108 protein-coding genes and 3 tRNA genes (1 of these 111 running past the window's edge) are annotated in these 113,114 nt (G+C 75.1%); 55 read left to right on the top strand and 56 right to left on the bottom strand.

The window, feature by feature from the left end; translation table 11 throughout:
- A protein-coding gene (locus ABD158_RS01430) for a FadR/GntR family transcriptional regulator (RefSeq protein WP_344002662.1) crosses the window boundary here: on the bottom strand, positions 1-174 show its 5' end (the start). It extends 504 nt beyond the left edge of the window; only the first 174 of its 678 coding nucleotides appear in the window; it begins with the start codon at positions 172-174; the stop codon falls past the left edge of the window.
- A gap of 114 nt (positions 175-288) precedes the next feature.
- Between ABD158_RS01430 and ABD158_RS01425 the strand changes: the two genes are divergently transcribed.
- The gene (locus ABD158_RS01425; protein WP_344002659.1) at positions 289-1,650 is read left to right on the top strand and encodes an SLC13 family permease; all 1,362 of its coding nucleotides are present in this window, start codon (positions 289-291) and stop codon (positions 1,648-1,650) included.
- A 16-nt stretch (positions 1,651-1,666) separates the two neighbouring features.
- Here ABD158_RS01425 and ABD158_RS01420 read toward each other — a convergent pair whose 3' ends face one another.
- Both ABD158_RS01420 and ABD158_RS01415 read right to left on the bottom strand, forming a co-directional pair.
- On the bottom strand, positions 1,667-2,359 hold the full coding sequence (locus ABD158_RS01420) for an HAD family hydrolase (protein WP_344002656.1): 693 nt from the start codon (positions 2,357-2,359) through the stop codon (positions 1,667-1,669).
- Complete coding sequence (locus tag ABD158_RS01415) at positions 2,356-3,189, bottom strand: alpha/beta hydrolase fold domain-containing protein (RefSeq protein ID WP_344002655.1); 834 nt, start codon at positions 3,187-3,189, stop codon at positions 2,356-2,358. The genes ABD158_RS01420 and ABD158_RS01415 overlap by 4 nt, the downstream gene beginning before the upstream one ends.
- 44 nt (positions 3,190-3,233) lie before the next feature.
- Between ABD158_RS01415 and ABD158_RS01410 the strand changes: the two genes are divergently transcribed.
- On the top strand, positions 3,234-4,199 hold the full coding sequence (locus ABD158_RS01410; protein ID WP_344002652.1) for an NADPH:quinone oxidoreductase family protein: 966 nt from the start codon (positions 3,234-3,236) through the stop codon (positions 4,197-4,199).
- Positions 4,200-4,232: 33 nt separating this feature from the next.
- On the opposite strand, the gene ABD158_RS01405 is transcribed toward ABD158_RS01410, so the two are convergent.
- The 4 genes from ABD158_RS01405 to ABD158_RS01390 all read right to left on the bottom strand — a co-directional run bounded on the left by ABD158_RS01405 (position 4,233) and on the right by ABD158_RS01390 (position 7,422).
- Positions 4,233-5,345, bottom strand: a complete 1,113-nt coding sequence (locus ABD158_RS01405; protein ID WP_344002650.1) for a tartrate dehydrogenase — start codon at positions 5,343-5,345, stop codon at positions 4,233-4,235.
- Positions 5,346-5,414: 69 nt separating this feature from the next.
- Complete coding sequence (locus ABD158_RS01400) at positions 5,415-6,341, bottom strand: LysR family transcriptional regulator (RefSeq protein WP_344002648.1); 927 nt, start codon at positions 6,339-6,341, stop codon at positions 5,415-5,417.
- 32 nt (positions 6,342-6,373) lie between these two features.
- Complete coding sequence (locus tag ABD158_RS01395; RefSeq protein WP_344002646.1) at positions 6,374-7,081, bottom strand: HpcH/HpaI aldolase family protein; 708 nt, start codon at positions 7,079-7,081, stop codon at positions 6,374-6,376.
- A 41-nt stretch (positions 7,082-7,122) separates the two neighbouring features.
- Positions 7,123-7,422 (bottom strand): putative quinol monooxygenase, encoded by a 300-nt coding sequence (locus ABD158_RS01390; RefSeq protein ID WP_344002643.1) that lies wholly within the window; start codon positions 7,420-7,422, stop codon positions 7,123-7,125.
- Between the two features lie 60 nt (positions 7,423-7,482).
- Between ABD158_RS01390 and ABD158_RS01385 the strand changes: the two genes are divergently transcribed.
- Positions 7,483-9,453 carry a M13 family metallopeptidase gene (locus tag ABD158_RS01385; RefSeq protein ID WP_344002640.1) on the top strand — a complete coding sequence of 657 codons (1,971 nt, stop codon included), beginning with the start codon at positions 7,483-7,485 and terminating at the stop codon, positions 9,451-9,453.
- 25 nt (positions 9,454-9,478) lie between these two features.
- On the opposite strand, the gene ABD158_RS01380 is transcribed toward ABD158_RS01385, so the two are convergent.
- The 8 genes from ABD158_RS01380 to ABD158_RS01345 all read right to left on the bottom strand — a co-directional run bounded on the left by ABD158_RS01380 (position 9,479) and on the right by ABD158_RS01345 (position 18,625).
- Positions 9,479-10,606 carry an SDR family oxidoreductase gene (locus ABD158_RS01380; protein ID WP_344002637.1) on the bottom strand — a complete coding sequence of 376 codons (1,128 nt, stop codon included), beginning with the start codon at positions 10,604-10,606 and terminating at the stop codon, positions 9,479-9,481.
- Positions 10,607-10,651: 45 nt separating this feature from the next.
- Positions 10,652-12,004: a hemolysin family protein gene (locus ABD158_RS01375; protein ID WP_425573129.1), complete on the bottom strand. Its 1,353-nt coding sequence runs from the start codon at positions 12,002-12,004 to the stop codon at positions 10,652-10,654.
- A gap of 70 nt (positions 12,005-12,074) precedes the next feature.
- Entirely contained in the window at positions 12,075-12,776 is a 702-nt protein-coding gene (locus tag ABD158_RS01370) for a glycosyltransferase family 2 protein (protein WP_344002632.1), read from the bottom strand.
- Positions 12,773-14,212, bottom strand: a complete 1,440-nt coding sequence (locus ABD158_RS01365) for a PIG-L family deacetylase (protein WP_344002629.1) — start codon at positions 14,210-14,212, stop codon at positions 12,773-12,775. The genes ABD158_RS01370 and ABD158_RS01365 overlap by 4 nt, the downstream gene beginning before the upstream one ends.
- Positions 14,209-15,315, bottom strand: a complete 1,107-nt coding sequence (locus ABD158_RS01360) for an acyl-CoA dehydrogenase family protein (protein ID WP_344002626.1) — start codon at positions 15,313-15,315, stop codon at positions 14,209-14,211. Before ABD158_RS01360 ends, ABD158_RS01365 begins: the two co-directional genes overlap by 4 nt.
- 1 nt (position 15,316) lies before the next feature.
- Entirely contained in the window at positions 15,317-16,291 is a 975-nt protein-coding gene (locus tag ABD158_RS01355; protein ID WP_344002623.1) for an NAD(P)H-binding protein, read from the bottom strand.
- Positions 16,292-16,449: 158 nt separating this feature from the next.
- Positions 16,450-17,946 (bottom strand): S28 family serine protease, encoded by a 1,497-nt coding sequence (locus ABD158_RS01350; protein ID WP_344002620.1) that lies wholly within the window; start codon positions 17,944-17,946, stop codon positions 16,450-16,452.
- Between the two features lie 115 nt (positions 17,947-18,061).
- On the bottom strand, positions 18,062-18,625 hold the full coding sequence (locus ABD158_RS01345; RefSeq protein WP_344002617.1) for a hypothetical protein: 564 nt from the start codon (positions 18,623-18,625) through the stop codon (positions 18,062-18,064).
- 349 nt (positions 18,626-18,974) lie between these two features.
- Between ABD158_RS01345 and ABD158_RS01340 the strand changes: the two genes are divergently transcribed.
- The 4 genes from ABD158_RS01340 (at position 18,975) to ABD158_RS01325 (ending at position 25,355) form a co-directional block, all read left to right on the top strand.
- A complete protein-coding gene (locus ABD158_RS01340; RefSeq protein WP_344002615.1) occupies positions 18,975-21,125 on the top strand; it encodes a RecQ family ATP-dependent DNA helicase in 2,151 nt (716 codons plus the stop codon).
- Between the two features lie 136 nt (positions 21,126-21,261).
- Positions 21,262-24,120 carry a DEAD/DEAH box helicase gene (locus ABD158_RS01335; RefSeq protein WP_344002613.1) on the top strand — a complete coding sequence of 953 codons (2,859 nt, stop codon included), beginning with the start codon at positions 21,262-21,264 and terminating at the stop codon, positions 24,118-24,120.
- Positions 24,120-24,824 (top strand): SWIM zinc finger family protein, encoded by a 705-nt coding sequence (locus ABD158_RS01330; protein ID WP_344002611.1) that lies wholly within the window; start codon positions 24,120-24,122, stop codon positions 24,822-24,824. Before ABD158_RS01335 ends, ABD158_RS01330 begins: the two co-directional genes overlap by 1 nt.
- A gap of 30 nt (positions 24,825-24,854) precedes the next feature.
- A complete protein-coding gene (locus ABD158_RS01325; RefSeq protein ID WP_344002608.1) occupies positions 24,855-25,355 on the top strand; it encodes an SRPBCC family protein in 501 nt (166 codons plus the stop codon).
- Between the two features lie 33 nt (positions 25,356-25,388).
- Here ABD158_RS01325 and ABD158_RS01320 read toward each other — a convergent pair whose 3' ends face one another.
- The 3 genes from ABD158_RS01320 to ABD158_RS01310 are packed head-to-tail and all read right to left on the bottom strand — an operon-like array spanning position 25,389 to position 28,353.
- The gene (locus ABD158_RS01320) at positions 25,389-26,366 is read right to left on the bottom strand and encodes a quinone oxidoreductase family protein (RefSeq protein ID WP_344002605.1); all 978 of its coding nucleotides are present in this window, start codon (positions 26,364-26,366) and stop codon (positions 25,389-25,391) included.
- Entirely contained in the window at positions 26,366-27,166 is an 801-nt protein-coding gene (locus tag ABD158_RS01315; RefSeq protein WP_344002602.1) for a citryl-CoA lyase, read from the bottom strand. The genes ABD158_RS01320 and ABD158_RS01315 overlap by 1 nt, the downstream gene beginning before the upstream one ends.
- Positions 27,163-28,353: a CaiB/BaiF CoA transferase family protein gene (locus tag ABD158_RS01310; protein ID WP_344002599.1), complete on the bottom strand. Its 1,191-nt coding sequence runs from the start codon at positions 28,351-28,353 to the stop codon at positions 27,163-27,165. Before ABD158_RS01310 ends, ABD158_RS01315 begins: the two co-directional genes overlap by 4 nt.
- Before the next feature lie 196 nt (positions 28,354-28,549).
- Between ABD158_RS01310 and ABD158_RS01305 the strand changes: the two genes are divergently transcribed.
- On the top strand, positions 28,550-30,016 hold the full coding sequence (locus ABD158_RS01305; RefSeq protein ID WP_344002596.1) for an amidohydrolase family protein: 1,467 nt from the start codon (positions 28,550-28,552) through the stop codon (positions 30,014-30,016).
- Between the two features lie 120 nt (positions 30,017-30,136).
- Here ABD158_RS01305 and ABD158_RS01300 read toward each other — a convergent pair whose 3' ends face one another.
- Positions 30,137-30,931 carry an IclR family transcriptional regulator domain-containing protein gene (locus ABD158_RS01300; RefSeq protein ID WP_344002593.1) on the bottom strand — a complete coding sequence of 265 codons (795 nt, stop codon included), beginning with the start codon at positions 30,929-30,931 and terminating at the stop codon, positions 30,137-30,139.
- A 220-nt stretch (positions 30,932-31,151) separates the two neighbouring features.
- Here ABD158_RS01300 and ABD158_RS01295 point away from each other — a divergent pair, with 220 nt between their 5' ends.
- Positions 31,152-32,048, top strand: a complete 897-nt coding sequence (locus ABD158_RS01295) for a DODA-type extradiol aromatic ring-opening family dioxygenase (RefSeq protein WP_344002590.1) — start codon at positions 31,152-31,154, stop codon at positions 32,046-32,048.
- A complete protein-coding gene (locus ABD158_RS01290) occupies positions 32,045-32,407 on the top strand; it encodes a hypothetical protein (protein WP_344002587.1) in 363 nt (120 codons plus the stop codon). Before ABD158_RS01295 ends, ABD158_RS01290 begins: the two co-directional genes overlap by 4 nt.
- Here the strand turns inward: ABD158_RS01290 and ABD158_RS01285 are convergent.
- Complete coding sequence (locus tag ABD158_RS01285; RefSeq protein WP_344002584.1) at positions 32,386-32,994, bottom strand: SACE_7040 family transcriptional regulator; 609 nt, start codon at positions 32,992-32,994, stop codon at positions 32,386-32,388. The genes ABD158_RS01290 and ABD158_RS01285 overlap by 22 nt on opposite strands.
- A gap of 40 nt (positions 32,995-33,034) precedes the next feature.
- Between ABD158_RS01285 and ABD158_RS01280 the strand changes: the two genes are divergently transcribed.
- Positions 33,035-33,919 carry an aldo/keto reductase gene (locus tag ABD158_RS01280; protein ID WP_344002581.1) on the top strand — a complete coding sequence of 295 codons (885 nt, stop codon included), beginning with the start codon at positions 33,035-33,037 and terminating at the stop codon, positions 33,917-33,919.
- On the opposite strand, the gene ABD158_RS01275 is transcribed toward ABD158_RS01280, so the two are convergent.
- Positions 33,884-35,413 (bottom strand): MFS transporter, encoded by a 1,530-nt coding sequence (locus ABD158_RS01275; protein WP_344002578.1) that lies wholly within the window; start codon positions 35,411-35,413, stop codon positions 33,884-33,886. The two genes, ABD158_RS01280 and ABD158_RS01275, sit on opposite strands and share 36 nt — an antisense overlap.
- 143 nt (positions 35,414-35,556) lie before the next feature.
- On the opposite strand from ABD158_RS01275, the gene ABD158_RS01270 reads away from it, so the two are divergent.
- The 8 genes from ABD158_RS01270 to ABD158_RS01235 all read left to right on the top strand — a co-directional run bounded on the left by ABD158_RS01270 (position 35,557) and on the right by ABD158_RS01235 (position 45,221).
- Positions 35,557-36,267: a TetR/AcrR family transcriptional regulator gene (locus tag ABD158_RS01270; RefSeq protein WP_344002576.1), complete on the top strand. Its 711-nt coding sequence runs from the start codon at positions 35,557-35,559 to the stop codon at positions 36,265-36,267.
- A gap of 4 nt (positions 36,268-36,271) precedes the next feature.
- Positions 36,272-37,219, top strand: a complete 948-nt coding sequence (locus ABD158_RS01265; RefSeq protein ID WP_344002574.1) for a DUF389 domain-containing protein — start codon at positions 36,272-36,274, stop codon at positions 37,217-37,219.
- 9 nt (positions 37,220-37,228) lie between these two features.
- Positions 37,229-38,824, top strand: coding sequence for a carboxyl transferase domain-containing protein (locus ABD158_RS01260; protein ID WP_344002572.1), 1,596 nt, complete (start codon positions 37,229-37,231; stop codon positions 38,822-38,824).
- Between the two features lie 10 nt (positions 38,825-38,834).
- Positions 38,835-40,718: an acetyl/propionyl/methylcrotonyl-CoA carboxylase subunit alpha gene (locus ABD158_RS01255; RefSeq protein WP_344002569.1), complete on the top strand. Its 1,884-nt coding sequence runs from the start codon at positions 38,835-38,837 to the stop codon at positions 40,716-40,718.
- Entirely contained in the window at positions 40,715-41,635 is a 921-nt protein-coding gene (locus tag ABD158_RS01250; protein ID WP_344002567.1) for a hydroxymethylglutaryl-CoA lyase, read from the top strand. Before ABD158_RS01255 ends, ABD158_RS01250 begins: the two co-directional genes overlap by 4 nt.
- Positions 41,636-41,756: 121 nt before the next feature.
- Positions 41,757-42,842, top strand: a complete 1,086-nt coding sequence (locus ABD158_RS01245) for a hypothetical protein (protein ID WP_344002564.1) — start codon at positions 41,757-41,759, stop codon at positions 42,840-42,842.
- Positions 42,832-44,028, top strand: a complete 1,197-nt coding sequence (locus ABD158_RS01240; protein ID WP_344002561.1) for a hypothetical protein — start codon at positions 42,832-42,834, stop codon at positions 44,026-44,028. Before ABD158_RS01245 ends, ABD158_RS01240 begins: the two co-directional genes overlap by 11 nt.
- Positions 44,025-45,221 (top strand): hypothetical protein, encoded by a 1,197-nt coding sequence (locus ABD158_RS01235; protein ID WP_344002559.1) that lies wholly within the window; start codon positions 44,025-44,027, stop codon positions 45,219-45,221. Before ABD158_RS01240 ends, ABD158_RS01235 begins: the two co-directional genes overlap by 4 nt.
- On the opposite strand, the gene ABD158_RS01230 is transcribed toward ABD158_RS01235, so the two are convergent.
- Positions 45,182-45,862, bottom strand: a complete 681-nt coding sequence (locus ABD158_RS01230; RefSeq protein WP_344002556.1) for an EcsC family protein — start codon at positions 45,860-45,862, stop codon at positions 45,182-45,184. The genes ABD158_RS01235 and ABD158_RS01230 overlap by 40 nt on opposite strands.
- Positions 45,863-45,930: 68 nt before the next feature.
- Between ABD158_RS01230 and aat the strand changes: the two genes are divergently transcribed.
- Together aat and ABD158_RS01220 are read left to right on the top strand one after the other, a co-directional pair.
- A complete protein-coding gene (gene aat / locus ABD158_RS01225) occupies positions 45,931-46,662 on the top strand; it encodes a leucyl/phenylalanyl-tRNA--protein transferase (protein ID WP_344002553.1) in 732 nt (243 codons plus the stop codon).
- Positions 46,663-46,710: 48 nt separating this feature from the next.
- Positions 46,711-48,837 carry a sulfatase-like hydrolase/transferase gene (locus ABD158_RS01220; protein ID WP_344002549.1) on the top strand — a complete coding sequence of 709 codons (2,127 nt, stop codon included), beginning with the start codon at positions 46,711-46,713 and terminating at the stop codon, positions 48,835-48,837.
- Here ABD158_RS01220 and ABD158_RS01215 read toward each other — a convergent pair.
- Positions 48,818-49,702, bottom strand: coding sequence for a TrmH family RNA methyltransferase (locus ABD158_RS01215; RefSeq protein ID WP_344002546.1), 885 nt, complete (start codon positions 49,700-49,702; stop codon positions 48,818-48,820). The two genes, ABD158_RS01220 and ABD158_RS01215, sit on opposite strands and share 20 nt — an antisense overlap.
- Positions 49,699-50,037, bottom strand: coding sequence for a rhodanese-like domain-containing protein (locus tag ABD158_RS01210; RefSeq protein ID WP_344002542.1), 339 nt, complete (start codon positions 50,035-50,037; stop codon positions 49,699-49,701). Before ABD158_RS01210 ends, ABD158_RS01215 begins: the two co-directional genes overlap by 4 nt.
- A 115-nt stretch (positions 50,038-50,152) precedes the next feature.
- Here ABD158_RS01210 and ABD158_RS01205 point away from each other — a divergent pair, with 115 nt between their 5' ends.
- Both ABD158_RS01205 and ABD158_RS01200 read left to right on the top strand, forming a co-directional pair.
- The gene (locus ABD158_RS01205; RefSeq protein ID WP_344002539.1) at positions 50,153-50,587 is read left to right on the top strand and encodes a hypothetical protein; all 435 of its coding nucleotides are present in this window, start codon (positions 50,153-50,155) and stop codon (positions 50,585-50,587) included.
- A gap of 55 nt (positions 50,588-50,642) precedes the next feature.
- The gene (locus ABD158_RS01200; RefSeq protein ID WP_344002536.1) at positions 50,643-51,281 is read left to right on the top strand and encodes a DUF305 domain-containing protein; all 639 of its coding nucleotides are present in this window, start codon (positions 50,643-50,645) and stop codon (positions 51,279-51,281) included.
- Positions 51,282-51,745: 464 nt separating this feature from the next.
- Here ABD158_RS01200 and ABD158_RS01195 read toward each other — a convergent pair whose 3' ends face one another.
- Entirely contained in the window at positions 51,746-53,254 is a 1,509-nt protein-coding gene (locus ABD158_RS01195; protein WP_344002534.1) for a SulP family inorganic anion transporter, read from the bottom strand.
- Between the two features lie 64 nt (positions 53,255-53,318).
- On the opposite strand from ABD158_RS01195, the gene ABD158_RS01190 reads away from it, so the two are divergent.
- The gene (locus tag ABD158_RS01190) at positions 53,319-53,705 is read left to right on the top strand and encodes a MerR family transcriptional regulator (RefSeq protein WP_344002532.1); all 387 of its coding nucleotides are present in this window, start codon (positions 53,319-53,321) and stop codon (positions 53,703-53,705) included.
- Between the two features lie 30 nt (positions 53,706-53,735).
- Here ABD158_RS01190 and ABD158_RS01185 read toward each other — a convergent pair whose 3' ends face one another.
- Positions 53,736-54,620: an Fpg/Nei family DNA glycosylase gene (locus ABD158_RS01185; protein ID WP_344002529.1), complete on the bottom strand. Its 885-nt coding sequence runs from the start codon at positions 54,618-54,620 to the stop codon at positions 53,736-53,738.
- A gap of 154 nt (positions 54,621-54,774) precedes the next feature.
- Between ABD158_RS01185 and ABD158_RS01180 the strand changes: the two genes are divergently transcribed.
- The gene (locus ABD158_RS01180) at positions 54,775-55,992 is read left to right on the top strand and encodes a phospholipase D-like domain-containing protein (RefSeq protein ID WP_344002526.1); all 1,218 of its coding nucleotides are present in this window, start codon (positions 54,775-54,777) and stop codon (positions 55,990-55,992) included.
- 75 nt (positions 55,993-56,067) lie between these two features.
- On the top strand, positions 56,068-57,096 hold the full coding sequence (locus tag ABD158_RS01175; RefSeq protein ID WP_344002523.1) for a magnesium and cobalt transport protein CorA: 1,029 nt from the start codon (positions 56,068-56,070) through the stop codon (positions 57,094-57,096).
- Positions 57,097-57,111: 15 nt separating this feature from the next.
- Here the strand turns inward: ABD158_RS01175 and ABD158_RS01170 are convergent, their stop codons facing one another.
- The gene (locus ABD158_RS01170) at positions 57,112-57,627 is read right to left on the bottom strand and encodes a DUF4385 domain-containing protein (protein WP_344002520.1); all 516 of its coding nucleotides are present in this window, start codon (positions 57,625-57,627) and stop codon (positions 57,112-57,114) included.
- A 45-nt stretch (positions 57,628-57,672) separates the two neighbouring features.
- Here ABD158_RS01170 and ABD158_RS01165 point away from each other — a divergent pair, with 45 nt between their 5' ends.
- Together ABD158_RS01165 and ABD158_RS01160 are read left to right on the top strand one after the other, a co-directional pair.
- Positions 57,673-58,452 (top strand): glycerophosphodiester phosphodiesterase, encoded by a 780-nt coding sequence (locus ABD158_RS01165; RefSeq protein ID WP_344002517.1) that lies wholly within the window; start codon positions 57,673-57,675, stop codon positions 58,450-58,452.
- 10 nt (positions 58,453-58,462) lie between these two features.
- Complete coding sequence (locus tag ABD158_RS01160; RefSeq protein WP_344002514.1) at positions 58,463-59,440, top strand: DUF5926 family protein; 978 nt, start codon at positions 58,463-58,465, stop codon at positions 59,438-59,440.
- A gap of 232 nt (positions 59,441-59,672) precedes the next feature.
- Here the strand turns inward: ABD158_RS01160 and ABD158_RS01155 are convergent, their stop codons facing one another.
- From ABD158_RS01155 to ABD158_RS01135, 5 genes are all read right to left on the bottom strand, one after another.
- Positions 59,673-60,290, bottom strand: a complete 618-nt coding sequence (locus ABD158_RS01155; RefSeq protein WP_344002511.1) for a TerD family protein — start codon at positions 60,288-60,290, stop codon at positions 59,673-59,675.
- 25 nt (positions 60,291-60,315) lie between these two features.
- On the bottom strand, positions 60,316-61,389 hold the full coding sequence (locus ABD158_RS01150) for an adenylate/guanylate cyclase domain-containing protein (RefSeq protein WP_344002508.1): 1,074 nt from the start codon (positions 61,387-61,389) through the stop codon (positions 60,316-60,318).
- Positions 61,390-61,402: 13 nt separating this feature from the next.
- Positions 61,403-61,771 carry a Crp/Fnr family transcriptional regulator gene (locus ABD158_RS01145; RefSeq protein ID WP_344002505.1) on the bottom strand — a complete coding sequence of 123 codons (369 nt, stop codon included), beginning with the start codon at positions 61,769-61,771 and terminating at the stop codon, positions 61,403-61,405.
- A 64-nt stretch (positions 61,772-61,835) separates the two neighbouring features.
- On the bottom strand, positions 61,836-63,071 hold the full coding sequence (locus ABD158_RS01140; RefSeq protein ID WP_344002503.1) for an arginine deiminase: 1,236 nt from the start codon (positions 63,069-63,071) through the stop codon (positions 61,836-61,838).
- A gap of 34 nt (positions 63,072-63,105) precedes the next feature.
- On the bottom strand, positions 63,106-64,545 hold the full coding sequence (locus ABD158_RS01135; protein WP_344002500.1) for a short-chain fatty acid transporter: 1,440 nt from the start codon (positions 64,543-64,545) through the stop codon (positions 63,106-63,108).
- A gap of 60 nt (positions 64,546-64,605) precedes the next feature.
- On the opposite strand from ABD158_RS01135, the gene ABD158_RS01130 reads away from it, so the two are divergent.
- On the top strand, positions 64,606-65,028 hold the full coding sequence (locus ABD158_RS01130; RefSeq protein ID WP_344002497.1) for a DUF4446 family protein: 423 nt from the start codon (positions 64,606-64,608) through the stop codon (positions 65,026-65,028).
- Positions 65,029-65,061: 33 nt separating this feature from the next.
- Here ABD158_RS01130 and ABD158_RS01125 read toward each other — a convergent pair whose 3' ends face one another.
- On the bottom strand, positions 65,062-66,636 hold the full coding sequence (locus ABD158_RS01125; RefSeq protein WP_344002496.1) for a bifunctional phosphatase PAP2/diacylglycerol kinase family protein: 1,575 nt from the start codon (positions 66,634-66,636) through the stop codon (positions 65,062-65,064).
- Positions 66,637-66,701: 65 nt separating this feature from the next.
- On the opposite strand from ABD158_RS01125, the gene serS reads away from it, so the two are divergent.
- Positions 66,702-67,982 carry a serine--tRNA ligase gene (serS, locus tag ABD158_RS01120; RefSeq protein ID WP_344002494.1) on the top strand — a complete coding sequence of 427 codons (1,281 nt, stop codon included), beginning with the start codon at positions 66,702-66,704 and terminating at the stop codon, positions 67,980-67,982.
- Positions 67,979-68,875: an HAD family hydrolase gene (locus ABD158_RS01115; protein ID WP_344002491.1), complete on the top strand. Its 897-nt coding sequence runs from the start codon at positions 67,979-67,981 to the stop codon at positions 68,873-68,875. Before serS ends, ABD158_RS01115 begins: the two co-directional genes overlap by 4 nt.
- A 70-nt stretch (positions 68,876-68,945) precedes the next feature.
- Here the strand turns inward: ABD158_RS01115 and ABD158_RS01110 are convergent, their stop codons facing one another.
- Positions 68,946-69,587, bottom strand: coding sequence for a hypothetical protein (locus ABD158_RS01110; RefSeq protein ID WP_344002489.1), 642 nt, complete (start codon positions 69,585-69,587; stop codon positions 68,946-68,948).
- 27 nt (positions 69,588-69,614) lie between these two features.
- Here ABD158_RS01110 and ABD158_RS01105 point away from each other — a divergent pair, with 27 nt between their 5' ends.
- From ABD158_RS01105 to ABD158_RS01085, 5 genes are all read left to right on the top strand, one after another.
- Positions 69,615-70,430, top strand: a complete 816-nt coding sequence (locus ABD158_RS01105) for an HAD family hydrolase (protein WP_344002486.1) — start codon at positions 69,615-69,617, stop codon at positions 70,428-70,430.
- Positions 70,431-70,540: 110 nt separating this feature from the next.
- Positions 70,541-71,296, top strand: coding sequence for a hypothetical protein (locus ABD158_RS01100; RefSeq protein WP_344002483.1), 756 nt, complete (start codon positions 70,541-70,543; stop codon positions 71,294-71,296).
- Positions 71,293-72,021 (top strand): hypothetical protein, encoded by a 729-nt coding sequence (locus tag ABD158_RS01095; RefSeq protein WP_344002480.1) that lies wholly within the window; start codon positions 71,293-71,295, stop codon positions 72,019-72,021. Before ABD158_RS01100 ends, ABD158_RS01095 begins: the two co-directional genes overlap by 4 nt.
- Before the next feature lie 8 nt (positions 72,022-72,029).
- Positions 72,030-72,620, top strand: coding sequence for a hypothetical protein (locus ABD158_RS01090; protein ID WP_344002477.1), 591 nt, complete (start codon positions 72,030-72,032; stop codon positions 72,618-72,620).
- A 180-nt stretch (positions 72,621-72,800) separates the two neighbouring features.
- Positions 72,801-73,925, top strand: coding sequence for a polyprenyl synthetase family protein (locus ABD158_RS01085; RefSeq protein WP_344002474.1), 1,125 nt, complete (start codon positions 72,801-72,803; stop codon positions 73,923-73,925).
- Here ABD158_RS01085 and ABD158_RS01080 read toward each other — a convergent pair.
- Positions 73,894-74,253: a lycopene cyclase domain-containing protein gene (locus ABD158_RS01080; protein WP_344002471.1), complete on the bottom strand. Its 360-nt coding sequence runs from the start codon at positions 74,251-74,253 to the stop codon at positions 73,894-73,896. The genes ABD158_RS01085 and ABD158_RS01080 overlap by 32 nt on opposite strands.
- The gene (locus tag ABD158_RS01075; RefSeq protein ID WP_344002468.1) at positions 74,250-74,606 is read right to left on the bottom strand and encodes a lycopene cyclase domain-containing protein; all 357 of its coding nucleotides are present in this window, start codon (positions 74,604-74,606) and stop codon (positions 74,250-74,252) included. The genes ABD158_RS01080 and ABD158_RS01075 overlap by 4 nt, the downstream gene beginning before the upstream one ends.
- 57 nt (positions 74,607-74,663) lie before the next feature.
- On the opposite strand from ABD158_RS01075, the gene ABD158_RS01070 reads away from it, so the two are divergent.
- Genes ABD158_RS01070 through ABD158_RS01050 form a run of 5 tightly spaced genes read left to right on the top strand, consistent with a single transcriptional unit; the run spans position 74,664 to position 79,961 of the window.
- Entirely contained in the window at positions 74,664-75,536 is an 873-nt protein-coding gene (locus ABD158_RS01070) for a YhjD/YihY/BrkB family envelope integrity protein (protein WP_344002465.1), read from the top strand.
- Positions 75,533-76,312 carry a hypothetical protein gene (locus ABD158_RS01065; protein WP_344002463.1) on the top strand — a complete coding sequence of 260 codons (780 nt, stop codon included), beginning with the start codon at positions 75,533-75,535 and terminating at the stop codon, positions 76,310-76,312. The genes ABD158_RS01070 and ABD158_RS01065 overlap by 4 nt, the downstream gene beginning before the upstream one ends.
- A 7-nt stretch (positions 76,313-76,319) precedes the next feature.
- Positions 76,320-77,288, top strand: coding sequence for a carotenoid biosynthesis protein (locus ABD158_RS01060; protein ID WP_344002460.1), 969 nt, complete (start codon positions 76,320-76,322; stop codon positions 77,286-77,288).
- The gene (locus ABD158_RS01055) at positions 77,285-78,487 is read left to right on the top strand and encodes a glycosyltransferase family 2 protein (protein ID WP_344002458.1); all 1,203 of its coding nucleotides are present in this window, start codon (positions 77,285-77,287) and stop codon (positions 78,485-78,487) included. Before ABD158_RS01060 ends, ABD158_RS01055 begins: the two co-directional genes overlap by 4 nt.
- Positions 78,480-79,961, top strand: a complete 1,482-nt coding sequence (locus ABD158_RS01050; RefSeq protein ID WP_344002457.1) for a phytoene desaturase family protein — start codon at positions 78,480-78,482, stop codon at positions 79,959-79,961. The genes ABD158_RS01055 and ABD158_RS01050 overlap by 8 nt, the downstream gene beginning before the upstream one ends.
- A gap of 253 nt (positions 79,962-80,214) precedes the next feature.
- Here the strand turns inward: ABD158_RS01050 and ABD158_RS01045 are convergent, their stop codons facing one another.
- The 6 genes from ABD158_RS01045 to ABD158_RS01020 form a co-directional block, all read right to left on the bottom strand.
- A complete protein-coding gene (locus ABD158_RS01045) occupies positions 80,215-80,934 on the bottom strand; it encodes a CDP-alcohol phosphatidyltransferase family protein (RefSeq protein ID WP_344002454.1) in 720 nt (239 codons plus the stop codon).
- A gap of 4 nt (positions 80,935-80,938) precedes the next feature.
- The gene (gene crtI, locus ABD158_RS01040) at positions 80,939-82,579 is read right to left on the bottom strand and encodes a phytoene desaturase family protein (RefSeq protein WP_344002451.1); all 1,641 of its coding nucleotides are present in this window, start codon (positions 82,577-82,579) and stop codon (positions 80,939-80,941) included.
- On the bottom strand, positions 82,576-83,484 hold the full coding sequence (locus ABD158_RS01035; protein ID WP_344002448.1) for a phytoene/squalene synthase family protein: 909 nt from the start codon (positions 83,482-83,484) through the stop codon (positions 82,576-82,578). The genes crtI and ABD158_RS01035 overlap by 4 nt, the downstream gene beginning before the upstream one ends.
- Before the next feature lie 71 nt (positions 83,485-83,555).
- Positions 83,556-84,203, bottom strand: a complete 648-nt coding sequence (locus tag ABD158_RS01030) for a bacterial proteasome activator family protein (RefSeq protein ID WP_344002445.1) — start codon at positions 84,201-84,203, stop codon at positions 83,556-83,558.
- 63 nt (positions 84,204-84,266) lie between these two features.
- Positions 84,267-85,247 (bottom strand): NAD(P)H-quinone oxidoreductase, encoded by a 981-nt coding sequence (locus tag ABD158_RS01025; RefSeq protein WP_344002442.1) that lies wholly within the window; start codon positions 85,245-85,247, stop codon positions 84,267-84,269.
- Between the two features lie 9 nt (positions 85,248-85,256).
- Positions 85,257-86,342 carry a GNAT family N-acetyltransferase gene (locus ABD158_RS01020; RefSeq protein ID WP_344002439.1) on the bottom strand — a complete coding sequence of 362 codons (1,086 nt, stop codon included), beginning with the start codon at positions 86,340-86,342 and terminating at the stop codon, positions 85,257-85,259.
- 39 nt (positions 86,343-86,381) lie between these two features.
- Between ABD158_RS01020 and ABD158_RS01015 the strand changes: the two genes are divergently transcribed.
- From ABD158_RS01015 to ABD158_RS01005, 3 genes are read left to right on the top strand one after another with little or no spacing between them, the layout of a single operon-like run.
- Entirely contained in the window at positions 86,382-87,164 is a 783-nt protein-coding gene (locus ABD158_RS01015; protein ID WP_344002436.1) for a carbon-nitrogen hydrolase family protein, read from the top strand.
- 11 nt (positions 87,165-87,175) lie between these two features.
- The gene (locus ABD158_RS01010) at positions 87,176-88,228 is read left to right on the top strand and encodes a hypothetical protein (RefSeq protein ID WP_344002433.1); all 1,053 of its coding nucleotides are present in this window, start codon (positions 87,176-87,178) and stop codon (positions 88,226-88,228) included.
- Between the two features lie 39 nt (positions 88,229-88,267).
- Positions 88,268-88,495, top strand: coding sequence for a biotin/lipoyl-binding carrier protein (locus tag ABD158_RS01005; protein WP_344002430.1), 228 nt, complete (start codon positions 88,268-88,270; stop codon positions 88,493-88,495).
- A gap of 152 nt (positions 88,496-88,647) precedes the next feature.
- On the opposite strand, the gene ABD158_RS01000 is transcribed toward ABD158_RS01005, so the two are convergent.
- The 3 genes from ABD158_RS01000 to ABD158_RS00990 all read right to left on the bottom strand — a co-directional run bounded on the left by ABD158_RS01000 (position 88,648) and on the right by ABD158_RS00990 (position 92,027).
- On the bottom strand, positions 88,648-89,310 hold the full coding sequence (locus tag ABD158_RS01000) for a response regulator transcription factor (protein WP_344002427.1): 663 nt from the start codon (positions 89,308-89,310) through the stop codon (positions 88,648-88,650).
- Between the two features lie 23 nt (positions 89,311-89,333).
- Positions 89,334-91,511, bottom strand: coding sequence for an ATP-binding protein (locus ABD158_RS00995; protein WP_344002425.1), 2,178 nt, complete (start codon positions 91,509-91,511; stop codon positions 89,334-89,336).
- Between the two features lie 427 nt (positions 91,512-91,938).
- Positions 91,939-92,027, bottom strand: a tRNA-Ser gene (locus ABD158_RS00990).
- A 50-nt stretch (positions 92,028-92,077) separates the two neighbouring features.
- Here ABD158_RS00990 and ABD158_RS00985 point away from each other — a divergent pair.
- The 3 genes from ABD158_RS00985 (at position 92,078) to ABD158_RS00975 (ending at position 93,211) form a co-directional block, all read left to right on the top strand.
- Complete coding sequence (locus tag ABD158_RS00985) at positions 92,078-92,527, top strand: hypothetical protein (RefSeq protein WP_344002422.1); 450 nt, start codon at positions 92,078-92,080, stop codon at positions 92,525-92,527.
- 85 nt (positions 92,528-92,612) lie between these two features.
- Positions 92,613-92,700 (top strand) — tRNA-Ser (locus tag ABD158_RS00980).
- 349 nt (positions 92,701-93,049) lie between these two features.
- Entirely contained in the window at positions 93,050-93,211 is a 162-nt protein-coding gene (locus ABD158_RS00975; protein WP_344002419.1) for a hypothetical protein, read from the top strand.
- A 118-nt stretch (positions 93,212-93,329) separates the two neighbouring features.
- On the opposite strand, the gene ABD158_RS00970 is transcribed toward ABD158_RS00975, so the two are convergent.
- The 3 genes from ABD158_RS00970 to ABD158_RS00960 form a co-directional block, all read right to left on the bottom strand.
- Positions 93,330-94,352: a TrmB family transcriptional regulator gene (locus tag ABD158_RS00970; RefSeq protein ID WP_344002416.1), complete on the bottom strand. Its 1,023-nt coding sequence runs from the start codon at positions 94,350-94,352 to the stop codon at positions 93,330-93,332.
- 134 nt (positions 94,353-94,486) lie between these two features.
- Complete coding sequence (locus tag ABD158_RS00965) at positions 94,487-96,295, bottom strand: phosphoenolpyruvate carboxykinase (GTP) (protein WP_344002413.1); 1,809 nt, start codon at positions 96,293-96,295, stop codon at positions 94,487-94,489.
- A gap of 215 nt (positions 96,296-96,510) precedes the next feature.
- Positions 96,511-97,098: a hypothetical protein gene (locus tag ABD158_RS00960; protein ID WP_344002410.1), complete on the bottom strand. Its 588-nt coding sequence runs from the start codon at positions 97,096-97,098 to the stop codon at positions 96,511-96,513.
- A 97-nt stretch (positions 97,099-97,195) separates the two neighbouring features.
- Between ABD158_RS00960 and ABD158_RS00955 the strand changes: the two genes are divergently transcribed.
- Together ABD158_RS00955 and ABD158_RS00950 are read left to right on the top strand one after the other, a co-directional pair.
- Positions 97,196-97,268: transfer RNA gene (locus ABD158_RS00955), tRNA-Arg, on the top strand.
- A gap of 21 nt (positions 97,269-97,289) precedes the next feature.
- On the top strand, positions 97,290-97,943 hold the full coding sequence (locus ABD158_RS00950) for a 2'-5' RNA ligase family protein (RefSeq protein WP_344002408.1): 654 nt from the start codon (positions 97,290-97,292) through the stop codon (positions 97,941-97,943).
- Here ABD158_RS00950 and ABD158_RS00945 read toward each other — a convergent pair.
- On the bottom strand, positions 97,912-98,901 hold the full coding sequence (locus ABD158_RS00945; protein ID WP_344002406.1) for a phytanoyl-CoA dioxygenase family protein: 990 nt from the start codon (positions 98,899-98,901) through the stop codon (positions 97,912-97,914). The two genes, ABD158_RS00950 and ABD158_RS00945, sit on opposite strands and share 32 nt — an antisense overlap.
- Complete coding sequence (locus ABD158_RS00940; RefSeq protein ID WP_344002403.1) at positions 98,892-99,704, bottom strand: class I SAM-dependent methyltransferase; 813 nt, start codon at positions 99,702-99,704, stop codon at positions 98,892-98,894. Before ABD158_RS00940 ends, ABD158_RS00945 begins: the two co-directional genes overlap by 10 nt.
- A gap of 141 nt (positions 99,705-99,845) precedes the next feature.
- Here ABD158_RS00940 and ABD158_RS00935 point away from each other — a divergent pair, with 141 nt between their 5' ends.
- Positions 99,846-100,667, top strand: a complete 822-nt coding sequence (locus ABD158_RS00935; RefSeq protein ID WP_344002400.1) for a class I SAM-dependent methyltransferase — start codon at positions 99,846-99,848, stop codon at positions 100,665-100,667.
- A gap of 57 nt (positions 100,668-100,724) precedes the next feature.
- Here the strand turns inward: ABD158_RS00935 and ABD158_RS00930 are convergent, their stop codons facing one another.
- The 5 genes from ABD158_RS00930 to ABD158_RS00910 all read right to left on the bottom strand — a co-directional run bounded on the left by ABD158_RS00930 (position 100,725) and on the right by ABD158_RS00910 (position 107,113).
- The gene (locus ABD158_RS00930) at positions 100,725-101,621 is read right to left on the bottom strand and encodes a glycoside hydrolase family 16 protein (protein ID WP_344002397.1); all 897 of its coding nucleotides are present in this window, start codon (positions 101,619-101,621) and stop codon (positions 100,725-100,727) included.
- A gap of 73 nt (positions 101,622-101,694) precedes the next feature.
- Complete coding sequence (locus ABD158_RS00925) at positions 101,695-103,017, bottom strand: enolase C-terminal domain-like protein (RefSeq protein WP_344002395.1); 1,323 nt, start codon at positions 103,015-103,017, stop codon at positions 101,695-101,697.
- A complete protein-coding gene (locus tag ABD158_RS00920; protein ID WP_344002393.1) occupies positions 103,014-104,504 on the bottom strand; it encodes an aldehyde dehydrogenase (NADP(+)) in 1,491 nt (496 codons plus the stop codon). Before ABD158_RS00920 ends, ABD158_RS00925 begins: the two co-directional genes overlap by 4 nt.
- A complete protein-coding gene (kdgD, locus tag ABD158_RS00915; protein ID WP_344002390.1) occupies positions 104,501-105,427 on the bottom strand; it encodes a 5-dehydro-4-deoxyglucarate dehydratase in 927 nt (308 codons plus the stop codon). The genes ABD158_RS00920 and kdgD overlap by 4 nt, the downstream gene beginning before the upstream one ends.
- A gap of 753 nt (positions 105,428-106,180) precedes the next feature.
- A complete protein-coding gene (locus tag ABD158_RS00910) occupies positions 106,181-107,113 on the bottom strand; it encodes a LysR family transcriptional regulator (RefSeq protein WP_344002387.1) in 933 nt (310 codons plus the stop codon).
- A gap of 138 nt (positions 107,114-107,251) precedes the next feature.
- Between ABD158_RS00910 and ABD158_RS00905 the strand changes: the two genes are divergently transcribed.
- From ABD158_RS00905 to ABD158_RS00885, 5 genes are read left to right on the top strand one after another with little or no spacing between them, the layout of a single operon-like run.
- Positions 107,252-108,256 carry a Bug family tripartite tricarboxylate transporter substrate binding protein gene (locus ABD158_RS00905; protein WP_344002385.1) on the top strand — a complete coding sequence of 335 codons (1,005 nt, stop codon included), beginning with the start codon at positions 107,252-107,254 and terminating at the stop codon, positions 108,254-108,256.
- A gap of 56 nt (positions 108,257-108,312) precedes the next feature.
- Positions 108,313-108,894, top strand: a complete 582-nt coding sequence (locus tag ABD158_RS00900; protein ID WP_344002382.1) for a tripartite tricarboxylate transporter TctB family protein — start codon at positions 108,313-108,315, stop codon at positions 108,892-108,894.
- Positions 108,895-108,931: 37 nt separating this feature from the next.
- Positions 108,932-110,461 carry a tripartite tricarboxylate transporter permease gene (locus tag ABD158_RS00895; RefSeq protein ID WP_344002379.1) on the top strand — a complete coding sequence of 510 codons (1,530 nt, stop codon included), beginning with the start codon at positions 108,932-108,934 and terminating at the stop codon, positions 110,459-110,461.
- Positions 110,458-110,850 carry a universal stress protein gene (locus tag ABD158_RS00890; RefSeq protein ID WP_344002376.1) on the top strand — a complete coding sequence of 131 codons (393 nt, stop codon included), beginning with the start codon at positions 110,458-110,460 and terminating at the stop codon, positions 110,848-110,850. The genes ABD158_RS00895 and ABD158_RS00890 overlap by 4 nt, the downstream gene beginning before the upstream one ends.
- Complete coding sequence (locus ABD158_RS00885) at positions 110,850-112,121, top strand: enolase C-terminal domain-like protein (protein ID WP_344002374.1); 1,272 nt, start codon at positions 110,850-110,852, stop codon at positions 112,119-112,121. The genes ABD158_RS00890 and ABD158_RS00885 overlap by 1 nt, the downstream gene beginning before the upstream one ends.
- A gap of 52 nt (positions 112,122-112,173) precedes the next feature.
- Here ABD158_RS00885 and ABD158_RS00880 read toward each other — a convergent pair whose 3' ends face one another.
- Positions 112,174-112,965: a hypothetical protein gene (locus ABD158_RS00880; RefSeq protein WP_344002371.1), complete on the bottom strand. Its 792-nt coding sequence runs from the start codon at positions 112,963-112,965 to the stop codon at positions 112,174-112,176.
- Positions 112,966-113,114 lie beyond the last annotated feature (149 nt).

Genomic DNA, 113,114 nt, shown 5'->3' with positions numbered 1-113,114 from the left:
CAGCTGGCGCTCGGGGGGCAGGCGGTCGCCGCCGACGAGGCCCTGGGCCTCGATGAAGTCCGAGATGTGCGCGGCGAGCGACTCGTAGAGCCGCTCGCGGCGCAGCGGGGAGAGCGGCGCGCGCCCGCGCGCCGCGTCCTCGGGCCCGCGCGGGGGCCCCGACCGACCAGCCATGCGGCGATCCTAGGCAGACGCGTGGCTCGGTTGCCAGGAGGCCAGTCCACTGCCATAGTCGGGCGGACCATGACGCAGGTCACACCTGCGTGCCGCCGATCGACGAGGTACACCGTGTCGAACGAACTCATCTCCCTGGCCGTCCTGGCCGTCGTCTTCCTCGTCGCGACCGTGCGTGGCGTCAACATGGGCGCGCTCGCGCTGGTGGCGTCGTTCATCGTCGGGCTGTCGGTGTTCGGCGTCACCGTCGACGACGTCCTCGGCGGCTTCCCGGCGGACCTGTTCGTCATCCTCGTCGGGGTCACCTACCTCTTCGCGCTGGCGAAGAACAACGGCACCGTCGACTGGATCGTGCACGGGTCGGTGCGAGCGGTCGGCGGGCGTGTCGCGCTCGTGCCGTGGGCGATGTTCGGGGTGTGCGCGGTGGTCACCGCGATCGGTGCCGTCAGCCCCGCGGCGGTCGCGATCGTCGCGCCGGTGGCCATGGGCTTCGCGCTCCGCTACGAGATCCACCCGGTGATGATGGGGATGATGGTCGTGCAGGGCGCGACCGCCGGCAGCTTCTCCCCGATCGGCATCTTCGGCTCCATCACCAACGGCGTCGTCGAGTCCAACGACCTGCCCGGCAACCAGCTGTTCCTGTTCCTGTCGGCCTTCCTGGCCTCGACCCTGATCGCCGTCATCACCTACGTGGCGTTCGGCGGCCGGGCGCTGATCGCCCGCGGCAAGGAGTCCAGCACGGTCGCCGCCATGGGTGCCGACGCCGAGCAGGTCGCGCGCCGCGCCACCCACGGCGGCTCCGCGGGCACGCCGTACTCCGCCACCGAGGCCCGCCGGACGGCGGGCGCGGGCGACGCCGAGCCCGACGCCGACGTGACGCGCCTCGACGCCCAGCGGATCGTCACCCTCGGCGGCCTGGTCGTGCTGATGGTCGGCGCGCTGGGCTTCGACCTTGACGTCGGCTTCACCGCCCTGACCATCGCGGTCGCGCTGACCCTGGTCTTCCCGCAGTCCGCCAAGGGCGCGGTGGAGAAGATCAGCTGGGGCACGGTCCTGCTGATCGGCGGCATCGTCACCTACGTGACGCTGCTGGAGTCCCAGGGCGTCGTGGACGCGCTCGGCGACGGCGTCGCCGGCATCGGCGCGCCGCTGGTCGCCGCGCTGCTGATCTGCTTCATCGGCTCGGTCGTGTCGGCGTTCGCCTCGACCACCGGCATCATCGGTGCGCTGATCCCGCTCGCCGTGCCGTTCCTGCTCACCGACGAGGTCAGCGCGATCGGCCTGATCGCGGCGCTGGCGATCTCGAGCTCGGTCGTCGACTGCTCGCCGTTCTCGACCAACGGCGCGCTCGTGGTCGCCAACGCGGACGCCGCCCAGCGGGACATGGTCTTCAAGCGCCTCATGCAGTGGGGCATGTCGATCGTCGTGATCGCGCCGCTCGTCGCCTGGGCCGTCCTCGTCGTGCCGACCGCCTGACCGGGGGCCCGCCGGCTCAGAGACCGTCCAGGAGCCCCGCGAGGTCGCCCGCGTCGGCGACCTCGTGGGGCGGCGCGGGGCCGTCCGGGTCGAGGGCGTGGCCCGGGCGCGCCAGCCGCACGGCGGTGATCCCCGCCTCCAGCGCGCCGCGCACGTCGCGCGCCGACGCCGCGACGTGCACCAGCCGCAGGCCGGCCCCGGACGCCGCCTCCGCGGCCCGGGCGTAGATCGCCGGGTCGGGCTTGAAGGCGCCCAGGCGCTGCGAGGTCAGCAGCCAGTCGGCGTCGACCAGCCCCGCGGCCCGGGTGCGCCGGGCCAGCGCGTCGTCGACGTTGCTGAGCAGGCCGACCGCGGCCACACCCGGCAGCGCGGCGACGGCCGCGACCCCGGCTGCCACGTCGGGCCACAGCGGCCAGTCCCCGACGCCGCCGTGGACCGCGCCCATGTCGGCGCGGGCCTGCGGGCCGTCCAGCCCCAGGTCGTCGTACGCCGCGGCGAGGGCGCCGGCGGAGACCTCGGCGAAGGTCGTCGGCGGCGCCGCGGTGCGCTGGGCGGCCTTGTTGCGGGAGTCCCAGGCGGCGTACAGCTCCGCGCCGCCGACCGGCCACCCGCGCCCGGCGGCGATCGCCCCCAGCGCCGCGGACCCGCCGGTGGCGCTGTCGGTCAGCGCGCTGAACAGGTCGAACGTCACCAGCAGGGGCTCGCTCACAGGTGTCTCCGGATCTCGTCGCTGATCGTGGCCATGGTGGAGCGAGCCCGGCGGGGGTCCTCGGTGAGGAAGTAGTGGTCGGCGCCGGGGGTGACGTCGTGCCACACCCGCACGCCCGCCGCGGCGAGGCGTGCGGCGTAGGCGTCGCCGTCCGGGCGCAGGCTGTCGCGCTCGGCCGTCAGCACCAGCGCCGGCGGCAGGCCGCTCAGGTCCTCGGCCAGCAGCGGGCTGGCGTAGGGCTCGCGGCGCCGCGCGACGTCCGGGAAGTAGACGCGGCGCACCAGCGCCCGCAGCCGGGTCGAGATCATCCCGCTGCCCACGGGGTCGGCGGCGACGTCGAGGACGGGCACCCCCAGCACCTGCAGGCGCGGCGCGAAGCTGCCGGTGTCGCGGGCCATCAGCGCCACCGCCGCGGCCGTGCCGCCGCCGGAGGAGAAGCCGCCGATCGCCACCGGGGTGCCGCCGTCCTCGGCGGCGACCGCCGCGGCGACGTCGTGGCACTGCTCCTGCGCGACGGGGTAGGTCACGTGCGGCCCGGCCGAGAAGTCGACGTTGACGACGCGCACCCCCGCGGTCGCCGCGACGTAGCGGCACCACCAGTCGTCCATCTGCGGGTAGCGCATCAGCCACGCGCCGCCGTGGACGTGCACGTACGCCGGGCCCCCGGTGCCGTGCTCGAGCACCCGGACCGCGCCGTGCCGGGTCGGGACCCGGCGCGAGCGGGGTGCGGGGAGGTCGAGGCCGGCGAACGCGAGGTCGCGGCCGTAGCGCACGGTGAACCGCGCGGTGTGGTGCATGAGCCAGGCCTGCGCGTAGTCCCCGGGCGTCACGTCGCGAGCCTAGGGCCGGGTGGGTGAGGCCTAGGGTGAGGGCCATGCGCGCCGTGCAGGTCCACACGCCCACCGGTCCCGACGACCTCGTCGTCGCCGACGTCGAGGAGCCGACGCCCGGCGAGGGCGAGGTGCTCGTCGAGGTCCACAGCGTCGGGGTGGCCTTCCCCGACCTGCTCCTGTCCCGCGGCCGGTACCAGGTGCGCCCCGACCCGCCGTTCACCCTCGGCGTCGACTGCGCGGGCACGGTCGTGTCCGGCGGGGGCTTCACCCCCGGGCAGCGGGTCGCGGGGTTCCTGGTCCACGGCGTTGCGGCCGAGCGGGTCGCGATCCCGGCCGCACAGGTGTTCGCGCTGCCCGACGCCGTGTCGTACGACGCGGGCGCGGCGCTGCCGATGAACTACCTCACCGCCCACTTCGCCCTCGCCGAGCGCGGCGGCCTGCGCGACGGCGAGACCGTGCTGGTGCACGGCGCCGCCGGTGGTGTCGGCACGGCCTCGATCCAGGTCGCGAAGGGCCTCGGGGCCCGCACGATCGCGGTCACCTCGACCGAGGAGAAGGCGCAGGTCGCCCGCGACGCCGGCGCCGACGAGGTGGTCCTCCTCGACGGGTTCAAGGACGCCGTCGCCGGGCTGACCGACGGCCGGGGCGTCGACGTGGTCGTCGACGTGGTCGGCGGCGACGTCTTCACCGACTCGCTGCGCTCGCTGGCGCCGCAGGGCCGCCTGCTGGTCGTCGGCTTCGCCGCGGGGCAGGGCATCCCCGAGGTCAAGGTCAACCGGCTGCTGCTCACCAACACCGACGTCCGGGGCGTCGGCTGGGGCGCCTACGTGACGACGCGACCGGAGTACCTCGCCGAGCAGTGGGCCGCGCTCGAGCCGATGCTCGTCTCCGGGGTCGTCGACCCGCCCGTCGGCGCGACGTACGGCGTCGAGGACTACGGGCAGGCGCTGCGCGACATGGACGCCCGGCGCACCCTCGGCAAGTCCGTGGTGCGCCTGCGCGACTGACCGGGTCGGCTGTCCCCCGGCCCGCCGGGCGCGTCAGCCGCCGAGGCGGGCGACGATCGCCTCGACGACCTCGTCGGTGGAGGCGGTGCCCCCGACGTCGCGGGTCATGACGCCGTCGGCGAGCGTGCGCTCGACCGCGGCGTGCAGGGTCCTCGCCGCCTCGGGCAGGCCGAGGTGCTCGAGCATGAGCGCTCCGCTCTCGATGGCGCCGACGGGGTTGGCGACGCCCTGGCCGGCGATGTCCGGCGCGGAGCCGTGGACCGGCTCGAACATGCTGGGGAAGCGGCCCTCGGGGTTGAGGTTGGCGCTGGAGGCGAGCCCCAGGCTCCCGGCCAGCGCGCTGCCGAGGTCGGAGAGGATGTCGGCCTGCAGGTTGGACGCGACCACCACCGACAGGTCCTCCGGTCGCAGCACGAACTTCGCCGACATCGCGTCGACCAGCACGCTCTCGGTCTCGACGTCCGGGTAGTCGGCGGCCACGGCCGCGAACACCTGGTCCCACAGCACCATCCCGTACTGCTGGGCGTTGGACTTGGTGACGCTCGAGACCTTCGCGCGCGACCGGGTGCGGGCCAGGTCGAAGGCGAAGCGGATGATCCGCTCGCAGCCGGTCTCGGTGAACACCGCCGACTGCACGGCGACCTGGCCGGTGCCCTCCCGGGCGCCGAAGTTCTGGCCGCCGAACCCGGCGTACTCGCCCTCGGAGTTCTCGCGGACCACGACCCAGTCGAGCTCGGTGTCGTCGGCCTTGCGCAGCGGGCTCGTCACGCCCGGGTAGAAGGTGACGGGCCGGACGTTGGCCCACTGGTCGAAGCCTTGGCAGACCTTGAGCCGCAGGCCCCAGAGGCTGACGTGGTCGGGCACGGTCGGCCAGCCGACGGCGCCGAAGTAGATCGCGTCGAAGCCGCGCAGGGTCTCCAGGCCGTCCTCGGGCATCATCAGGCCGGTGCGCGCGTAGTGGTCGCTGCCCCAGTCGAGCTCGGTCCAGTCCAGGGCGAAGGCGCCGCCCGAGCGCTCGGCCAGCGCGTCGAGCACCCGCCGACCGGCGGCGACGACCTCCGTGCCGACCCCGTCGGCGGGGACGGCGGCGATGCGGTGCCGGACGGTGGTGCCGTGGCCGGCGGGGCTGCCGGTGGGTGCGCTCATGGGTCCAGGGGACCGCCCGGGGGTGGGGCGCGTCCAGGACCGGGATCCGATCCGACCGATAGGTCGCGACTATCTCCGCTGCTCAGGGGCGGTACGACGGGCGATCGCGAGGAGCGCCTGGGCCGCCGGCGTCAGGTGCGCCGACCGGTGCACGAGCCGGACCGCGAGCTCCGGGGAGTCGGCGAGCGGGTGCACCGCCGCGCCGGCGGCGCGGGCGAGCGCCGACCAGGAGTCCGGCACGAGGGCCAGCCCGACGCCGGCGAGGACCAGGGGGAGCACGGAGGTGCGGTGGTCGACCTCGACGACCACGGCCGGGTCGCCCCCGGGGCCGGCGAGGTCGTCCAGCAGCCGGCGCATCAGGCTGCCCTCCTGCGAGGCCACGAACCGTCGGCCCCGCAGCGCGTCCGGGCCCACGGGGGCGTCGGTCCCCGCGGTGGCCTCGGCCCCGCGGGCCCCGCCTCCGAGGTCGGTGCCGGGCGCGGCCAGCACGACGAAGCGCTGGGGGGCGAGGGGGACCGCGAGCAGGCCCGGGGCGGGCGGGTCGCCGGCGGCGCCGAGCAGGCCGACCTCGGCGGACCCGTCGCGCACCGCGGCCACGACCTCCTCGGCGGTGAAGGCCCCGCCGACCCGCACGCGGAGCCCGGGGTGGGCCGTCGTCAGGTCGCGCAGCAGCGCGCCGAGGGGCTCGATGCCGACCGAGGGCATCGAGACCAGGTCGAGGCGGCCGCGCCGGAGCCCGCGGGTGGCCCGGGCGGCGTCGGCCGCGGCGTCCAGGTCGCGCAGCACCCGGCGAGCGGGCTCGACGAGCTGCTCGCCCGCGCTGCTGAGCACGGCCCGCCGGCCCACGCGGTGGAACAGCGGCACGCCGAGCTCGCGCTCCAGCCCGGCGATCGTCTGCGACAGCGACGGCTGGGCGAGGTGGAGGTGGTCCGCGGCGCGCCCGAACCCGCCCTCGTCGACGATCGCGAGGAACACCCGCAGCCGGCGCGCGTCCACCCGCCCCGTCCCCTCCCGGCCCCTCCCCGCTCTCAGCCGCGGGTCCGCGCGAGCGCGTCGGCGGCGCCCTGCGTGAGCAGCCCGAGGTCGGTGACGAGCGCGATCGTGGTGACGCCGATCCCGGTCCAGGCCGGGACCATGTCGGGCGTCCCGCCGAACGCGGCGACGGCGACGTCGTGGCGCCGGCAGGCCTCGACCACGGTGGCGGCGGCCGCCAGGGTGCCCTCCGAGCGCAGGTCGTCGGGCACGCGGCCCCCGAGGGAGACGGTGAGGTCGGCGGGACCGATCAGGATGCCGTCGAGCCCGGGCAGCGCGCAGATCTCGTCGGCCGCGGCGACGCCCGCGGCGTCCTCGATCATCAGGTAGACCTGCTGCGCGGGCGCGGAGGCGGCCCGCAGCCCGGCCCGGGTGGGGCCCCAGGAGCGGTGGCCGTCGGGGGCGTAGCGACAGAAGGCGAGGGCCTCCGCGCCCTGCGCCGCCGACGAGACCTGCGGGATCACCACGACGTCCGCCCCCATGTCGAGCGCCCAGGAGGCCTGCGCGTAGTCGCGGGCCTGGGTGCGCACCCACGCCGGCACGCCGCACCCGGCGACGGCGGCGAGCATCGGCACGAGCCCGGTGGCCTGGGTCTCGCCGTGCTGCAGGTCGACGGCGGCCCAGTCGTGGCCGGCGCGCACCACCGCCTCCGCGGCGAGGACCGAGTCGAGGTTGAGCCAGGCGCCGAGGGAGAGATCGCTCATGCGGGCACGCTAGCGGCGTCGGGCCCCGCGGCGCGGGGCGCTCAGAGCGGTGCGAGCCGGTGGATCACGATCTCGCCGGCGAGGAGCGGGGTGACGGCGCCGATGGCGGTCGCGATGTGGGGGGTGGCCATGTGGGCGTCGAGGTCGGCCTCGGCGCGCCAGGTCTCCACGGTGACCATGACCCCGTCCTCCGAGGAGGTGTACGCCGCGTAGTCCAGGCAGCCGTCCTCGGCCCGCGTGGCCGTCTCGAGGGCCTCCAGGATCGGCCGGGCCTCGGCCACGGCGTCGGGCCGGACCGGGATGGTGGCGACGACGTGCAGAGCGGTGTCGGGTGCGGTCATGCCGCGACGCTACGCCGCCGGGGCGGGTCCGCGGACCCGCCGGGTGGCTAGGGTCGGGGCGTGACGATCCTCGACGACGCCCGCCCGGGCATGGACCCCGCCGTACGGCCCCAGGACGACCTCTTCGGCCACGTCAACGGCACGTGGCTGGCCGAGACCGAGATCCCCGCGGACCGGTCGAGCTGGGGCCCGTTCGTGGCGCTGGCCGACACCGCCGAGCAGCAGGTCCGCGACATCATCGCCGACCTCGCCGCCGCGAGCCCGCTCGACCTCGACGAGGACGGGCGCAAGATCAACGCGCTGCACGCGTCGTTCATGGACACCGACAGGGTCGCCGCGCTCGGCACCGCCCCGATCCGGCCGCTGCTCGCCGCGGCCGCCGGGCTGCGTGACGTGCGCGACCTCGCGGCGTTCCTGGGCGAGATGGAGCGCCGGGGCGGCTACGGCCTGTTCGGGTCCTACGTCGACACCGACGCGCGCGACTCGGACCGCTACCTGCTGCACCTGGGCCAGGGCGGGCTCGGGCTGCCCGACGAGTCCTACTACCGCGACGACAAGTTCGCCGACGTCCGCGAGGCCTACGCGGGCTACCTGACGACGATGCTCGGCCTCGTCGGTCACGACGACCCCGCAGCCGGGGCGCAGCAGGTGCTGGCGCTCGAGGGTCGCCTCGCGCAGGGGCACTGGGAGCGCGCCGAGACCCGCGACGTGCAGAAGACCTACAACCTGCTCACCGCCGCCGACCTGCGCGCGCTGTGCGACGCGTTCGACTGGGACGCCTACGTCCGCAACCTGGGCGACGCCGCCCTCGACGCCGACACCGTGCTCGCCGAGGTCGTCGTGCGGCAGCCGTCGTACTTCTCCCACCTCGCGCAGGTGCTCGCGGACACGAGCATCGAGGACTGGCGCCCGTGGCTCGCCGTGCGCATCGCGCGCTCGGCGGCGCCGTACCTGACCGACGAGTTCGTGGCCGCCAACTTCGACTTCTACGGCCGCACGCTCTCGGGCACCCCCCAGCTGCGCGAGCGCTGGAAGCGGGCCGTCTCCTTCGTCGAGGGCTCGATCGGCGAGGCCGTCGGCAAGCACTACGTCGCCCGTCACTTCCCGCCCCGCTCGAAGGCGCTGATGGACGAGCTGGTGGCCAACCTCCTGGAGGCGTACCGCCGCTCGATCGCCGAGCTCGACTGGATGACCGAGGAGACCAAGCAGCGGGCCTACGACAAGCTCGGCACCTTCCGGCCCAAGATCGGCTACCCCGAGCGGTTCCGCGACTACTCCGCGCTGCAGGTCGACGCCGCGGACCTGTTCGGCAACGCCGCGGCCGCCTCGGCGTTCGAGACCGACCGCCAGCTCGCCAAGATCGGCGCGCCGGTGGACCGCGACGAGTGGTTCATGCTGCCGCAGACGGTCAACGCCTACTACAACCCGGGCACCAACGAGATCTGCTTCCCCGCCGGGATCCTGCAGAAGCCGTTCTTCGACCCCGACGCCGACCCGGCCGAGAACTACGGCGGGATCGGCGCGGTGATCGGCCACGAGATCGGCCACGGCTTCGACGACCAGGGCGCCCAGTACGACGGCCAGGGCAACCTCAACGACTGGTGGACCCCGGCCGACAAGTCGGCCTTCGAGGTCAAGAGCACCGCCCTCGTCGCGCAGTACGACGGGTTCAGCCCGCGCAACCTGCCCGGCGAGCACGTCAACGGCCAGCTCACGGTCGGCGAGAACATCGGCGACCTCGGTGGGCTGACCATCGGCCACCACGCCTACCTGATCTCGCTCGACGGTGCCGCGATGCCCGAGCGCGACGGCCTGACCGGCTCCCAGCGCCTCTTCCTCAACTGGGCCTACGTGTGGCGCACCAAGCGGCGGCGCGAGCAGGAGCAGCAGTACCTGACCATCGATCCGCACAGCCCGCCGGAGTTCCGCGCCAACATCGTGCGCAACCTCGACGAGTTCCACACGGCCTTCGCCACGTCGCCGGGCGACGGTCTGTGGCTGGACCCCGAGGACCGGGTCCGGATCTGGTGACCCGGCCCGGTCCGGAGGAGCGGGCTCAGTCCCGGGCCGGGGTCGCGGGCACGACCTGCGCGGCCTCGAGCTCGGCGAACACGGCGCGGAACGCGTCGAGCGTCGGGCGGTGGCCGACCCAGCCGGCGCGGCGGGCGCGGGTCTGGTCGGTCAGGCACTCCATCTCGCGGCCGAGGTCGCCGTCGGTGTGCCACCAGGAGGCGACGCGGTCGAGGTCGGCCTCGGTGAGGTGCTCACGCTCGGCGATCGTGCGCCAGGTGTCCTCGACGCCGGCCATCTGCTCCTCGAGCGGACGCGGGGCGTCGGCGTAGCCCTCGGGCTCGACGCCGAGCGCGTCGGCAAGGCGCGGCCACAGCCAGCGCCAGCGGAAGACGTCGCCGTTGGCGGTGTTGAACGCCGTGTCCGCGGCCGCCGGGGTCGTCGCCGCCCACACCATCTGGTCGGCGAGCAGGTCGGCGCTGGTGACGTCGGTCAACCCGTCCCACTGGGTCCGCGACCCGGGGAAGGTGAACGGGCGGCCGGTCTCGCGGCAGATCGCCGCGTACGCCGCGAGGGTCTGCGCGATGTTCATGGCCCCGCCCAGGGCGTGGCCGAGCATCGTGTGGGCGCGGTGGACGCTCCAGGTGAAGCCGTCGCGCTCGGCGGCCGCGAAGAGCTCGTCCTCCTGCGCGTAGTAGAAGTTCGGGTGCGGCAGGCGCGGCTCGTCCTCGTGGAACGGGGTGTCCGGCACCTCGCCCTGGCCGTAGGCCTCGAAGGGGCCGAGGTAGTGCTTGAGGCCGGTGACCAGCGCGACGTGGCGCACGGTGCCGGCGGGCCGGACGGCGGCCAGGACGTCGCGGACCATCGCGCCGTTGACCGCGATGTTCTGCTCCTCCGTGTCCTGCTTGGCCCAGGCGGTGAGGAAGACGTGGGTCGGGGCGTGCTCGCGCAGTGCGTCGGCGAGCGCCTGGGCGTCGGTGAGGTCCGCGCGGACGGCCTCGACGCCCTCGACGTCGGAGGCGCTGCGACGGGAGAGGCCGAGCACGCGCCAGCCGTCGTCGACGAGGCGGTGGCTCAGCGCGCGGCCGCTGATGCCGGTGGCACCCACGACGAGGGCGGTCGGCGTCGCGCCGTCGGGCAGGTCGGTCGGGAGGGCGGTGGGGGTGTCGGTCACCCCGGGTCCAACCGTGCGCCCGCGCCCCGTGTTCCGACCGGTCCGTTACTTCTCGGTGCCGGCACTCGCCGCCGTGGCCTCCGGGTCGTGGTCGGTGCCGTGGGCGGCGTCGTCGTCGGGGTCCACGGGCCGCAGCGCGACCTGGGAGACCCGGCGTCCGTCCATCGCGGTCACGACCAGCTCGTGGTCGTCCACCCGGACCACGTCGCCGCGGGCGGCGAGACGCTCCAGGCGGGCCACGACGTACCCGGCGACGGTCTCGTACTCGCCGTCGGCCAGCTCGATCCCGGTGTGCTCGCCGAACTCCTCGAGGGTGATGCCGGCGTCGACGAGCCGGGCGTCGCCGGCCTCGATGACGGACTCCTCCACCGGCCCGTCGTACTCGTCCTGGATCTCGCCGACGAGCTCCTCCACCAGGTCCTCGAGGGCGACGATGCCCTCGAAGCCGCCGTGCTCGTCGACCACGACCGCGAGGTGCGCGCCGACCGCGCGCAGGTGCGACATCGTGGGCAGCACGCGGTTGCTCGAGGGGACGCCGGGAAGGTCGCGCAGCAGCCGGTCGATCGGGGTGTCGTGCTCCTGGCCGAGCAGGTCGCGGGCGTGGAGGTAGCCGCGGACGTCGTCGACGGACTCGCCGGTGACCGGGTAGCGCGAGTAGGGGTGCTCGGTGACCGCGGCGACGGCCTCGCCGACGGTGGTCCCGCTGCGCAGCACGGTCACGCGGGGGCGCGGGGTCATCACCTCGCGCACGATCCGCTCGCCCGCCTCGAAGACGTCGTCGAGGATCTCGCGCTCGTCCTGGGGCAGGGTCTTCAGCTGCGCGATCTGCATCCGCAGCTCCTCCTCGCTGACCTCCTCGTCGACGGCGTGGGGGTCCTGGCCGAGCACGCGCAGCACGGCGTTGGTGGACTTCGACAGCAGCCAGATGACCGGCCGCATCAGCCAGGCGAAGCGGTCGAGCGGCGGGGCGACGACCAGCGAGAGCGCCTCGGACTTCTGCAGCGCGAGGCGCTTGGGGACCAGCTCGCCGAGCACGAGCGAGAAGTAGGCGATGACCAGCGTCAGCGCGACGAGCGAGACGGTGCCCGCGACGCCCTCGGGGATGCCGATGCCGGTGAACAGGAAGACGAAGTCGGGCGCGAGCGCCGAGGCGCCGAAGGCGGCCGAGAAGAAGCCGGCGACGGTGACGCCGATCTGCACGGCCGACAGGAAGCGGTTGGGGTCGCGGGCGACCCGGGCGACCCGGGCGGCCCGGCCGCCGCGCTCGAACATGTTGTCCACCTGGCTGGAGCGCAGCGAGATGAGCGCGATCTCCGTGCCGGCGAAGACACCGCCGATGAGCACGAACACGAGCACGAGGGCCGCCGTGTACAGGGTGTCGATGTCCACGGGCTCCATCATCCTTCACAGGTGGTGCCCCGGGTGCTTCCCGGGGCCGGTGGTCGGTGCCGGTGGTCGGTGCCGGTCCTCAGCGCGCGAGCGCGTCGAGGCGGCGCAGGTAGCCGGCGAAGCCGCCGGGCGTGCGTCCGGTCCGACGCCCGGAGGTGACGACGGGCACACCGGGGTGGGCGGTGGTCCCGGCGGCGAGCAGCGCGTCGACGAGCGCCCGGTCCTCGTGCTGGGCGAGGCGGGGGAACCCGCCGACCCGCCGGTACGCCGGGAGCGCGAGGCCGAGGTTGGCGCCGTGCACGTGGGCGGTGGGGTCGACGGCGGTGTGGCGTCGGGCCCACGCGCGCGCCAGGGCCGGGGTGAGGTCGCGGGGGTCGGGGACCACGCGCCCCACGACGAGCTGCCCGCCGGCGGCGGCGACGTCGGCCTGGGTGGTCAGCCAGTCGCGCGGCACGACGGTGTCGGCGTCGGTGCCCGCGAGCCAGACGTCGTCCTCGCGCGGGCCCAGGAGCGTCACGGCGTGCTCGATCCCGGCGGCCCGGGCGACCCCGACCCGTCCGGCGTCGAGGTCGAGGGTGGCGACCCCGGCCGCGGCGGCGACGGCGGCGGACGCGTCGGAGCAGCGGTCCAGGGCGACGACCACGACGCAGCGGGTCTCCGGGCGCGCGGCGACCAGCGCCTCCACGGCCGTGGTGACGGAGTCGAGGCAGCGTCCGAGCAGCTCCTCCTCGTCGTGCGCGGGGACGACGACGGCCACGCGGGGCCCGCCCACGTCGCTCACCCCCGCCCCTGCCGGCGCTCGCCGCCGTCCGGGGGCGGGGCCACCTCGTCGGCGGCCAGCACCAGCAGCTCGACGTCGCGGTCGCGCCAGGTCGCGAGGACCGGGCGCGCGAGGTCGCGGACGAACGTCGCGTGCACCGCCGCGCCGTCGAGGGGCCAGCCCGTGACCGGGTGGCGCCAGTGGGCGAGGACGACCGTGCCGTCGTCGGTGAGCCGGGCCGCGACCTCGGCGACGAGCCGCTCGAGGGCGAGGGGGGAGAGGAAGTAGCCGACCTCGGAGACGACGACCAGGTCGAGACCGGCGTCCGCCGGCAGGGCCGTCGGCCAGTCGCCGGGCAGCCGGGCCTCGTGCACCGTGACGCCGGGGGCGTCGGCGAGGCGCTCGCGGGCGGCGGCCAGGGCGGCGGGGCTCGCGTCGAGCGCGTGGAGCTCGTCGCACCGGGCGGCGAGGTCCGCGGCGAGCGCACCGGTGGAGCAGCCCAGCTCGGCGGCGCGGCGGAACCGCTCGCGGGGGAGCGCGGCGAGCAGCAGCGCGCGCTTGCGGCGCTCGTAGAAGCGGCGGTCCACGCCCCACGGGTCGGCGACGCTGCGGTGCAGGTCGTCGAGGGCGCGGTCGTGGGGCGCGCCGGGGAGGAGCACCTCGCCGTCGCGCGCGACGTGGGCGAGCAGGTCCTCCCCGAGCAGCACCTCGTCGCCGGGTGCGCCGGACAGCGGCGCGACCTGGCTGCGGTGCGCGGCCACGGCGGCGGCCTTCGCGGCGCGGGCGGTCCCGTCGAGCGGCAGCCGGACCCGGTCGGCGGGCAGGTCGCCGGGCGTGCCCCAGTGCCAGGCCCAGACGGGGTGCTCGAGCAGGCGGGCGCCGGTGCGGGCGGCGACGGTGGCGGCGGCGCGGCCGACGGCCTCGTGGTCGGGGTGCCCGTCGTGGCGCCAGGTCGCCACCAGCAGGGTGTCGCGCCCGTCGCCGACGACCTCGACGACCCGGACCACGAGGGTCTCGTGGTGGTCGGCGACACCGCCGTCGGGCAGCTCCAGGAGCCGGGGCGGGGCGGCGCCGGGCGCCAGCAGGGCGGCGGCGTCGCGCAGCTCGGCGGCCCGTCGTACGGCGAGGCGGGCGGGGGTGTGGGTGGGGGAGCCGGGGTGGCTGCCCTCGCCGGCGGTGGCCACGAGGACGCTCACCTCGAGGCCGAGGCGGTGGGCGAGGTGGATCAGGCCCCCGGCGCCGAGGGTCTCGTCGTCGGGGTGGGCGGCGAGCACGACGACGCGCCGCAGGGGCGGGCCGTCCGCGGTGCCGTCGCGGGTCCAGTGCAGCGCCGCGCCGGTGGCGGCGTACGCGTCCCAGGCGGCGGCGGGCGTGCCCGCCGTGTCGTGGGTGAACGGGGGGAGCGGGGGCGTGGCGCTCCCGGGGGCCCCGGGGGCGCCGGTGTCCCCGCGGCTCACCACGGCGACCCCGGACCGGCGACGAGGCGGCCGAGGGCGGCGGCGTCACGCTCGGCGTGGTGCTGGCGCAGGTAGAGCGCGAGGTCGGCGACCCGGCGCGCGTGCTCCGGCTCCTGGCTCAGCGGGCCGGGGCCCAGGGCGTGCGCGGCGCGGCGGAGGACCTCCTCGGCCGCACCGGCGACCACCTCGCGCACGCGGGCGGCGAGCAGGGTGCCGGCCGCGCCGTCGGCGGTCCCGGCGTCGATGGCCGCCGCGGAGTCGCCCAGGGCGAGGCGGGAGGCGGTGAGGGCGGCGTCGACCGCCCCGAGGTGCATCAGCGCGAGCTGGTCGGGCTCTCGGCGCTGCGCCTGGTCGTGGAGGCGGCGCGCGACGCCGACGGCGCCGCCGTGCCAGACCGCGGCGACGCCGATGCCGCCCCAGCCGAAGCCGGGGCGGCGCAGGTACCAGCCGGGCGCCCCCACGGCGCGGGCCGGCACGTCGGCGAAGGCCACGGGGGTGGTCCGGACCTCGGCGAGCCCGGACGGCGCCCAGGTGCCGTCCTCGACAGTGACGCCGTCCTGGCGCAGGTCGACGGCGAACAGGCCGCGGTGCTCGTCGTCGGTCCAGGCGGTCACCAGCGCGTGGTCCACGGCGCCGGCCAGGGAGCACCACGGCTTGCGGCCGCTGAGCACCCACCCCGCGGGTGCGGCGGGGCCCGTGGCGCCGGTGGCGTCGCCGGGGTCGGCCCGGGTGGCGCCGGGCCGGGCCTCGAGTCGGGCGCCCGGGCCCTCGGCGGCGTACACGCCCCAGCGGGCGTCCGGTCGGTCCGGGTCGCCGGGCAGGCCGGCCTCGTCGAGGATGGCGAGGGCGTCGAGGTGCGGCTCGAGGGTGCGCGCCACGACGAGGTCGGCGGCGCCGAGGGTGGCCAGCACCTCCCAGCGGTGCAGGGTGCGGCCGACGCCGGGCGGGGGCACGTCGCGGCCGAGGACCACGGCGGCCTCGAGGGCGCCGGCGACGCCGGCCCCGGCGAGGGCGGTCAGCGCCTCGGTCTCGGCGACGACGGGCGCCGGGCCGAGGCGGACGGCGGGCACGGCGCGGTCAGGGGTGTCGGGGGTCCCGGGCACGTCAGGCGGGGTCCGTGGTCGCGGCGGCCTGGGCGTCCCCGTCGGCGGCGGTGCCGTCGCGGCCCCCGGCGCGGGAGCGCACGAGCGCCTCGCGGACGCCGGTGAACTCGAAGCCCGGGTCGAGCACCTCGCGGCGGACCACGTCCTCCTGGCAGACCATGTCGTGGCGCAGGCTGGCGACCAGCGAGACGACCTCGGTGCGCGACAGCCCGCTGATCCGGGCGCAGGCGAGTCCGACCAGCCGCTCCGACAGCCCCGGCACGAGCACGCGGCGGCGTCGCAGCCCGGCCACGTCGGCGTACAGGGCGAGGAGCTCGGGGTAGGTGAGCACCTCGTCGCCGCCGACGTCGTAGTGGGTGTCGCGCGGCCCGGTGGCCAGGACGGCCCGGAAGACCTCCAGCACGTCCTCCACCGCGACCGGCTGCAGCCGGCGCCGCATCCACCCCGGGACCGGGGTCAGCAGCGGCACCCGCTCGGAGAGCCTCCGCAGCAGCTCGTACGACGTGGAGCCGGCGCCGATGACCATCGCCGCGCGCAGGACGGTGGTGGGCACGTCGCTGCCGAGGAACACCTCCTCGACCTGCAGGCGCGAGCGCAGGTGGTCGGACAGCTCGCCGTGGGGGACGAGCCCGGACAGGTAGACCAGGTGGCCGACCCCGGCGCGGCTGCAGGCCGCGGCCATGCGCTCGGCGTGCTCCCGGTCGACGCGCACGAAGTCGTCGCCGTCCATCGCGTGCACGAGGTAGACGACGGCGTCGACGCCCTCGACCGCCCGCGCGACCTGCTCGGCGTCAGCGACGTCCAGCTCGACCGTCTCGACGTCGTCGTGCCACGGGAAGTCGGCGGTGCGCGACGTCGTACGGCTGGCGGCGCGGACGTGGTGGCCGTCACCGACGAGCGCGGCGACCAGGCGCGAGCCGACGTACCCGGTCGCGCCGGTGACGAGGATGCGGAGGGGGGCGGGGGGTGGGGGCACGGCGCGCAGTACCCAGACGGGCCCGGGGCCGTCGATGCCCGGGTCGCGGCGGGTCGCGCACCCGTCCCGGCGTCACCGCACGACGGTGGACGCCCGGTGTCACCTGGTGGCACCGGACGTCCACCGTCGCCCTGACGGGCACGGCGTCGCCGGGAGCGTCAGCGCACCCCGAGCAGACGCACGTCGGGCCGGTCGAGCGCGGGACGGCGCTCGGGCTCGCCCTGCTCCTCGACGACGCGACGGGCGGGATCGTCCGGCCCCAGTCCGGCCCAGTCGAGGACGCGCATGGTCGCCTTCTGCTGGTCGGGGCGTGCGAGCTGCGCGATGGAGGCGCCGTGGTTGCCGCCAGCGACGGAGAAGCGCGAGCACTCGCGGGCCACCGCGCCCTTCCCGCAGGTGAAGGGCTCGGCCGACCACGGGTCGTTGCTGCCGTACACGTAGAGCATCCGGGTCGACTGCGTGCGCACCCACCGGTCGATGTCGGGCATCGCGCCGGCGTCGTGACGGATCGGCTTGAGCCCGGCCGGCACGAAGGTCGAGGCGACGTCGGCCCCGGGGAACTCGAGGAGGTCGCGGAGGCGGTTCTCGTACGGGTGGGGCGAGCCCAGCTGGTAGGTCGCCTGGTAGTAGTACGGCGTGAAGCCGCCGATGGACTGGTCGGCGTACACGGTGAGCGAGGAGACCCGCTCGAACCACTGGTAGACGTCCTCGAGCCCGGTGTCGGCGGTCGGGACGTCGGCGCACGCGGACTCGGGCTGGTACTGCCAGAAGGCGAAGTAGGCGTCGACCACGGCCGACTCCCACGCCATCTCGGGGTTGCCGACGATGCGCCACGTCAGGCCCTGCTCCTCGGCGGCCTGCAGGGCGCGGTCGTAGAACCAGGCCCGGTCGCGGCCGAGCACGCGGCGCTGGACCTCGGTGATCGCGTCGCGGCAGGCCTGGCTCGTGCCGACGCGACCGAGGAAGGCGTTGTAGACGTCGCGCCGGTCGACGACGTCGTTGGGGGCGACGTAGGGGATCGTGCCGTCGACGTCACCGGGGAAGAAGCGGCGGTGGTACGTGGCGGTCATGCCGCCCTTGGATCCGCCCGTGGTCAGCCAGTTCTTGCGGTAGAGCCGCTGGAAGGAGCGGATCACGAGGTGCTGGTCGGTCGCGGCCTGCTCGATCGTCAGCTGGCGGGGCCAGTCGGGTCGGGCCGGGCGGGACGGCTCGAAGAAGCGGTGCTCCATGCTCAGCTGGTTGCCGTCCACGATGCGCGTCGGCTCGCTGCGGCCGGGGCTCGTCGAGACGCCGTAGCCGCTGGTGAACATGACCATCGGCCGCGTGGTGCTGCGGTGCAGCAGCGTCAGCCGCTGGGCGAACGACGGCCCGTTCGGCCGCGCGTGGTCCACCGGCTGCCGGAAGCGGATCCGGAAGAACCGATAGCCCTCCGGTGCCTCGGCCTCCGTGACCGCGCTGACCCGCGGCAGGGCGCGGATCCGGTCGCGCAGGTCGACGGCCCGCTCGGCGCCCACCACGGACGTGCCTGCGGCCGCGGACGACGGTACGGATGCGGGCGCCGGTGCGGCGCTCGCGCCGCTGACCAGCCCGGAGAGCAGCAGCGCCCCGGTGACGAGCAGGGACCCCGCGAGCGCGGGGCGACGACGAGCAGCCATGGATGTCCTCCCGAGACGTGTGGTGCTCGACGCAACCTATGCCTGCGATCGGGCGCGCGCCAGGAGGACGGCGCCGGGGGGATCGGCGCCGTCGGCGCGGCGGTCGCGTGGCTCGTCAGCCCTCGTGCTCGGCCAGGAAGCGCCGGACGGCCCGTGACTCGCGCCACAGGACCGCCGTCAGCACGATTCCGAGGACGGACAGGCCGGCGAGCGTCCAGATGACCCACGCCGGGGGGTCTCGGAAGCACGTGATCAGGCCGAGGAACACCGTCGCGCCAGCCAATAACCCACCCCCCAGGAGGTGGACGTGGGTCCGTACCCGCGCGATCCGTGCCCAGTCCACGACGATGCGCTGCTCGACGGGGGTCATCGCGTCGGACCGCCCGCCCACGACGGCTCGGCGGATCCGGCGACGACGCTCCGGACTGCCCGCGAGCACGACCTCGCGGCGGCGGAAGTCCTGGGGTCCTGCGTCGGGTCCGAGGTTGAGCGCCACGCTTACGGCAGCCATCCACACCATGAGTACTGGCGTGTGGACGATGCTGGCCGACGCCCTCCCAGCGACGACCAGCCCGGCCAGCAGCAGGCAGACCCCGGCGGCGACGGAGCCCACCAGGGCCGCACGACGGGTGATCCGGCGGAGGCCGGCCTCGTCCGGCAGCCCCTCCGTCAGCCTCACCGTCGGACCCCCGGGGTCACCACGGGTCGGTCCCAGCGTCCGCGTGGTCCAGGAAGCGCTGAAGACGACCTAGCCCGACGACCTAGCCCGACGACCTGGGCCGACGATCCCGGGAAGAGGTGGCGACGAACCGTGCCGCCCACGGCGGCGGACCCCGCACGGATGGCGACCGCGGCCGGAGGCTCCAGCACCTCGGGCGTGCTCCCCACGGTGTCCCCCGTGTCGCTCGACGTCGGATGCGGGTCCGCCCGACCGGACCCGCCCGGATCGTACCCAGTGCACGAGCGTGCTGCAGGCGCCTGTGGATCGCCGTACGCCGGGTGTCCGGGGTCGCTGGTAGACCTGCGGCATGACCACCACCGACGCCGCCCCCGCGAGCAGCGCCACCCGCGAGCAGGCCGAGGGCCACCTGCGGCGGCTGGTCGGGCGCGACGACGCGGTCCTGCGCGACGACCAGTGGACGGCGATCGAGGCGCTGGCCGTCGAGCGGCGCCGCGCGCTGGTCGTGCAGCGCACCGGGTGGGGCAAGTCGGCCGTCTACTTCGTGGCGACGGCCCTGCTGCGGGCCGCGGGCGCGGGCCCGACGGTGATCGTCTCGCCGCTGCTGGCCCTGATGCGCAACCAGATCGACGCCGCCGAGCGGGCCGGCATCCGTGCGGTGACGATCAACTCGACCAACCTCGAGGACTGGGAGGCCGTCCACGCCGACATCTCCGCGGGCCACGTCGACGTGCTCCTGGTCAGCCCCGAGCGGCTCAACAACCCGTCGTTCCGCGACGAGGTGCTGCCCCGGCTGGCGGCGACCACCGGTCTGCTCGTGGTCGACGAGGCCCACTGCATCTCCGACTGGGGCCACGACTTCCGGCCCGACTACCGACGCATCCGCACGCTGCTGGGCGACCTGCAGACCGGCATCCCGGTGCTCGCGACGACCGCGACCGCCAACGAGCGGGTCACGCGCGACGTCGCCGAGCAGCTCGCGACCACCCGCGCCGACGACGCCCAGCTCGAGGAGGCCGGCGTCCTGGTGCTGCGCGGCTCGCTCGACCGGGAGTCGCTGCGCCTCGGCGTCGTGCGGCTCCGCACCGCCCAGCAGCGGCTGGCCTGGCTCGCCGAGCACCTCGGCGAGCTGCCCGGCTCCGGGATCGTCTACTGCCTCACGGTCGCGGCCACCCAGGAGGTCTCCCAGCACCTGCGCGCCGCCGGCCACGAGGTCGCGGCGTACTCGGGCCGCACCGAGACCGCCGAGCGCCAGGCCCTCGAGGCCGACCTGCAGGCCGGGCGGGTCAAGGCGCTCGTCGCGACCAGCGCGCTGGGCATGGGCTTCGACGCGACCCTCGGCTTCGTCGTCAACCTCGGGGCCCCGTCCTCGCCGGTCAGCTACTACCAGCAGGTCGGCCGTGCCGGCCGCGGCACGCCCGACGCCCCCGTCGTGCTGCTGCCGGCCGTCGAGGACCGCGACATCTGGGCCTACTTCGCCTCGCTCGCCTTCCCCCGCGAGCAGCAGGTCCGCGACACCCTCGCCGCGCTCGCGGAGGGCGGCACCCTCAGCACCGCCGCCCTCGAGACGCACGTCGACCTCAACCGGACCCGCCTCGAGACGATGCTCAAGGTGCTCGACGTCGACGGTGCCGTACGACGGGTCCGCGGCGGCTGGGAGGCGACCGGTCAGCCGTGGGCCTACGACGAGGAGCGCTACCGCCGCGTCGCCGAGGCCCGCGAGGCCGAGCAGGCCGCGATGCTCGCCTACCTCGAGACCACCGAGTGCCGGATGCTCTTCCTGCGCCGCCAGCTCGACGACCCCGACGCCGCGCCCTGCGGCCGCTGCGACAACTGCGGCGGCCTCGACCTCGCCACCGACGTGGGCGAGTCCGCGCTCGCCGCGGCCGACGAGGCGCTCTCGCGCCCGGGCGTCACCCTCGCCCCCCGCAAGCTGTGGCCCACCGCGCTCGCCAACCTCGGGCTCAGCGAGAAGGGCAAGATCCCCGACGGCCCCGACGAGGGCCGGGCCGTCGCCCGGCTCACCGACCTCGGCCACGGCCAGGCGCTGCGCGAGCTGTTCGCCGACGGACCCGAGGGCCCGACCGACGGCCCGGTGCCGCCGGGTCTGGTGCGGGCGATGCTGGCTGTCCTCGACGACTGGCCCGACGTGCGCGAGGTCGCCGGAGTCGCCTACGTCGACTCGACCACCCGGCCCGCGCTGGTCCGCGACCTGGCCGCGGGGGTCTCGCGCCGGCTCGGCGTGCCGATCGTCGCGCGCCTCGCCGTCGTCGACCCGGACGTCGAGCCCGGCCGCGGCGCCGCGAACTCGGCCCAGCGCGTCGCCGCCGTCAGCCGCCGCTACGACCTGCAGGTCGCCCCCGGCGCCGAGGTCGCCGGCACGGTGCTCGTGGTCGACGACCGCCAGGTCACGGGCTGGACGATGACGGTGGCCGGTCGGGCGCTCCGCGCCGCCGGCGCGCAGCGCGTGCTGCCGCTGACGCTGGCCCTGCAGGGGTGAGCGGCGCAGGGGTGAGTGGCGAGGGTGAGGGGAGCGCGTTCTCGGTGAACAGTGTTCACACTTCTCTCCACAGGCTGGGGACGACCGCTCGGCGCTCCTCGCGCTCCCGGTGCCCCGGGTCCCTGAGGAGGTGGCCGTGGGGTTCGTGCCCCTGACCGGACCGGCGGAGCTCGTGCAAGCCGACCCGCCGCGGGAGACGTCGGTGACGTTCACCGGCGGCACACGGACCGTGCCCCTGCCGATCCGTGCGGCGCTGCCGGTGCTGACCCGCGCCCACGCCGGCGCCGGCGGATCGGGCGCGGCGCCCCACCCGAGCGTGGGCCTGCTCGCCGGGGCCGCGCTGCTCGGCGTGCGCCTCGTCGCCGCCGGTCGCTTCGAGCCGGGCGCGACCGCGGCCGGCGACCCCTGCTGGCGCGTCGCCGAGCTGACCCCCGACGAGGAGGACCGCGCCCGGATGCTGGCCGCGTCGCGGGCCTACGACGACGTCGACGCGACGGCGGCCCGGGAGGTCGTCGACGCCGTGGTCGCCGCGGTCGTCGACGCGCTGCCGCGGGCCGCGCCCCGCCAGACCGCCCCGCGCCGGACCGCCGCGCGACCGCCCGCTCCACGTCCGGGCGCACCGCGCCCGACCGCGCCCGACCGGGCGACCGCCTACCCCGCGCGCCTCGAGGAGCGTCTGTCCGCCCGCCTGCGCGGCGTCGGCGCCGACCGGCCCCAGCTGGTCACGGTCTCGCTGCGCGTCGAGGCCGACGAGGAGGAGCTCGTCGGGGGGTCGGTGCGCCTCGTCCTGCAGGTCCACGACGAGCGCGACCCCCTCCACCTGTGCGACGCGGCGCTGCTGTGGGCCGAGACGGGCCCCGACGCGAGCCACGGCTTCGGCGACCGCGCCCGCACCCACGCGACGATCGCGCTGCGCGCCGCCGCCCAGGCGTGGCCCGCCCTGGAGCGGCTGCTGGACCTCGCCGTGCCCGACCAGATCACCCTCGACGGCGACGAGATCCTCGACCTCCTCGAGACCGGCCTGCCGGCGCTGCGCGAGCGCGGCGTCGACGTGCTCTGGCCCCGCAGCCTGGGCCGCGACCTCACCACCCAGGCCGTGCTCGACCGCCGGGCCCCCTCCGGGCCGCGGGAGGGCGAGCTCGTCGAGGGGGCCCTGTCGGCGCGCGCGGTGTTCGCCTTCGACTGGCGGGTCTCGCTGCACGGCGAGCACCTCACCGACGCCGAGATGGACCAGCTCGCGGCCGCGACCAGCCCGCTGCTGCGGCTGCGCGGCAGCTGGGTCGTCGTCGACCCGTCCGTCGCGCGCCGCGCCCGGGAGCGGCTGGTCCGCACCGTCCCCGCGGTCGAGGCCCTCGCCGCCAGCCTCTCCGGCGTCGTGGAGGTCACGGACACGGCGGCCCCCCGCGAGGAGGAGGTGGTCGTCGGCGCCACCCTCGAGCGGCTCCGCGACGAGGTCCGCGTCGCGGCCACCCGGGAGCCGATCCCCGCGCCGAGGGCGCTCGCCGCCTCGCTGCGCGACTACCAGCGGCACGGGCTGACCTGGCTCGCCGACCTCACCGAGCGCGGCCTCGGGGCCTGCCTGGCCGACGACATGGGCCTGGGCAAGACCGTGACCGTGATCGCGCTGCACCTCCACCGCCGCCAGGCCGGGCTCGCCACCGGGCCGACCCTCGTGGTGTGCCCGGCCTCGCTGCTCGGCAACTGGGAGGCGGAGGTCCACCGGTTCGCCCCCGGCACGCCGGTCCGCCGCTTCCACGGCACCCGCCGCTCGCTCGAGGACCTGGGCGCCGCCGCGCCGGGGGCCGACCCCGGGTTCGTGCTGACGACGTACGGCACGCTGCGCACCACCGCCGACGAGCTGGCGGGCGTCGCCTGGGACCTGGTGGTCGCCGACGAGGCCCAGCACGTGAAGAACCCCCGGTCCGCCACCGCACGGGCGCTGCGGAAGGTGCCGTCGACGGCCCGCGTGGCCCTCACCGGCACGCCGGTGGAGAACGACCTGGGTGAGCTGTGGGCGATCCTCGACTGGGCCTGCCCCGGCCTGCTGGGCAGCCGGCTGGCGTTCCGGCGCCGCTGGGCGGCGCCGATCGAGTCCGGCGGCGACCCCTCGGTCGCGCGCCGCTTCGCCGACCTGCTCGCGCCCTTCCTGCTGCGCCGCCGCAAGTCCGACCCCGGCATCGCCCCCGAGCTGCCCGCGAAGTTCGACACCGACCACGTGCTCGGCCTGACCCGCGAGCAGGCGGTGCTCTACGAGGGGTTCGTGCGCGACACGATGACGCGGATCGAGCGCTCCGACCCCGACCACCGGCGCGGCCTGGTGCTGAGCCTGCTCACCGGTCTCAAGCAGATCTGCAACCACCCCGCGCAGTTCCTCCAGCAGTCCGACCCCCGCCTGACCGGCCGCTCGGAGAAGCTCGACCTCCTCGGGGACCTGCTCACCACCGTCGTCGCCGAGGACGGCGCGGCCCTCGTCTTCACCCAGTACGTCGCGATGGCCCGCCTGGTCTCCGCCCACCTGACGCGTCTGGACGTCGGGCACCGTCTCCTGCACGGCGGCTCCCCGGTCGCCGAGCGGGAGCGCATGGTCGCGGACTTCCAGTCCGGCGCCTACCCCGTCCTCCTGCTCTCCCTCAAGGCCGGCGGCACCGGGCTCAACCTCACGCGCGCCGACCACGTCGTCCACGTCGACCGGTGGTGGAACCCCGCCGTCGAGGACCAGGCCACCGACCGTGCCCACCGGATCGGGCGCACCCGCCCGGTGCAGGTCCACCGGCTCGTCACCGAGGGCACCGTCGAGGAGCGGGTGGGGCTGCTGCTGGACCGCAAGCGCAGCCTCGCCGACAGCGTCCTGGCCCGCGGCGACGACGAGCTGCGCGGTCTCACCGAGCTCGACGACACGGCCCTGCGCGACCTGGTCGCCCTCCGCCGCCCCGACACCGCGGCCGGCGCGGACGGCCCGGCCGTCCCGTCCGGCCCGGCCGGACGGGAGCCCTGATGCCCGCCGTCACCCATCCCCGGGTCGCGGCCGCGCGCGCCGGCCGGCCCAGCGGCTGGTGGGCCCGGGCCTGGCTGCGTGCGGTCGAGGAGGCGGCGTACGGCGAGGACGACCTGCGGCGCGGTCGTGCGCTGGCCCGCGCCGGGCAGGTGGGTGCGGTGACCGTCGACGCCGGCGGCTTCGTCGCCGCCGTCACCGAGGACGGGGAGGCCTGGACCGTCAGCGGCGCGGTCGACACCTGGGACGCGACCTCCGTCGGCATGCTCGTCGAGGTCGTCGCCACGCGGTCCGGTCGCATCGGGGCGCTCCTCGCGGGCGACCTCCCCCTGGGCCTGGTGGAGGACGCGGAGGAGGCCGGCGTCGAGCTCGTCCCGTACGCCGGGGAGCTGGGCGCGACCTGCACGTGCCGGGCCTGGGTCGACCCGTGCCGCCACGCGCTGGCGACGCTGGTGGTGCTCGCGCGCCTGGTCGACGGCGACCCGCTGGTGCTGTTCCACCTGCGCGGGCTCGACCGCGAGGACCTCCTCGCGCGCCTGCACCGGCGTACCTCCCCCACCGGGGGGGCCGGGTCCGAGGAGCCGGAGGAAGGCCGCGACCCGGCCGCGGAGGCCGACCTCGACACGGGCGTGGACGCCGCCCTGCGCGCCGCGCGCCTCCTCGAGCTCGTCGACCGCGGCGACCCGGCGGTCGACCACCTGCTCTGAGCCGGTCGCCCTCCTGCCTAGAGTGGACGCATGTCCCGCCGTACTCGGACGGTCAGCGGCACGGTCGTGGTGGCCGCGGACGCCATGGCGATCTACCGCGCCGTGGCCGACCCCTCGCAGATGCCACGGTGGAGCTCGGAGAACACCGGGGCGGTGGTGCCCCACCCCGGGGAGCCACTGCCGGAGGGCGCGTCGTTCGTCGGCACGAACCGTCGCGGCCGGGCCCGCTGGAGCACCCGCTGCGTGGTCGTGGCCGCCGAGCCGGGCCGGCGCTTCACCTTCGACGTCGGCGAGATCGGGCTGGGTCGCCCGGTCCTGCGGGGACCGATCGCCCGCTGGGACTACGCGTTCGAGCCCGTCGCGGGCGGCACCCGCGTCACCGAGACGTGGACCGACCGGCGGCGCGGCTGGTCGGACCGGGTGGCCGTCGGGCTGGACCGGGTGCTGACGGGCGGGCGCAGCTTCGCGGACTTCCAGCGGCGCAACATCGCCCGCACGCTCGCGCGGCTGAAGGCCGACTTCGAGGCCTGACCCACCGCGGCGTCGGGCGCCCGTCCGGTCCCGTCAGCCGGGCAGCACCACCGCGCGGCCCCGGACCGCGCCGGACGCCTGGCGCCGCCAGGCCTCGGCGACGTCGTCGAGGGCGAAGCGCTCGTGCTCGACGCGGAGGCGCCCGGCGGCCGCGTGCCGCTCGACGGCGGCGAGCGCGTCGGCCCGCTGGCCGGCGGTGAGGTCGTTGTTGGTGTAGCCGCGCACCTCGCGGGAGCCGCTGCGCAGGTGCGCGGAGTCGTACGACGCGGTGGGCCCGGCGCTGGAGCCCAGGTTGACCAGCCGTCCGCCCGGGGCCAGGCAGAGCGCGGCGGCCGACGACGGGACCCCGCACAACGGGTCCAGGACGACGTCGACCTCGCCGACCGCCTCGCGCAGCCGCGCAGCCAGGGCGGGGACGTCCTCGTCGCGGCGCAGGGTCACCACGCCGTCCGCGCCGAGCGCCAGGCCGGTCTCGACGGCGGCCGGCTCGACGGCCGCGCCGTGGACGGCGGAGGCGCCGAGCAGCCGCGCGGCCTGCAGGCCCACGGTCCCGACGACCCCGCTGGAGCCGAGGACCAGCACGCGCTCGCCCGGCTGCAGCCCGGCGCGCAGCGACAGCGCGGTCCAGGCCGCGATCGCGGACAGCCCGAGCGCGGCCAGGTCGGCGTCCTCGAGGGTCCCGGCCACGGGCACCAGCGCGGCGTCGTCGACGACCGCCAGCCCGGCCAGCGCACCGTCGCCGGGCGCCATGCCGGCGGTGGTGGGGAACCAGACCGTGGTCCCCGCCGCGACGGTGGCGGAGGAGCGCACGACGCCGACGCCCTGCACCCCCGGCACGTACGGCGTGGCGGGCACGCCGAAGTACGACGTGCCGCTCGCGCACAGCAGGTCCAGCGGGGTGATCGGGGCGGCGGTGACGGCGACCAGCGCCCGGCCGGGGCCGGCCTCGGGGTCGGGCACGTCCGCGACCTCGGGGGCCTCGCCGCAGGTGTGCAGCCGGGCGGCGCGCATCAGGCGGACGGGTCGACGTACACGGCGTTGCGGTCGACGGTCATGTAGACGTCGTTCGCGACGGGGCGGCGGATCTCCTCGGCGATGTGGCCGAGCAGGCCGGCGCAGCGCGCGAGGAGCACGGTGCCGCGCAGCAGCTCCTGGGGGATGCCGAGGTCGGCCAGCGCGGCGCCGCTGACCCCGGCGCCGTTGAGCGGCAGCCGCTTGCCGAGGACGTCGGCGTGGGTGCGGCCGATGGCCTCGAACAGCGCGAGGTGGGGGCCGTAGAGGCCCTCCTCGTGGGCGATCTGGACCAGCCGCGGCGTGCGGGGGTCGCCGTCCTTGTGGACGGGGTGGCCGAGACCGGGCACGAAGCGGCCGGCCTCCTTCTGCCGGGTGACGGCGGCGCGGGCGACCTCGTCCCAGCCCGCCTCGTCGTCGGGTCGGGCGTCCAGGCCCTCGAGCACCTCGTCGAGGAAGCGGCCGGTGTCCTCGGTGACCCCGAGGAAGCGCGAGCCGCCGCCCAGGAGGCCGGCGGCCAGGGCGCCCTGGATCGCGTCGGGCGCCGAGAGGTAGGTCAGGCGCGCCGCGATCGCGGTCGGGGTGAAGCCGTGGTCGGCGAGGCCGAGCAGCACCGCCTCGAAGAGCCGTGCCTGCTGCGGCGTGGGCCGCTCGAGGGTCAGCAGCCAGTAGGCGAGCTCGCCGAAGCCGACCTCGCCCATCAGCTCGGTCGGCAGGTCGCGGCCGAGCAGGGTGATCGTCGTGCCCTCCGAGGTGCCCAGCGAGGTGGGGAACGACGGGGTGGGGGAGTCGGTGCTCACGGGGTCTCCTGCGCGGGGTCGGTCGGGGCGCCCAGCCAGGCGCGGATCTCGTCGCCGTGGCCGTCGAGCTCCGGCGGCGGACGGTCGTAGCGGGCCGGGGTGGCGCTGAGCCGGATCGCGTTGCGCACGGTCGGCACGCCGCCGACCTCCACCACCGGCTCGAGGCCGAGGGACTCGGCGAGCTCGACGCCGCCGGCGACGTCGTTGATCGGGCCGCAGGACACGCCCGCCGCGCTGAGCTCGGTGAACCACTCCTGCGCCGAGCGCGTCGCCAGCCGCTCGAGCAGCAGCGGTCGCAGCTCCTCGCGGTGGTCGTTGCGGTCGCCGACGGTCGCGAAGCGGGGGTCCTCGGCGAGCTCCGGGGCGCCGAGGGCCTCGACGAGGCGGCGGTACTGCCCGTCGTTGCCGGCGGCGATGACGAGGTCGCCGTCGCCGGTGGCCATCGGCTCGTAGGGGAACAGCGAGAGGTGTGCGTTGCCCATCCGGTGCGGCACGACGCCGCCCGCGACGTACGCCGAGGTCTGGTTGACCAGCGTCGACATCGCGGTCGAGAGCAGGTTGGTCTCGACGTGCTGGCCCACGCCGGTGGCCTCGCGGTGACGGAGCGCGGCGAGCACCCCGATCACGGACTGCAGCCCGGTCATGACGTCGAAGACCGAGATCCCCGCCCGGTACGGCGGGCCGCCGGGGTCGCCGGTGAGGCTCATCAGGCCGGAGACCGCCTGCACGAGCAGGTCGTAGCCGGGCAGGTGCGCGCCGCCGGTCGAGCCGTAGCCGCTGATCGAGCAGTAGACGCTGCCCGGGTTGCGGGCCGCGACGTGGTCGTAGCCCAGCTCGAAGCGGTCGAGGCCCCCGGGCTTGAAGTTGTGGATGAACACGTCGGCGCGCGCGGACAGCTCGTGGGCCAGGGCGAGGTCCCCGGCGTCCTTGAGGTCCAGGGCGATCGAGCGCTTGCCGCGGTTGACGGCCAGGTAGTAGGTGCCGGTGTCACCGCGCCGGGGCGGCACCCAGTGTCGGGTGTCGTCGCCGGCCGGGCTCTCGACCTTCACCACGTCGGCGCCGAGGTCGGCGAGGATCATCGTCGCGTAGGGCCCCGCCAGGACCCGGGAGAAGTCGGCGACGAGCACGCCGTCGAGCGGGGGACGGCTGGGGTCGGTGGTCACGGTCTCCTCGGGCTTCTCGGACACGACTTGCGGACAGGTGTCCGCCAATGTGCTCCTCGGGCCTCGCGCTGTCAAGGCGCCCGACACGGGCCGAGCAGGCCACGGCGGACGAGGACGAGGGTTGACACGTGACGCCCGACACGCCCACGCTGGCTGCCCAACGGACACCTGTCCGCACTGTCCGCACCCGCCGTCCCGAGCACGACCCGGAGGTCACGTCATGTCGACGCCCGCGCACCCGTCCACCCCGGCCGTCGTCGACGCGCCCGCCGTCGTCCTGCGCGGCGGGACGGTGCTGACGATGGACGACCGGCGCACCGTGCTGACCGGCGCCGACGTCCTCGTCGTGGGCGAGCGCATCGAGGCCGTCGGCGTGGACCTGCAGGTGCCGGAGTGGACCGCCGAGATCGACGCGTCGGGCGGCATCGTCATGCCCGGCATGGTCGACACCCACCGCCACATGTGGCAGACGGCCGTCCGCGGGTACGGCGCCGACTGGACGCTCACGCAGTACTTCGTCTGGAACTACCTCGAGCACGGCCGCTCCTTCCGGCCCGAGGACGTCTACGCCGGCAACCTGCTCAGCGCCCTCGAGGCCCTCGAGGCCGGGGTGACCACGAGCGTCGACTGGTCGCACAACCTGCACACCCCCCAGCACGCGGACGCCGCCGTGGACGCGCTCGAGGAGACCGCCGGCCGCTTCGTCTTCGCCTACGGCAACATCCAGGCCGCGCCGTGGGAGTGGTCGGCGACGCCCGAGTTCCGCGACTTCGTCGAGCGTCGGATGCGCCGCGACGACCGCCTCGGCTTCCAGATGGCCTTCGACGTCACCGGCGACCCGGCGTTCCCCGAGAGGGCGGCCTTCGAGGTCGCCCGCGACCTCGGCGCCGCGGTGACCACCCACGCCGGCGTCTGGGGCGCGACGAACGACGACGGCATCCGGCTGATGCACGAGCACGGGTTCATGACCCCCGAGACCGTCTACGTGCACGCCGCGAGCCTGAGCGACGACTCCTACCAGCGGATCGCCGCGACCGGCGGCCACGCCTCGGTCGCCTCCGAGAGCGAGTCGACCTGCGGGCAGGGCTTCCCCTCGAGCTGGGCGCTGCGCCGTCACGGCATCCCGATCTCGCTGTCGATGGACACCAGCGTCTGGCAGAGCGCCGACATCTTCTCGGCCATGCGCGCGACGCTGGCCAGCGACCACACCCGCGAGCACCAGGTCGCCCACGCGGCCGACGAGACCGTGACGCACCTCGCCGTACGCGCGGCTGACGTCGTCGAGTGGGCCACCCGCGGCGGCGCCCGCGCGCTCGGTCTCGACGACGTTGTCGGGAGCCTCGAGCCCGGCAAGCGGGCCGACGTCGTGCTGGTCAAGAACGACGACTCGCCGGTGATGTTCCCGATCCTCAACCCCTACGGCCACGTCGTCCTGCAGGCCCAGCGCGGCGACGTGCACACCGTGCTCGTCGACGGCCGCGTCGTGAAGCACGAGCACAAGCTCGTCGGCGCCGACCTCGCCAAGGCCCGCACGGCCATCGAGAACACCGTCGAGCACCTGCGCTCGACGCTCGGCCCCGAGGCGTGGGAGGCCGGCATGAACCCCGAGATCCCCGCCTCGAAGGTCCTCGACAACCCCTACACCTACACCGACTACGCCGACGCCTCCACCCACCACCACGCCTGAGGGCCGCCGCGGCCGGGCTCGGCGGTCCGGCGGCGCACACAGGTGCCGACTCGGCGGTCCGGCGGCGCACACAGGTGCCGACTCGGCGGTCCGGCGGCACACGCACGCGCCGACCGGCGCTCAGGCCTCCGTCTGGGGGCGGGAGGCCCAGGCGGCCCAGTCGGCGGAGACGGCGCCGGCGGTGGCGAGGAGCCAGGGCAGGTACTCCTCGGTGAGGACCTCGAGGGGGGTCTCGGCGGCGTGGACGGTGACGTTCATGGCCGCGCGGACCTCGCCGGAGCCGTCGCGCACCGGCACGGCCACGGACCGCACGCCGCGCGCGAGCTCCTCGTCGGCCACCGCCCAGCCCCGGGCGCGCACGGCCTGCAGCTCCGCGGCCAGCGCCGCGGGGTCGACGTGACCGGTGGCCACGCCCGAGCGGGTCGGCTCGGCCAGCAGCCGGTCGCGCGCGGCGTCGTCGAGCGCGGCGAGCAGCACCTTGCCCTGGCTGGTCACGGCGGCCGGGAAGCGCGTGCCGATGTCGACGCGCAGCGCGATCAGCTTGGGCACGGCGACCCGCGCGACGTAGACGATGTCGGGGCCGTCGAGCTGCGACATCGACGACGACTCGCCGGTGCGCCCGACGAGGGCCTCGAGGTGCGGGCGCGCCATCTCCCACAGCCCCAGCGAGCTCGCGTACGCCGTGCCGAGCCGCAGCACCTGCGGCGTCAGCTCGTAGACCCCGCCGTCGGCGCGCACGTAGCCGAGCTCCTCGAGCGTCAGCAGCAGCCGGCGCGCGGTGGGGCGGGCGAGGTCGGTGGTGGCGGCGACCTCGGCGAGGCTCATCCGGCGCCGGCGGGCGTCGAAGCACGCGAGGATGTCGAGACCCCGCGCCAGGGCCTCGACGAAGTCGGGTCCGGTGCCTCGCCCTGCCAACGCGTCCCCCTGCTGCTGCTCCACCGGTCCGGCGGTCCCGGACGACGGCGATCGTCGCACACGCGGGGGCCCGGGGCGGGAGCCGTTCCGCGGCGGGCGTGACCCTTGACACGTCCACCAGCGGCGGGCACGCTGACTCCTGACGGCATGCGGACATGTGTACGTTTCTGGTCCGCCGGGACCGGGACCGCGAGGGCGGGCCCAGGAGAGGACTTCCGCGATGGCCCAGCTGGTGGCGATCCTGGCGACGACGCACCACCCGTTCTTCCTGCGGACCAGCCAGCTGCCGCCCGAGGAGGCGCCGCCCTTCGCGGCGGACTGGGTGCGCCACGTCGAGGCCTACCGCGAGACGCTGACCCGCGCCCGTCCCGACGTGCTGGTGATGGTCGGCTCGGACCACTTCCACCAGCTGTGGCTCGACAACATGCCGCAGTTCCTCGTCGGCAAGGCGCCGTTCTACGACGGCAACTGGGACAACGAGGTCCGCGAGTTCGGGCTGCCCAAGCTGCTCCTGCGCGGGCACGAGGAGCTCTCGGCGTACATGCTGCGCGAGGGCATCGACCGGGGCTTCGACCTCGCCTTCTCCAACGAGCTGCGCGTCGACCACTCGATCACCTGCCCGATCTTCACGGTCCGGCCCCAGAACGACCTGCCGATCGTGCCGATCTACACGAACATCTTCGCCCCGCCGCTGCCCCGGCCCGAGCGATTCGTGCAGCTCGGCCGGACGATCCGCGAGGTCATCGACGCCTGGCCCAGCCACCTGCGGGTCGCGGTGATCGGCACCGGCCACCTCTCGCTGGAGCTCGGCGGGCCGCGGCAGTTCGGCCCGCACGGACCGGACCCGGAGTTCGACGCCAAGGCGGTGCGCTGGATCGCCGAGGGCGACATCGACGGCTGCCTGGCCGGGGTCAGCCTCGACAGCCTGCACCTGCCTGGCAACGCCACCCACGGCTTCATGGACTTCATGCTGATGATGGGGATCGCGGGCCACGCGAGGGCCGACTACGCCGACAACCTGGACCTCTTCCACACGATGGAGGCCTACTTCACCTGGTATCCCGACCCGAGCCTGATCGACGGCCCGCCGCTCACGTCGAGGGGGACGCTGCTGTGAGCACCTACCTGCTGAACAAGTTCCTGTTCACCGTCGACCGCGACCACGCGCTCACCGAGCGCTACCGCGAGGACCCCGCCGGCACGGTCGCGTGGTGGGAGGCCGAGGAGGCCAACCGCCTCCTCGGCGCGATCGACGCGGAGCGCTCCACCTGGCTGGCCTTCGACGACGCCGAGCGCGAGGCGCTGGTCGGCCACGACCACGTCGCGCTGTTCGGGATGGGCGCCCACCCGTTCCTCACGCTCACGCTGTGGATCGCGATGTTCGAGCGCGACTACGACGAGCCGCTCGGGATGCAGCTCGACTACGCCGCCAAGCTGGCCCACTGGGAGCTCCCCTACCCCGACATCTCCACCTGAGCCGGCGCCGGGGCGACCCCGAGCGCCCGGCAGGCCATGGCCGCGAGCAGCTCGCGCATCCGCTCGCGCGACGCCCGGGCCGAGTGGGGCGTCGAGTTGACCAGGCCGAACGCCGCGTGGGCGGCCGCGCGCGACGCCTCCGCGCCGAGCCCCGTGTCGAGGGCGCGCAGCTGCGCGGCCCACACCTCGACGTACGCCCGCTGCAGGACGCGGACCCGCTCGCGCGCCTCGGCGGGCAGCGACGCCCAGTCGCGGTCCTGCACGACGATCAGCGCCGGCTGGTCGAGCGCGAAGGCGACGTGGAAGTCGACGAGCGCGCGGACGGCGTCGGCGGGGCCGTCGGCGGCCGCGACGCGCTCCTCGCCGCCGGCGAGCAGGTGCTCGCTGATCGAGACCAGCATCTCGGCGAGCACCGCGTCCTTCGACGCGAAGTGCTTGTAGAGGGCCGGCCCGGAGACGCCGCAGGCCGCGCCGAGGTCGGCGACCGAGACGCCGTGGAAGCCGCGCTCGGCGAAGAGCTCCGCGGCCGTCGCGAGGATCTGCTCGCGCCGGGCGCGGGCCGGCGCAGGGGCGGCGTCGCTGGTCACGCAGGGAAGGTTAGTGGGCGTTAACGGCTAGCGTCGGAGCATGAAGACGCGCATCCTCGGCAACCCGTCCGTCGGTCGTGTGGAGGTCGGCGCCGTCGGGCTCGGCCTGATGACCTTCGACCAGACCGGCACGCAGCCCCGCGAGCAGCTGCTCGACACGATCCGCGCGGCGCTCGACGCCGGCGTGACCCTCCTCGACACCGCCGACGCCTACGGCGACGCCGAGACCCACGGCGCCGACGCCATGGGCGCCAACGAGCGCCTGGTCGCCGGCCTGCTCGACGAGCTCGGCGTCCGCGACCGGGTGCTGCTGGCCACCAAGGGCGGTCACACCCGCACCGACGACGGCGGCTGGGACCTCGACTCGCGCCCCGAGCACCTGCACGCCGCGGTCGACGCGAGCCTGGAGCGGCTCGGCGTCGAGCAGATCGACCTGTGGCAGCACCACCGCCCCGACCCGAAGGTCCCCTACGACGAGGTGATCGGCACCCTCGGCGAGATCGCGCGCACCGGGAAGGTCGCGATGATCGGGCTGTCGAACGCCGACCCCGACCAGATCCGCGCCGCCCACGCCGAGCTGGGGAGCGCGCTGGTGAGCGTGCAGAACCAGTTCAGCCCGAAGTTCCGCTCCAGCCGGCCCGAGATCGAGGTGTGCGAGGCCCTCGGGCTCGCGTTCCTGCCGTGGAGCCCGCTCGGGGGTCTCGCCGACGCCAAGGAGCTCGCGGAGAAGCACCCCGCGTTCGCCGAGGTCGCCACCGAGCGGGGCGTCAGCCCGCAGCAGGTCGCCCTGGCCTGGGAGCTCGCGGCCTCCGAGTGCGTGATCCCGATCCCGGGCGCCAAGCGTCCGCAGTCGATCCGCGACTCCGCCGCGGCGGCCGACCTCGAGCTCTCAGCCGACGAGCTGGCCCGCCTCGACGCCTCCTGAGCGCGCGGGGCGGCCCGTCCGCACGCGTCCGGGCAGCGCGACCAGGCCCGCCAGGGCGGCCGCCAGGCAGAGCACGCCGATCACCGTGCAGCCCGCGGACAGCCCGACCATGAACGCGTCGCCGAGGGCGTCCGCGACCAGGGGGGAGTCGGCGGCGATGACGGCGGTCGCGCCGACCGAGTCCTCGGCCGCGGCCAGGGCGGCCGGGTCGAGCCGGCCGCCGAGCAGCTCGCCGAGGCGCTCGGCGTACAGGCTGGAGAAGAGGGAGCCGACGACGGCGACGCCGAGGGTGCCGCCGAGCTCGCGGGTGGCGTCGTTGACCGCGGAGCCGACCCCGGCGCGCGCGGGGGGCAGGACCTGGAGGATCGACTCGGTCGCGGGCGTCGAGACCAGCCCGAGCCCGAGGCCCAGCAGGACCATCTGCGGCACGATCACCTGCGGGTACGACGCCTCCAGCTCGAGCCGCGAGATCCACAGGAACGCCGCGGCCAGCGAGGCGAGGCCGGTGACCACGACGGCACGGGTCCCGATGCGCGGTGCGAGCAGCCCGCCCACGACCGAGGCGATCGCGATGCAGACCGCCACCGGCAGGATCCGCAGGCCCGTGCCGAGCGCCGAGTAGTCGCGGGCGAACTGGAAGTACTGCGTGATCAGGAAGATGAACCCGAACAGGGCGAAGAAGACCACCGTGACCGCGCCGGCGGCGGCCGAGAAGCGCCGGTCGGCGAAGAGCGTGACGTCCAGCATCGGGTGCACCGCGCGCCGCTCCACGAGCACGAACGCCGCCAGCAGCACCGCCGCGACCGCGAAGCCGCCCAGCGTCGCGGCGGAGGTCCAGCCGTGCTCGGGGGCCTCGATGATCGTCCACGTCAGCAGGCCCAGCGCGGCGACCGAGACGACGAGCCCGGGGCGGTCCAGCGGCGGCACGTCGGGGTCGCGCGACTCCGGCACGAAGGCCAGGGTCATCACGATCGCGACCCCCGCCACCGGCAGCAGCGCCCAGAACACGGCGTGCCAGGTGAAGTGCTCGAGCAGCCAGCCGCCGCTGACCGGGCCCAGCGCGACCCCGAGACCGACCGCGGCGCCCCACAGCCCGAGCGCGCTCGCCCGCTCGCGGCGGTCGGGGTAGGCGTTGGCGATGATCGACAGCGTCGTGGGGAAGATCAGCGCCGCGCCGACCCCCATCACGAACCGCAGCGCGATCAGCGCACCGCTGGAGTCGACCAGCGCCGCGGCGCCGGAGGCGAGCCCGAACCCGGCCAGTCCGACCAGCAGGGCGGGGCGGCGCCCGAAGCGGTCGGAGACGCTGCCCATCGCGAGCACCAGCGCCGCGAAGGCCAGGTTGTAGCCGTCCACGATCCACAGCAGCTCTCGTGTGTCGGCGCCGAGCTCGGTGGCGAGGCTCGGCAGCGCGACGTTGACGATCGTCGTGTCGAGGTTGATGGTCAGCGCCGCGAGGCACACGGTGGCGAGGACGAGGGGTCTGCGGGTCATGGCTGCTCCGGGGGTCCGGGACGCGTGCGGCGCCGGGGCGGGAGGGGAGGAGGACCGCCCGGTGTGGACGGTGTCAACATCGAGGATGCCGGTGGATGTGGACGGTGTCAACACCACAGCCCGGGGCGGCTAGGCTGCGACGCGTGACGACCGCGACGTACCACCACGGCAACCTGCGGGCGGCGCTCGTCGAGGCGGCCGTCGCGGTGGCCCGCGAGAGCGGGCCCGAGGGCCTAGCGGTGCGGGACCTGGCACGTCGGGTCGGGGTCTCGCACAACGCGGCGTACCGCCACTTCAGCGACCGCGACGCGCTGGTCGCGGAGGTCGCCGCCGTCGGGCTCGCCGAGCTCACGTCCGCGATGCACCGCCGGATCGCCCGGGTGCCGCCGGAGGACGCCGACGACCCGACCCGGCCGGCGCGGTCGCGCCTGTCCGAGTGCGGTCGCGGCTACGTCGACTTCGCGCTCGCCGAGCCCGGGCTGTTCCGCGTCGTCTTCGCCGCCTACCCGCAGGCGCCGAGCGTCGAGGAGCTGCCGGCCCGGGCCGACGCCGACGACCCCTTCACCGTGCTCAACGCCCTCCTCGACGACCTCGTCGCGGTCGGCTTCCTCGCGCCCGCCGCGCGCGCCGGGGCCGAGATCACCTGCTGGTCGGCCGTGCACGGCTTCGCGGTGCTGCACTCGGAGGGACCGCTGCGCCAGCTCGACGGGGCCGCACGCACGGCGATGCTCGACGTCGTCCTCGACACCATCGACCGCTCGTACGGCGCGACCACCGCGGGCCCCGCGAGCCCCGCGCCGTCGGCCGAGCCGCGCGCGCCTCGGCCGCGTCCGGACGGGGCCGGGCCAGGATGACCGCGTGCTGCACGTCCGACTCACCGCCCCGCACGACCTCGCGGAGGCGGTCCTCACCCGGCTCCGCGACGACCCGACGGTCGTCCACCTCGTGGTCCTGCGCGGCGTCGTGGTCGACGGCGACGGCGACCTGCTGACGTTCGACCTCGCCCGCGAGAACGCCAACGCGGTGCTCGGCGACCTGCGCGACCTCGGCGTCGAGGCCCACGGGTCGCTGCGGGTCGACGAGGCCGAGACCCTGCTGTCCGACGCCGCCGACCGCGCCGAGGACCTCGCCCCGGGGGAGCCGGTCGACGCCGTCATCTGGGACGCCGTCGAGGAGCGGGCCGCCGTCGACGCGCGCTGGTCGTGGTCGTTCCTGGCGTTCATGGTGCTCGCGACCCTCATCGCGAGCGTCGGGCGCTACCTCGACCAGCCGATCCTCATCGTCGGCGCCATGGTCGTCGGACCGGAGTTCGCGCCCCTGGCCTGCGTCTGCTTCGCGCTGGCGCGGCGCTCCTGGGGCCTGATCGGCCCCGCGACGTTCACCCTCGCGACGAGCGCGGGCCTGGCGGCGCTGGCGTCGTACGCCCTGTGGCAGGTCGCGGACCTCCTCGGCGTGGTCGAGGAGCGGGCGGCGACGACGGGCGAGCTGACCGAGTTCATCGTCGCCCCCGACGTCTGGTCGTTCGTGGTCGCCGTGCTCGCCGGGGTCGCCGGCGTGCTCTCGCTGACCGCGGCGAAGTCCTCGACCCTGGTCGGCGTCTTCATCTCGGTCACCACGGTCCCGGCGATCGGGACCCTCGGGCTCACGCTCGCCGTCGGCGCCTGGGGCGAGGCCTGGTCGTCGGTGCTGCAGCTCGCGATCAACGTCGGGGGCATCGTGCTCGCCGGCACCCTCACGCTGCTCGTGCAGAGCGCCATCTGGCGGCCCGGGCGTCGCCGGTGGACGCCCGAGGTTAACGATCGCTAACCTCAGGGTGTGAGCACGCCCACCTCCCCGCCCACCCTGCGCGACCTGACCGACGACCTGCGCGCCCGGCTGGCCGCCGTCCGGCTCGGGGGCGGCGAGGCGTCCCGCGCCCGCCACGTCGGCCGCGGCAAGCTGCTGGCCCGCGACCGCGTCGACCGCCTGCTCGACCCCGGCAGCCCGTTCCTCGAGCTGAGCCCGCTCGCCGCGACCGGCATGTACGGCGCCGAGGACGGCGTGGACAGCGTCCCCTCCGCGGGCATCGTGACCGGCATCGGCCGGGTCGCCGGCCGCGAGTGCGTGGTCGTGGCCAACGACGCGACCGTCAAGGGCGGCACCTACTACCCGATGACGGTCAAGAAGCACCTGCGCGCGCAGACGATCGCCGCCGAGCACGGCCTGCCGTGCCTCTACCTCGTCGACTCCGGCGGCGCGTTCCTGCCGCGGCAGGACGAGGTGTTCCCGGACCGCGACCACTTCGGCCGGATCTTCTTCCACCAGGCCCGGATGTCGGCCCGCGGCATCCCGCAGCTCGCCGCCGTCATGGGCTCCTGCACCGCGGGCGGCGCCTACGTGCCGGCGATGAGCGACGAGTCCGTCATCGTGCGGGAGCAGGGCACGATCTTCCTCGGCGGCCCGCCGCTGGTGAAGGCCGCGACCGGCGAGGTCGTCACCGCGGAGGACCTCGGGGGCGGCGACGTCCACGCCCGCACCTCCGGCGTGGTCGACCACCTCGCCGTCGACGACGCCCACGCGCTGCGGATCCTGCGCTCGATCGTGGAGACCCTGCCCGCCGTGCCCGAGCCCGAGACCGCACCCGTCGAGGAGCCGCTCGAGCCCGCGGAGTCGCTCTACGACGTGGTGCCGGTCGACGCGCGCACGCCGTACGACGTGCGCGAGGTGGTCCGCCGCCTCGTCGACGGCAGCCGCTTCCACGAGTTCAAGCAGCTGTACGGCGAGACGCTGGTCTGCGGCTTCGCCCGGATCTGGGGCCACGAGGTCGGGATCGTCGCCAACAACGGGATCCTGTTCTCCGCCTCGGCGCAGAAGGGGGCCCACTTCGTCCAGCTCTGCGAGCAGCGCGGCGTGCCGCTGCTGTTCCTGCAGAACATTACGGGCTTCATGGTCGGCCGGGAGTACGAGAACGGCGGCATCGCCCGCGACGGCGCGAAGCTCGTGACCGCCGTCGCGAGCTGCACGGTCCCCAAGCTCACCGTCGTCGTCGGCGGCTCCTACGGCGCCGGCAACTACGGCATGTGCGGACGGGCCTACGACCCCCGCTTCCTGTGGATGTGGCCCAACGCCCGGATCTCCGTCATGGGCGGCGAGCAGGCCGCCTCCGTGCTCGCGACCGTGCGCCGCGACGGCCTGGAGGCCCGCGGCGAGGAGTGGTCGGCGGAGGACGAGGAGGCGTTCAAGGACCCGATCCGCGCGCAGTACGAGACGCAGGGCTCGCCGTACTACTCCACGGCGCGCCTGTGGGACGACGGCGTGATCGACCCCGTCGACACCCGCCGCGTGGTCGGGATGGCTCTGCGCCTCGCCGCCCGCACCAGCCCCGAGCCGCGACCCACCGACGGCGCCGGCTTCGGCGTCTTCCGGATGTGAGGACCGAGTCATGACCAGCGACCCCACGACCCTCCTGGTCGCCAACCGCGGCGAGATCGCGCTGCGGGTGGTCCGCTCCGCCCGTGCCGCGGGCATGCGGACCGTCGCGATCCACACCGACCTCGACGCCGCCGCGCCCCACGTGCGGGGCCTCGGCGCCGCCGACGTCGCGGTGCGGGTGACGAGCTACCTCGACGTCGACGACGTCGTCCGCGCCGCCGTCGAGACCGGGGCCGACCTGGTGCACCCCGGCTACGGCTTCCTCTCCGAGCGGGCCGCGTTCGCCCGGGCCCTCGACGCCGCCGGTGTCACGCTGGTGGGCCCTGGCGCCGAGGTCATGGACGCCATGGGCCGCAAGGACCACGCCCGTGCGATCGCCGAGCGCGCCGGGGTGCCGGTCGTCCCGTCGTACGACGCGGGGGACCCGGCCTCGATGACCTTCCCGGTGCTGGTCAAGGCCGCGGCCGGCGGTGGCGGCAAGGGGATGCGGGTGGTCCGCGCGGTCGGCGAGTACGACGAGGCGCTGGCCGCCGCGCGGCGCGAGGCGCAGGCGGGCTTCGGCGACGACACGATGCTCGTGGAGCGCTACGTCGAGCGCGGCCGCCACGTCGAGGTCCAGGTCGTCGGCGACACCCACGGCACCGTCGTCCACTGCTTCGAGCGCGACTGCTCCACCCAGCGGCGCCACCAGAAGGTGCTCGAGGAGGCGCCCGCGCCGACGCTCACCCCCGCGCAGCGCGCGGAGCTCACCGAGGCCGGCGCCCGCCTGGCCCGCGAGGTCGGCTACGTCGGCGCCGGCACCGTCGAGTTCCTCCTCGACGCCGACACGGGCGAGTTCTTCTTCCTCGAGATGAACACCCGCCTGCAGGTGGAGCACCCCGTCACCGAGATGGTCACCGGCCTCGACCTCGTCGACCTGCAGCTGCGCGTCGCGCTCGGCGAGCCGCTGCCGGTGACCCAGGACGACATCACCCTGACCGGCCACGCCATCGAGGCGCGGGTCTACGCCGAGGACTCCTGGGCCGGCTTCCTGCCCCAGGCCGGCACCGCGACGCTGGTCCGCTGGCCCGACGACGAGGAGGACGACGACGTCCGGGTCGACCACGCCCTGCGGTCCGGGCAGGTCGTCAGCACGGCGTACGACCCGATGCTCGGCAAGGTCGTGGCCCGCGGCGACACCCGGGAGGAGGCCCGGCGTCGCCTGGTCGGCGCCCTCGACGAGACCGTCGTGCTCGGGCTGACCACCAACGCCGGCTTCCTGCGCGCGCTGGTCGCGACCGAGGAGTTCCGCGACGCCACCATCGACACCGCCTGGCTGGACCGCACCACCCTGGAGCCGCCGAGCGACGAGGCGGCCCGCGAGTTCGCCGCGACCAGCCTCGCCCGGCGGCTCGACGACGAGCCGCGCGGTCCGTGGCAGCCGGACCGGTTCCGCCTCGGCGGCCCGCCGGGCCCGCTCGTCGAGGACGCGGTGGTCCTGACGGGACGCGGCGGCTGGACGACGGTCGGCCGCGCCGACGCCGACGGCCTGCAGCAGGTCTCGCGGATGACCGACGAGGGCGCCGACGACAGCGCCTTCGTCCGCCGCACGGGCGCCGGCGTCGAGGTCGTCCACCGCGGCCAGCGCTTCGTGGTCACCAGCCACGACCCCTTCACCGAGGACGTCGCCGCCGCGGACGGCACCCTGACCGCGCCGATGCCCGGCACCGTCGTCGACGTCCGGGTCGCCGAGGGCGACACGGTGACCGAGGGCCAGGTGCTCGGCACGATGGAGGCCATGAAGATGGAGCTCGCCCTCACCGCGCCGTACGACGGGACGGTCACGGCGGTCGGCGCGGTCGCCGGCGCACAGGTCGCGATGGGCCACGAGCTGTTCGTGGTGAGCGCCGGATGACGCCGATGGCGGGCCTGCCGTCCGCGATCACGGTCTACGAGGTCGGCCCCCGCGACGGGCTGCAGAACGAGGCGGAGCCGGTCCCGACCGCCGTCAAGGCCGAGCTCGTCCGCCGGCTCCTCGCCGCGGGCCTGCCCGTGGTGGAGGCCACGAGCTTCGTCCACCCGCGCTGGGTGCCGCAGCTCGCCGACGCCGGCGAGCTGCTGGACACGCTCGCCGGCGACCTCGGCGACGCCGCCCGGGACCTGCCGGTGCTGGTGCCCAACGAGCGCGGCCTCGACCGCGCGCTCGAGCGCGGCTGTCGCCACGTCGCGGTCTTCGGCTCCGCGACCGAGACCTTCGCGCAGCGCAACCTCAACCGCTCCTGGGACCAGCAGTTCGCGATGTTCGCCCCCGTGGTCGAGCGTGCGCTCGCGGCGGGTGCCGACGTGCGCGCCTACGTCTCGATGTGCTTCGGCGACCCCTGGGAGGGCGACGTCGACCCCGACCGCGTCGTCGAGACCGGTCAGCGGCTCCTCGCGATGGGCGCCACGCAGCTCAGCCTCGGCGACACCATCGGGGTCGGGACCGCGGGTCAGGTCGGCGACCTCGTGCGCCGGTTCGTCGCGGCCGGCACGCCCGTCGACCGGCTCGCCCTGCACTTCCACGACACCTACGGCCAGGCGCTCGCCAACGTGCTGGCCGGGCTGCTGGCCGGCGTCACGACGTACGACGCGAGCGCGGGCGGCCTCGGTGGCTGCCCCTACGCCGAGTCCGCCACCGGCAACCTGGCCACCGAGGACCTGCTGTGGTTCTGCCGCGGCCTGGGGATCGACACGGGCGTCGACCTCGACGCCGTCGTCGCCGCCAGCGCCTGGCTCGCCGACGCCCGCGGCCGCCCGAGCCCGAGCGCCGTCGTCCGCGCCCTCACCGGCTGAGCGCACGGATCCGGCGTCGAGTCGGCCCGGGTGCGCAGGGATCCGGCGTCGAGTCGGCCCGCGTGCGCAGGGACCCCCGGCGCCCCGCGGGCGCCCACCGCGCCGCTGGCATGATCGGGGCGTGAGTCGTCGCCGGGTCTACCTCCACGTCGGCGCCCCGAAGACGGGCACGACGTACCTGCAGGACCGCCTCACCCTCAACGCCGCGAGCTTGTCGCGCCACGGCGTGCACTTCCCGAGCCGCAACCGGCTCACCGACACCCAGCGCTTCCACTTCCGCGCCGCGCTGGACCTGCTGGGGGAGGACTGGGGCGGCGAGCCCGGCCACGCCGCCGGCGCCTGGGACGCGATGGTCCGCCGCCTGCGCCGGGCCTCGGGGTCCTCGATCCTCAGCCACGAGATCCTCGCGCCCGCCCCGGCGGTCGCCATCGAGCGCGCCATGGCCGACCTGCAGGGTCGCGAGGTTCACATCGTCTACTCGGTGCGCGACCTCGGCCGCCAGCTGCCGGCCGCGTGGCAGGAGAGCATCAAGCAGGGCGACCGGTGGACCTTCCACACCTTCCTCAACCGGGTCGAGAAGGGCACGCCCTGGTTCTTCCGGGCCCTCGACCTGCCCCGCGTGCTGTCGCGCTGGGGGGCGCACCTGCCGCCGGAGCGTGTCCACGTGGTCACCGTGCCGCACCAGCGCGACGAGACCCTGTGGCTGCGCTACTGCGAGGCCCTCGACCTCGACCCGGCCTGGGCGCCGGTCGACAGCGACCAGGACAACCGTTCCCTGGGCGTCGCCGAGACCCAGCTCGTCCGGCGGCTCAACCGACGGGTGCCGCGCCGCGAGCGCCGCGGCGCGACGTACGACCGGCTGATCCGCGAGCTGCTGGCGCAGGAGAACCTGGCCCGCCGCTCCTCGGCCCCCGTGCGGCTGGCGCCCGACCGCTTCCCGTGGGCCGAGGAGCAGGCCCAGCTGTGGATCGACTGGCTGGTCGGCAGCGGCGTCCACGTCGTGGGCGACCTCGAGGACCTCCGCCCGCGGCGCCCGCCCGCGGACCAGCGGTGGTTCGACCCTGACCGGGTGACCGCGAAGCCGCTGCTCGGCGCGGCCCTCGACGCGCTCGAGGCGATGACCCACGAGGCCGCGACCCGCACCCCGCCCGAGCTGCAGCTCTCCGGCAAGGTCCGCACCGGCGCGAAGAGGCTCCGTGGGCGCTGACGACGACCTGGCGAGGGCCCGCGGCTGGGTCGCCCACCTGCTCGCCGGCGGCACCACCCCCTGGACGGCCTGGACGGGCCGGGCCGACCCCGCGAGCACCGGCCCCGCGAGCACCGGCCCCGCGAGCACCGACGTCCCCGGGTGGGACGGCCCCCTGCCCGGCGCCCAGCACCTCGAGGTGCTGCGCCGCCTCAACGGGCTCGGCGCCCCCGACCCCGCGCTCGCGCGCACGGTGCTCGCCACGGCGCCGCCCGGCCGGGGCGCCCTCGACCTGCGACTCGCGGGCCTGCCCAACCGCGGGTACGGCGCCCGCGCGGTCGACCCCGAGGCCCTGCCCGCCGACGAGCTCCTGCGCGTGGCCGTCGGCGCGCTCGCCGACCGGCTCGCGACCGCGGACCTCCCCGAGCGACCCGTCCCCACCCTGCGCCGGCGGCTCGAGGACGAGGCCCGCGCCCGGCTGCCGCGCCGCCACCCCTTCCGCCTCGTCGGCCCCCGCGCACGCGTCGACCCGGTGCGGCGCCGGCTGCAGGAGCTGGGCCGGACGCCGGGCGGTCGCGGCGCCGTGCACTACGTCGTCGGCGCCGACACCGGCCGGCTCGTCGTCGACGCGTGGGCCGCCCGCGCCGCGGAGGGCACCGCCCCGACCTGGCCCGAGTGGTTGACCACCTGGGTCGAGCGGGACTCCTGCCCGCCCCGCGCCGACCTCGCCGCCGTCGCCGCCCGCTGGGGCGCCCGCGAGCACGTCGGCGCCGTCGAGGTGGTCCTCGACGTCGGCGCGCTCACCGGTCTGCTCGCGACCCCCGCGCCCGTCACCGCCCCGCCGCCGCCGTCCGCCGCCGCCACCGAGCTCGTACGACGGGTCTCCACCGCGCTGGCCACCGAGGTCGAGCGCGGCCGCCGGGCCCGGCTGACCGCCGAGGTCCTGGCGCCCCGGGCGGTCCGGCTGGACGCGGGCGGCGAGCCGCTGCGCGTCCCCGGCCGTCACCACGACTGGCTGGCGCGTCGCGGGCGGGCCCTCGCGCGCGACCTCGCCGCGGGTGGCTACCGTGTCCACGGCCCGACCGGCCTCCTCGAGGACCCCCCCGCCCACGGAGTGCCGGCGCCGCAGGACGACGCCGTGCTCCGGCTGGCGCTCCTCGTGCTGGGCGACCCCGACCGACCGGACCCGAGCGAGGTGAGCGCGTGAGCAGGACCGTGCTGCTGCACGTGGGCACGCCCAAGACCGGCACCTCGCACCTGCAGGACGTCCTGTTCCGCAACCGCCACGCCCTGGCCGCCGACGGGCTCACCTACCCGACGGACCGCTTCGACGGTCACTTCCTCGCCGCCCTCGACCTGATGCGGATGCCGTGGGGCGGGCTCGAGGCCCAGGCCGTCGGGGCCTGGGACCGCCTGGCCGCCGAGGTCCGCGAGGCCCCCGGCACGAGCATCGTCTCCCACGAGATCCTCGCCGCGGCCTCCGCGCCGCAGGTCGGGCGCGCCCTCGCCTCGCTCGGCCACGGCGACGGCACCGAGGTCCACCTCGTCGTGTCCGTGCGCGACCTCGCCCGGCAGGTCCCCGCGGAGTGGCAGGAGAACCTCAAGCACCGCGCGACGCTGCCCTACGCCCGCTTCCTGCGCAAGATCCAGGACCCGTCGCGGCGCGGGCGCATCCCGGCGTGGTTCTGGGCGGTCCAGGAGGTGCCCGACATCCTCGACCGCTGGGGCGCCACGCTGCCGCCCGAGCGCGTCCACGTCGTCACCGTGCCGCCGCCGGGGGCCCCGCGCGACCTGCTGTGGAGCCGGTTCTCCGCGGCGTTCGGCCTCGACGGACGCGACCTCGACATCGCCCCCGAGCGGGCCAACCCCTCCCTCGGCGTGCCCGAGAGCGCGCTGCTGCGCCGCCTGAACCGGTCGGTCAACCACGTCGTCGACCCGGGCGACTACCGCCCGCTGGTGCGGGAGCTGCTGGCCCACCGCACCCTGTCGCAGCGCACCGACTCCCCGCGCCTGGGCCTGCCCGAGGACGTCCGGGAGTGGGCCGTCGACCTGTCCGCGACCTGGGCCGACGAGATCGAGCGCCGCGGCTACCACGTCGTCGGGGACCTCGACGACCTGCGCTGGGCCCAGAGCGACCCCCCGCCGTACGTCGACCCGGACCGGCCCAAGGAGAAGCAGGTGGCGGCCGCGGCCGTGGACGCGCTGCGGGCGCTGCTGGTCGAGCACGTCGAGCTGACCCGCGAGCGCGACGCGCTCATCGGGGAGCGCGACGACGCCCGCGGGGTCGCGGAGTCCGCGACCTCGACGCGGTGGCGGCGGCGCCTCGAGGGCTCCGCCGCCGGCCGCCGGTTCGTCCGGGGCTACCGCTGGTGGCGCGAGAGGAGCTCGCGGTCGGCGTAGCGGCCCAGCCGCCAGGTGCCGTAGCCGTCGGCGCTGGCGCCGACCACGCCGCCGACGACCGGCACCCGCCGGCTCACGGTGCTCGCGAGGCGCTTGCCGATGACGCGCCCGATCATCTCCTGGGCCACCGAGTTGGACAGGGAGACGCCGAGCTCGGGGTCGTCCGCCGGCGCCGTGGCCAGGGCCATCGGCGGCGCGGGGATCTGGCCGCGCTGGACCATCCGCTTCACGTCCTCCTCGCCGAGGAGGGTCACCAGGATGGCGTTGCGGGTGCGCGTGTCGGCGAGGTCGTAGCCGCGCAGGTGGGCGATCGCGGCGATCATCCGGCACTGCAGCAGCGCGAGGCCGATGATGTTGGCGGGCGCACCCACCGCCATCGCGGCGAGGCCGCCGATGTTGGTGGCGAAGCCCTGCGCGCCGGCGAGGCGCACGTGCGACTCGATGATCTCCTTCACTGCCTTCGCCTGGTCGCCGTCGGCGGACGCGAGCTGCTTGTCCGCGGCGGCGGCGGCGCCGGGCAGCGGGCCCACGCCGTCGATCGCCCGCGTCATCGCCTCGCGCACCAGCGAGGCGGTGAGCTTGGGGGAGAGGTTCGTGACCTTCGGCGCCAACCTGCGCCCGACGTTCTGCCTGATGCCCATGCCGTGATCCTACGGATCTCGGCCTGATCCCCGGCCCGGCCGTCGATGGGGGTGCCTAGGGTCGGGGCGTGCCCGTCGACCCTCCGCCCTCCCTGTGGGACATGGCCAGCCTCGCCCGCACCACGCTGGAGCGGCGCGGGGACGGTGAGCCCGGCAGCCTCGCCCAGGGCGAGGACGACGGGGTCGCGACCGGCGCCGACCTGCACCCCGGCACCCTGCTGGCGGCCTACCGCCACGGCCTGTTCCCCATGCCGTCCGGCGGGCCGGGCTCGCCGCCGTCGTGGTGGATGCCCGCGCGCCGGGGCGTGCTGCCCCTCGACGGTCTGGTCGTCTCCCGCTCCCTGCGCCGCTCGGTGCGCGAGACCGAGGTGCGCGTCGACACGGCGTTCGACGCGGTGCTCGCGGCCTGCGCCGACCCCTCGCGACCCGGGCACTGGATCGACGAGTCGATGGTCGCGGCGTACACGCGGCTGCACGAGATGGGCTGGGCCCACAGCGTGGAGGCCTGGCGCGACGGCAAGCTCGTCGGCGGCCTGTACGGCGTGGCGATCGGGGGGCTGTTCGCCGGCGAGTCGATGTACCACCACGCCCCCGACGCCTCGAAGGTCGCGCTCGTCGGGCTGGTCGACCTGCTGCGCGCCGACGGCGACCCCCGGCGGCTGGTCGACGTGCAGTGGCACACCCCCCACCTCGGGAGCCTCGGGGTGGTCGAGCTGCCCCGGACCGTCTACCAGCGACGGCTCGCCGAGGCGCTGGACGCGCCCCTGCCGCCGGCGTTCGCGGGTCCACCCGACCGCTGACCTACGCTGACCGGGCCCGCAGGACGCCGTACGACGAGGAGGTGCCCGGTGCCCGACCCCGCGCGCCCCCGGCGCCCCCTCGGTCGCCGTGCCGTGGTCCGCGGCCTCGCCGCCGCGGCCGTGCTCGGCGCCACCGGCTGCACCCGCGACCCCGACGGACCCACCGACGGCGCGTCCGGCCGCACCCTCGGCGCCCCGCCGGCCTGCGACGAGGCGTCCGGCACCCCCGCCCGCCCCCGCCGCGGTCGCGTCAACGTCGTGGTGGTCTCCGTCGACGACCTCGGCTGGCAGGAGCTCGGCTGCTACGGCAGCGACTTCAACGAGACCCCCGAGATCGACCGGATGGCGGCGGAGGGCGTGCGGTTCACCCAGGCCGACGCCGCCGCCTCGGTCTGCTCGCCGAGCCGCGCCGCGCTGGTGACCGGCCTCTACCCCGGGCGCACGGGCATCACCGACTACCTGCGACCCGAGGCCGCGCTCAGCGAGGCGTTCCTCTCGCCCGACCTGCCGACGGTGCCCGACGTGCTCGGCGTCCGCGGCTACTCCTGCGGGCTGGTGGGCAAGTGGCACCTCACGGAGGTCTTCAGCGGCCCCTACCGCGAGCGACCCGGCAACCCCTTCGCGCACGGCTTCGACGACGTCGTGGTCACCGAGCAGCGCTACATCGGCTCCAGCGACTACGTCCACCCCTACGCCTTCATGCCCGACGAGCCCGCCCGCGAGCCCGGGGAGTACCTCACCGACCGCGTCGCCGACGAGGTCGAGGCCTACCTCGCCCGGCACCGCGCCGAGCCCTTCTTCGTCCACGTCTCCAACTACGCCGTGCACACCGAGCGGGTCGCGAAGCCCGCGCTGCGGGAGAAGTACGCCGCCAAGGCGGACGAGGTCGCCGCGGCGGGCGGCGCGGCGGTCGACGAGGACCGCGTCGTGCTCGCCGCGATGCTCGAGAGCGTCGACGACCAGGTGGGCCGGCTGCGCCGCGCGCTGGAGTGCCAGGGCCTCGCCGACGACACGGTCGTGATGATCACCTCCGACAACGGCGGCTCCAACAGCGAGCGCAACCTGCCGCTGCGCGGCGGCAAGGGCGAGCTGTACGAGGGCGGCATCCGGGTGCCGCTGGTCGTCTGGGGTCCCGGGGTCGTCGACGGCGGGCGCGTCTCCGACCTGCCGGTGAGCACCGTCGACCTCCTGCCGACCGCCGCCGACCTGGCCGGGGTGCCGGCGGGCCGGCGCCCCGCCACCGACGGGGTGAGCCTGCTGCCCACGCTCACCGGTCGCGGCGAGCAGGAGCAGCGCGACGCGACGTACTGGGTCTTCCCGCACCACTTCGGCGCGATCCGGCCGTACGCCGCGGTGCGGGCGGGCGACGAGAAGCTGCTGATGTGGCTGCGCGACGAGTCCGTCGAGCTGTACGACCTCGCCGCCGACCCGGGGGAGACCGACGACCTCGCGGCCCGGCGACCCGCCTCGGTCACCCGCCTGCGCGGGCTGCTGCGCGCCCACCTCGACGAGCTCGACCTCTTCCCGGGCCCGCCGCCGGACGGCCCCGGCGGTCGGCGGCTGCTGGGGCCCGACGCGGACCTCGCGCCCCGCGCCGTCGTCGTCGGCGACCCCGTGGCGGACGCCCGGCTCGACGGTGGCTCCGGCGGTGGCTCCGGCGGCGGGTCCGACGGGGCGAGGCTGGTGCTCGGGGGTGGCGAGGGCCGCGAGGTGCTGGTCGTCACCGACGTCGCGCCCGGCTCCGACGACGTCGGGATCGTCGCGACCCCGGCCCCGCTGCGCGGTGGAGCGCGCGGCCGCAACCTGCTGCTCGGTCTCGCCCGGAACGGCGGCACGTCGGTCCTGCTCCGCTACCGCCACGACCGGCGCGGCGTGGCCTGGGAGGTCCGCCTCGACGGCGAGCTCCGCGACGTCGGCGCCGAGCCGCTGCGCGGGATGGACGGCACGGTGGACCTCTCCCGCCCCGGGTCGCGGCTCGCGCTGCGGCTGCGCGGGCACCAGGCCGCGGCGTACGTCGAGCAGGGCGAGGGCTGGGAGCTGCTGTTCCGCGCCGACGTCGGCCCCGCGCTCGACCTCGGCGACCCCGGGGTGCGGGCGGGGCTGCGCTACGCCGTCGGCGCCCGGACCGGCGACGGCGAGGTCGTGGTCGAGCGGCTCACGGCCCGGACGCTGTGACCCGGCGCTGCCGCGCCGCCTCGTAGAGGACCGCGGTCGTGGCCGCGGCGAGGTTGAGGGAGCTGGCGGCGCCACGCATCGGGATCCGGACGGTCACGTCCGCGGCGTCGCGCCAGGCCGCGGACAGCCCGCGGGTCTCGTTGCCGACCAGCAGCACCGTCGGGCCGGTGAGGTCGACGGCGTCGACGGGGTCGGAGCCGGACTCGTCGGTCGCCACCGTCCGCACGGCGACACCGCGCTCGCGCAGGCCCTCGACCCAGGCGAGGACGGTGACCGGCTCCGGGGCCCTCACCACCGGCAGCGCGAACAGCGAGCCGGTGGTGGCCCGCACCGCGCGAGGGTCGTAGGGGTCGGCGGCGTGACCCGTGACCACGACCCCGTGGGCGCCCAGGGCGTCGGCGGAGCGGACCACCGAGCCCAGGTTGCCGGGGCTGGTGGGGCGGTCGAGGACGACGACCAGGAGGTCGTCGGGAGCGCCGAGGCGCTCCAGGTCGTCGACGGGCAGCGCGACCACGGCGAGGACCTCGGGCACCTCCTCGTCCTTCTCCCCGAGCTCGGCCAGCAGCTCGGGCGCGAGGGCGTGGACGGGCACCCGGCCGCTCCCGGTGCCGGTGTCACCGCCGGTGGCGGTGTCGTCGACGAGCGCCCGGGCCCATCGCGACGGCGCGTGGTCGAGCGCCACGAGCAGCTCGCGGACCTCCCACCCGTGCTCGACGGCGAGCGAGATCGGCCGGACGCCGTGGACGAGCATGGCGCCCGCGCGGTGGCGCTTGCGGCGGTTGCCGAGCAGCGCCTGCCACTGCTGGAAGCGGGCGTCGCGGGCGTGGACCGCCACCCCGCCGCGGGCCGGGCCGAGGTCGCTCACACGACCTGCGCCGGCGCCCCGGTCTCGCTGACCATCGGCCGCCCGGCGGCCTCCCAGTCGAGCATGCCGCCGTCGAGGTTGACCACGTCGTAGCCCTGCGCGGAGAGCCACGCGACGGCGCGCGCCGACCGGCCGCCGACCTTGCAGACCACGAGGGTGCGGCCCTCCGGGACGTCGCCCAGGCGCCCGGCCAGCTCGGAGAGGGGCACGTGGACGGCGCCGTCGACGTGGCCGGCGACCCACTCGTCGTCCTCGCGGACGTCGAGGACCGTCAGGTCGTCGGGAAGCGGGTCGGGGACGCCGTCGATGGCGACGGTCGGCACGGGCGGCTGCATGGACCCATCATGACGCCCCCGCCGGCGACCCCCGCGGGGGTGTGCGGCAGCGGGTGTGCGGGAGCGGGTGTGCGGGAGGACGGCCGGGTCCCGCCCGGCTCGTAGGCTGGTCGGCATGAGCCGCCGGGTCGCCCTCGCGCTGCTCGTCGCCCTGGTGGCGGCGGGCGTGCTGGGGATGCACACCCTCGGCCTCCACGGCACCGCCCACGCCGGCCACGGCGACGTCGCCACGACGGCCGGGCAGGCGGCGGGCCACTCGGCGGGCCACTCGGCGGGCCACTCGGCGGGGCTCGCGTCCGGGGCGGACGGGACCTCCGCGGCGCCGGCCGACGACCCGCTCGGTGCCCCGGCCGACGGGGTCGCGACGGCCTGCCTGTTCCTGCTCGTGCTGGGGGCGCTCGTCGCCCTGCTCGGGCCGCTGGCCCGCCGCCCGGTCGGGACGTGGCGGCTCGCGCCGCCCGGGCGGCGCGCGCCGCGCCCCGTCGTACGCCGGGTCGTGCTGCCGACGCGACCACCGCCGGTGTGGGAGCACTCCGTCGTCAGGTGCTGAGGGTTCCGCGCTCCGGAACCCACCCCTGCACGCACCCACGGAAGGTCCACCACCCATGCGCACGCTGCTGCCTGCCCTGAGCACCCCGCTCGCCCTGACCGCCCTCGTCGCGGGCCTCGCCACCGCCTGCGGTGCCGAGGAGTCCGCCCCGGCCGCGCCTGAGCTGTCCGACACCGAGCACAACGACGCCGACGTCGCCTTCGCGACCGAGATGATCCCCCACCACGCCCAGGCCCTCACGCTCGTCGACCTCACGGCCGGCCGCGACCTCGACCCCGCGCTGACCGCCATCGCGGACGACATCCGCGCGGAGCAGTCGCCCGAGGTCCAGACGATGGCCGGCTGGCTGACCTCGTGGGACGAGGAGGTCCCCGAGACCCTCCGCGACCACTCCAACGCCGGCCACGGCGGCGACCGCCCCTCCGACGTGATGGCCGACCTCGAGGCCGAGGGCGACACCATGACCGGCATGCCCGGGATGCTGTCCTCGTCCCAGCTCGCGACCCTCGAGGACGCCTCCGACGACGAGTTCGCCGGCTTGTGGGTCGAGGCGATGATCGGCCACCACGAGGGCGCCATCGACATGGCGACCACCGAGACCGAGGAGGGCCGCTACCGACCGGCCGTCGACCTCGCCGAGGACATCGTCGACGCCCAGACCGCCGAGATCGCCGAGCTGGAGCGCTTGGGCTGAGGTAGTCCCTGACGTTCGGGCCGTGAACCGGACGGGCAGCCCGGCGGGGATAGTCCCTGACGTTCGGGCCGTGATCTGGACGGATCCGTGGTCGGAACGTCAGGGACTACCCGCGTGGTGGTGCGGTCCGGTCGCGGCGGGGTAGTCCCTGACGTTGAGGCCGTGATCTGGACGGATCCGTGGTCGGAACGTCGGGGACTACCCGCGTGGTGGTGCCGTCTGGTCGCGGCGGGGTAGTCCCTGACGTTGAGGCCGTGATCCGGACGGATCCGTGGTCGGAACGTCAGGGACTACCCGCGTGGTGGTGCGGTCCGGTCGCGGCGGGGATAGTCCCTGACGTTCGGGCCGTGATCCGGACGGATCGGTGGTCGGAACGTCAGGGACTATCCCCACACCCACCCCGCACCCACCCCACCCCGCACCCACCCCGCACCCACCCAGCCACCCCGCCGTACGACGGGGGCTCAGTGCCCGGCGAGGCGGCCGGTGAGGCGCTCGTGGCGCTCGGCGCTGGCGGGGTTGAGGCCGGTGATGTCGACGTGGGTGCCGCGGCGGGCGTACTTCGTGGTGATGGCGTCGAGGGAGGCGACCGTGGAGGCGTCCCAGACGTGGGAGTCGGCCAGGTCGACGGTCACGCGGGAGGGGTCGCCGGCGTAGTCGAACTGCGTGTAGAGCTCGTTGGACGAGGCGAAGAACAGCTCGCCGCTCACGCGGTAGACGGCCCGCTCGGCGCCGTCGGGGTCGACGGTGAGCTCCCGGCGCACGGCGGTCAGGTGGGCGACCCGGCGGGCGAAGAGCGTCATCGCCACGAGCACGCCGACCACGACCCCGATCGCGAGGTTGTGGGTGGCGACCGTGACGGCCACGGTCGCGACCATCACGGTGGTCTCCGACTTCGGCATGCGGCGCAGGGTGGCGGGTCGGATCGAGTGCCAGTCGAAGGTGCCGACGGAGACCATGATCATCACCGCCACGAGCGCGGCCATGGGGATGATCGCGACGACGTCGCCGAGGCCGACGACGAGTACCAGCAGGAAGAGGCCGGCCAGGAAGGTCGAGATCCGGGTGCGGGCCCCGGAGGCCTTCACGTTGATCATCGTCTGGCCGATCATCGCGCAGCCGCCCATCCCGCCGAAGAAGCCGGTGATCACGTTGGCCGCGCCCTGCCCCCACGACTCGCGGGTCTTGTCGGAGCCGGTGTCGGTGATGTCGTCGACGAGCTTGGCGGTCATCAGCGACTCGAGCAGGCCGACGAGCGCCATCGCCAGCGCATACGGCGCGACGATCTGCAGCGTCTCGAGGGTGAGCGGCACGTCCGGCACGAGCAGGGCCGGCAGCGAGTCGGGCAGCTCGCCCTCGTCGCCGACGTCGGGGACGCTGATCGCGCCGAGCACCGTGAAGCCGGTGAGCGCCACGATCGCGACGAGCGGCGCCGGGACGGCGGCGGTGATCCGTGGCAGGCCGACGATGACCGCGATGCCGACGGCGACCATCGGGTAGACGAGCCAGGGCACGTCCACGAGGTAGGGCACCTGCGCGAGGAAGATGAGGATCGCGAGGGCGTTGACGAAGCCGACCATCACCGAGCGGGGGATGAACCGCATCAGCCGCGCGAAGCCGACCAGGCCGAGCACGACCTGGAGCAGCCCGCCGAGGACCACGGTGGCCAGCAGGTAGTCGAGGCCGTGGTCGCGCATCACGGGCGCGATCACGAGCGCGATCGCGCCGGTGGCGGCCGAGATCATCGCCGGCCGCCCGCCGAGGAAGGCGATCGAGACCGCCATCGTGAACGACGCGAAGAGACCGACGCGGGGATCGACCCCGGCGATGATCGAGAACGAGATGGCCTCGGGGATCAGCGCCAGCGCGACGACGAGGCCGGCGAGGACCTCGGTGCGCAGCAGCCGGGGGGACCGCAGCGCCTGCAGGACGGTGGGCGAGGCCGGGACGGGAGTGGTGGGGGAGACGGGCACGAGCGGCGACTCTACCCTTACGTAAGGGTAGAGTCGGAATCGTGGTCGGTGTGAGGATGGGCGGGTGACCCCGTCCGCGATGCACATCGGCGAGGTGGCCGCGCGCACCGAGCTCTCGCTGCGCAGCCTGCGCCACTGGGAGGAGGTGGGCCTCCTCCACCCCTCCGGGCGCACCGACGGCGGCTTCCGGCTCTACACCGAGGACGACGTCGAGAAGATCCTCGTCATCCGGCGCATGAAGCCGCTCGGCTTCAGCCTCGAGGCCATGAGGGCCGTCATGGACGACCTGGACCTGCTCTGGGGCGACGAGGCGGACGCCGCCGCCCGCGACGACGCGCGGGCCCGGCTGCGCCAGGTGGCCGCCGAGGCGGTGGACCGTCGCACGCGCCTGGAGCGCCAGCTCGAGATGGCCGACGAGTTCCTCCTGCTCCTCGGCGAGCAGACCCGCTGACGCCCCCGCCGTCCGCCGGGTCGGTGCGGGCTACTTCAGCAGCCGCGACATGCGCCGGTCGGCCAGGGGCCTGCCGCCGGTCTGGCAGGTCGCGCAGTACTGCAGGCTCGAGTCCGCGAACGACACCTCGCGCACGGTGTCGCCGCACACCGGGCAGGTCTCGCCGGTGCGTCCGTGCACGGCGAGGTTGGCCTTCTTCTCGCCCTTGAGGTCGGCGGCGGGCTTGCCGGAGGCGCGGGCGAGGGCGGCCCCGAGCACGTCGCCGATGGCGGCGTACAGGGTCTCGACCTCGGTCTCGCTCAGCGAGCTCGCCGGCTTGAACGGCGACATGCGCGCGGCGTGGAGCAGCTCGTCGGAGTAGGCGTTGCCGATCCCCGCGATGGTGCCCTGGTGGCGCAGCACGCCCTTGACCTGCGCGCGACCGGCGTCGGCGAGGATGCGCCGCAGGACGTCGATCGTGAACGCCGGGTCCAGCGGGTCGGGGCCGAGCCGCGCGATGCCCTCGACCTCGCGGGGGTCCTTGACGACGTAGATCGCGAGGGACTTGCGGGTGCCGGCCTCCGTGACGTCGAGCCCGGAGGGCGCCTCCTGGCCGTCGGGGGTGTCGAGCACGATCCGCGCCGCCATCGGGGACTTGGTGCTGGGCTTGGGCGGCAGCGTCGGCACCTCGTCGCGCCAGCGCACCCACCCGGCCCGCGCGAGGTGCATGACCAGGTGCAGGCCGGAGGCGGAGATGTCGAGGAACTTGCCGTGCCGCGTCACGTCGTCGACCAGCGTGCCGTCGAGCGCGCTGATCGGCGGGTCGTAGGTCTTCAGCGCGCTGAACGCGGCCAGGTGCACCTTCGTGATCGCGCGGTCGCGCAGCCGGCCCCTCAGGTCGAGGGCCAGCGCCTCCACCTCGGGCAGCTCGGGCACGCCGACATCCTATTCACCGCGCCGTACGACGGGGGCCGTTGCAGGTTGCTGCACCTGCACCCCACGGACCCCGAGGCGCACCTAGCGTCGGCGACTCGTCCTGTCCGCGGCTCCCGGTCGGAGGCCGCGGACGAGTCCACCTCGGGAGGCCCACGTGACCACTGTCGATCCCTCACCCGTCCGTCGGACCCGCCGCCTCGTCGGCGCGGCCGTCCTCGTGCTGCTCGGCGGCGCCGTGACCTCCGGCGCGACCGTCGTGACCGCCGAGGCCGGGCTCCCCGCCGGGGTCCTCACCGGGGTCGTCGCCGGGCCGTCCGCCGAGGCGGCCGACTGCAGCCGGTTCCGGCCCGCCGACCAGGTCTACTTCAACGACCCGCGCCTCGACGGCGACAACGACGTCCAGGACGTCATGGAGTGCCGGATCGGGCAGACCCCCGGCGGTCAGACGATCCGGGTCGCGACCACCAACCTCGACGACCCGACCCTGGCGCAGGCGCTCATCGACGCCGACCAGCGTGGGGTGCACGTCCGCGTCGCCGTCGACCGCGGGCGCTGCGACACCGGTCCGGCCAACGCGCTGCGGCGCCAGCTCGGCCGGACCTCGGGCGACCGCTCGAAGTTCCGGTGCGTGACGAAGTCCGGACGCACGGACTCCGGCGTCATGCACCAGAAGTCGCTCACCATCACCCGCACCGGTGGGGTGAGCAACGTCGTCCTCGTCGGGTCGGCCAACATGACGCAGGAGGCCTACAGGGACCAGTGGAACGACACGTTCCAGTACGTCCGGCGGCCCACGATCCACCGCTGGTACGTCACCGTCTTCGAGCAGATCCTCGCCGACGGCGCCACCGCGACCCCGTACCGCGAGTACACCGACGGTCCCGCTCGCGCGCAGTTCCTGCCGACCAACAGCAACACGGCCGCCGCCGACCCGGTCCTCGCCCGGATCGACGGCCTCGACCGCGGCAACCTCGTCCGCATCGCCATGTACAACTGGCCGCGCACCGACCGGGGGATCTGGCTGCGCGACGCGATCATCCGGCAGAAGCGGGCCGGGGTGCGCTTCCGGATCGCGGTGGGCCCGGCGGTCAACGAGGGCATCGTGTCCGAGCTGCGCGGCGCCGGGATCTCCGTGCAGAAGGTGTACGACGACGGCTGCAAGGCCGGCCACGTCGAGAAGACCTGCAACTACACCCACACGAAGTTCATGACCCTGCGGTTCACGCTCGGCGGACGCACCGAGTACCGGACCTGGACCGGCTCGGACAACTTCGTCGACCTGCTGAGCGCCGAGAACATCCAGCGCATCGGCGGCCGGCGCATCCACGACCGCTACGTCGCCTTCTTCCGGCGGATGGTCGGCGCCTACTGAGCCCGGTCCGGCGCCCCCGGCGTACGCTCCGCGACGGCGGGGGAGCCGGGGGCGAGCGAGCGAGGTGGACGGACCGTGGCCGTGCTGGACAACGCCGTCTACGTCGACGGGCACCGCCGGGCCGAGCCGCCGACGCTGGAGGCGACCTACGAGCTGCTGCGCGACCACGCGGACTCCGAGCGGGCCATGGGCTGGATCGGGCTCTACCGGCCCGACCCGGGCGAGGTGCGCTCGGTGGCCGCGGAGTTCGCGTTCCACGAGCTCGCCGTCGAGGACACGATCTCCGCCCACCAGCGCGCCAAGCTCGAGCGGTACGGCGACGTGCTGTTCACGGTGCTGCGGCCCGCCCGCTACGTGGAGGCCGAGGAGCGGGTCGAGTTCGGCGAGCTCCACGTGTTCACCGGCGCCGACTTCGTCGTCACCGTCCGCCACGCCGAGTCGCCCGACCTGGCGAAGGTGCGCCGGCGCCTCGAGTCCCGCCCCGACCTCCTGCGGCTGGGGCCGGAGGCGGTGCTCTACGCGATCCTCGACCAGGTCGTCGACGAGTACCTGCCGGTGGTGGAGGGCCTGGAGAACGACATCGACGAGATCGAGGACCAGGTCTTCGCCGGCGACCCGTCGGTCTCGCGTCGCATCTACGAGCTGTTCCGCGAGGTCATCGAGTTCCAGCGCGCCACGCGCCCGCTGCTGCGGATGCTCACCGACCTCGCCGCGGGGTTCGAGAAGTACGGCGTCGACGACGACCTGCGCCGCTACCTGCGCGACGTCCACGACCACGCGATCCCGGTCGTCGAGCGCGCGGACGGCTTCCGGGTGCTGCTGCAGAACATCCTGACGGTCAACGCGACCCTCGTCGGTCAGCGCCAGAACGAGGAGACCCAGCAGCTGACCGCCACCAGCCTGCAGCAGAACGAGGAGGTCAAGCGGATCTCGTCGTGGGCGGCCATCCTCTTCGCCCCGACGCTGGTCGGCACGGTCTACGGCATGAACTTCGAGGTGATGCCCGAGCTCGGGTGGAGCCTCGGCTACCCGATGGCGATCGGGCTGATGCTGCTGATGGGCCTCGGCCTGTACGCCGCGTTCAAGCGGCGCGGCTGGCTCTAGACCGGGTCCCGGCGCTCACGCCGGGTCGGCGTCCTCGTGACGGCGGCGGTGCTCGACCTTCATCCGCCGGTACGTCGGGTCGTCGGCCGCGGCGCGCCAGGCGGCCTTGAAGACGGCCGCCGCGGCCACCTTCTCCGGGTCCTGGTCGGCCTCGTCCAGGCGCGGCTTCTCGGCGCGCCCGTGCGCCCCGCTGACGCCCTTCCGGTCGTCGGGGACCGGCCCGTCGTACTTCTTCCCGCCGCGGTGGTTGGCGTAGCGGCGCGCGCGGGTGTGGCCCATCTGCAGGAACTTGCGCGCCATGTCGGCGCCGACGAAGTCCCCCGCCTCGAGGTAGGCGTGGAAGCGCTCGGTGATCGCCGCCGAGGACTCCCGGGCGTCGTCCTCGGTCGCGAAGCGCCACAGCGGCAGCAGCTCGGACTTGTAGGGCTGGACGCGCAGCACCCCCTGCTCGCCGCGGCCCACCGAGTACAGCTCGGGGTGCTCGCGCAGGTCGAGACCGTCGTAGTCCAGGGAGTAGTCGAACTCGCGCACGCCCCACCGGTACCCCGACGCCCCGATCGGGCAGGATGGTGGCGCATGAGGCCGCAGGTCGTGTCGCACCGCGGCGCCGGGGACCACACCGTCGAGCACACCCTGGGCGGCTACCTGCGGGCCCTGGACGACGGCGCCGACGCGCTGGAGTGCGACGTCCGCCTCACCGCCGACGGCCACCTGGTCTGCGTCCACGACCGCACCGTCGGTCGCACCCCGACGGGGGCCGCGGTCATCTCGACCATGACCCTCGACGAGCTCGACGACGTCGACCTCACCGCCCGGCACCGGCCGTGGGCCGACCTGGACGACGAGGCCCCCGAGGTCGACGTCGAGCTCGGCAAGGTCCTCACGCTGCGCAAGCTGATGGAGACCGCGGCCGACTACGACCGCCCCGTCCAGCTCGCGATCGAGACCAAGCACCCCACCCGGTACGCCGGGCTGGTCGAGCGGCGCGTGGTCGAGCTGCTGCGGGACTTCGGCTGGGACGGCGCGGACTCGCCCGCGCGGCTGATGAGCTTCTCCTACGTCGCGGTGCAGCGCCTGCGCCGCCTCGCCCCGCGGGTGCCGGTGGTGATGCTCGTCGACAAGGCCCACCACTGGCCGCTGCTGCGGCCGATGGTCGGCGACGACTGGATCATCGGCCCCGGCATCGACGACCTGTGGGCCCACCCGGGCCTGCCGCGGCGCCTCGTCGCCGAGGGCCGGGAGATCCACGTCTGGACCGTCAACACCGCCGAGGACGTCGAGCTGTGCCTGTCCTACGGCGTCACCGCCCTCATCACCGACCGCCCGGCCTACGTGAGGTCCGTGCTCGACGGCTAACTTGAGCGCCATGGCGAAGAAGTCCCCCGCGCAGAAGTCCCGGGCCCCGCAGGGCTCCACCCCGACGAGCGCGGACGGCGCCGCAGGCGCGGTGGGTCCGCGCCAGCCCTGCCCCTGCGGGTCGGGCAAGCGCTACAAGGCCTGCCACGGCGGCGCCGACGGCGGCGCCACGGCGTACGTCGCGCGGCCCTTCGCGGGCCTCGCCGCCGAGTGCGACATCGTCGCGCTGCGCGAGCTGGTGCCGGCCGCGACCGCGCCGCTGACGCTCTCGGAGGCCGCCGAGAACCCCCACGGCCGCGCCGTGCGCCTCTGCTCGCTGCTGCCCGGCGCCGTGCCCGGGATGGTGCGCGAGGACGGCACCGTGTGGCTGGGCCTGCAGGTCCAGCACCAGTACGGCGACCCCTCCCGCGACCTCGCCTCCGTGCTGGAGCGGGCGCTGGTCGCCGAGGCCGGCGAGCAGGTCGTCGTCACCACCGCGCCGGGCGCCGGACCGCGCCTGCAGGACCTCGTCGTCGACGAGCCCCTGGACGTCACCGTCCACGACGGGTTCGCCTTCTGGGTCGACGACGTCGAGGGCGGGGCGGAGGCGATGTCGGCCGCGCTCGAGCAGGCCGACCAGGCCGCCATCCCGACCGTGCGGCTCGAGGGCGTCACCGCGGCGTACTGGTGCGACGTCTCGACCAAGGAGCACCTGCGCTGGGTGCGCCCCGAGCCCGAGGACCGGCTCCTCGACGCGCTCGCGCGCCTCCACGCCGCCGGCGAGGACCGGCTCACCGAGGATTCCCGGCTGGTCGGGATGTTCCGCTCCCACGGGCTGCTCGTCCCGGTCTGGGACCTCGCGGTCGGCACCGGGCCCGAGGCCCTCGTCGAGCCCGCCGCCCGCTTCGACGCGGCCCTCACCGAGGCGCTCGCCGACACCTCGTCGCTGACCTCCGAGCAGCGCTCCGCCCGCAACGGCCTCGCCAACCGCCAGGTCACCATCCGCTGACCCCCGCTCCCCGACCCCGTCTCGTCACGCCCGGGACCGGGGGTGCGCACCCCGGTGACTCATCGCACAGCAAATCTTGATGTCGTGGATGTGGCGGATCGTTGAGGAACCGACTACTTTTCTGCGTGTCCGGCCGCTGTTGCCTCCCCCGTCAGCAGCGGCCGGACATCCAGTTCCCCGTCGTCACGCCCGCCGCCCGGTCGAGCCCCGCTCCCGCGCCGCGGCTCCGGTCTCAGACGTGGACGCCGAAGTCGGTCGCCACACCGCGCAGGCCCGAGGCGTAGCCCTGCGCGGTCGCCACGACCTTCCACTCCTCGCCCAGGCGGTAGACCTCGCCGAGCACGAGCGCGTTCTCGATGGTCGTCGCGAGCTCGATGTCGTAGCGGACCAGCTCGGTCCCGTCGGCGGGACCGGTGCCCGCGTCCACGGTGCCCTCGGCCGGGTCGGCGAGCACGCGCAGGTAGAGGTCGCGGACGTCGCGCAGCGTGCGGGGCTCCTCGGCGGCCTCGCCCACGCCGTACACGGCCAGCGCGACGAGGATCCGCTCCACCTCGGGCGGCGCGCCGGCGAGGTCGACGACGAGGCGCTGCCGGTCGCTGCCCGGCTCGCCGCCCTCGATCTCCCCCGACAGGCGGACGGCGCCCTCGGGGCTGGCGTCGTTGTTGTAGAAGACGAGGTGGCCGTCGGAGAGCACCTGGCCGTCGGCGCCGAGCAGCACCGCGAACACGTCGGCGTCGAGGGTGCCGGCGACGACGTCGAGCTCCCAGCCGACGCCGACGCTCACCCGGGAGGCGTCGGGGGCCAGGGCGGTCAGGGACGTGTTCTCGCCGCGTCGCAGCCGGTGCACCATGCGGGCAGGCTAGTGCCCGCGCCCCTCAGCGCCGCCGGGTGGCGGGGCGGCGCAGCGCCCAGACCCGCAGGCCCGGGTAGTTCTTGACCGACGCCCGCCGCACCCGGCGCAGGTCGTACGGCGGGTCGTCACGGCCCCCGGCGTGACCGGCGCCGTCGGCCTCCACGTCGGCCCCGTCGCGGTCGCCGCCCTCGTCGTGGTCGCCGCACAGCAGGTCGTGGACGCCGGACTCGACGAGGACCGTGCCCGGCCGGGCGGCGGAGGTGAGGCGCGCCGCGAGGTTGACGGTCTCGCCGAAGACGTCGCCGAGACGGGCGACGACCTCGCCGTAGGACACCCCGGCCCGCACGCCGGGGAAGTCGTCGTCGCCGGCGCCGCGCTCGACGAGCGCGAGGGCGATCTCGGCGGCCGCGGCCGGGTCGTCGGCGACGTAGAGCACCTCGTCGCCGATGTTCTTGATGACCCGTCCGCCGTGGTCGACGACGACGGTGGTCGCGGTGTCCTCGAACCCCTCCACCCACGCGACGAGGGCGGACTCGTCGAGGTTCCGGCTGGTGGCGGTGTAGCCGACGATGTCGACGAACCCCACCGCCAGCCGCGTCGCCGTGCCACCGTCGCGGCTGCCCTGCGCAAGTCGGCGGGCGGTGGCGCTGGCGAGGTGGCGGCGCCACACGTAGCTCTGGAGGGTCTCGACGCGGGGGAGGACCTCGTCGGTGAGCGCGGTCAAGCGGGCCATCGGGTCGGCGTCCGACGAGGCGGGGACGCCCCCGTCGGACCCGGCGGTCGCGACCCGCGCCAGCAGCGCGGTCTGCCACTCGGCGAGCCGTGCGAAGGAGCGGCCCCAGGTGCGGACCAGCGCGGCCTGCGAGTCGGGGTCGAGCACGCCCATCTCGGTCAGCTCGCGGGCCAGGCGCAGCGCCTCGACGTCGGCCTCGACGAACGCGACGTCGTCGTCGGCGGTGGCCGGGAACCCCAGCCGCCGCCACAGCTCCTCGGCGACCTCGACCGGCACGTCGGCGCGGTCGGCGACCTCGCGGCGCGTCAGCCCGGGCTCGGAGCCCAGCAGGAGACGCTCGACGTCCCCGAGCCCGTCGGGCACGACAGCGCGCCGCTCAGCCGATGCGGTCGGCGGCGAGGGTGTCGAGGGCGGCCTTGAAGCCGGGACGCTCCTCGATGAGCTGCTGGAACTTCTCGCGGGTGTAGTGCAGCAGCACCAGGTCGGTGAGGCTCACCACGGACGCGGTGCGCAGCGTGTGGTTGACGATCGACATCTCGCCCAGGACCGCGCCCGGCCCGACGACGGCGATCTCCTCGCCGTGCTTGCGCACGGACGCCTCGCCCTCGAGCACGATGTAGGCCTTGTCGGACCCGGTGCCCTCGCTGATCGGCGACCAGCCCTGCGGCACGCGCACCCGCGTGCCGGCAGCCGTGACGGCCTTGGCGTCACCGGAGGAGAGCTCGTCGAAGATCGATCGGGTCATGGCCCCAGGCTAGCAAGGTGTAACCGCCGTTTACGGTGCTTCGTGACGGAGATCGCGGGCCGGGTCAGGCCCGCGGCAGGGGGTCCCGCTCGACCGGGCAGCTCATGCAGCGCGGGCCGCCGCGACCGGAGCCGAGCTCGGAGCCGGCGATGCGGATGACCTCGATGCCCGACGCCTCGAGACGGTCGTTGGTCTCGTCGTTGCGCTCGTAGGCCATGGCCACGCGCGGCGCGAGCGCGAGGGTGTTGTTGCCGTCGTCCCACTGCTCGCGCTCGGCCGTGACGGGGTCCAGGCCGGTGTCGATCTGCTCGAGGGTGTCGATGCCCATCGCCTTCGCGGCGGCGACGAGGAACGGCTCGGGCTCCGCGACCCGCAGTCGCACGTCGGCGGCGCCGTCGCCGGGCTCCTCGGGGTCCGCGGTGACGGTGTGGGCGAGCAGGCTGTCGGCCACGTTGGCGTAGACGACCATCTTGTCGACGTCGACCATCGTGCAGATCGTGTCGAGGTGCATGGTGGCGCGCTCCTGCGCGATCGGCACCGCGAGCACCGTGTGGGCCAGCTCGGCGTGGAAGAGCTGGCGGGCCAGGCGCTCGACCCCGGCGGGCGTCGTGCGCTCCCCGACGCCGACGGCGATCACGCCCGGCGAGAGCAGCAGGACGTCACCGCCCTCGACGTGCTCGTGGTGCCAGCCGTGCACGGTGCGGGTGCCGGCGAAGCGCGGGTGCGCGGTGTAGATCAGCTCGGTCAGCTGGGTCTCGCGGCGCCGGGCGGGCATCGCGAGGCTCGTGATCGCCACGCGGTCACGCAGCCACACCGACGAGTCGCGGGTGAACAGCAGGTTGGGCAGCGGGTCGACGAGGAAGTCGTCGGCCGCCAGGAGGCTCGTCACCAGGCCGTGGCCGCCGCGGACCTCGTCGTTGCGGATGCCCGCGGTGAGGTACGTCGTGAGCTCGGCCGGGCTGGCGTCGTGCAGCGCGGAGGCGAGGTAGGTGCGCAGCGTGTCGCCGAGGTGCAGGCCGGCGAGGGCGGTGGTGATCGCGTGGTTGCGGGCGTGCTGGGCCTCGAAGGCCTCCGTGAGCAGCTCGGTGAGGTAGAGGACCTCGACGTCGCGGTCGCGCAGCGCCTGGGCGAACGCGTCGTGCTCCTCCTGCGCCCGGGCGACCCAGGGCAGGCCGTCGAAGAGGAGGCGGTCGTTGTTGCGGGGCGTCAGACGCTTCAGCTCCGGGCCGGGGCGGTGCAGCATCACCGTCCGCAGGGTCCCGACCTCGCTGTCGGCGCCGGGGGTCCTCGTGTCGCTCATGGCGGCAGCCTAGGGGTGGGCGGCCCCGGGTCCGTCAGGGCTGGACGGGTGGCACGAACTCGAAGGTCGTCCCGAGCAGCCACAGCAGGAGCAGCACCACCGGCAGGTGGAAGACGAACTGCAGGAACGTGAACCCCACCAGGTGGCGCGCGCGCAGCCCCAGCACGGCGAGCAGCGGCAGCATGAAGAACGGGTTGACGAGGTTGGGCAGGGCCTCCGCGGCGTTGTAGATCTGCACGGTCCAGCCGAGGTTCATGCCCACGTCGGTCGCCGACTGCATGACGTACGGCGCCTCCACCAGCCACTTGCCGCCGCCGGAGGGCACGAGCAGTCCGAGCAGGGCGGTGTAGAGCGCGATCACGACCGCGAACGCCCCACCGCCGCCGACGCTGGTGAACAGCTCGGCCAGGTGGCCCGAGACGGTCTCGCCGCCGCGACCCTCGGCGCGGGTCAGCACCGCGGCCATCGCGGCGTACAGGGGGAACTGGACGAGCACGCCCGCCGTCGCCGGCACCGCCTGGGAGACCGCCGAGAGGAACCGGCGCGGCGTCCCGTGCAGCAGCAGGCCGAGGACCAGGAAGACCATGAGGTAGCCGTTGAGGCTGCTGATCACCGACAGGAACGGCAGGGTCGTCAGCTGCACCACCACCCAGCCGGCGGTCAGCAGGCCGATGATCGCGGGCAGGATCCGCGAGTACTCCAGCCACTCGCCGGGCCGCTCGCGCGGCGCGACGTCGCGCGGGGAGTCGTCGAGGTCGACCGCCATGTCCGCGGCGGTGCGCACGGCCGCGCCGCGCGGCGCGGAGAGGTAGGAGATCGCGACCGTCAGCACGATCAGCACCGCCGCCATCGTCAGCGACTGCCAGGTCAGGATCGTCGTGCCGAAGTCGAGGACGCCGGTAATCTCGAGCAGCTCCGGCGGCAGCGACGCGGGGGTGGCCTGCAGCTGCGCCGCGCTCGAGGACAGGCCGAGCGCCCACACCGCCCCGAGGCCCATGTACGCCGCGGCGCCGAGCGCCCGGTAGTCCGCGCGCAGGTCGCTGCGGCGCGCGATCGCGCGGGCCAGCAGGCCGGAGAACACGAGGCTGAGGCCCCAGTTGACCATCGAGACCAGGCACGACAGCAGCGAGACGAACGCGACGGCGGCCCGCGGGTCGTTCGGCACCTGCGCGAGCCGCGCGATCAGCCGCGCGACCGGGGCGGAGGTGGCGACGACGTAGCCGGTCAGCACCACCATCGCCATCTGCAGGGTGAACTCGGCGAGGTCCCAGAAGCCGTTGCCGAACTCGGTGGCCACGGTCACCGGCGACGACCCGTTGGCCATCGCCGCGAGCGAGACGATGACGACGCCGGCGAGCGCGAAGACGTAGGCGTCGGGGAACCACTTCTCGGTCCACTCCGCCGAGCGCTGGGCCAGCCGGCCCAGTCCCCTCTCCTGCGTGCCGTCGGTCGCGGGGCGGGCGTCGCTGCTCATCGGGGCAGGCTAGGGCGTGTCCGGGACCCCTGCCCAGGGCTCTCGCCTAGGGTTCGGCGCATGTCGGTGTCGCTCGTCCTGACCACGGTCGTCGCCGTCGTCCTCGCCGGTCTGGTGGCCGCCGTCGGGTGGCTGGTGGGCGAGGTGCGCCGCCTGTCGTCGCAGCGCGACGAGCTCGCGCCCGGCGAGCAGCCCCTCCCGGCCGACGTCCGGGGCCTGCGGCAGGAGGTCGCCGCCCTCCGCGCCGAGGCCGGGGACGCCCTGCGCCACCTGGCCGTCGTGCGCTACGACGCCTTCGGCGACATGGGCGGCCACCTGTCCTGGTCGCTGGCGCTGCTCGACGACGCCGGCCACGGCGTCGTCCTCACCAGCATCCACGGCCGCGCCGAGTCCCGCACCTACGCCAAGAACATCGCCTCCTGGCGCTGCGAGCAGCCCCTCTCCCCGGAGGAGGAGGAAGCCGTCGGCCACGCCAAGGCCTGACGGGTCGGCCCGGACGTGCAGGCGTACGGCGGGTCAGCGGGGGACGCGCACGAGCACGCGGCCGTGCAGGCAGCGCATGTGGAGCTCCCGGCCGGGGCCGATCGCGTCGCCGTCGAGCTGGCGCGGGGCCTCGGCGGAGGCGCGCAGCGAGATGGTCGCGCCGGTCTTGCGGTTGACGAGGTCGTCGGTGCGCGGGCGGCGGGCGATGACGCGCCACGCCAGCGGGATCCACGAGCCGAGGCGCCGCGGGTGCAGCAGCACGAGGTCCAGCCGGCCGTCGTCGATGGCGGCGTCGGGCAGCAGCGGCATGCCCGCCTGCAGGTAGCCGACGTTGCCGACGAGGATCGTGCGGGCGCGGTGCCGGGTCCACTCGCCGCCGTCGATCGAGACCTCGACGCGCACCGGCGGGAACATGATCGCCTTGAAGCCCGACACGACGTAGGCGAGCCAGCCGACCTTCTTCTTGAAGTCCTCGTTGACGCCCTCCATGATCGCGGCGTCGAAGCCCATCCCGGCCATCACCAGGAAGTGGGTGAGCTCCATCCCGTCGCCGTCGACCTCGACCAGGTCGATCGCCTGGTCCTGGCCCGACAGCGCCACGTCGAGCGCGGAGCGCAGCAGCAGCGGTACGCCGAGGTTGCGGGCGAGCAGGTTGCCGGTGCCGGCGGGCACGATCCCGACGGGGACACCGGTGCCGGCGAGCTCGGCGCAGACCTCGCGCACGGTGCCGTCGCCGCCGCAGACGATCACCAGGTCGGCCCCCGCGACGGCGGCGGCCTCGGCCATGCCGGCGCCGGGGTCCTCGACGGTCGTGTGGTGCCAGGTCGGCTCCGACCACCCGGCCGCGCGCGCCATCGCCGTCACCGTGGCGGTGAACTTCGCGAGGTCGTCGACCTTCGAGGGGTTGACGACGACGGCCAGCTGGCGCGCCGAGGTGTAGACCTCGGGCAGCGGCGCGGCGTCGACCGCACGGCTGGTCGCCGGCGGGTCCACGACGGCCCAGCAGACGAGCAGGACCCCGGCCCCCAGCAGGTAGCCCCCGACGACGTCGGAGGGGTAGTGCCGCCCGAGCAGCACGCGGTCCAGCCCCACCAGGACGACGAGCAGCGGGGTCGCGAGCCACACCAGCCGACGCACGCCGACGGGCCGGACCAGCAGCACCGTCGTCACGAGCACGACGCCCATCAGCGCGACGATCGACGAGGCGTGGCCCGACGGGAACGCGAAGTTGGTCAGCAGGTCGCCGGGGTCCTGCCAGTCGGGCCGGTCGCGACCCACCCAGGTCTTGACCCCGGTGGTCGCGGCGGCGGTCAGGCCCGTGACGAGCACGACCAGCACGGCGGCCGCCCGCTGCGAGAGCGCGACGAGCACGACCGCCAGCACCACGACGTACGCCGTGATCCCGACGGTGCCGAACAGGTCCTCCACGATCGCGAGGGCCTCGCGCAGCCAGCCGATGTCGGTGGCCCAGGCCTCGACGGGCGCGCCGCGGTCGTCGAGACGGCGCAGGAGGGGCTGGTCGACCGCGACGGCCCACGTCAGCAACCCGAACAGCAGCAGGCACGTCGCGCCCCAGGTCAGGCGCGCACCGCGCGAGAGCTGTTGCATGAGGCCCGAGTATGCCGGGGGATATCGGCGTGAGCGGCGTCGGTGCCCGCCGATAGCCTGGCGGCATGATCGATCCCAGGGTGCTGCGAGAGGAACCGGACCGGGTGCGTGCCGCGCAGGGCAGGCGCGGGCTCTCGTCCGAGCCGGTCGACCGCGCCCTGGCCGCCGACGAGTCGCGCCGCCGCGCGATCGCCGAGTACGAGGCCCGTCGCGCCGAGCAGAAGGCCATGGGCAAGCAGGTCGCGCAGGCGACGGGCGAGGAGAAGGCCGAGCTGCTGGCCCGCACCAAGGAGCTCGCCGCCCGCGTCAAGGGCCTCGAGGGCGAGCAGACCGCGGCCGAGGCCGAGTGGCGCGCCGCGCTGTCCGCGATCCCCAATGTGGCCGACGACGCCCCGGCGGGCGGCGAGGAGGACTTCGAGGTCCTCGAGCACGTCGGCACGCCCCGCGACTTCGCCGCCGAGGGCTTCACGCCCCGCGACCACGTCGAGCTGGGCGCAATGCTGGGCGCCTTCGACCTCGAGCGGGGGGCGAAGGTCTCCGGGAGCCGCTTCCACTACCTCACCGGTGTCGGCGCCGAGCTCGAGCTCGCGCTGGTCATGATGGCGATGGACCAGGCTCGCGCCACCGGCTTCACGCCCGTCATCCCGCCGTCGATCGTCAAGCCCCGCGCGATGGAGGGCACCGGCTTCCTCGGCCAGGCCGCCGACGACGTCTACCGGATCGAGGGCGAGGACCTCTACCTCGTCGGCACCTCGGAGGTCCCGCTCGCGGCGTACCACTCCGACGAGATCCTCGACGGCGCCTCGCTGCCGCTGCGCTACGCGGGCTTCAGCCCGTGCTTCCGCAAGGAGGCCGGCTCGCACGGCAAGGACACGCGCGGCATCTTCCGGACCCACTGGTTCGACAAGGTCGAGATGTTCGTCTTCACCACGCCCGAGGACGCCGCCGCGGAGCACCAGCGGCTCCTCGACTGGGAGAAGCAGTTCATGGACGGCCTCGAGCTGGCCTACCGCGTCATCGACGTCGCCGCGGGCGACCTCGGGCTCTCCGCGGTCCGCAAGTTCGACATCGAGGCGTGGATCCCCTCCCAGGAGCGCTACCGCGAGCTGACCAGCGCGTCGAACTGCACCGACTTCCAGGCCCGCCGCCTCGACATCCGCGGCCGGTACGACGACGGCGTGGGCCCGGTCGCCACCCTCAACGGCACGCTGTGCTCGACCAACCGCCCGATCATCGCGCTGCTGGAGACCCACCAGCGCGAGGACGGCTCGGTGCGGGTGCCGGCGGCGCTGCAGCCCTACCTCGGCGGCCGCGAGGTCCTGGAGCCGCTGGCGGCGCGCCGGTGACGACCACGGAGCGGGCGGCGACGCCCGGGGGCCACGACGGTCCGGGGACCGACGGCTGGGCGCCCCGCCTGGTCGCGCTCGACATCGACGGCACGCTGCTGCGCTGGACCGACGAGTCCCCGGCGACGGCCTCGTCGAGCCCGGCGAGCAGCGTCGAGGAGATCCGCCCGGCCGTGCGCGACGCCGTACGCCGGGCGGCCGCGGCCGGCGCGGAGGTCGTGCTCGCGAGCGGTCGCTCGCCCTACGACATGACGCGGGTCGCCGACCTCCTCGAGCTGCACGCGCCCGGCGCGGAGCCGCTGTGGGTGGTGGCCGCCAACGGCGCGGTCGTCTTCCGCTACCCGCCCGTGGACGTCGTCCACGAGGAGACCTTCGACGCCCGCGACAGCGTCGCCGCGGCCCTGGAGCGCCACCCCGAGGCCATCGTCGCGGTCGAGGAGCGCGGGGTGGGCTACCGGATGAACCGGCCGTTCCCGCCCGGCGAGCTGACCGGGCGCCACACCCTCGCCTCCGTCGACGAGCTCCTCGCCGAGCCGGTGACCCGCGTGATCATCCGGGACCCGCAGGCCTCGGTCGAGGACTTCGTCGCGCTCGCGGAGGGCCTCGGCCTGCACGGCACCGAGTACGTCGTGGGCTGGACCGCCTGGCTCGACATCATGCCGGTGGGCGTCTCGAAGGCCTCCGGCCTGCAGCACGTCGTCGACCGGCTGGGCCTCACCGCGGGCGACGTGCTCGCGATCGGCGACGGCCGCAACGACGTCGAGATGCTGCGCTGGGCCGGTCGCGGGGTGGCGATGGGTCAGGCCGTCGAGGCCGTCCACGAGGCCGCCGACGACGTCACCGCCACCGTCGACGACGACGGCGCGGCGGTGGAGCTCTCCCGCTGGTTCTGAGCCACCCACCGGCTCGTCGAGGACCGGTCGGCGCTCGGGCGAGCGCAGCCGAGCGCGGCGGGCTGCTGGGCTACAGCGAGAGCAGGTGGTCGGCGGGCGGGGCCCACTGGCCGTCGGGCTCGAGGTGGGCCCAGATGTCGTACTCCGGGCCGAAGAAGTCGACCGCGCGACGCCGGACGCCCGGGTCGAGCTCGGCGGGGCGCTTCGCGGACACGTTGGTCTGGCGGAAGCCGAGGTCCTGGCCCACCTTCTCGGTCAGCCAGCCCTGCCACACGTCGGTGGACTCGTAGCGCAGGACCCGGTCGACGCCCACGCGCTCGGCCTGGAGGGAGCAGAACCGCGCCGGACGGCCGATCCCGAGCAGGGACGGGTGGCGCTCGACGTAGCGGTCGACGAACTCGGTGAAGCTCATGTCGCCGGTGTAGTTGTGCGCCTTCGGGCCCTCCTTGAGCTCGGGGCGCGAGCGGTAGCGCCACCAGCTCTCCAGCCAGCCGACGGGCTCGCGGAACAGGCAGACCACCTCGTAGGACTCGCGGCGGTGGCCGCCGCCGGCGAGCACGGGCTCGATCCGCTGGGTGAAGGCGGTGTAGTTGGTGTGCTTGAACTCGCCGCGCAGGATCACCCGGGCGTGGGGCTCGAGCACCTCCTCGACGGCCGTCGACGCGCACTTGGGCATCGAGAGCCACACGAACCCGCGGTGGGGGAGAGCCATCACGGGTGCGCACTCTACGGTGTCCGCGTGCGTCACCCCCTGCCCCCGACGTTGCCGCGGCTGGTGGCGACCGACCTCGACGGCACCCTGCTCGACGCCGCGGGCCGGGTCTCCGAGCGCACCCGGGAGGTGCTGGCGCGCCTCGACGAGCTCGGCGTGCCGACGGTCTTCGTGACCGGGCGGCCCCTGCGCTGGATGGAGCACCTGTGGGTCGAGGTCGGCGACGTCGGCCTGGCGGTGTGCTCCAACGGCGCCGTCACGTACGACGTGGCCCGCCACGCCGTGCGCGCCGTGCGGGCGGTCCCGGCGTCGGTGGTGCTCGAGGTCGCCGAGCGGGTCAAGGCCGCGGTGCCGGGAGCGCGGGTGGCGCTGGAGCGGCTCGACGGGCTGGCCCACGAGCCGGGCTTCCTGCCCGACACCGAGCGTCACCGCGCGGTCGCGGTCGCGCCGCTGCCCGAGCTGCTCGCCGGTCCGGAGGTCGTCAAGGTGCTCGTGCGCCACCTGGACGCCGACCCGGAGACGTTCTGGCGGGCCGTGGAGCAGGCCTGCGGCGGGATCGTCACCACCACGTGGTCGTCGGTGGGCGCGCTGGTCGAGATCAGCGCCGCCGGCGTCACCAAGGCCTCCACCCTCGAGCTGCTCTGCGGCGACCTCGGGGTCGGCCCGGCGGAGGTGGTCGCGTTCGGCGACATGCCCAACGACGTGCCGCTGCTGTCGTGGGCGGGCACGGCGTACGCGATGGCCAACGCCCACCCCGCCACGCGGGCGGTCGCCGACCGCACCGCCGGCCACCACGACGAGGACGGGGTCGCGGCCGCGCTGGCCGAGCTCTACGGTCTGTAGACCCGGCCACGCCGGGCGGGGGGAACCGACGCCGGCGTCCGCGCGTCGTACCCCTCGAGGAGCCGGTCGCCGGGGGGCGGTCCGGGAGTCGACGAGCGGAGGGGGTCGCGGTGCACCACGTCGTGACGGACCACGCCCGGCGACGGGCCCGGCCGGCGGCCGCGGTGGGCCTGCTCCTGGCGCTGCTGCTCGCCGTGCCGCTCGCCCTGGTCGGGGCCGCGCCGGCCCACGCCTGCCGCTGCGCGCCCGGCACGACGGCCCAGCAGGCCCGGGCGGCGGACCTGGTGCTCACCGGCACCGTGGTGGCCGTCCGCGACCGCGGCCCCGAGACCCGCGAGCGCTCGGCCCGCCCCGGCGGCCAGGCCCAGCAACGCCAGCAACGCGAGCAGCGCCAGCAGCGCCAGCAGGACCAGCGGGCCCGACAGCGACAGCAGGGACGCGGGGCCCAGCGCCTGGGCAACGTCACGATGGCCGTCGAGGTGGAGCGCGTCTACGCGGGCCGCGTGCCGGGGGCGCGGATCGCCGTGACCACCGCGGTCCAGACCTCCGCCTGCGGCCTGGGCGCCCTGGACGTGGGGGAGCGCTACGTCTTCTTCCTCACCGAGGACGCCCGTGCGCTGCGCGCCACCTCGTGCGACGGCACCGGCCCGGCGACCGCGCAGCAGGAGGCCGCGGTCGCCGCGGTCCTCGGCGAGGGACGCTCGCTGGGCGCGGCCGCCGACGAGCCGGTGGACGTGGAGCTCACCCCGGTCGCGACCGCCGGCGACGTGCCGCGGGCCGCGGTCGTCGCCGCCCCGGGGGGCCTCCTCGTCGTGCTCGGTCTCCTCGGCCTGGCCGTCCTCGCGGGACTGGGGCGCCGGACGTGACCCCGGGCGCGACCCCGGGCTCGACCCCGCGCCCCGCCCGGTCGTCGGGCCGTCGGCTCGCCGCGCTCCTGCTGGCCTCGGTCCTGGCCGTGCTGTCGGTCGCGGGGGCGCTGACGCTCGCCGCGGCCCCGGCGTACGCGTGCACGTGCGCGCCGCTGACCACCGCGGAGCAGGCCTCCAACGCCGACGCGGTGCTCGCCGGCACCGTCGAGACCACCGCGAAGGACTCCGACGGCAACGCCGCCGGGCTGCCGCAGACCGTCACGCTCACGGTGGCGGCCGACCGCTGGTGGAAGGGCACGCCGCGCGCGGCCGTCGAGGTCGTCACCGCCGGGAGCGGCGCGGCCTGCGGGCTGGGGGCGCTGCCGGCGGGGGAGCGGTACGTCGTGTTCGCCCGCGAGAGCAACGGCACCCTCTACGCCAACCTCTGCGACGGCACCGGGCCCGCGACCACCGCGCGCCTCGCGGCCGTCGAGGACGCCGTCGGCGCGGGCAGCGCGGTCGTGCCGGGGACGGGGGACGACACGGACGGCGGCACGGACGGCGGGTCGGGCGGTGACGCCTCCGGCCCGACGGGGCCCGACCCCGGGCTCCGACCGGTCGCGGACGCCGACCCGCCCGACCCGGTGGTGCTCGCGGCGCCGGGGGCCGTGCTCGTCGCCGGGGGCCTGCTGGGCCTGCTGGTGGTCCTCGCCCTCGGGCGGTCGCGCCGCCGGCGGGCCTGAGGCGAGCGGTGCGCCCCGTCCGGAGCGTCCTGCCGCTGGTCGCGGGGCTGGCCCTGCTGCTGGGGTCGTCGCTGCTGGTCGTCCTGGCCGCCGGTCCGGCGAGCGCCTGCAGCTGTGCCCGCGCCGGCCTCGGCGCCCAGGCGCGCGCCGCGGACCTCGTCGTCGCCGGCACCGTCACCGACGTCGACGACGGCTGGTGGCCCGGGGGCTCCTCGACCCGCGACGTGACCGTCGCCCCGGACCGGGTCTGGCGCGGCCGCACGCCGACCGGGCCGGTCGTGCTGTCGGCGGCCGCACCCGACCAGGGCTGCGGCGTCGACCTGGCCGAGGGCCGGCGGTACCTGCTGTTCCTCTCCGGGTCCGCGGGCGGCCTGACGACGAACGGCTGCTCCGGCACCCGACCCGTCACCGGGGCGGCCCTGGCCGCCGCGGACCGGCGGCTCGGTGGCGGTCGGGCGGTCGACGTGCCGCCGGAGGGGCCCGGCCGGACGCTCGGGCCCGGCGCCCGGGTCGCCGCCGGGGGAGGGGGACTCCTGCTCGCGCTCGTCCTCGTGGGCGCGGCCCGGAGGACGGCGTCCCGGCGACCAGGCATGAATTAGCCTGAGGGGCGGGTACCGCGCCGGGACCGGCGACGCCGGGAGGGCCGGAGAAGCGGCCGCCGACACCTGGAGGACGACGTCACGACCGCGAAGACGACCGCGGGGCCGGTGGTGGAGACCACGTCGGTCGCTCCCGTCGTGTCCGCCGATGCCCCGACGGCGGGTCCGACGGCCGAGCCGGTGATCGGTCCGGTGGAGTCCCCGGCGACGCCGACGGCGGCGCCCCCATCGGCACCGACGGCGGCGCTGCTGCCCGACGAGGTCGCCGACGTCGACCGCCTGCTGGGCGACACGCTGCGCGAGCGCGGGAGCGTCCTGACCGACGTGTCCCCCGAGCTCGCGCCGGTGGCCGAGGCGCTGGCCGTCGCGGGCCGCGGGGGCAAGCGGCTGCGGGCGACGTTCGCGCTGCTCGGGGCCCGCTCCGTCGGCGAGGGCCCCGTGCCCGGGGACCTGCACGTCGCCACCGCGCTGGAGATGTTCCACCTCGCCGCGCTCGTCCACGACGACCTCATGGACCACAGCGAGACCCGGCGCGGCGAGCCGACCGTCCACCACCGCTTCGGCGCCGAGCACCGCCGCGCCGTCGCCCGCGGCGACGCCGACCACTTCGGGGTCTCCGTCGCGGTCCTCGCAGGCGACCTGTGCCTGACCTGGTCCGACGACCTGCTCGCGACCGGCGCCCTCGCCGCCGGCGACCCGGGCCGCGCCGCCGACGTGCGCGGGTCCTGGTCGCGGATGCGCGACGAGACCCTCGCGGGCCAGTACCTCGACGTCCTCGGCCACACCCGCGACGCCGTGAGCCCGGCGTACGCCCGGCGCGTGCTGCGCTACAAGAGCGCCGCCTACACCGTCGAGCAGCCGCTCGTGCTCGGCGCCCGGCTCGCCGGGGCGCCCGCGCCGCTGCTCGCGTCGTACGGCGAGCTGGGCCTGGCCGCCGGCGAGGCGTTCCAGCTGCGCGACGACCTCCTCGGCGTGCTCGGCGACCCCGCCGTCACCGGCAAGCCCGTGGTCGACGACGTCCGCGAGGGCAAGCGGACGCTGCTCGTCTCGCTCGCCCAGGAGGCGGCGTCGCCGGCCCAGGCCGAGGTGCTCGCCGGCGCGCTCGGCGACCCCGAGCTCGACGACGAGCGCCTCGCGGCGGTCCAGGACGTGCTGGTCACCACCGGCGCGGTCGCCGCCGTCGAGCGCCGCATCGACGGGCTCGCCGCCCGCGCGACGAGCATCGCGGCGGGGCTGCCGGTGGCCGAGCGGCACCGCGACCGGCTGGCGGCGCTCATCGCCCTCTGCGCATGGCGAGACGTCTGAGCGAGGGCCGGGGACCGGGGGGCGTCTCGGCCTGCACGCCGCGCCGACCCCACCAGACCCACCAGATCATGGACTGGGCGACCAGACTGAACCCGAAGAGGAAGTCCTCGACCGGGGCGTGCCCGATGCGCCAGCCGAGGATGGCGTCCTCGTCGTAGAGGAAGACGCCGCGCGAGGTCAGCCACTCGTTGGTGATCAGCTGGAAGAAGAGCACGATCGCGTAGGACACCCAGAATGCCTTGCGGGTCAGCAGCCGGGTCCGCAGCACCCACAGGTCCAGCACCACCGTCACCACGATGCCCAGGAGGGAGGCCTCGGTATGGGTCATGCGCCGTCACCGGCCTCCCGGCTCGTCCCGGCCTCGTCGCCGACCGACCAGCCCCGCACCGACCGCACCGCCTCCAGCGTCATGACGGAGGCCAGCGGCACGACGAGGAAGAACAGCCACTCCTCGAGCGGCAGGTCCGCGAGCTCCAGGCCGAGGGTCTGGTCGAGGTCGAAGCGCCAGTGCCCGGCGGCGGTCGCCGCGAGGTCCCAGGCCGCGAACGGCACCCCGACGCACAGCAGGACCAGCCCGAAGCGCCGCAGCCGCGCGTACACCCGCGTGCGCAGCAGCACCTCGAGCGGCAGGGTGGCGACGACGACGAACACGATCATCGCGATGTACGTCAGCCGCTCCACGCCCCCATTCATACCGGGCGCCCCCCGGCGTGCCGCCCGTGGTGCGGGGAGCGTCCGGTGAGCCCGGCCCGCTGGCGCGCCGAGACCGTGGCGCTCGTGCACGACACCCGTCGCCTGCTCGTCGGCCGCGACCTCGGCGCGGCGGCCGCGACGCTGACCTACTACTCGGGCATCGCCATCGTGCCCTGGCTGCTGCTCGGGCTGTGGTCCATCTCCTGGTGGTACGGCGCGGACGGCGCCGAGGAACGGCTGCTCCAGCTGCAGGTGCTGGTGCCGCCCGACATGGGCGGGCGCGAGCCGTTCGCGCTGCTCATCGCCGCCGGCACCCACCTGGGCCTGGTCGGCGCGCTGGTCTCCCTGTTCCCCGCCTCGTTCTACGGCGAGGGGCTGCGGCGCGCGGGCCTGGCGCTGGCCCCGCAGCCCGACCACTTCACCGGCTGGCGCGGCCGCGCGCTCGTGATGGCGCCGGTCGTGCTGCTGCCGACGCTGACGTGGGCGGTGTTCGCCTCGGGCAGCCAGCTCACCTCCCTCACCCCGGAGGGCGGCGGGGGCGGGCCGCTCGACCTGGTGGTCCGCATCTACCTCACCCTGAACGTCGTGTGGGTGGTGATCTCGCTGCCGCTCACGTGGGCGTTCCGCTTCGTGGTGCCCGGCCGGCCCCGCTGGTGGGTCGCGACGGCCGGCGGGTTCACCACCGGGGCGTTCCTGGCGGGGTTCCTGCAGGGGTTCCTGCTGTTCCTGTCCATCCCGATCGACGTCGGCATCCCCTTCGGCGGCCTCACCGTCGTCGGCGGGGTGGTCGCGGTCGGCCTGTGGCTGTGGGTGCTCCACGCCGTCCTGCTCGTCGGCTGGGTCGCCACCAGCGCCCTGGAGCGCCGGGTGGCCGACACCCGCCACACGGAGTGGGGCGCCCCCGTGAGCACCCCGTGACCCGCCCCGTGGGCCGTCCCGTGGCCCGTCCGTCGCTGCCCGGTCGCCCGGGCTGGCCCGGTGGCGGCACCCACGCCGAGGTCCGCGTGTGGGGCACCGACCGGCTGCTGCCCGCGCTGCGGCGCATGGCGACCGGCCGCCGGTCGCTGCGGGGCACCCCCGGGCTGCGGTTCGCCAAGCTGCTCGGCACCGGCGCGGGCACGACCTTCACCCCCCGCGACGCCGACCCCGGCCACTGGGCGCTGCTCACCGTCTTCGACGACGAGGCCGCCCGCGAGGACTTCGAGGACTCCCGGCTCGTGCGGGCGTGGCGCGACGACGCGACCGAGGAGCTGCGCGTGCGGATGCGCCCGCTGCTGTCGCGCGGCCTGTGGTCCGGCGTCGAGCCGTTCGCCGAGCCCGCCCCCGGCGCCGAGCCGGTCCCCGGCGGCCCGGGGACCGCGTCGTACGCCGGGCCGGTCGCGGCGATCACCCGCGCCCGGCTGCGCACGCTGCGCACCCCGTCGTTCTGGCGGGCGGTGCCGCCGGTCGCCGAGGACCTCGCCGGGGCCCCCGGCCTGCGGCTCGCCGTGGGCGTCGGTGAATCCCCGGTGGGCCTCCAGGGCACCTTCTCCCTGTGGGAATCGACCGACGCCCTGGTCGGTTTCGCCTACCGCAGCCGGGCCCACCGCGAGGTGGTCCGCCGTACCGCGCCGGCCCGCTGGTACGCCGAGGAGCTCTTCGCCCGCCTCGCCGTCACCGAGGTCACCGGCACCCACCGAGGAGAGGAACCGTGAGCGCCCCGTGACCACCGCGGCCCACCCCGCCGGCCACGTCGACCCCACGGCCGGGCCCCCGGCCCTCGAGCTGCCCACGACCGTCCGACGCGGGCAGGGCACCGGCGCGCTCCGCGCGGTCGCCGCGTCGCTGGCCGCCGCGGCCGTGCTGGTGCAGATGGCGTTCCCGTTCACCGACGGCGGCAACCTGCTGCTGACCTCGGCCAGCGTCGTGCTCCTCTCGGGCGCCGCCCACGTGCACGCCCTCGCGACGCGCGGCCCCCGTGCCGTGGCCGCCCTCGCGCTGGTCGGCGGCGGGGGCGGTCTCGTCGCCGAGGCCGTCGGCGTGCGCACCGGCGTGCCCTTCGGCGACTACGCCTACTCCGGCACCCTCGGCTGGGAGGTCGTGGGCGTCCCGGTCCTGGTGCCGCTGGCCTGGACGATGATGGCCTGGCCGGCGCTGCTGGTCGCCCGTCGGCTCACCCTCGGCCTGCGCGACCCCCGGGGCCGCGTGCTCGGACCGGTCGTGACCGCGCTCCTCGGGGCGTGGGCGTTGACCGCCTGGGACGTGTTCCTCGACCCGCAGATGGTCGACCAGGGCCACTGGACCTGGGCCGACCCGACGCCGGGCCTGCCCGGGGTCGACGGGATCCCGCTCACCAACTTCGCCGGCTGGCTCGTGGTGTCGCTGCTGATGGTCACGCTGCTCGACCGCCTCGTGCCGGACGCCCGGGGCCCGCGGGAGCGGCGCGACGCCACCGACGCCGTGCCCTACGCCGTCTACCTGTGGACGTTCGGGTCCTCGGTCCTCGCCCACGCCGTCTTCTTCGGCCGTCCGCCCGTCGCGGCCGTCGGCGCGGTCGTCATGGGCCTGGTCGCGGTGCCGCTCGCGGTGGTGCTCTGGCGCGGTCGCCGCCGTGGCGGCGCGCGCCGCGCGGCGGGCTCCGACGCAGGGTCCGACGCCGGGTCCGCCGCGGCCGCCTCCAGGCCGCGGTGAGCGTCGGTCCGGGTCGGACCGCAGGGCGGCTCCTGGTCCGCGGCGGCGCGACGCTGGCGGTGGCCTCGCTGGCCCTGACCGTCGACAACCTGCGACGGGTCCGCCGACCCGCGCGGCACGCCGTACCGGCGCCGGAGGCCCTGGCCGTCCTGCTGCCGGTGCGCGACGAGGCCGCGCACGTCGAGGGCAGCGTGCGGTCCCTGCTCGCCGCGGCCGACCGCTGGCCCGGAGGCGTCCGCGTGGTCGTCGTCGACGACGGGTCCACCGACGGCACCGACCGGCTGCTCGCGGGTCTCGCGGCGGCCGACGGGCGGCTGGAGGTGGTTCGCGGCGAGGAGCGGCCGGCGGGGTGGCTCGGCAAGCCGTGGGCGTGCGCGCAGCTGGCCCGGGCGGCGGCGGGCTCCGACGTGCTGGTCTTCGTGGACGCCGACGTGCGCCTCGCCCCGCACGCCCTGACGGCGTCGGTGGCGCTGCTGCGCTCCGCGCGCCTCGACCTCGTGTGCCCCTACCCGCGCCAGCTCGCCGACGGGCCGCTCGAGCGCCTGGTCCAGCCGCTGCTGCAGTGGTCGTGGATGTCGACGCTGCCCCTCGGGCTCGCCGAGACCTCCCCGCGGGGCTCCCTGGGCGCGGCCAACGGCCAGCTGCTCGTCGTCGACGCCGCGGCGTACGCCCGGGCCGGGGGTCACGCGGCCGTCCGCGGCGAGGTGGTCGAGGACGTCGCGCTGCTCCGCGCGCTCAAGGCCGTCGGGGGGCGCGGGGTGGTCGCGGAGGGCAGCGGGGTCGCCACGTGCCGGATGTACGACGGGCCGCGCGCGCTGCGCGAGGGCTACGCGAAGTCGCTGTGGGCGGCGTTCGGCTCGCCCGCGGGGGCGGTCGCGGTGACGGCACTGCTCACGTGGGCGCACGTCGTGCCGGTGGCGGCCGCGCTGGGCGGGTCCCGGGCGGGGCTCGTCGGGTGGGCGGCGAGCACCGCCTCGCGGGTGCTCGTGGCGCGGGCGACCGGCGGTCGCGTGCCGGACGCGGTGGCGCACCCGGTCTCGGTGCTCGCCTTCGGCGGACTCGTCGCCGAGTCCCTGGCCCGACGCCGTCGCGGCACGCTCACCTGGAAGGGTCGCCCCGTGGTGACCGACCCCGTGGCCGCGGACCCCGCGCGCAAGGACCCCGCGCGCCGGGACCCCCGACGGGTCGCCCGTGGCTGACGTCGTCGTGGTCGGCGCCGGGGTCGGCGGGCTCGCGGCCGCCGCGCGCCTGCAGGCCGCCGGTCACCGGGTGAGGGTGGTGGAGCAGGCCGCCGAGGCGGGCGGCAAGCTCGGCACGCTGCGCCACGACGGGTTCGTCTTCGACACCGGCCCGTCGCTCGTGACGATGCCGCACGTGCTCGCCGACCTGCTGACGGCGACCGGCGCGGACCCCGACGCGCTCCCGCTCGAGCGGCTCGAGGTGGCCTGCCGCTACCGCTTCCCCGACGGGGTGGTGCTCGACCTGCCCGGCGAGCTTGGGGCGGTGCCGGACGCGCTCGACGCCGCCCTCGGGCCGGGCCGGGGCGCGCAGTGGTCGGCGTTCCTCGCCCGCGCCGAGCGGATCTGGGACGTCACCCACGAGCCGTTCCTCGAGTCGCCGATCACCGTGGGCGACATGGCCCGGCTCTCGCGGCGGATCCCCGACGTCGCCACCGTCGCGCCCTGGCGCAGCATGCGGTCGCTGGGCCGGCGCTACCTGCGGGACCCGCGGCTGGTGATGCTGCTGGACCGCTACGCGACCTACACCGGCTCCGACCCCCGGCTCGCGCCCGCGGCGCTGGCCTCGGTGCCGTGGGCCGAGCAGCGGTGGGGCTCCTGGTACGTCCCCGGCGGCCTCGGGCGCATCGCCGTCGTGCTGCGCGAGCGCCTCGAGGCCCTCGGCGGCACCGTCGAGACCTCGGCGGAGGTCGAGCAGGTCCTCGTCGAGCACGGCCGGGCGACCGGCGTACGGCTGGCGGACGGGACCGTGCACCGCGCCGACGTGGTCGTCGCCAACGCCGACGCCGCGCAGCTCTACGGCCGCCTCGTGCCCGGGCGCCCCGGTCGCCGCGCGGCCGCGCGGCTGGCGCGGGCCACGCCCTCGCTGGCCGGGTTCGTGCTGCTGCTGGAGATGGACGACCCGCCGCCCGTGCCGCACCACCAGGTGCTGTTCGCCGAGGAGTACGACGCCGAGTTCGACGCCGTCTTCGGCCGCGGCGGCCCGCCCCGCGCCGTCGAGCGACCGACGGTCTACGTCGCCGCTCCCGACGACCCGGCGGTCGTGCCGGGCCCGGGCACCGGCGCGTGGTTCGTGCTGGTCAACGCGCCCCGCCACGACCCGGCGCGCGGCCTCGACTGGGACGCTCCCGGCCTCGGCCTGTCGTACGCCGACGACGTGATGGCCGTGATGGCCTCCCGCGGCCTCGACGTGGCCGGCTCGGTGCGCCACCGCACGGTGCTCACCCCCGCCGACCTCGAGCGCGCCACCCTCACCCCCGGCGGCTCGATCTACGGCACGTCGTCCAACGGCGCCCGCGCCGCCTTCCGCCGCCCCGCCAACCGCTCGCCCGTGCCCGGCCTCTACCTCGTCGGCGGCTCCTCCCACCCCGGCGGCGGCCTGCCCCTCGTGATGCTCTCCGCGCGGATCGTCGCCGATCTCGTGGGCCCCGCCTGAGCCGAGTCGGCCCGGATGCGCATCGAGACGGCGTCGAGTCGGCCCGGATGCGCACCGAGACGGCGTCGAGTCGGCCCGGATGCGCACCGAGACGGCGTCGAGTCGGCGGAAACTCACCCTGACGGCCCGGGTACGGCGGGAGTTCGCGCCGGCTCGGCCCGGGCGGGGCGGGAGTTCGCGCCGGCTCGGCCCGGGCGGGGCGGGAGTTCGCGCCGGCTCGGCGTGGGTGGGGCGGGAGTTCGCGCCGAGTCGGCTAGGTGAGGGCGCGGCGGACGGCGGGGAGCAGCTGGATCAGGCCGACGACGGTGAGCACGAGCCCGACCACGGCCGCGACGCCGGCGAGGGCGGCGGCGTCGAGCTCGGGCAGGACGTCGAGGCCGACGGAGCGGGCCGCCCACTCGAGGCCCGCCATCAGGACGGCGACGCCGCCGACGACGACGCGGGTGGGGCGCTCGGCGACGGTCACGGCACCGGGGCCGACCATGCCGGCGGCCTGGGCCGTGGACCGCACGCCCTCGTGGAGCAGCAGCCCCACCGCGTACGCCGCGCAGATCCAGCCGGGCGCGCCGAGCACGAGGAGCGCCAGCACCAGCAGCAGGTCGCCGACCCGGTCGGCGAGGGCGTCGACGACCTTGCCGAGCGCCGAGGCGCGCCCGGAGAGCGCGGCGACGGCGCCGTCGACGCCGTCGGCGAGCCCCGACAGCAGGACCAGCGGCACGCCGAGCAGCACCCAGCCCCCGCCGAGCAGGCACACCAGCGGCACGAGTGCGGTCAGCAGCACCCCGGCGGCGGACACGACGTCGGGGGAGATCCCGCGCGCGGCGACGGGTCGGGCCAGCCGGTGGCCGAGCCGGACCCAGCCCGACACCCACACCGACCCCGACGGGTCCAGCCCCCCGTGGCGGCGCGACCAGGCGTCGTAGGCCTCCTGCCGGCCCGAGCCCGAGCCGTCGGGACCGCCCGCCGCGCCCACCGGGTCAGACCTGCGCGGCGACGGGCTCCGACGACGGTCCGACCGACCGGTCGCCCCGGACCCGCTTCAGCACGAGCTCGGCGCTGATCAGGCACATCGGCAGTCCGATGCCGGGCACGGTGCTGGACCCGGCGTAGAGCAGCCCGTCGACCTTGCGCGAGCGGTTGCCGGCTCGGAAGAACGCCGACTGCTTGAGCACGTGCGCCGGGCCGAGCGCGCCGCCGGACCACGAGTTGAGGTCGGTCACGAAGTCACCGGGGCCCATCGTGCGCCGCACGACGACCCGCTCCGCGAGGTCCGGCACGCCGGCCCACTCGGCCACCATCGCGACCGCCCGGTCGGCGACGGCCTCGACCGCCGGGTCGCCCCCGCCGTCCAGACCGCCGTGGCCCAGCGTGTCGGGGTCGGGCTGCACCGGCACGAGGACGAACACGTTCTCGTGGCCCGCAGGCGCGACCGAGTCGTCGGTGGCCGAGGGCTTGCAGACGTAGAGCGACGCCGGGTCCGGCGTGCGCATCGGCCGCTCGAAGATCGCGTCGAAGTTGCCCTGCCAGTCCTCGGTGAAGAACAGGGAGTGGTGGGCCAGCTCGGGCAGCTCGCCCCGCACACCGAGGTAGACCAGGACCGCCCCGGGCCCGGAGACCGCCTTGTCCCACCAGCGCTGGGGGTAGGTCTGCAGGTCGGCCGGCAGCAGCCGCGTCTCGACGTGGTGGAGGTCGGCGGCGCCGACGACGAGGTCGGCCTCGGCCACGTGCTCGTCGCCCTCGCCCGGCTCGCGCCAGCGGACCCCGGTGACGGCGGCCCGGCGTGGGTCCCCGCGCCTCGTACGACGGGGCGCGGTCTCGATCGCGGTGACCTCGGCGCCGGTGCGCAGCACCACACCCGCGTCGGCCGCGAGCCGCGCCATCGCCTCGACCAGCCGGGTGAAGCCGCCGTCGGGGTAGCGGACCCCGTCAGCGAGGTCGAGCGCGCTCATCAGGTGGTACATCGCGGGCGCCCGGTCGGGGGAGGAGCCGAGGAACACCGCCGGGTAGCCCAGCACCTGCCGCAGCCGCCGGTCGGCGAAGCGCGACGCGACGAAGCTCTCCAGCGAGCGCGTCAGCAGGGTCGCGAGCCGGGGCGCGCGCCGCAGCACCGCGCGGCCGGCGTAGGCCGCGGCGGAGTCGAAGCTCGTGTAGAGGAACCGGTCGACGGCGAGGTCGTAGACCTCGCGGCCCGAGCGCAGGTAGTCGGTCAGCGCCGCCCCGGCGCCGGGCTCGATCGACTCGAAGAGCGCCGTGTTGCCGGCCTCGTCGGCGGCGACGTCGAACGGCGCGTTGCCCTCGGTGAAGACGCGGTAGCCCGGGTCGAGCCGCACCAGGTCGAGCTGCTCGGCGGTCGTCGTGCCCAGCAGCCGGAAGTAGTGGTCGAACACCTCGGGCATCAGCCACCACGACGGTCCGAGGTCGAAGCGGAACCCGTCCCGCTCCCACGACCCGGCGCGCCCACCGAGGTCGTCGTTCTTCTCCAGCAGCTCCACGTGGTGCCCGTCGCGGGCCAGGAGCGTCGCGGTGGCGAGACCGGCGACGCCGCCGCCGACGACGACGACCCGCTGGGCGGCCCCGGGGGCGGTCCCGGGGCCGGTCCCGGGGGAGGTGGCGCTCACGAGAGGACCCGGACGGCGGGACGCGGGAGGCCGGAGCGGGCCACGACCGCGGCGACGAGGCGGGCCTTGCGGGCGCGGGGCACGCTGACGCGCCGGCGTCGCAGCTCGGTCACCGGCACCTCCCGCAGCCGCGCGGACAGCTCGCCGAAGAGGTCGTGGGCCGCGCAGACCGCGAGCCGGCTCGACCGCGGCAGGTGGGGCACGACCTGGCCGGCGGCGACGAGGTGGCCGTCGACGGCGTCGAGCCACCGGTCGCGGGCCGGGTCCTGGAGCGCCGCGTCGCCGTCGGGCTCGAGGCCGGGCAGGTAGGAGCGGCCGAGGTCACCGGTGTCCTCGGCGAGGTCGCGCACGAAGTTGACCAGCTGGAACGCCGCGCCCAGGCGTTGCGCGCCGGGCGCGAGGTCGTCGTACAGGTGGGCCCGCGAGGGCTCGTCCGCGAGGAACGCGCGCAGGCACATCAGCCCGACCACCTCCGCCGACCCGTAGACGTACGTCGCCAGGCTGGCCTCGTCGTGGACCGAGCGGTCGAGGTCGGTGCGCATCGAGGCGAAGAACGGCACCACGAGGTCCGGCCCGATCCCGCAGCGGCGGGCGGTGCGCGCGAAGGCGTGGACGACGAGGTTGGTGCTGGAGCCGTGCTCGAGGGCGTCGAGGACCTCGGCCTCGAGGGCGTCCAACGACGCCCGCTGGCGGGCGCGGCCGGCGGGCGGCACCGGCACGTCGACCACCTCGTCGGCCACGCGCACGAGGGCGTAGATGTTGCGCACCTCGCCGCGCACCCCGGCGCCGAGCAGGCGCGAGGCCAACCCGAAGGAGCTGGAGAAGGAGTCGATGACGAGGGCCGCGGACGCGTCCGCGACCCCGTCGTACGTCGAGGCGGGGGCGGACGGGGCGAGAGCGGTCACTGCTTCGCCGTACCCACCGCGGCGTCCGCGCACGAGCGCGGCGCCCGTCGGGCCCGCGACCAGGGAGCCGCTCAGAGGTACATGCCCCCCGAGCCGGGCCCGTCGCCGGGCGCACCGGGCTGACCGGGGGCGGGGCGGCCGGGCTGCCCGGGCTGCCCCGGGTGGCCGGCGCCGGGCTGGCCCGGCATGCCGGCCGGGAGGGCGCGGCGCATCTGCTCGAGCTGGGCGCGGGCGCTCATCTGCTGGGCGTAGATGGCGGTCTGGATGCCGTGGAACAGACCCTCCAGCCAACCCACCAGCTGGGCCTGCGCGATGCGCAGCTCACCCTCGCTGGGTGTGCCCTCCGCGAAGGGCAGCGAGAGCCGCTGCAGCTCCTCGACGAGCTCGGGAGCCAGGCCGGCCTCGAGCTCGGTGATCGAGGACTGGTGGATCTCCTTGAGGCGGGCGCGGCTCGCCTCGTCGAGCGGGGCGGCCTTCACCTCCTCGAGCAGCTGCTTGATCATCCCGCCGATGCGCAGCACCTTCGCGGGCTGCTCGACGAGGTCGGTGAGGTTGCGCTCACCGTCGCCCTCGCTGTCGTCGTCGCCACCCTGCCCGACCTGCGCCAGCGCGCTGGCGGGCACGGAGCCGACCGGCTGGCCGTCGGGCCCGATGATGACCACGTGGTCCTCGCCCGCACCGCCGCCCTGCGGTGCCTGACCTGACTGCTGCTCGCTCATGGGCTCCAGCGTAGGGGCAGCCCCCGACACCGCGGCCGACACAGCCGCCGGGTCGGCCGGAGGTCAGCGGACGGTCAGCACGATCTTGCCGCGGTGGCCGCCGGACTCCATCCGGGCGTGGGCGCGGCCGGCCTCCTCGAGCGGCATCATGTCCTCGACGAAGGTCCGCACCCGCCCGTCGGCGACCAGGGGCCACACGTGCTCGACGACGGCGGCGCAGATCTCCGCCTTCTCCTCGACCGGCCGCGACCGCAGCGACGTGGCGTGCACCGAGGCGCGCTTGCGGAGCAGCACGCCGAGGTCGAGCTCGCCCTTCACGCCGCCCTGCATGCCGATCACGACGATCCGGCCCTCGGTGGCCAGCGCCTGGACGTTGCGGGGGAGGTAGGAGGCGCCCATGTTGTCGAGGACCACGTCGACGCCGCGGCCCTCGGTGAACGTCGCGACCTCCTCGACGAAGTCCTGCTCGCGGTAGTCGACGACCAGCCCGGCGCCGAGCTCGCGGCAGAAGTCGCGGCTCTCCTGGCCGCCCGCGGTCGTCGCGACCCGGGCGCCGAGCGCGACCGCCAGCTGGATCGCGCAGGACCCGATCCCGCCGGACCCGCCGTGCACCAGCAGCGTCTCGCCCGCCTGCAGGCCCGCGCGCATGACGACGTTGGACCAGACCGTGCAGGTGACCTCGGCCAGCCCGGCCGCGGTGACCAGGTCGACGCCGGCGGGGACGGCCATCAGCTGCCCGGCCGGCACGGCGACCCGCTCGGCGTACCCGCCGCCGGCCAGCAGCGCGCACACCTCGTCGCCCACCGACCAGCCGGTGACGCCCTCGCCGAGCTCGGCGACGGTGCCGCTGCACTCCAGCCCGAGCACCTCGGAGGCGCCGGGCGGCGGCGGGTACATGCCGCGGCGCTGCAGGGTGTCGGCGCGGTTCACCGCGGTGGCGGCCACGTCGAGCAGCACCTCGCCCGGGCCGGGCCGCGGGTCGGCCACCTCGGAGACGGTGAGGACCTCGGGCCCTCCGGGCTGGTCGACGACGACGGCGCGCATGCCGCCACCCTAGGAGGACACGGGCGCGGAGAGCGTGCGCAGCATCTCGATCCCGTCGTCGTGGGCGGCACGATCGGCCTCGTCGACGGCCGTGAACCCCAGCCGCTCGTACGTCGCCCGCGCGCGCTCGTTGCCGGGCTCCACGTGGAGGCGCAGCGCGCTGCCGCCCGAGCGCCGGACGTGGGTGGCGCCCGCCCCGACCAGCGCGTCGGCGACGCCCCGGCCGCGGGCGGTGGGAGCGACGTACATGGAGACCAGCCACCAGCGCCCGGCGTCGTCGGGCTGGACGGCGGCCATCCCGGCGTCCGGGCCGGCGGCGTCCACACGGGCCAGGAACAGCGCGCCGGGCGCGCGCAGCCGCTCGCGCCAGCGCGCCTCGTCGGCGTCGACCCAGTCCGCCAGCCGCGACCCGTACGCCGCGGGCGCGAGCTCGAGGGCCTCCAGCCGCAGCCGGGCCCACCGCTGCCAGTCGTCGGGCCCGACGGGCTCGACCGGCACGCGGGCGAGGGCGTCGAGGTCGGCCCAGGTGTCGACGTCGGCGCCCTCGTCGCCGCGGGCGGGCACCTCGACCAGGTCGAGGCCCGCGAGCAGGCGGTGGACGGGCAGGCCGTGGGCGGGGCCCTCGGGTCGGGCCGCGCGCAGCCGGTCGGGGTCGAGCACCATCGCGAGCTGCCGGCGTCCGCCGCGGCCCAGCAGGACCGCGCCGTCGCGGCCGCGGGCCGCCTCCGCGAGCCGGGCCAGGGTGTCGGCCTCGACGCCGGGCATGTCGACGGCGACGACCGCGACCGGTCGGCCGGGACCGGTGGGGCCGACGACCGCGTCGAGGCCCGCCAGCAGGCCGGCCGCCGGTCCGCCGCCCGGCGGGTCCTCACGGACGAACCGCACCCGCTCGGAGCCGGGCAGCGCGAGGTCCGCCACGGGCGCCCCGACGACCACCACGGGGTCGACCCCGGCGAACGCGTCGAGCACGTGCTCGAGCAGGCGCCGCTCGCGCCAGCGCACCCGGGCCTTGTCGACGCCGCCCATGCGCGCGCCGGTGCCGCCGGCCAGCACGACGCCCGCTCCCACCCCCGCTCCCACCCTCGCCAGGTCCACGCGCTCATCGTGGCACCTCCGGCGTGGCACCCTGGACCGATGAGCGAGCAGCTGCGCGTGAGCCTGGTCCAGGCGGCCTCCGGCCTGGAGCCCGCCGACAACCGCGACCTGCTGGTCGCGACGGCCGCCGACCTGCCGGCCGGCACCGACCTCGCCGTGTGGCCCGAGGCCTTCGCCCGCGACTTCGGCACGGCCGGCTCCGACGTCTCGCCGTACGCCGAGCCGGTGGACGGGCCGTTCGCCACCGCCGCCGCGGGGGTCGCGAAGGAGAGCGGCGCGACCGTCGTCGCCGGGATGTTCGAGACCTCCGAGGACCCGACCCGCCCGTGGAACACCCTCGTGGCCGCGGGCGCCGGCGGCGAGCGGTCGTCGTACCGCAAGATCCACCTGTACGACTCCTTCGGCTACCGCGAGTCCGACCGCCTCTCCGCGGGCCCGACGCAGCCGGTGACGATCGAGGTCGGCGGCTTCACCGTGGGCCTGATGACCTGCTACGACCTGCGCTTCCCCGAGCACGCGCGGCTCCTGGTCGACGCGGGCGCGGAGGTGCTGGCGCTGCCGGCGGCGTGGCTCGCCGGCGACCTGAAGGTCGACCACTGGCGGACGCTGCTGCGGGCGCGCGCGATCGAGAACACGGTCTTCGTCGTCGCCGCGGCGCAGCCGGCGCCCCGCTACACGGGCCACTCGATGGCGGTCGACCCGCTCGGCCGGGTGCTCGCGGAGGCGGGTCCGGAGGCGGGTCGCGTCGACGCCGTCCTGGACCGCGCCGTGCTGACCGCGGCCCGGGAGACCAACCCGTCCCTGGCGAACCGTCGGCTGTAGCCTCGACCCCCGTGTCCACGACCTCCGGGCGCCGCCGGGCGACGCCATCGAAGCCCGCGCCGGGCGCCGGGTGGCGGGGTCGGGTCGACCGGGTGCGGGACAGCCGGCTGCCGGTGACGGCGTGGTTCACGCTCGTCGCGGCCGCCCTCGTCTGCCTCGGCACGAGCGCCGCGGAGGTCGGTCCGGGCTGGCTGGCGGACGCCGGCTCGGTCGCGATCAGCAGCGCCTTCACCTGGGCCCTCGCCGCCCGCGTCGGGGGCCGGCCGGTGCTGTTCGGGGGCCTCGCCCTGGTCCTCGGCGTCACCGCCGTGGTCAGCGACCTGGACCAGCTCCGCACGGGTGCGGCGGTCCTGACCTGCGCCGTCGGCGGGGTGCTGGGGGTGATGGCGACCGTGCCGGCCCGGCGGTTCCGGGTCGCGGCCCGCGAGGTCCTCGTCGCGTCGGTGATCGGGGCGATCGCCGCCGTCGCGAGCCTCGGCTACGAGCCCGTCGTGCTGCTGGGCCGCTTCGAGTACGTCACCCTCGCCCTGGCCCTCGCGGTCTCCTTCGGCGTCGTCTGGCGCCTCGGCGCCGGCCTGCACGGTCTCGGCCGCCGCGGGCTGGTCGTCGTCCTCGTGGGCGCGCTGCTGCTGGCCCTCGCGCTCGGGTACGCCGAGCTGCTGCGCCGCTACGGCACCCCCGGGCTGGTCGAGTCGGTCCTCGACGGCGTGGCGGACTTCCGCGACCGCTTCGGCGCCGTGCCCCGCCCGACCCAGGCGCTGCTGGGCATCCCGGCGCTGGCCTGGGGCGTGCACATGCGCGCCCGCCGCCGCCAGGGCTGGTGGGTCTGCGCCTTCGGGGTCGCGGCCACGCTGCCGCTGACCCACGTGCTGCTCAACCCCGCCTCGTCGGTGCTGGAGGTCAGCCTGTCGTTCCTGTACAGCCTCGTGATGGGCCTCGCGCTCGGGTACGTCGTGATCCGCGTCGACCTCGCCCTCACCGGCTCGCGCGGGTCCCGCGCCCGCCGCGCCGAGGAGGCCTCCGCCGGTCGGCCCGAGCCCGCCCGCACCCAGCCGCTGCTCTGAGTCCGGGCCACCCGGCCGGGTGGGAGTAGGTTGCCGCCCATGGCACGCGAACAGCTGGAGGCGATCACCGCCGAGATGGTGGCCAACGTGATGGTCGTCGAGGTCGCGATCGGCGACACCGTCGCGCCGGGCGACTCCGTGGTGCTGCTGGAGTCGATGAAGATGGAGATCCCCGTCGTGGTCGAGCGCGGCGGCGTCGTGCGGGACATCAAGGTCGACCCCGGCGACGTCGTCCAGGAGGGCGACGTCCTGGTCGTCCTGGGCTGAGTCCCGGCCTGGGTCCTGGCCTGGGTCCTGGGCTGGACCGGGCCCTGGCACCCCCCATGGCCGCCGGGACCCGACCCGGCCCGACCCATCGTCACCCCGGGCCCGCCCCGGCGGCAGTCGACCGATCGGCTGACGCCGCCGGCCCGGACGCGTCAGTCGAGGTGGCCCTGCTGCTGGGCCAGCCACGCCAGGTGGTGGGTGTTGCCGGGCTCGAGACCGAGCGCCCGGAACTTCTCCCGGATCCGTGACAGGTGCGTCTTCACCGAGGACGCGTCCTTGGTGACGCCGTGCATGGCGGCGACCTGGCGGTAGGTGAGGCCCTCGTCGAGGGCGCGGAGGATCTCCACCTGCCGCGGCGACAGCTGCGCCGCCAGCGTCGGGTCGGTCACCAGTGCGTGGGCCAGCGGACCGGAGCAGCAGAACTCGCCGTCCGCGGCGCCCCGGATCGCCCCCACCAGCGTCTCGGGCGGGTCGCTCTTGAGCAGCACCCCGCACGCGCCGTACGCCACGGCGTCGCGCAGCGGCACCGGCTTCTCCTGGGTCGTGTAGACCAGCACGCGCGCGCCCGTGGCCATGAGGGTCGGGATGGACGGCGCCGAGGAGGTGCCCGACGCCAGGTAGAGGTCGAGCAGCACCACGTCGACCGCCACGTCGAGGGCCAGCAGCTGCTCGACGTCGTCGACGGAGGCGACGAGCTCCATGTCGGGCGCGCGGCGCATCAGGCTCAGCTCGATCCCGTCGCGCACGACCGGGTGGTTGTCGATCGAGGCGACCCGGATCCGCTCGCCCTCCCGCGGGCCGTTCACGCTGTGCACACCGCCCATGCCACGCGGACCCGTCACGATCGGGAAGTCGGACGATCGGGGGACACGACGTACGTCGAGCGCGTGGCGTCGCGGTGGCCCTCGGCGTCGGGCGGATCCTGGTCGAGCGGGGGCACCACGACGAGCCGGGCGGGCTCGTCGGCGGTCGCGGGCAGCACGGTCACCCGATGGTCGGGGTCGGTGGCGAGCAGCACGGCCCGCAGCAGCCGCCAGGCGGCCATCGGCAGGTCCGGTGAGTCCTCCTCGACCGCCCGGATCGCGACGCCGGTGCCCCGGGCGCGGGCGTCGTCGACCGCGGCCCTCGTCGCGGGGTCGAGCGGCCGGGTGAGGTAGAGGTCGTCGCGGCAGCGCGCCGCCAGCACCCGCGCGCGCTCGGGGTCGGCGGGCCCGGTGCCGGTGGCGACGCCGCGCAGGAAGGGCACCACCGCATCCTCGAGGTGCGCGAGGCGCACCCGCCGGGACTCCGCGAAGGACCGCGACCAGGCCGACACCTCCCGCTGCCGGGTGAGGGTCTCGACGAGGCGCGCCATCCGTCGCTCGCTGCGACGCACACCCGTGCCGAAGACGATCCCCACCCCGATCACCGTCAGCGGGGTGAGGAGCGCTCCCGCCGGGTCGAGGGGACCGATCCCGGGGGCGACGGCGGCGAACGCGACCACGGTGGCGACCTGCGCCACCGCCATCAGCACGCCGGCCCGGGGCGCGACCTGGAAGGCGACGATGCACAGCACGTTGGCGCCTGCCCCGACCACCCACGACTCCACGCTGTAGAGCGTCTGCGGGCCCGCGGCGACCAGGCCGAGCCAGGTGAGGCCGCAGACGGCGACGACGAGGCCGACCAGGAGCGTCGGACCGAAGCCCTCGCGCGCCGTCGTCCGACGGACGACGGCCACGAGGACCAGCCCCAGGCCGAGCAGCACCGCCAGCGACACCGGCGGCTGCTCGCCGGGGTAGCGCAGGAAGAGGTAGCTGTTGGTCACCGCCGGGATCACCGCGATCGTGCGCACCGCCCGCCCGTAGTCCCACAGCGACCGTCGCCCCGACAGCGGGTCGAGCCCCCGGGCCTCCGGCCAGACGAGCCGCACCTCCGCCCCCGGGCCCGAGGGCGACGGCCCGACGTACGCCGCGCCGCCGACCTCGCGCATCCGGCCGACGATCGAGCGTCGGATGCCGAAGCCCGGCTGCCAGCCGGGTGCGAGGCCCGCGCCGTCGTCGGTGACCGTGGCCGCCGCCCGGTCCGCGGAGGACCGCAGCTCCACGCGTGCGCTCAGGGCGTCGCCGTGGCGGGCCGCGTTGCGCAGCGCCTCGCCGATCGCGCCGCGCAGCGCGCCCAGGACCCGCGGCGGGGGAGCGGCCCCCCAGTCGCTGTCGTCGACGTCGAGCCGCAGCGTCGAGCCGGCCCGGAGCCGGTCGGTCAGCGCCCGGACGTCGGCGACCCCGTCGGTGTCCGACAGGGCCGCGAGCGCCGCGCGGCAGGCGCGGCGCCGCTCCGCCTCCGGCAGACCGAGCTCGACCGCCGACAAGGCGCTGATCACGTCGTCGTGCACGACCCGCCGGGTGGCCTCCAGCGCCAGCTCGGCGTTGGCCCGGTCGCTGCGCTCCGCCGTGAGCCGGCTGCCGCGCCCGAACGCCCGGTCGGCGGACTCCGCCGCCGAGCGGAGGTGGCCCACCACCGCCCAGATCGACAGCGCCATCCCCGCCGGGAGCACCCACTCGTCGAGACCCCCGAACGGTCCGAGGTCGACGGTGGCCCCGCGCAGCACGACGTGCAGCACTCCGGCCACCCCCACGACGACCAGCGTCACCCGGGCGCTGCTCGCGAACGCCACCGGCGCGAGCATCACGTTCTGCAGCGCGTTGACCGGCAGCAGCTGCACCGCGAAGGCCGCCAGCGCCGGGTCGCGCGCCACCAGGCAGGCGCTCACCAGGCTGACCCCGGCGACCGCGACCGCGACGGCCCCTGACGCACCGCCCGGCCCGCGGCGCCGCTCGCGCAGGCAGAGCGCGACCAGCGCGACCTGGCTGACGAGCAGCACGGCCCACGCCGCCCCGCTCGTCGTCAGCAGCCCGCGACCGGACAGCGCCAGCGCCAGCACGGTGCCGGCCACGTGGGCGCCCGCCACGAACGCGCCGCCGACGAGCACCACCCGGTCCACCGACCGTCGCCACGACCCGCCTGCATCCCCATGCATGCTCGGAGGATAGGCGCGCCCGCCGACACCGACCTTCGGCGCCGGTCGGCCCGTGGCGTCGAGCCCGAGGTGGGCGCGCCCGTCACCGGCCACCGGTGTCTCGACGCGCACCGCGACCTCGTTCCTCGGTCGCGGGGCTTGCTCGACCCGATTCGCCCCGCGCCGGGCGCTGGTTCCTCGCGGACCGCGACGTGGGCGCGCCCGTCACCGGCGTCTCGACGCGCACCGCGACCTCGTTCCTCGGTCGCGGGGCTTGCTCGACCCGATTCGCCCACGCCGGGCGCTCGTTCCTCGCGGACCGCGACGTGGGCGCGCCCGTCACCGGTGTCTCGACGCGCACCGCGACCTCGTCCCTCGGTCGCGGGGCTCGCTCGACCCGATTCGCCCCACGCCGGGCGCTCGTTCCTCGCGCCCGGCTGGCGAATCGCAGAGGGGGCGGGATTCGAACCCGCGGCCGACATCGCTGCCGGCGACCGCTTTCAAGGCGGTTCCCTTAGGCCGCTCGGGCACCCCTCCACGCCGTCCCCCGTCAGCCGGGGGTCGGGCGTGCCTGCGATCCTAGAGGCGTGACGACGCAGTACCGACTCTCCCCGCAGCTCGTCGCCCGCGTGGTCGGCGCGGCCCTGCTGCTGGTCGGGGTCCTGATCCTCGTGCTGACCCTCGCGGTGGCGGCGCTCGGCCTCCCCGGCTGGGTGCTGCTCGTGGTCGCGGTCGTCGGCCTGCTCGGCGTGTCGGCCACCGGGTACGCCGCCGTCCGGGTCGGCTGGGTGCTCCGCGTGACCGACGAGGGGTACGTCGTCCGCTTCGTCCGCGGCGCCGGCACGACGCGGGCGCGGTGGAAGGACGTCGAGGACGCGGTCACCGCCGAGGTCGCCGGCAGCCCGTGCGTCGTCCTGCGGCTGCGCGACGGCCGCTCCACCACGATCCCGGTCACGGTGCTGGCCGTCGACCGCGACCGGTTCGTGCGCGAGATGCAGGAGCACCTCCGTCGCGGACGCGGGCTCCGTCCCCTCTGAGGGCCGGGGCGCATCGCGCGTGACCAGCGCGGGAGCCTGATTCGCCGCACCGGTCGGGCCCTTGTAGCCTGTGTCGCGCTGCCGGGGAGGCGTCGCCTAGTGGCCTATGGCGCCCGCCTGCTAAGCGGGTTGAGGTTGATTACCTCTCGCGGGTTCAAATCCCGCCGCCTCCGCAGCCGACCGTGGCCCGGTGTCGCACCGGGCCACGGTCCCCGCCGCGGCGGCGTCCGCCGACCGCCGAGCCCGCGCGTGCCGATCTCCGCGATCCGCCACCGGCGGTGGTGATGGTGGTGCACAGTCGTGCGTTGTACTGTCCAACCTCGTCCCACGGGGGCCTCGCCGGTCACGGCTGTCTCGGGCCCCTGGATCGTTGGGCTCTACTGAGCGCGCCCTTTTGCAAGTCCTTGCATTGCATCTTTCTGAGGCAGCGATGCCCTGCTGCAAACTCCTGCAGCGCCCCATGATTGATCCCGCAGGCGGAAGTCGTTCGGACTTCCATCACCGACCATCTGCGGGAGCGTCATGAAGCACCTTCGTCGAGTCGCCACCACCATCGTCGTCGCCGTCCTGAGCGTCGGTGTGGTCTCGGTCTCCGCGTCGGCGGCCAGTGCCGAGGACGGCGCCTCCCAGACCAAGACCAGCACGTACGTCGTGAGCGCTCGACGGGACAGCGGCTGGCACTGATCTTCACGGCCCCGCGCGGGCCGTGATGCCCCGAGGCATGGACCCACCCCCCTGGTCTGTCAGCCACCCCCCGGCTGGTCTCGAGGATTTGAGGGCGGCGACCACGCGGTCGCCGCCCTCACTGTTCGTCGGGGTCGGCCAGCTCCTCGGCCGTGACGTCGCCCGACACGCCGCGCCGGCCCATCTCGTAGCCGAGCTGGAAGCGGGTCTGGATCTCGTACTCCGTCTTGAGGTCGGCGATGTAGCCGGCGAAGGTCCGCGGGCTCACCCCGAGGCGCTTGGCGCTGACCGGGTCGGAGTGGCCCTCGACGAGCATCCGGATCGTCATCGCCCGCTGCTCGGCGGCGATGCTCCGCATCACGTCCTTGTCCTTGCTGGTGAAGGGCCGCGCCCGCTCCCAGTGACGCTCGAAGACGTCGACCAGGTACGCGATCAGCGACCGCTCGCGGATGACCAGGGCCGTCGAGGTGCCCTCGGCGCTCGGGATGACGGCGACCTGGCGGTCGACCACGATCAGCCGGTTGAAGAACTCGTCGAGCGTGCGGATCTCGCCGCCGCGTGCGGTGACCGCGGCGACGTACTCGTGCTGGAACGGGCTGCGCCGCGCGGAGTGCTGGTAGAGGGTGCGGATGGAGACGCCGCGATCGAGCAGGGGGAGGTCGCGCTCCTTCGCCGCGGCCAGCGTCGCGGCGTTCCGGCCGGTCTGGGGCTGCGCCGTCAGCATCTCGGTCTGGGCGTCGACCAGCAGGGAGGCGAGGTACGCGTTGATCGCGGGCACGCCGCGGATCTCCGTGTAGGGGCCCGTGGCCGGCTGCGGTGCCCGGCGCCAGGCCTGCGCCAGACCGTTGAACGCCGTGGCCCACTGCGACGACTCGGTGAGCAGCTCGGCGCCGCGCTGGCCGAGCGGGGTGACCACGCGTGACTGCACGGTCGAGGGGTCGACGGCGACGTAGCGGGCCGACTCGGGGTCCACGCTGACGAGACCGAGGCGTTGCAGGAGGGTGAACGCCGGGTGGTCCTCTCCCCCCACCGCGAGGGCCGGGTCCTCGACGTCGAGGCCCCCGGCGGACACGATCCGCTCCCACAGCTCGGTGCCCGCCGTCTCCAGCAGGGCGCGGTCCTGTGCATCGAGTTCTGGCACTCCCGTGCTCCACCCCTTCCCGCCCGCCCCCGGTCAGCGCATTCTTGCACCGAGGGCACGAACCCCCGCCAGGTTTCACCTGACGGGGGTTCGGGAGCCGGCGCGAGGCGCCGACCGCGTGCGACGTCGCCGGGTCAGGCGCCCAGGCGGGTCCTCAGGCCGTCGAGCTCGGTCCAGAGCACGGCGGGCAGGTTGTCGCCGAACTTCTCGAACCACTCCTGGATCTGCGGCAGCTCGGCCTTCCACTCCTCGGCGTCGACCGCGAGGGCCGCCTCGAGGGCCTCGGGCGTCATGTCGAGGCCGTCGACGTCGAGCGAGCCGTCGGCCGGCACGTGGCCGATCGGGGTCTCCTTGGCCGCGGCCTGGCCGTCGATGCGCTCGACGATCCACTTGAGCACGCGGCTGTTCTCGCCGAAGCCCGGCCACAGGAAGCCGCCCTCGTCGTCACGACGGAACCAGTTGACGTAGAAGATCTTCGGCAGCTTGGCCGCGTCGTTCTCCTTGCCCATCGTGATCCAGTGGTTGAAGTAGTCGCCCGCGTGGTAGCCGATGAACGGCAGCATCGCCATCGGGTCGCGCCGCACGACGCCCACCTGGCCGGTCGCGGCCGCGGTGGTCTCGCTGGACAGCGTCGCGCCGAGGAAGGTGCCGTGGGTCCAGTCGCGGGCCTCGAAGACCAGCGGGACGGTCGTCTTGCGGCGCCCGCCGAAGAGGATGGCGTCGATCGGCACGCCGCGCGGGTCGTCGTACTCGGGGGCGAGGATGTCGCACTGCTTGATCGGGGTGCAGTAGCGGCTGTTGGGGTGCGAGGACGGCTGGTCGGAGTCGGGCGTCCAGTCCTCGCCCTTCCACGACGTGGCGTGGTCGGGCATCCCCTCGAGACCCTCCCACCAGATGTCGCCGTCGTCGGTGAGCGCGACGTTGGTGAAGACCGAGTTGCCCTTGTTGATGGTCTTCATCGCGTTGGGGTTGGTGTGCTCGTTGGTGCCGGGAGCGACGCCGAAGAAGCCGAACTCGGGGTTGACCGCCCACAGGCGGCCGTCCTCGCCGATGCGCATCCAGGCGATGTCGTCGCCGAGGGTCTCGACCTTCCAGCCCGGGATCGTGGGCTCGAGCATGGCCAGGTTGGTCTTGCCGCAGGCGCTGGGGAAGGCGGCGGTCACGAACTTCACGACGCCCTCGGGCGAGGTGAGCTTGAGGATCAGCATGTGCTCGGCGAGCCAGCCCTCGTCGCGGGCCATGACGCTCGCGATGCGCAGGGCGTAGCACTTCTTGCCGAGCAGCGCGTTGCCGCCGTAGCCGGAGCCGAAGGACCAGATGGCCCGCTCCTCGGGGAACTGCACGATGTACTTGGTGTCGTTGCACGGCCACGCGACGTCGGCCTGGCCCTCCTCCAGCGGCATGCCGACGGAGTGCAGGCACGGCACGTACGCCGCGTCGAGCTCCTCCATCCGCCGCAGCACGTGGGAGCCCATGCGCGACATGACCCGCATCGAGGCGGTGACGTACGCCGAGTCGGTGATCTCGATGCCGAACATCGGGCTCTCGGCCTCGAGGTGGCCCATCACGAAGGGGATGACGTACATCGTGCGGCCCTTCATGCAGCCGGCGTACAGCCCGCGCATGAGGGTCTTCATCTCCTCGGGGTCCATCCAGTTGTTGGTGGGCCCGCAGTCCTTCTCGTCGACCGAGCAGATGTAGGTGCGGTCCTCGACCCGCGCGACGTCGATCGGGTCCGAGGCGGCGTGGAAGGAGTTCGGCTTCTTGGCCGGGTCGAGCTGGGTGAAGGTCCCCGAGCCGACGAGGCTCGCGGTGAGCTCCTGCCACTCCTCGTCGGAGCCGGTGCACCAGTGGATGCGGTCGGGCTGCGTGAGCTCCGCGACCTCGTTGACCCAGTCGAGGATGCCTCGGTGGGTGGTGGGCTCCTGGAGTTCGGCGGTCATGCCTGTTGGTCCCTCTCGCGGTGCTCCGCCGAGCGTGTCGGCGGGTCGTGGAGTCTCTGTATGTGGCCGACGGCGTCGTTGCCGAGGACGTTGTGGGGTCGCCCGACCAGGCGTCCGCCCGGTGGGTGCGCCGAGGCTACACAGCGCGTTCGGGCCGCACCTATTGGATCGATCAAGGCTGGCGTGGCCCGGTGGGACGGGGTCGGCCCAGGCCCCTAGCGCCGGCCGGCGGCGTTGCGGAGGCGCTCGACCAGGCCCCAGGCCGCGCTCTTCGTGAGCCCCCGCAGCAGGATCGTGCGTCCGGTGACGCGGGCGTCGTCGCCGACCTCGAGCTCGACACCTCCCGCGCCGCGCAGGACCTGCACGAGCCCGGGCGCAGGACGGGGCAGGGGCGCGTCGGCGGGCGCGACGTCGAGGCGCACCTGCCAGGTCAGCCCGTCCGGGGCGGTGGTGGTCGTCGCCGCGACGAGCGTGAGGGGACGCGCCTCGCCGCGGGGCAGCAGCGCGAACCGCGCCGACGAGCCGCACAGCCGCTCGATCGCGTTGGCGGTGCAGGGCTCGCGGATCACGCGCCGCTGCGCGTCGCCGAGCGTGACCGCCAGCCGGCCGTCGAAGGCGGGCGCGCCGCCGGTCGCGTCCCCGCCGTCCAGCTCGGGGGCGCGGAACGGCTCCGCGGCCGGGGAGCCGCTCTCCTCCGGGGCCGGCGCGGCCGGCTCCCCGGCGGTGGTGCAGCCCGCCGCCAGCAGCCCGAGCACGACCAGCCACCCGGCGTACGACGGGAGGCGGGCGGGTCGGCGGGTCACCCCCCGATCCTCCGGGGTCGCGCAACAACCCGACCCTGATTGGCGACCCGCGGCGCCGGTCGGCTATCGTCGTGCGGTCACCGCAGGTCGGTGACGGGCGCCTGTAGCTCAACGGATAGAGCATCTGACTACGGATCAGAAGGTTTGGGGTTCGAATCCCTACAGGCGCGCAGGACACGGAGCCCAGGTCGATGATCGTCGACCTGGGCCCTCGACGTGCTGCGGACGACCGCGACGCGCCGCCGTGCGCCGAGGGGGACTCCGAGTGGTCGGAGGGCCACCACGTGCTGGTCGTGCCGGTGCCCCGGCTGGAGCCGTACGTCGTGGAGCGGACCCGCCACCACGACGCCTCGTTCCTCTCCGACGACCCCGGCTTCGTCCACGCCCACATCACGCTGCTGGCGCCCTGGCTCGACGCGCCCACGACCTGCGACCTGGACGTCGTCGCGCGGATCGTCGCCGCGGCGCCGGCTTTCGGGTTCGTGCTCGAGGACGTGCGGGCCTTCCCCGACGGCACCCTCCACCTCCCGCCGTCGCCGTCCGGGCCCTTCGCCGCGCTGACGGCCGAGCTGGCCGCCGCCTTCCCGAGCTGTCCGCCGTACGCCGGCCGGCACCGCCCGGTCCCGCACCTCACGGTCGACCGGATCAGCGAGGGGGTCACCCTCGCCGGGACGCGAAGGGCACTCGGCCGGCTGCTGCCGGCCGTCTGTCGCGCGGAGCGGGTGGCGCTGCAGTGGTACGCCAACCACGGGTGCCGCACGGTCGCGGAGTGGGAGCTGGGGCGCGGCGGTGACGTCGGCCGCGACGACCGCGTCAGGCGCGGCGGCGACCGACCACGGGGTTGAGCTCGGAGGCCGCGAGGCCGCCCGGCTGCACCCCGGGCAGGAAGTCGCGCCAGGCGCCGCTGATCAGGGTGGGCGACTCCACGACGCGGGCGCCGTCGGCGAAGTAGGTGGTGGCCAGCGCCCGCCGCGGCTGGGTCGTCAGGTTGGGCCCGGCGGTGTGGAAGCACAGCGCGGAGTGGAAGGAGACGTCACCGACCGCGAACGGGTGGGACTCCACCGCGACCTGGCGCTCGGCGAACCGCTGGGCGACCGACTCGTCGTAGGAGGAGGTGACCTTGTCGAACTCCAGGTCGGCCACCTCGTCGCGCACGTCCCGGCCCCGGGCGAAGGAGAGCGGCCCCATCCGTCCCGGGATCGACGACATCGGCATCCACGCCGTGACCGCCTGCACCGTCTGGAGCGGGAAGTGCTCGGCGTCGTGGTGCCACGGGGTGCGGCCGCAGCCGGGCTCCTTCGACAGGGCGTTGTCGTGGTAGATCCGCACGGCGGGCTCGTCGAGGAGCTCGGCGGCGAGCCCGCCGAGCCGCGGCGAGAGCGCGACCGCCCGCATCAGGTCGTCGTGGAGCCACATCTGCTCCAGGGCGGTGAACCGACCGGCGACGTCGTCCCCGTGCTCGGCCCGCAGGAGCTCCTCGAGACGCTCCGCCAGCCGTCGTACGACGGGCGCGGAGAGCACGGCGGGCAGCCGGACGAACGCCTCGCGCCGGAAGGCCTCGCGCGCCGTCGGGTCGAGGTCGTAGGGCTCCGCCAGCTCGCGGGCGAGCTCCTCGTCGGAGGCCGGCGCGACGTCGGGCAGTCCCGGGCCCGCGACGAGCTCGGTGGGGGTCTCCTCGTTCTTGGCGAGGGTGACGTACCAGTCCCACCAGTCCTGGTCGTCGCCCGCCCAGTCCTGCTCCAGGCCGCCGCCGCGGTTCTGCTCGGGGAGCCGGTCGTTGGTGACGTCGGGGTTCAGAGCCATAGCAGGGACACCTCGTGGTCGAAGTCGTAGCGGCCGTCCGCGTCGCGGCACGAGGCGAGGTACCCACCCAGGACGGGCGCCGCCTCCATCTCGGTCAGCGACACCGAGTCGTCGAACGCGCAGCGCTGCAGGAACCCCTCGACGACGTCCCGGTCCCCGCTGCCGGTGCGGTAGGTGACGCGCTGGTCGCGCACGTCGGCGCCCGCCCGGGTGAGGGCGTCGCGCACCTGCTCGGCCGTCGAGTACGGCGTGGCGTCGCGCACCCCGGCCCGGAAGGCGTCGTAGAAGGCCAGGTAGTGGGAGGACGCCGTGGCCTGGGCGACGAGCCCCAGACCGCCCGGGGCCAGCGCCGCGACGAACCGCTCCGCCGCGAGGTCGAGCTCCTCGGGGGGCAGGGCGTACAGGGCGTGGACGGCCCAGACGACGTCGTAGCCGGCGTGCTCGGCGGGCAGGTCCTGCAGCGTCGTCACCAGCTCGTGGCGGGGCACGAACGGCGGGGCGAGGACGCCGCGCGCCTCGCGGACCGAGAAGGCCGACGGGTCCAGCAGGTCGTAGGCGACGGCGGGGACCCCGCTCAGGTCCGTGTGGGTGCGCAGCGCGGTCGGGAACTTCCCGCTGCCGCACGCCACGTCCAGCAGCGACCAGCCGTCGTGGGCCCTCTCGCGGAGCAGCTCGGGCCAGTCAGCGGCGAGCGCGAGCTGGCGGTAGTCCTCGGTGGCCAGGGCGTAGAACGCCTCCATGCCGGTGCGGCCCGACTCGCTCCAGTGCTGGAGGCTGCGGTCCGCGGTGTCACCTGTGCTCACGCTGCCCCTGTCGTCCCGCTCCGGAGCAGACCACCGTGCCTGCCGTGTCGCCGCCTGTGTGACGCTGAAGCAGTGTCCAACCTAGCCCGCTCGACCTCACCCGGGCCGACGCCCCGGCCGCGTCGGCGTCGTCCGGACGAGATGTTGGACGAGCTCCGCTCGGCGCGTCGCGGTCAGCCGGCCCTGCCGCCGCTCGCACCGGACACCTACGCCCGCGGTCACGCGGCGTTCGAGGCGCTCTCGGACCAGCGGGCGCTGATCGGCCGCCATCTCTCCGCCCGGCTCGCCGGCCGTGGCGCCGGGCCGGTCTCGCTGCTCTCGGTGGGGTGCGGCGACGGGTCCCTCGACGCGCCGCAGGCCGCGGCGCTGGCGGACGTGTCACCGGCGCGGCCGGTGCGCTACGTCGGCGTCGACCCGTACGAGCCGAGCACGGCCGCCTTCGCCGCCGCGATGGCCGCGCTGGGACGTGACAACCTGACCGCGGAGGTGCACACCGCGACCTTCGCCGAGGCTCCCGTGGGCGGGGCCTTCGACGTCGTCACCTTCGTCCACTCGATGTACTACGTGCCCGACGTCGCCGCGACGCTGCGGGCGGCCCACGACCTGCTGCTCCCGCGCGGGGAGCTGCTGGTGCTCAGCGCCCCCCGCGGGGCTCTGAACCTGCTGGTCGACGTCCTTGCCCCACCGGTGGACGAGCACCGGCAGTGGTTCAGCGACGACATCGCGGCCGGCGTCGCCGCGGCCGGCGCGACGCCCGAGGAGACGGTCACCCTCGAGGGTCGCCTGTCCCTGGACGGCGCCGGCGACGAGGTCCTCGACTTCGCGGTGCAGGCCAGGCTCACGCCCGAGCTGCGGCCCCTGGTCCGCGCCTACCTCGAGGCGGTGTCCGTCGCGTGCCCCACGTCGGGCGTCCTGCACGTGCCCCACCCCGTGGACGTCCACTGCCTGCGCCGGGCGGCGTGATCCGCGGCGACCCGTGACTGGCTGGGCGCGCGCCGGCGGGTCGCCGCGGGGCCGCGATCAGGACGGCGAGTGGACCATCTGACCGTCGATCCAGCCGGTGCCGTACATCCGGACGTAGTCCACGCTCATGGTGGCCGGGAAGCGGGTGCGGCGGTCGGGGTCGCCGGGCCAGTCACCGCCGACGGCGACGTTGAGCAGCAGGTGCATGCCCCGCTCGTACACCCAGAGGCTGCCGGCGGGCAGCATCTCGGGGGTCAGCGTGTAGACGGGCCGCCCGTCGACCAGCCAGTGGATCCTGTAGGGCTCCTTGACCACGGAGTACACGTGGTAGTCGCTGCTGGCCGGCGCGCCGAGGTCGACGGCGTGACCGATCCCGTCGGGGCCGGAGTAGCCCGGCCCGTGGGCGGTGCCGTACGCCGTGCGCGGCTCGTGGCCCACCACCTCGGCGATGTCGATCTCGCCCTGCGCGGGCCAGATCTCCTCGGTCTCGCCGAGCATCCAGATCGCCGGCAGCAGGCCGCGACCGGTGGGCAGCTTGGCGCGGACGTCGATCCGGCCCCACCCCAGCGCGACCCGGCCCTCGGTGGTGAGGCGGGCGGAGGTGTAGTCGCAGGAGCCGGACGGCCAGCAGGGGTGCCGCGAGTCGCGGACGGCCCGGCGCGCGGTGATGTCGAGGGAGCCGGCGCCGTTCAGGGCCGAGTTGCCGCGGTAGTCGGTGTAGTACTGCCGCTCGTTGTTCCACCAGCCCTGCGTCTCGCGGTTGCCGACCTTCGTCGTCCACACGCCCGGGTCGACGCGGGCGCCGGCGGCGCCGTCGAACTCCTCGGCCCAGAACGGCGTCTCGCCGCGGTCGGTCGGACCCTCCGCGACGGCGGGCGTGGGGCTCAGGGAGGCAGCGGTGGTGGCGGCCAGGAGCAGCGCCAGGACCGCCGTGCGTGCCAGGCGCAGGCTCATGGCGCCCAGGGTAGACGGCGTGACGGCCCTCCGCGGCGTCGTCCGACGGGGCGACGACGCCGCGGGGCGGACCTCAGCGCACCAGGGCCGGACGCTTGGGGTCGAAGGCCCAGCCCGGCACGAGGTACTGCATCGCCACCGCGTCGTCCCGCGCGCCGAGGCCGTGGGACAGGTAGAGCTCGTGGGCCGCGGCGAGACGGTCGGGGTCGAGCTCGACCCCGAGGCCCGGTCGCGCCGGCACGGCGACCCGGCCGTCGCGGATCTGGAGCGGATCGCGGGTGAGCCCCTGACCGTCCTGCCAGATCCAGTGGGTGTCGAGCGCGGTGATCTCGCCCGGGGCGGCGGCACCGACCTGGGTGAACATCGCGAGCGAGACGTCGAAGTGGTTGTTGGAGTGCGAGCCCCAGGTCAGCCCGAAGTCGTGGCACAGCTGGGCGACGCGCACCGAGCCGGCCATCGTCCAGAAGTGGGGGTCGGCCAGCGGGATGTCGACCGAGTGCTCGCGCACGGCGTGGGCCATCTGGCGCCAGTCGGTGGCGATCATGTTGGTGGCGGTGCGCAGGCCCGTGGCGCGGCGGAACTCGGCCATCACCTCACGACCGGAGTAGCCGTCCTCGGCGCCGCAGGGGTCCTCGGCGTACGCGAGCACGTCGTCGAGGCCCGAGCAGAGGCGGACGGCGTCGGCGAGCAGCCAGCCGCCGTTGGGGTCGAGGGTGATGCGCGCGTCGGGGAAGCGGCGGGCCAGTGCGGTCACCGCCGCGACCTCGTGCTCGCCCGGGTGGACGCCGCCCTTGAGCTTGAAGTCGCTGAAGCCGTAGCGCTCCGCGGCCGCCTCGGCCAGCGCGACGACGTCCTCGGGGGACGACGCGGCCTCGCGGCGCCGCCGACCCCACGCGTCGGACCCGTCGTCGCCGCGGAGGTAGGGCAGGTCGGTCGCGTCGGGGTCGCCGACGTAGAAGAGGTAGCCGAGCATCGGCACGCTCGCCCGCTGCTGGCCGTCGCCGAGGAGCTCGGCGACGGGGACGCCGGCCTCCTGGCCGGCGAGGTCCAGCAGCCCGGACTCGAGCGCCGTGACGGCGTGCACGGTGGTGCGCAGGTCGAAGGTCTGCGCCCCGCGACCGCCCGCGTCGCGGTCGGCGTACCGGGCGGCCACCTCGCGCAGCAGGGAGCGGTAGCGCGGCACGGGGTGACCGACGAGCAGCTCCCCGGCCTCCTCGATGGTGCGGCGGATGGCCTCGCCGCCGGGCACCTCGCCGAGGCCGGTGCGGCCCTCGGAGTCGGTGACGACCGCGATGTTGCGGGTGAAGAACGGGCCGTGCGCACCCGACAGGTTGAGCAGCATCGAGTCGTGCCCGGCGACGGGCACCACCTCGACGCGCGCGATCGTCGCGGTCACCGCGGCAGCTCCAGCTCGCCGTCGACGCGGCGCACGAGGCCCCACGGGTTGTCGTCGCGCAGCGCGTCGGGCAGCAGCGCCGCCGGCACGTCCTGGTAGCAGACCGGTCGCTGGAACCGCTCGATCGCGCGGGAACCGACGGAGGTGGTCCGGGCGTCGGTGGTCGCGGGGAACGGCCCGCCGTGCACCATCGCGTGACCGACCTCGACCCCGGTGGGCCAGCCGTTGAACAGGATCCGGCCGACCCGGCGCTCCAGCGCCGGCAGCAGCACGCGGGCGGCGCGCACGTCGCCCTCGTCCTCGGCGTCGCAGTGGACGGTCGCGGTGAGCTGGCCCTCCATCGCCTCGATCCGGGGGGCGAGGTCGTCGGCGGAGTCGTAGCGGACGACGACGCCGAACGCCCCGAAGACCTCCTCGAACGCCGTGTCGGGGGCGTCGGCGCCCGCGGTGACGAGAGCGGGAGCGGGGGCCTCGTCGCCGGCGGCGGACCCGGTGGCGACCACGTCGACACCGTCGAGGGCGCCGACGGTCTCGACGCCGCGGCCGTAGGCCTGCGCGATGCCGGGGGTGAGCATGCGTGCGCCGGTGGCGTCGCCGACCGCGCGGGCGGCCGCGGCGAGGAAGGCGTCACCGGCCTCGCCGGTGGGCAGGAACAGCAGGCCGGGGTTGGTGCAGAACTGGCCGGCGCCGAGCGTCAGCGAGCCGACGTACGCCGTGGCGAGGGCCTCGACGGCCTCGCCGCCGCCGGTCAGGGCGCCGGGGAGCACGACGACCGGGTTGACCGACGACATCTCGGCGTAGACGGGGATCGGCGCGGGACGGCGGGCGGCGACCGCGGCGAGCGCGAGCCCGCCGGCGCGGGAGCCGGTGAAGCCGACGGCCGTGATGGCCGGGTCGGCGACCAGCGCCTCGCCGACCTCGTAGCCGGTGCCGGTCTCGCGGGAGTCGAGCAGCGTGAAGACCCCGGCGGGCAGCCCGCTCGCGGCGACGGCGCGCGCCACGGCGGTCGCGACGAGGGCCGCGGTCTCGGGGTGGGCCGGGTGGCCCTTGACCACGACGGGGCAGCCGGCGGCCAGCGCCGAGGCGGTGTCGCCGCCGGCGGTGGAGAAGGCGAGCGGGAAGTTGCTGGCCCCGAACACCGCGACCGGGCCGAGCGGCACCATCCGCTGGCGCAGGTCGGGCCGGGGGAGCGGGGAGCGCTCGGGCAGGGCCGGGTCGATCCGGACGCCGAGGTGGTCACCGGCGCGGACGACGCCGGCGAACAGTCGCAGCTGGCCCGTCGTACGACCGACCTCGCCGGTGATGCGGCCCTCGGGCAGGTGGCTCTCGGCGACGGCCGCGGCGATGATCGCGGCCCTGTCGGCCTCGATCTCGGTCGCGATCGCCTCGAGCAGCGCCGCGCGCTCCGCGGGGGTGGTGGCCCGGAGCGCGTCGGACGCGTCCCGGGCGGCGGCGGTCGCGGTCTGGACGAGGTCGGTGTGGGTCACGCGGGAACGCCTCCGATGCGCTTCACGAGGTCGGTCAGGGTGGTCAGCTCGAGCTCGGTCAGGTCCGTCAGCGGCGGGCGCACCGGCCCGGCCGGGCGGCCGATGACCTGCAGGCCCGCCTTGACGATGGACACGGCGTACCCGCGCTCGCGGTCCCGCAGCTGGGTGTAGGGGATCACGAAGTCGTTGAGCATCCCGTAGACGGCCGCCTGGTCCTGCGCGCGCACGGCGTCGTAGAAGGACAGCGCGAACTCGGGCACGAAGTTGAAGATCGCCGAGGAGTAGGTGGTGACCCCGAGCTGGAGCAGCGGCAGCGCGAAGACCTCGGCGGTGGGCAGACCGCCGACGTAGACGAGCCGGTCGCCCATGCGGGCGTAGGTGCGGGTCATCTCCTCGATGGAGCCGACGCCGTCCTTGAAGCCGATCAGGGTGGGGTTGCGCTCGCAGGCCTTCTCGACGGCGTCGGCGCGCAGCACGGCGTTGGCGCGGCTGTAGAACACGACGCCCAGCGAGGAGGCCTCGCACACGGCGCTGACGTGGTCGACGAGCCCGTCCTGGCTGGCCTCGGTCAGGTACGGCGGCATCAGCAGGATCCCGTCGGCGCCCGCCTCCTCGGCCGCGCGTGCCTGGGCGACCGCGTTGGCGGTCGACCCGGTGGCGGGGGCCAGGACCGGCGTGCTGCCGTCCACGGCCTCGACCGCCGCCCGCACGACCCGGTCGGTCTCCTCGAGGGTCAGCGAGAAGCCCTCACCCGTGCCGCCCGCGGCGAACAGGCCCGCCACCGGGTAGCCGCTCAGCCACGCGAGGTGCTCGCGGTACGCCGCCAGGTCGAGCTCGCGCTCGGCCGTGAAGTGGGTGACGGGGAAGGACAGCAGCCCGCTGCCCAGGGCGGCGGGGAGCTCGGCGGGAGTGAGGTGAGCCACGGGGTTTCCTCTCGGGCGGTACGACGACCCTCGTCGCACCCCGGTGACGCTAGGCACGATGTCGATACCCGTCCAACACTCATTCTGTATCCAGTAGGTCCCGCAGAGCATGAAACCTCACGGGGTCTCGTGGCTCGGGCCTGGCGGCCCTCACGCCTCGACCTCCGATCGGCCGGTGGTCGAGGTGCGAGCGAAGCGAGCCACGAGACCGGGCGAGACGTGCGCCGACCGGTCGCCGGGTCTCGTGGCTCGGGCCTGGCGGCCCTCACGCCTCGACCACCGATCACCCGGAGGTCGAGGTGCGAGCGAAGCGAGCCACGAGACCGGGCGAGACGTACGCCGACCGGTCGCCGGGTCTCGTGGCTCGGGCCTGGCGGCCCTCGCGCCTCGACCTCCGACGCCCGCCGGGTCTCGTGGCTCGGGCCTGGCGGCCCTCGCACCTCGACCTCCGATCACCCGGTGGTCGAGGTGCTCCGAGCCCTGGCGAGGAGCCACGAGACCCGGTGAGGTGTACGCCGGCTGCTCGCGGGGTCTCGTGGCTCGGGCCTGGCGGCCCTCGCACCTCGACCTCCGATCACCCGGTGGTCGAGGTGCGAGCGAAGCGAGCCACGAGACCGGGCGAGACGTGCGCCGACCGGTCGCCGGGTCTCGTGGCTCGGGCCTGGGGGCCCTCACGCCTCGACCTCCGATCACCCGGTGGTCGAGGTGCTCCGAGCCCTGGCGAGGAGCCACGAGACCCGGTGAGACGACAGGTCAGGCGTACGAGTCGTCCACGCGCTGCGCGGAGCGCTGCACCAGGTGGAGGACGTTGCGGAGCATCGGGTTCATGGTGCCGCGGGCCCAGATGGCGTGGAGCTCGACCGGGCGGGCGGGGTCGGAGTCGGGATGGCCGTCGGTCATGGGGGCCAGGGGCATGAACCGCACGCCCTGCACGCCGAGCGCCGCCGCGGTGGCGGGCACGAAGGCGACGCCCTCGCCGGCCGCCACCAGCAGCACGGCGGTGAGGATCTGCTGCACGTTCTGGGTGATCCGTGAGTGACCATTGACCAGGAAGCGCACCGTCAGCTCGTGGAAGTAGCGCGCCTGCGTGGGGTGGTAGCTGATGACCGGCAGGCCGTCGAAGTCCTCCGGGCCCAACGGGCCGGTGGCCGAGGCGAGCGGGTGTCCCTCGTGGACGGCGACCCGCAGCGGCTCGCGCACGACGACGCGCGACGACAGCGCCGAGGTGTCGAACGGCGGCCGCGCCAGGCCCAGGTCGATCTCGCCGCGGCGGATGCCGTCGACCTGCCCGCCGGTGACGCGCTCGTGGAGGATCACCTCGATGTCCGGCAGGTCCTGTCCGAGCAGCCCGAGCAGCGGCCCGAGGATCCCGATCGCGGAGACGGCGGTGAAGCCGAGGTGCAGGGTGCCCGCCGAGCCCCCCTCGACGCGTCGCGCGTGGGCGACGGCCTGGTCGAGGGTGTTGACGAGGCGGTAGGAGTCCTCGAGGAACGCGGCGCCGGCGGCCGTCAGCGACACCCGCCGGTTGTCGCGCTCGAGCAGCTGGGCGCCGACCTGGCTCTCCAGCTTCTGGATCTGCCGTGACAGCGGCGGCTGGGTCATCCGCAGCCGCTCGGCGGCGCGACCGAAGTGCAGCTCCTCGGCGACGGCGACGAAGCAGCGGACCTGGTCCAGCGTGACCGTCATGCCGTGACAGTATCAAGCAATAGCGGATCGGGCTTAGACACGCATCGACGACCGCTCGTACCGTCCAGTGACGGCCACCACAGCCCCCGACACGGAGCCGACCACGGGCTGGCCCCCACGGACACACCAGGAGACACCATGACGAAGCTCGGATCCCCGATCCGCCTGGCGGCGGTCCTCGCCGCGGGTGGCCTCGCGCTCAGCGCCTGCGGCGGCGTGCAGAACACCGCGGGGGGCGGCAGCGACGGTGACGAGTACCCCTCCGGCTCCGTCGAGATGCTCGTCGGCGCCGACCCCGGCGGCTCGAGCGACCTGATCAGCCGCGCGGTCTCCGACGGCCTCGGTCGCGAGCTCGACGCGTCGTTCCCCGTCGTCAACCGTCCCGGCGCCAACGGCGCGCTGGCCGCCGGCGAGCTCGAGAACGCCGAGGCCGACGGCTCGACGATCGCCGTCCAGAACGCCTCGCTGTTCGCCATCACCCCGCTCGCCGTCCCCGAGGACGACGTCACCAGCATCGACGACTTCGAGGTCGTCGGCGGCGTCTCCCGCGACGACTACGTGCTGGTCACCAACGCCGACAGCGACTACCAGACCCTGGAGGACCTCGAGGGCGCCGACGGGCTGCGCTACGGCACGACCGGCGTCGGCACCGGCTCCCAGCTCTCCCAGGCCCTGCTGTTCGGGGACCTCGGCGTCGACGCCACCGACGTCCCCTTCGACGGCGGCGCCCCGGCGCTGACCGCCGTCCTCGGCGGCCAGGTCGACGCGGCGGCGCTGCAGATCGGCGAGGCGATCGAGAACATCGAGTCGGGCAACCTCACCCCGCTGATGGTCTTCGGCCCCGAGCGGGTCGAGTTCCTCCCCGACGTGCCCACCGCCACGGAGGAGGGCCTCGAGGTGGAGGTCGCGCAGTACCGCTTCATGACCGTCCCCAGCGGCACCCCGCAGGAGGTCCAGGACACCCTCGCCGAGGGCATGGAGGCCACCTTCGCCACGGAGGAGTACCAGGCCTTCAACGAGCAGAACAGCCTGACCCCGATGGAGATCAGCGGCGACGAGGTCGTCGCGCAGCTCGACGAGGACCGGCAGCGCTACGCCGACCTCATCGAGGAGTACGGCATCTCCCTCGGCGACGCGTCCTGACGACACCGTCCCGAGAGGGGCCCACGATGACCGCCGTACGAGAGGAAGGACCAGCGATGAGCGACCCGGCACCCGGCCGCACCCCCGGCACTCCCGAGGCCGCCGAGGCGCAGTCCGCGGCGGACGGCGTGGGCCCCGACCTCCTCGAGGAGATCCAGGCGGAGATCGCCCGGGACCTCGAGGAGGAGAAGGACCCGGGCGGCACGGCGTACCAGGTCGTCGGGGCCGCGGTCGGGATCGTCGTGGGCGTCGGCGGCATCGTGCTCTCGCTCGGCTACGGGCTCGGGACGCTCCGCGAGCCCGGCGCGGGGCTCTGGCCGCTCATCGTCAGCGTGCTGGTCACCTCCCTCTCGGTGCTGCTGCTCCTCGTCGGGCGCACGCTCGAGGACACCGAGCGGTTCCGCCGCGCGAGCCTGCTGCCGCTGGCCGGCGCCGCCAGCTTCGTGGTCTTCGCCTTCCTGCTGCCGGTGATCGGCTTCGAGATCCCGGCCCTGCTGCTGTGCGTGGTGTGGCTGCGGTTCCTCGGCGGCGAGACGTGGCGCAGCACGGTCGTGGTGTCCGTGCTGACCGTCGCCGCGTTCTACGCGCTGTTCCTCTACGGGCTGCGCGTGCCGCTGCCCCACCTCTTCGCCTTCTGATCCGCCGACCGAGCGCACCCGACCAGGGAGATCCGAGATGGACGTCAACGCCTTCGTCGAGGGGTTCGGGGTGGTCCTCCAACCCTCGAACCTGCTCTTCTGCCTGATCGGCGTGCTCATCGGCATGTTCATCGGCGTGCTGCCCGGGCTCGGCCCGGCGGCGACCATCGCGATCCTGCTGCCGGTCACCTACGCGATCGACGACCCCGTCACGACGGTCATCATGCTCGCGGGCATCTACTACGGCGCCCAGTACGGCGGCACGATCACCTCGGTGCTGCTGCGGCTGCCGGGTGAGGCCTCGAGCGTCGTGACCGTCTTCGACGGGTTCGCGATGGCCAAGCAGGGCCGGGCCGGCACGGCGCTCGGCATCGCCGCGATCGGCTCGTTCTCGGGCGCCACCGTGTCGATCATCGCGATGTCGCTGGTCGCGCCGCTGATCGCCGGCTGGGCGCTGGGCTTCGGCCCGCCGGAGTACGCCGCCCTCGCGCTGCTCGGCGTCCTGCTCGTGGCCACCGTCGGCAACGGCAACGCGCTCAAGGCCCTCATCACCGCGGCCATCGGCCTGCTGCTGGCCACGATGGGCCGGGACTCCTTCACCGGCACCGAGCGCTTCACCTTCGACAGCCTGCAGCTCTCCGACGGCCTCGACTTCGTCGTCGTCGCGATGGGTCTCTTCGGCGTCGCGGAGATCCTGCACAACCTCGAGCAGCGCGCCGGCAAGGCCCAGCCGCCGGCGACCGTCGGCAACGTGTGGCCCAGCCGCGCCGACCTCAGGCAGTCCTCCGGGGCGATCGGCCGCGGCTCGGTGATCGGGTTCGTGCTCGGCGTGCTGCCCGGCGGCGGCGCGGTGCTCGCCTCCCTGGTGGCGTACGCCGTGGAGAAGCGCCGCGCGAAGGACCCCTCGCGCTTCGGCCGGGGCGCCGTCGAGGGCGTCGCCGCCCCGGAGACCGCCAACAACGCCGCCGCGACGAGCTCGTTCATCCCGCTGCTGACCCTCGGCATCCCGGCCAACGCCTCCATCGCGATGCTCTACGCCGCCCTGCTGATCGCCGGCGTCTCGGTCGGCCCGCAGCTGGTGGAGGAGCGCCCCGACCTGTTCTGGGGCGTCATCAACTCGATGTACCTCGGCAACCTGTTCCTGCTGCTGCTGAGCATCCCGCTGGTCGGGGTCTTCGTGCGGCTGCTGCGGGTGCGCCCGGCGATCCTCGCGCCGCTCACGGCGCTGATCACGGTGCTCGGCGTCTACACGATCAACAACTCGGTCTTCGACATCTTCGTGATGCTGTTCTTCGGCGTCGTGGGCTACCTGATGAAGAAGGCGGGCTTCGAGCCCGGCCCGCTGGTGCTGGCGTTCGTGCTCGGGGCGCTGGTGGAGAACAACTTCCGCCGGTCCATGCTGATCTTCGACGGCGACCCCACCGGGTTCTTCACCCGGCCGATCTCGGCGACGCTGCTGGTGGTCTTCGTGATCGTCGCGGTGCTGCCGCTGGTCAAGCTCGTGCTGGACCGTCGTACCGCCGCCCTGGCCCGCGAGAACTCGAAGCGAGAGGACGCCACGCTGTGACCATCCTGATCGGCTACCTGCCTACCCCCGAGGGCGAGGCCGCGCTCGACGCGGGCCTGGCCGAGGCCGCGCTGCGCGGCGAGGGAGTCGTGATCCTCAACAGTCCTCGACGCGGCGCGCCCGTCGACGGCTCGCTCGTCGACTCCTCCGTCGCCGACGGGCTAGTGGCCCGCGCCGCCGGGGCCGGGGTCACCGCGAGCGTCGACCAGGCCGAGCACGGCTCGGACCTCGTCGACACCTTCGTCACCCTCGCCGAGAAGCACACGGCGAGCCTCGCCGTGATCGGCCTGCGTCGGCGCAGCCCGGTGGGCAAGCTCGTCATGGGCAGCAACGCCCAGCGGCTGCTGTTGGACCTGCCCATCCCCGTGCTGGCGGTGAAGCCGCGCTGATGGGCGAGCCCTCCCGCGTCTCGCGCGTCGTCGTCACCCCCGTCGCCTTCGCGGACCCGCCGCTGCTCAACGTCGTCGGCGTCCACCAGCCGTGGGCGCTGCGCGCGATCGTCGAGGTCCACACCGACGACGGCCTGCTCGGCCTGGGGGAGACGTACGGCGACGACGCCCAGCTCGCCCGCCTGCGCGCGGTGGCCGACGCGCTCGGCGGTCACGACGTGTACGACCTGGTCGGCCTGCGGCGCCTCGTCACCACCGTCCTCGCGAAGGAGACCGGCGGCACGGCGGGGGCGTCGTTCGGCGGGATGCTGGACGTCGACTCCGCCGTCGACGTCGTCTACTCCCCCTTCGAGGTGGCGCTGCTCGACATCCAGGGACGCCGCGCCGGCGTTCCTGTCGCCGACCTGCTCGGCGGACGCGCCCGCGACGAGGTGCCGTTCTCCGGCTACCTGTTCTACAAGTGGGCCGGCCACCCCGGCGCCGAGGACGACGCGTGGGGTGCCGCCCTCGACCCCGACGGGATCGTCGCCCAGGCCCAGAAGATGGTCGACGACTGGGGCTTCAGCTCGCTGAAGCTGAAGGGCGGCGTCTTCGAGCCCGAGGCGGAGTGCGAGGCCATCGAGGCGCTCGCCGCCGCCTTCCCCGGCATGCCGCTGCGCCTGGACCCGAACGGCGCGTGGACGCCGCCGACGTCCATCAGGGTCGCGGAGCGGCTGGCGGGCACGCTGGAGTACCTCGAGGACCCCACCCCCGGCATCCCCGGGATGGCCGAGGTCGCCCGGTCCTCGTCACTGCCGTTGGCGACGAACATGTGCGTCATCGCCCTCGACCACCTGCCCCCGGCGGTCGCGGTCGACGCGGTGCAGGTCGTGCTGAGCGACCACCACCTGTGGGGCGGGCTGAAGCGCTCTGCGCTGCTGGCGGGGATCTGCCAGGTGTGGGGGATGGGGCTGTCGATGCACTCCAACTCCCACCTCGGCGTCAGCCTCGCCGCGATGGTGCAGCTCGCCGCGTCGTGCGAGAACCTCACCTACGCCTGCGACACCCACTACCCCTGGAAGACCCAGGACCTCGTCGTCCCCGGCGCCCTGTCGTTCGCCGGCGGCTCCGTCGCCGTGCCGCGTACGCCGGGCCTCGGCGTCGAGCTCGACCGCGACACGCTCGGGGTGCTGCATGAGCAGTGGCAGGTCTGTGGGTTCCGCGAGCGCGCGGACACGGCGTACATGCGGAGTGTTGAGCCGGGGTTCGAGGTCAACACCGCGCGGTGGTGACGGCGGCTCATTCCGCCCCGACTGAACGCAGTCGCGTTCAGGCAACATGTACCTAGGGCCCCCCGCCAATAAGCCCTTTCCCCTTCGCCCACATCGCGAGGTCGCGGGCGCGCACCCCTCGGTTCGACCGTAGGTCCGAGAACCCGTTGCGGTAGAGCAGCCGACCCTGCGGCTGCTTGAACCTCTCACCCGTTCGGGGGTCTCGATAAATACGGACAGTCGCGACCAGATTCTCGCTACGCAGGCTGACCAATCCCCGACGTAGCGTCCGCTCAGCGAAGGGAACGCGAACATGGCTCGAAGGTCGCAGTCCGGCGGGGTCGGCGAACCACTTCAGTTCACGAAACCAGATGCCGCCACCCCAAGGCCGACCCTCGTTGAAAACCGCTGTTGCCGCAGCAGTTCTTGAGTAACGTTCCGCGATCATGCAGGCGAAATAGGCAGAGAGTTCCGGGGAGCCCCATGGGGCGATGCGCTCGAAGTGGAAGATGTCCCCTAAGACAGAGACGTACCCATCCCCGGCAGCGCCGGGGTCATCGAGCGGCAGTTGCGAGGCATCGTCACGCAGGACATGCAGCCGCGTTCGGCCACCAGGCGACTTGGCGCGAGCCAGCAGGTTTTCCGCCTCGAGGCGCTCCAACTTCTGACCCAGCCAGTTGCGCTTGAGCTTGCGGTCGTCGCCGTAATAGTTATGCGGGCGAATCAGATCGTGGATCTCGTCCCACCTAATGTCCGGATCGAGTAGCCCTTCGGATTCGACTACGGCTAGGCCTCGCAGCACTAAGTCGACCTTGGCGACGCCACTGGCGCGCGAGGAGAGCCAAGACGCTAAGTGGTCGCGCACATACGTCTCGCGGACCCGTAAGCGTCCGCGACCACCTAGCGAGTAAAAACTTCGCATCTACCTGTCCCGATCTTGGGCCGCTCCCTAGACGATAGTCTAGGGTGGATACTAGTTTCAACGGCATGATTGGTTCGGCTTGCATCGAGCAG

The sequence above is a fragment of the Nocardioides lentus genome, assembly GCF_039529515.1.
GTDB lineage: Bacteria > Actinomycetota > Actinomycetes > Propionibacteriales > Nocardioidaceae > Nocardioides > Nocardioides lentus.
Note: the sequence above shows the minus strand (reverse complement) of the source record. Positions and strands in the feature narration are given on the sequence as shown.

Bases quoted from the DNA above. Each gene is read 5' to 3' on its own strand.
- ABD158_RS01140 (WP_344002503.1), bottom strand. From the start codon at position 63,071: ATGAGCGACACGAGGACCCCCGGCGCCGACAGCGAGGTCGGGACCCTG.
- ABD158_RS01230 (WP_344002556.1), bottom strand. From the start codon at position 45,862: ATGGGCATCAGGCAGAACGTCGGGCGCAGGTTGGCGCCGAAGGTCACG.
- ABD158_RS00900 (WP_344002382.1), top strand. From the start codon at position 108,313: ATGAGCGACCCGGCACCCGGCCGCACCCCCGGCACTCCCGAGGCCGCC.
- ABD158_RS01205 (WP_344002539.1), top strand. From the start codon at position 50,153: ATGAGCCGCCGGGTCGCCCTCGCGCTGCTCGTCGCCCTGGTGGCGGCG.
- ABD158_RS01305 (WP_344002596.1), top strand. From the start codon at position 28,550: ATGTCGACGCCCGCGCACCCGTCCACCCCGGCCGTCGTCGACGCGCCC.
- ABD158_RS01015 (WP_344002436.1), top strand. From the start codon at position 86,382: ATGAGCGAGCAGCTGCGCGTGAGCCTGGTCCAGGCGGCCTCCGGCCTG.
- ABD158_RS01410 (WP_344002652.1), top strand. From the start codon at position 3,234: ATGCGCGCCGTGCAGGTCCACACGCCCACCGGTCCCGACGACCTCGTC.
- ABD158_RS01250 (WP_344002567.1), top strand. From the start codon at position 40,715: ATGACGCCGATGGCGGGCCTGCCGTCCGCGATCACGGTCTACGAGGTC.
- ABD158_RS00995 (WP_344002425.1), bottom strand. From the start codon at position 91,511: ATGCATGGGGATGCAGGCGGGTCGTGGCGACGGTCGGTGGACCGGGTG.
- ABD158_RS00975 (WP_344002419.1), top strand. From the start codon at position 93,050: ATGAAGCACCTTCGTCGAGTCGCCACCACCATCGTCGTCGCCGTCCTG.
- ABD158_RS01325 (WP_344002608.1), top strand. From the start codon at position 24,855: ATGTCCCGCCGTACTCGGACGGTCAGCGGCACGGTCGTGGTGGCCGCG.
- ABD158_RS01135 (WP_344002500.1), bottom strand. From the start codon at position 64,545: ATGAGCAGCGACGCCCGCCCCGCGACCGACGGCACGCAGGAGAGGGGA.
- ABD158_RS00950 (WP_344002408.1), top strand. From the start codon at position 97,290: ATGATCGTCGACCTGGGCCCTCGACGTGCTGCGGACGACCGCGACGCG.
- ABD158_RS01080 (WP_344002471.1), bottom strand. From the start codon at position 74,253: ATGACCCATACCGAGGCCTCCCTCCTGGGCATCGTGGTGACGGTGGTG.
- ABD158_RS01030 (WP_344002445.1), bottom strand. From the start codon at position 84,203: ATGAGCGAGCAGCAGTCAGGTCAGGCACCGCAGGGCGGCGGTGCGGGC.
- ABD158_RS01130 (WP_344002497.1), top strand. From the start codon at position 64,606: ATGTCGGTGTCGCTCGTCCTGACCACGGTCGTCGCCGTCGTCCTCGCC.
- ABD158_RS00965 (WP_344002413.1), bottom strand. From the start codon at position 96,295: ATGACCGCCGAACTCCAGGAGCCCACCACCCACCGAGGCATCCTCGAC.
- ABD158_RS00935 (WP_344002400.1), top strand. From the start codon at position 99,846: ATGTTGGACGAGCTCCGCTCGGCGCGTCGCGGTCAGCCGGCCCTGCCG.
- ABD158_RS01255 (WP_344002569.1), top strand. From the start codon at position 38,835: ATGACCAGCGACCCCACGACCCTCCTGGTCGCCAACCGCGGCGAGATC.
- ABD158_RS00885 (WP_344002374.1), top strand. From the start codon at position 110,850: ATGGGCGAGCCCTCCCGCGTCTCGCGCGTCGTCGTCACCCCCGTCGCC.
- ABD158_RS01330 (WP_344002611.1), top strand. From the start codon at position 24,120: ATGCCCGCCGTCACCCATCCCCGGGTCGCGGCCGCGCGCGCCGGCCGG.
- ABD158_RS01165 (WP_344002517.1), top strand. From the start codon at position 57,673: ATGAGGCCGCAGGTCGTGTCGCACCGCGGCGCCGGGGACCACACCGTC.
- ABD158_RS01395 (WP_344002646.1), bottom strand. From the start codon at position 7,081: ATGAGCGATCTCTCCCTCGGCGCCTGGCTCAACCTCGACTCGGTCCTC.
- ABD158_RS01200 (WP_344002536.1), top strand. From the start codon at position 50,643: ATGCGCACGCTGCTGCCTGCCCTGAGCACCCCGCTCGCCCTGACCGCC.
- ABD158_RS01005 (WP_344002430.1), top strand. From the start codon at position 88,268: ATGGCACGCGAACAGCTGGAGGCGATCACCGCCGAGATGGTGGCCAAC.
- ABD158_RS01375 (WP_425573129.1), bottom strand. From the start codon at position 12,004: ATGGAGCCCGTGGACATCGACACCCTGTACACGGCGGCCCTCGTGCTC.
- ABD158_RS01275 (WP_344002578.1), bottom strand. From the start codon at position 35,413: ATGACCCGCAGACCCCTCGTCCTCGCCACCGTGTGCCTCGCGGCGCTG.
- ABD158_RS01295 (WP_344002590.1), top strand. From the start codon at position 31,152: ATGGCCCAGCTGGTGGCGATCCTGGCGACGACGCACCACCCGTTCTTC.
- ABD158_RS00905 (WP_344002385.1), top strand. From the start codon at position 107,252: ATGACGAAGCTCGGATCCCCGATCCGCCTGGCGGCGGTCCTCGCCGCG.
- ABD158_RS01210 (WP_344002542.1), bottom strand. From the start codon at position 50,037: ATGCAGCCGCCCGTGCCGACCGTCGCCATCGACGGCGTCCCCGACCCG.
- ABD158_RS01145 (WP_344002505.1), bottom strand. From the start codon at position 61,771: ATGACCCGATCGATCTTCGACGAGCTCTCCTCCGGTGACGCCAAGGCC.
- ABD158_RS00895 (WP_344002379.1), top strand. From the start codon at position 108,932: ATGGACGTCAACGCCTTCGTCGAGGGGTTCGGGGTGGTCCTCCAACCC.
- ABD158_RS00945 (WP_344002406.1), bottom strand. From the start codon at position 98,901: ATGGCTCTGAACCCCGACGTCACCAACGACCGGCTCCCCGAGCAGAAC.
- ABD158_RS01280 (WP_344002581.1), top strand. From the start codon at position 33,035: ATGAAGACGCGCATCCTCGGCAACCCGTCCGTCGGTCGTGTGGAGGTC.
- ABD158_RS01025 (WP_344002442.1), bottom strand. From the start codon at position 85,247: ATGCGCGCCGTCGTCGTCGACCAGCCCGGAGGGCCCGAGGTCCTCACC.
- ABD158_RS01110 (WP_344002489.1), bottom strand. From the start codon at position 69,587: ATGGCTCTCCCCCACCGCGGGTTCGTGTGGCTCTCGATGCCCAAGTGC.
- ABD158_RS01350 (WP_344002620.1), bottom strand. From the start codon at position 17,946: ATGGCTGCTCGTCGTCGCCCCGCGCTCGCGGGGTCCCTGCTCGTCACC.
- ABD158_RS00910 (WP_344002387.1), bottom strand. From the start codon at position 107,113: ATGACGGTCACGCTGGACCAGGTCCGCTGCTTCGTCGCCGTCGCCGAG.
- ABD158_RS00930 (WP_344002397.1), bottom strand. From the start codon at position 101,621: ATGAGCCTGCGCCTGGCACGCACGGCGGTCCTGGCGCTGCTCCTGGCC.
- ABD158_RS01320 (WP_344002605.1), bottom strand. From the start codon at position 26,366: ATGCGCGCCGCCCGGCTGCACACCTGCGGCGAGGCCCCCGAGGTCGCG.
- ABD158_RS01390 (WP_344002643.1), bottom strand. From the start codon at position 7,422: ATGACCGCACCCGACACCGCTCTGCACGTCGTCGCCACCATCCCGGTC.
- ABD158_RS01155 (WP_344002511.1), bottom strand. From the start codon at position 60,290: ATGGTGCACCGGCTGCGACGCGGCGAGAACACGTCCCTGACCGCCCTG.
- ABD158_RS01125 (WP_344002496.1), bottom strand. From the start codon at position 66,636: ATGCAACAGCTCTCGCGCGGTGCGCGCCTGACCTGGGGCGCGACGTGC.
- ABD158_RS01340 (WP_344002615.1), top strand. From the start codon at position 18,975: ATGACCACCACCGACGCCGCCCCCGCGAGCAGCGCCACCCGCGAGCAG.
- serS (WP_344002494.1), top strand. From the start codon at position 66,702: ATGATCGATCCCAGGGTGCTGCGAGAGGAACCGGACCGGGTGCGTGCC.
- ABD158_RS01405 (WP_344002650.1), bottom strand. From the start codon at position 5,345: ATGAGCGCACCCACCGGCAGCCCCGCCGGCCACGGCACCACCGTCCGG.
- ABD158_RS01160 (WP_344002514.1), top strand. From the start codon at position 58,463: ATGGCGAAGAAGTCCCCCGCGCAGAAGTCCCGGGCCCCGCAGGGCTCC.